The 111,442-nt window shown below is 67.9% G+C and carries 109 protein-coding genes and 1 tRNA gene (1 of these 110 cut by a window edge); 63 read left to right on the top strand and 47 right to left on the bottom strand.

Translation table 11 applies throughout. From position 1 onward, the window contains the following. The 6 genes from C560_RS0113715 to C560_RS0113690 form a co-directional block, all read left to right on the top strand. Positions 1–691: the 3' portion of an MFS transporter gene (locus C560_RS0113715; protein WP_026538645.1), read on the top strand. It extends 650 nt beyond the left edge of the window; 691 of the gene's 1,341 nt are visible here — the last part of the coding sequence; its start codon lies off the left edge, out of view; the stop codon is at positions 689–691. 59 nt (positions 692–750) lie between these two features. Next, positions 751–1,500 carry an SDR family oxidoreductase gene (locus C560_RS0113710; protein WP_026538644.1) on the top strand — a complete coding sequence of 250 codons (750 nt, stop codon included), beginning with the start codon at positions 751–753 and terminating at the stop codon, positions 1,498–1,500. Between the two features lie 62 nt (positions 1,501–1,562). Then, entirely contained in the window at positions 1,563–2,504 is a 942-nt protein-coding gene (locus C560_RS0113705) for a 2-hydroxyacid dehydrogenase (RefSeq protein ID WP_026538643.1), read from the top strand. Positions 2,505–2,602: 98 nt separating this feature from the next. After that, on the top strand, positions 2,603–3,370 hold the full coding sequence (locus C560_RS0113700; protein WP_026538642.1) for an SDR family oxidoreductase: 768 nt from the start codon (positions 2,603–2,605) through the stop codon (positions 3,368–3,370). A gap of 32 nt (positions 3,371–3,402) precedes the next feature. Then, a complete protein-coding gene (locus C560_RS0113695; RefSeq protein ID WP_051533176.1) occupies positions 3,403–4,497 on the top strand; it encodes an L-idonate 5-dehydrogenase in 1,095 nt (364 codons plus the stop codon). Further along, complete coding sequence (locus C560_RS0113690) at positions 4,494–5,039, top strand: gluconokinase (protein ID WP_026538640.1); 546 nt, start codon at positions 4,494–4,496, stop codon at positions 5,037–5,039. Before C560_RS0113695 ends, C560_RS0113690 begins: the two co-directional genes overlap by 4 nt. Here C560_RS0113690 and C560_RS0113685 read toward each other — a convergent pair. Then, positions 5,036–6,304, bottom strand: coding sequence for an NYN domain-containing protein (locus tag C560_RS0113685; RefSeq protein WP_026538639.1), 1,269 nt, complete (start codon positions 6,302–6,304; stop codon positions 5,036–5,038). The genes C560_RS0113690 and C560_RS0113685 overlap by 4 nt on opposite strands. Positions 6,305–6,753: 449 nt before the next feature. Here C560_RS0113685 and C560_RS0113680 point away from each other — a divergent pair, with 449 nt between their 5' ends. Continuing rightward, positions 6,754–7,533, top strand: a complete 780-nt coding sequence (locus tag C560_RS0113680) for an alpha/beta fold hydrolase (RefSeq protein WP_155855784.1) — start codon at positions 6,754–6,756, stop codon at positions 7,531–7,533. Next, on the top strand, positions 7,530–8,501 hold the full coding sequence (locus C560_RS22685; RefSeq protein ID WP_051533175.1) for a sensor domain-containing protein: 972 nt from the start codon (positions 7,530–7,532) through the stop codon (positions 8,499–8,501). The genes C560_RS0113680 and C560_RS22685 overlap by 4 nt, the downstream gene beginning before the upstream one ends. Positions 8,502–8,584: 83 nt before the next feature. Here the strand turns inward: C560_RS22685 and C560_RS0113670 are convergent, their stop codons facing one another. From C560_RS0113670 to C560_RS0113660, 3 genes are all read right to left on the bottom strand, one after another. Then, positions 8,585–8,764: a hypothetical protein gene (locus tag C560_RS0113670; RefSeq protein ID WP_018775517.1), complete on the bottom strand. Its 180-nt coding sequence runs from the start codon at positions 8,762–8,764 to the stop codon at positions 8,585–8,587. A gap of 294 nt (positions 8,765–9,058) precedes the next feature. Continuing rightward, complete coding sequence (locus C560_RS0113665; RefSeq protein WP_026538637.1) at positions 9,059–10,354, bottom strand: cation:proton antiporter domain-containing protein; 1,296 nt, start codon at positions 10,352–10,354, stop codon at positions 9,059–9,061. 206 nt (positions 10,355–10,560) lie between these two features. Next, a complete protein-coding gene (locus C560_RS0113660) occupies positions 10,561–11,643 on the bottom strand; it encodes a LacI family DNA-binding transcriptional regulator (RefSeq protein ID WP_026538636.1) in 1,083 nt (360 codons plus the stop codon). A gap of 205 nt (positions 11,644–11,848) precedes the next feature. Between C560_RS0113660 and C560_RS0113655 the strand changes: the two genes are divergently transcribed. The 5 genes from C560_RS0113655 to C560_RS0113635 all read left to right on the top strand — a co-directional run bounded on the left by C560_RS0113655 (position 11,849) and on the right by C560_RS0113635 (position 16,680). Continuing rightward, positions 11,849–12,697 (top strand): ABC transporter substrate-binding protein, encoded by an 849-nt coding sequence (locus C560_RS0113655; RefSeq protein ID WP_018775514.1) that lies wholly within the window; start codon positions 11,849–11,851, stop codon positions 12,695–12,697. 146 nt (positions 12,698–12,843) lie between these two features. Then, positions 12,844–13,632 carry an amino acid ABC transporter permease gene (locus C560_RS0113650; protein WP_026538635.1) on the top strand — a complete coding sequence of 263 codons (789 nt, stop codon included), beginning with the start codon at positions 12,844–12,846 and terminating at the stop codon, positions 13,630–13,632. Further along, the gene (locus tag C560_RS0113645) at positions 13,629–14,435 is read left to right on the top strand and encodes an amino acid ABC transporter ATP-binding protein (RefSeq protein ID WP_026538634.1); all 807 of its coding nucleotides are present in this window, start codon (positions 13,629–13,631) and stop codon (positions 14,433–14,435) included. The genes C560_RS0113650 and C560_RS0113645 overlap by 4 nt, the downstream gene beginning before the upstream one ends. Then, positions 14,435–15,490, top strand: a complete 1,056-nt coding sequence (locus tag C560_RS0113640) for a Gfo/Idh/MocA family protein (protein ID WP_026538633.1) — start codon at positions 14,435–14,437, stop codon at positions 15,488–15,490. The genes C560_RS0113645 and C560_RS0113640 overlap by 1 nt, the downstream gene beginning before the upstream one ends. A 68-nt stretch (positions 15,491–15,558) precedes the next feature. Further along, positions 15,559–16,680, top strand: a complete 1,122-nt coding sequence (locus C560_RS0113635; protein WP_026538632.1) for an NAD(P)/FAD-dependent oxidoreductase — start codon at positions 15,559–15,561, stop codon at positions 16,678–16,680. Positions 16,681–16,768: 88 nt separating this feature from the next. Here the strand turns inward: C560_RS0113635 and C560_RS0113630 are convergent, their stop codons facing one another. Then, positions 16,769–17,338, bottom strand: a complete 570-nt coding sequence (locus C560_RS0113630; RefSeq protein ID WP_051533174.1) for a hypothetical protein — start codon at positions 17,336–17,338, stop codon at positions 16,769–16,771. A 185-nt stretch (positions 17,339–17,523) separates the two neighbouring features. On the opposite strand from C560_RS0113630, the gene C560_RS0113625 reads away from it, so the two are divergent. The 5 genes from C560_RS0113625 to C560_RS0113605 all read left to right on the top strand — a co-directional run bounded on the left by C560_RS0113625 (position 17,524) and on the right by C560_RS0113605 (position 21,210). Beyond that, positions 17,524–17,934, top strand: coding sequence for a TOBE domain-containing protein (locus C560_RS0113625; protein ID WP_018775502.1), 411 nt, complete (start codon positions 17,524–17,526; stop codon positions 17,932–17,934). Next, positions 17,931–18,764 (top strand): molybdate ABC transporter substrate-binding protein, encoded by an 834-nt coding sequence (gene modA / locus C560_RS0113620; RefSeq protein ID WP_026538630.1) that lies wholly within the window; start codon positions 17,931–17,933, stop codon positions 18,762–18,764. Before C560_RS0113625 ends, modA begins: the two co-directional genes overlap by 4 nt. Positions 18,765–18,769: 5 nt before the next feature. Beyond that, entirely contained in the window at positions 18,770–19,591 is an 822-nt protein-coding gene (locus C560_RS0113615; RefSeq protein ID WP_026538629.1) for an ABC transporter permease, read from the top strand. Continuing rightward, positions 19,588–20,637, top strand: coding sequence for a sulfate/molybdate ABC transporter ATP-binding protein (locus C560_RS0113610; RefSeq protein WP_026538628.1), 1,050 nt, complete (start codon positions 19,588–19,590; stop codon positions 20,635–20,637). Before C560_RS0113615 ends, C560_RS0113610 begins: the two co-directional genes overlap by 4 nt. A gap of 96 nt (positions 20,638–20,733) precedes the next feature. Next, positions 20,734–21,210: an SRPBCC domain-containing protein gene (locus C560_RS0113605; RefSeq protein ID WP_026538627.1), complete on the top strand. Its 477-nt coding sequence runs from the start codon at positions 20,734–20,736 to the stop codon at positions 21,208–21,210. 20 nt (positions 21,211–21,230) lie between these two features. Here C560_RS0113605 and C560_RS0113600 read toward each other — a convergent pair whose 3' ends face one another. The 6 genes from C560_RS0113600 to C560_RS0113575 form a co-directional block, all read right to left on the bottom strand. After that, entirely contained in the window at positions 21,231–22,391 is a 1,161-nt protein-coding gene (locus C560_RS0113600) for a glycerate kinase (protein WP_081801718.1), read from the bottom strand. 1 nt (position 22,392) lies between these two features. After that, on the bottom strand, positions 22,393–23,868 hold the full coding sequence (gene dctA / locus C560_RS21890) for a C4-dicarboxylate transporter DctA (protein ID WP_043423131.1): 1,476 nt from the start codon (positions 23,866–23,868) through the stop codon (positions 22,393–22,395). Between the two features lie 171 nt (positions 23,869–24,039). Next, positions 24,040–25,137 (bottom strand): tartrate dehydrogenase, encoded by a 1,098-nt coding sequence (locus C560_RS0113590; RefSeq protein ID WP_026538625.1) that lies wholly within the window; start codon positions 25,135–25,137, stop codon positions 24,040–24,042. Positions 25,138–25,248: 111 nt separating this feature from the next. Further along, entirely contained in the window at positions 25,249–26,187 is a 939-nt protein-coding gene (locus C560_RS21885; protein ID WP_043423130.1) for a LysR family transcriptional regulator, read from the bottom strand. A gap of 200 nt (positions 26,188–26,387) precedes the next feature. Continuing rightward, entirely contained in the window at positions 26,388–26,960 is a 573-nt protein-coding gene (locus C560_RS0113580) for an MOSC domain-containing protein (protein WP_026538624.1), read from the bottom strand. Positions 26,961–27,156: 196 nt separating this feature from the next. After that, a complete protein-coding gene (locus C560_RS0113575; RefSeq protein ID WP_026538623.1) occupies positions 27,157–28,170 on the bottom strand; it encodes a medium chain dehydrogenase/reductase family protein in 1,014 nt (337 codons plus the stop codon). A gap of 124 nt (positions 28,171–28,294) precedes the next feature. Between C560_RS0113575 and C560_RS21880 the strand changes: the two genes are divergently transcribed. From C560_RS21880 to C560_RS0113560, 3 genes are all read left to right on the top strand, one after another. Next, positions 28,295–28,708, top strand: coding sequence for an ArsR/SmtB family transcription factor (locus C560_RS21880; protein WP_051533172.1), 414 nt, complete (start codon positions 28,295–28,297; stop codon positions 28,706–28,708). A gap of 12 nt (positions 28,709–28,720) precedes the next feature. Next, positions 28,721–29,218: an SRPBCC family protein gene (locus C560_RS0113565; RefSeq protein WP_026538622.1), complete on the top strand. Its 498-nt coding sequence runs from the start codon at positions 28,721–28,723 to the stop codon at positions 29,216–29,218. An 88-nt stretch (positions 29,219–29,306) separates the two neighbouring features. Further along, positions 29,307–30,095 carry an alpha/beta fold hydrolase gene (locus C560_RS0113560; protein WP_026538621.1) on the top strand — a complete coding sequence of 263 codons (789 nt, stop codon included), beginning with the start codon at positions 29,307–29,309 and terminating at the stop codon, positions 30,093–30,095. Between the two features lie 7 nt (positions 30,096–30,102). Here the strand turns inward: C560_RS0113560 and C560_RS0113555 are convergent, their stop codons facing one another. Beyond that, positions 30,103–30,840, bottom strand: coding sequence for a TetR/AcrR family transcriptional regulator (locus C560_RS0113555; RefSeq protein WP_026538620.1), 738 nt, complete (start codon positions 30,838–30,840; stop codon positions 30,103–30,105). A gap of 132 nt (positions 30,841–30,972) precedes the next feature. On the opposite strand from C560_RS0113555, the gene C560_RS21875 reads away from it, so the two are divergent. After that, the gene (locus tag C560_RS21875) at positions 30,973–31,776 is read left to right on the top strand and encodes a DUF2306 domain-containing protein (RefSeq protein ID WP_026538619.1); all 804 of its coding nucleotides are present in this window, start codon (positions 30,973–30,975) and stop codon (positions 31,774–31,776) included. Continuing rightward, the gene (locus C560_RS0113545; RefSeq protein ID WP_026538618.1) at positions 31,773–32,312 is read left to right on the top strand and encodes a DinB family protein; all 540 of its coding nucleotides are present in this window, start codon (positions 31,773–31,775) and stop codon (positions 32,310–32,312) included. Before C560_RS21875 ends, C560_RS0113545 begins: the two co-directional genes overlap by 4 nt. Positions 32,313–32,418: 106 nt before the next feature. Here the strand turns inward: C560_RS0113545 and C560_RS0113540 are convergent, their stop codons facing one another. Beyond that, positions 32,419–34,104 carry a thiamine pyrophosphate-dependent enzyme gene (locus tag C560_RS0113540; RefSeq protein ID WP_051533186.1) on the bottom strand — a complete coding sequence of 562 codons (1,686 nt, stop codon included), beginning with the start codon at positions 34,102–34,104 and terminating at the stop codon, positions 32,419–32,421. Between the two features lie 205 nt (positions 34,105–34,309). Beyond that, positions 34,310–35,929 (bottom strand): PucR family transcriptional regulator, encoded by a 1,620-nt coding sequence (locus tag C560_RS21870; protein ID WP_051533171.1) that lies wholly within the window; start codon positions 35,927–35,929, stop codon positions 34,310–34,312. A 329-nt stretch (positions 35,930–36,258) separates the two neighbouring features. Between C560_RS21870 and C560_RS23630 the strand changes: the two genes are divergently transcribed. Both C560_RS23630 and C560_RS23625 read left to right on the top strand, forming a co-directional pair. Further along, positions 36,259–36,729 (top strand): MBL fold metallo-hydrolase, encoded by a 471-nt coding sequence (locus tag C560_RS23630; RefSeq protein ID WP_197026163.1) that lies wholly within the window; start codon positions 36,259–36,261, stop codon positions 36,727–36,729. Then, positions 36,689–37,192, top strand: a complete 504-nt coding sequence (locus C560_RS23625) for a hypothetical protein (protein ID WP_197026162.1) — start codon at positions 36,689–36,691, stop codon at positions 37,190–37,192. The genes C560_RS23630 and C560_RS23625 overlap by 41 nt, the downstream gene beginning before the upstream one ends. 125 nt (positions 37,193–37,317) lie before the next feature. Here the strand turns inward: C560_RS23625 and C560_RS0113525 are convergent, their stop codons facing one another. Both C560_RS0113525 and C560_RS0113520 read right to left on the bottom strand, forming a co-directional pair. Continuing rightward, positions 37,318–37,629, bottom strand: a complete 312-nt coding sequence (locus C560_RS0113525; RefSeq protein WP_026538616.1) for a putative quinol monooxygenase — start codon at positions 37,627–37,629, stop codon at positions 37,318–37,320. 24 nt (positions 37,630–37,653) lie between these two features. Continuing rightward, positions 37,654–38,688: a LacI family DNA-binding transcriptional regulator gene (locus C560_RS0113520; protein WP_018775479.1), complete on the bottom strand. Its 1,035-nt coding sequence runs from the start codon at positions 38,686–38,688 to the stop codon at positions 37,654–37,656. Between the two features lie 239 nt (positions 38,689–38,927). On the opposite strand from C560_RS0113520, the gene C560_RS0113515 reads away from it, so the two are divergent. From C560_RS0113515 to C560_RS0113495, 4 genes are all read left to right on the top strand, one after another. Then, positions 38,928–40,280: an NAD(P)H-dependent oxidoreductase gene (locus tag C560_RS0113515; RefSeq protein WP_026538615.1), complete on the top strand. Its 1,353-nt coding sequence runs from the start codon at positions 38,928–38,930 to the stop codon at positions 40,278–40,280. 98 nt (positions 40,281–40,378) lie between these two features. Further along, positions 40,379–41,410 carry a DctP family TRAP transporter solute-binding subunit gene (locus tag C560_RS0113510; RefSeq protein WP_026538614.1) on the top strand — a complete coding sequence of 344 codons (1,032 nt, stop codon included), beginning with the start codon at positions 40,379–40,381 and terminating at the stop codon, positions 41,408–41,410. A 108-nt stretch (positions 41,411–41,518) separates the two neighbouring features. Continuing rightward, positions 41,519–43,438: a TRAP transporter large permease gene (locus C560_RS0113500; protein WP_026538613.1), complete on the top strand. Its 1,920-nt coding sequence runs from the start codon at positions 41,519–41,521 to the stop codon at positions 43,436–43,438. Positions 43,439–43,455: 17 nt separating this feature from the next. Continuing rightward, positions 43,456–44,346 (top strand): NAD(P)-dependent oxidoreductase, encoded by an 891-nt coding sequence (locus C560_RS0113495; RefSeq protein ID WP_026538612.1) that lies wholly within the window; start codon positions 43,456–43,458, stop codon positions 44,344–44,346. 137 nt (positions 44,347–44,483) lie between these two features. Here the strand turns inward: C560_RS0113495 and C560_RS22680 are convergent, their stop codons facing one another. Continuing rightward, the gene (locus C560_RS22680) at positions 44,484–46,319 is read right to left on the bottom strand and encodes a glycosyltransferase family 2 protein (RefSeq protein WP_026538611.1); all 1,836 of its coding nucleotides are present in this window, start codon (positions 46,317–46,319) and stop codon (positions 44,484–44,486) included. A 354-nt stretch (positions 46,320–46,673) separates the two neighbouring features. Then, complete coding sequence (locus C560_RS23055) at positions 46,674–46,907, bottom strand: hypothetical protein (protein WP_026266778.1); 234 nt, start codon at positions 46,905–46,907, stop codon at positions 46,674–46,676. A gap of 244 nt (positions 46,908–47,151) precedes the next feature. Between C560_RS23055 and C560_RS0113480 the strand changes: the two genes are divergently transcribed. The 3 genes from C560_RS0113480 to C560_RS0113470 all read left to right on the top strand — a co-directional run bounded on the left by C560_RS0113480 (position 47,152) and on the right by C560_RS0113470 (position 49,533). Beyond that, on the top strand, positions 47,152–47,757 hold the full coding sequence (locus C560_RS0113480) for a J-domain-containing protein (protein ID WP_026538610.1): 606 nt from the start codon (positions 47,152–47,154) through the stop codon (positions 47,755–47,757). A 121-nt stretch (positions 47,758–47,878) separates the two neighbouring features. Beyond that, on the top strand, positions 47,879–48,790 hold the full coding sequence (locus tag C560_RS0113475; protein WP_026538609.1) for an SDR family oxidoreductase: 912 nt from the start codon (positions 47,879–47,881) through the stop codon (positions 48,788–48,790). An 11-nt stretch (positions 48,791–48,801) separates the two neighbouring features. Continuing rightward, complete coding sequence (locus C560_RS0113470; protein ID WP_231494350.1) at positions 48,802–49,533, top strand: DUF4386 family protein; 732 nt, start codon at positions 48,802–48,804, stop codon at positions 49,531–49,533. Positions 49,534–49,657: 124 nt separating this feature from the next. On the opposite strand, the gene C560_RS0113465 is transcribed toward C560_RS0113470, so the two are convergent. After that, positions 49,658–50,416 (bottom strand): FadR/GntR family transcriptional regulator, encoded by a 759-nt coding sequence (locus C560_RS0113465; RefSeq protein WP_026538607.1) that lies wholly within the window; start codon positions 50,414–50,416, stop codon positions 49,658–49,660. Between the two features lie 212 nt (positions 50,417–50,628). Between C560_RS0113465 and C560_RS0113460 the strand changes: the two genes are divergently transcribed. The 6 genes from C560_RS0113460 (at position 50,629) to C560_RS0113435 (ending at position 56,859) form a co-directional block, all read left to right on the top strand. Beyond that, positions 50,629–51,993: an MFS transporter gene (locus tag C560_RS0113460; RefSeq protein WP_026538606.1), complete on the top strand. Its 1,365-nt coding sequence runs from the start codon at positions 50,629–50,631 to the stop codon at positions 51,991–51,993. Between the two features lie 144 nt (positions 51,994–52,137). After that, positions 52,138–53,895 carry a dihydroxyacetone kinase family protein gene (locus tag C560_RS0113455; protein WP_026538605.1) on the top strand — a complete coding sequence of 586 codons (1,758 nt, stop codon included), beginning with the start codon at positions 52,138–52,140 and terminating at the stop codon, positions 53,893–53,895. Continuing rightward, positions 53,892–54,362, top strand: a complete 471-nt coding sequence (locus C560_RS0113450; RefSeq protein ID WP_026538604.1) for a ribose-5-phosphate isomerase — start codon at positions 53,892–53,894, stop codon at positions 54,360–54,362. The genes C560_RS0113455 and C560_RS0113450 overlap by 4 nt, the downstream gene beginning before the upstream one ends. Next, the gene (locus C560_RS0113445) at positions 54,346–55,164 is read left to right on the top strand and encodes a triose-phosphate isomerase family protein (RefSeq protein ID WP_043423128.1); all 819 of its coding nucleotides are present in this window, start codon (positions 54,346–54,348) and stop codon (positions 55,162–55,164) included. The genes C560_RS0113450 and C560_RS0113445 overlap by 17 nt, the downstream gene beginning before the upstream one ends. Next, the gene (locus tag C560_RS0113440) at positions 55,161–55,994 is read left to right on the top strand and encodes a sugar phosphate isomerase/epimerase family protein (RefSeq protein ID WP_051533169.1); all 834 of its coding nucleotides are present in this window, start codon (positions 55,161–55,163) and stop codon (positions 55,992–55,994) included. The genes C560_RS0113445 and C560_RS0113440 overlap by 4 nt, the downstream gene beginning before the upstream one ends. A 1-nt stretch (position 55,995) precedes the next feature. After that, a complete protein-coding gene (locus C560_RS0113435) occupies positions 55,996–56,859 on the top strand; it encodes a phosphogluconate dehydrogenase C-terminal domain-containing protein (protein ID WP_026538601.1) in 864 nt (287 codons plus the stop codon). A gap of 145 nt (positions 56,860–57,004) precedes the next feature. On the opposite strand, the gene C560_RS0113430 is transcribed toward C560_RS0113435, so the two are convergent. The 3 genes from C560_RS0113430 to C560_RS21855 all read right to left on the bottom strand — a co-directional run bounded on the left by C560_RS0113430 (position 57,005) and on the right by C560_RS21855 (position 59,434). Further along, complete coding sequence (locus tag C560_RS0113430; protein WP_026538600.1) at positions 57,005–57,646, bottom strand: NADPH-dependent F420 reductase; 642 nt, start codon at positions 57,644–57,646, stop codon at positions 57,005–57,007. A gap of 194 nt (positions 57,647–57,840) precedes the next feature. Beyond that, on the bottom strand, positions 57,841–57,990 hold the full coding sequence (locus tag C560_RS23620) for a hypothetical protein (protein ID WP_197026161.1): 150 nt from the start codon (positions 57,988–57,990) through the stop codon (positions 57,841–57,843). 97 nt (positions 57,991–58,087) lie between these two features. Continuing rightward, the gene (locus C560_RS21855) at positions 58,088–59,434 is read right to left on the bottom strand and encodes an LssY C-terminal domain-containing protein (protein ID WP_051533185.1); all 1,347 of its coding nucleotides are present in this window, start codon (positions 59,432–59,434) and stop codon (positions 58,088–58,090) included. Positions 59,435–59,556: 122 nt separating this feature from the next. Here C560_RS21855 and C560_RS0113415 point away from each other — a divergent pair, with 122 nt between their 5' ends. After that, positions 59,557–60,915, top strand: coding sequence for a sensor histidine kinase (locus C560_RS0113415; RefSeq protein WP_231494349.1), 1,359 nt, complete (start codon positions 59,557–59,559; stop codon positions 60,913–60,915). Next, the gene (locus C560_RS0113410) at positions 60,908–61,588 is read left to right on the top strand and encodes a response regulator (RefSeq protein WP_026538598.1); all 681 of its coding nucleotides are present in this window, start codon (positions 60,908–60,910) and stop codon (positions 61,586–61,588) included. Before C560_RS0113415 ends, C560_RS0113410 begins: the two co-directional genes overlap by 8 nt. 127 nt (positions 61,589–61,715) lie before the next feature. Here C560_RS0113410 and C560_RS21850 read toward each other — a convergent pair whose 3' ends face one another. The 5 genes from C560_RS21850 to C560_RS0113385 all read right to left on the bottom strand — a co-directional run bounded on the left by C560_RS21850 (position 61,716) and on the right by C560_RS0113385 (position 68,165). After that, positions 61,716–63,161: a S8 family peptidase gene (locus C560_RS21850; protein WP_231494348.1), complete on the bottom strand. Its 1,446-nt coding sequence runs from the start codon at positions 63,159–63,161 to the stop codon at positions 61,716–61,718. A 119-nt stretch (positions 63,162–63,280) separates the two neighbouring features. Next, a complete protein-coding gene (locus C560_RS0113400) occupies positions 63,281–64,621 on the bottom strand; it encodes an ammonium transporter (RefSeq protein ID WP_442853164.1) in 1,341 nt (446 codons plus the stop codon). A gap of 209 nt (positions 64,622–64,830) precedes the next feature. Beyond that, positions 64,831–65,859 (bottom strand): CapA family protein, encoded by a 1,029-nt coding sequence (locus C560_RS0113395; RefSeq protein WP_026538596.1) that lies wholly within the window; start codon positions 65,857–65,859, stop codon positions 64,831–64,833. A 44-nt stretch (positions 65,860–65,903) separates the two neighbouring features. Continuing rightward, on the bottom strand, positions 65,904–66,155 hold the full coding sequence (locus C560_RS0113390; protein WP_026538595.1) for a DUF2630 family protein: 252 nt from the start codon (positions 66,153–66,155) through the stop codon (positions 65,904–65,906). Between the two features lie 135 nt (positions 66,156–66,290). Next, complete coding sequence (locus C560_RS0113385) at positions 66,291–68,165, bottom strand: Na+/H+ antiporter (protein WP_026538594.1); 1,875 nt, start codon at positions 68,163–68,165, stop codon at positions 66,291–66,293. A 185-nt stretch (positions 68,166–68,350) separates the two neighbouring features. On the opposite strand from C560_RS0113385, the gene C560_RS0113380 reads away from it, so the two are divergent. From C560_RS0113380 to C560_RS0113365, 4 genes are all read left to right on the top strand, one after another. Further along, positions 68,351–68,917 (top strand): type 1 glutamine amidotransferase domain-containing protein, encoded by a 567-nt coding sequence (locus C560_RS0113380; protein ID WP_026538593.1) that lies wholly within the window; start codon positions 68,351–68,353, stop codon positions 68,915–68,917. Between the two features lie 204 nt (positions 68,918–69,121). After that, a complete protein-coding gene (locus tag C560_RS0113375; RefSeq protein WP_026538592.1) occupies positions 69,122–69,535 on the top strand; it encodes a VOC family protein in 414 nt (137 codons plus the stop codon). Positions 69,536–69,630: 95 nt separating this feature from the next. Next, a complete protein-coding gene (locus tag C560_RS0113370; protein ID WP_018775450.1) occupies positions 69,631–69,840 on the top strand; it encodes a hypothetical protein in 210 nt (69 codons plus the stop codon). 172 nt (positions 69,841–70,012) lie between these two features. After that, entirely contained in the window at positions 70,013–70,813 is an 801-nt protein-coding gene (locus C560_RS0113365) for an alpha/beta fold hydrolase (protein WP_026538591.1), read from the top strand. Positions 70,814–70,838: 25 nt separating this feature from the next. Here the strand turns inward: C560_RS0113365 and C560_RS0113360 are convergent, their stop codons facing one another. After that, complete coding sequence (locus tag C560_RS0113360; RefSeq protein WP_026538590.1) at positions 70,839–71,573, bottom strand: GAF and ANTAR domain-containing protein; 735 nt, start codon at positions 71,571–71,573, stop codon at positions 70,839–70,841. 241 nt (positions 71,574–71,814) lie between these two features. On the opposite strand from C560_RS0113360, the gene mgtA reads away from it, so the two are divergent. Then, entirely contained in the window at positions 71,815–74,547 is a 2,733-nt protein-coding gene (gene mgtA, locus C560_RS0113355) for a magnesium-translocating P-type ATPase (protein ID WP_026538589.1), read from the top strand. On the opposite strand, the gene C560_RS23355 is transcribed toward mgtA, so the two are convergent. Beyond that, on the bottom strand, positions 74,520–74,660 hold the full coding sequence (locus tag C560_RS23355) for a hypothetical protein (RefSeq protein ID WP_155846921.1): 141 nt from the start codon (positions 74,658–74,660) through the stop codon (positions 74,520–74,522). The genes mgtA and C560_RS23355 overlap by 28 nt on opposite strands. Positions 74,661–74,665: 5 nt before the next feature. Between C560_RS23355 and C560_RS0113345 the strand changes: the two genes are divergently transcribed. Beyond that, complete coding sequence (locus C560_RS0113345; RefSeq protein ID WP_026538588.1) at positions 74,666–76,030, top strand: phosphoribosyltransferase; 1,365 nt, start codon at positions 74,666–74,668, stop codon at positions 76,028–76,030. Between the two features lie 43 nt (positions 76,031–76,073). Here C560_RS0113345 and C560_RS0113340 read toward each other — a convergent pair whose 3' ends face one another. Together C560_RS0113340 and C560_RS0113335 are read right to left on the bottom strand one after the other, a co-directional pair. Then, positions 76,074–76,760, bottom strand: coding sequence for an SRPBCC family protein (locus tag C560_RS0113340; protein ID WP_197026160.1), 687 nt, complete (start codon positions 76,758–76,760; stop codon positions 76,074–76,076). 10 nt (positions 76,761–76,770) lie between these two features. Next, the gene (locus C560_RS0113335) at positions 76,771–77,241 is read right to left on the bottom strand and encodes a universal stress protein (protein ID WP_018775443.1); all 471 of its coding nucleotides are present in this window, start codon (positions 77,239–77,241) and stop codon (positions 76,771–76,773) included. 174 nt (positions 77,242–77,415) lie between these two features. Here C560_RS0113335 and C560_RS0113330 point away from each other — a divergent pair, with 174 nt between their 5' ends. Continuing rightward, positions 77,416–78,288 carry an NAD-dependent epimerase/dehydratase family protein gene (locus C560_RS0113330; RefSeq protein ID WP_026266772.1) on the top strand — a complete coding sequence of 291 codons (873 nt, stop codon included), beginning with the start codon at positions 77,416–77,418 and terminating at the stop codon, positions 78,286–78,288. Positions 78,289–78,308: 20 nt separating this feature from the next. Continuing rightward, a complete protein-coding gene (locus C560_RS0113325; RefSeq protein ID WP_026538586.1) occupies positions 78,309–79,340 on the top strand; it encodes an aldo/keto reductase in 1,032 nt (343 codons plus the stop codon). A gap of 130 nt (positions 79,341–79,470) precedes the next feature. Here the strand turns inward: C560_RS0113325 and C560_RS0113320 are convergent, their stop codons facing one another. The 3 genes from C560_RS0113320 to C560_RS0113310 form a co-directional block, all read right to left on the bottom strand. Next, positions 79,471–79,680: a hypothetical protein gene (locus C560_RS0113320; RefSeq protein ID WP_026538585.1), complete on the bottom strand. Its 210-nt coding sequence runs from the start codon at positions 79,678–79,680 to the stop codon at positions 79,471–79,473. A gap of 203 nt (positions 79,681–79,883) precedes the next feature. After that, positions 79,884–81,053, bottom strand: a complete 1,170-nt coding sequence (locus C560_RS24010) for a cyclase family protein (RefSeq protein ID WP_331280270.1) — start codon at positions 81,051–81,053, stop codon at positions 79,884–79,886. Then, a complete protein-coding gene (locus C560_RS0113310) occupies positions 81,050–82,699 on the bottom strand; it encodes a purine-cytosine permease family protein (protein WP_231494347.1) in 1,650 nt (549 codons plus the stop codon). Before C560_RS0113310 ends, C560_RS24010 begins: the two co-directional genes overlap by 4 nt. A gap of 262 nt (positions 82,700–82,961) precedes the next feature. Between C560_RS0113310 and C560_RS0113305 the strand changes: the two genes are divergently transcribed. Continuing rightward, positions 82,962–83,744: a phosphatase PAP2 family protein gene (locus C560_RS0113305; RefSeq protein ID WP_026538583.1), complete on the top strand. Its 783-nt coding sequence runs from the start codon at positions 82,962–82,964 to the stop codon at positions 83,742–83,744. A gap of 6 nt (positions 83,745–83,750) precedes the next feature. On the opposite strand, the gene C560_RS0113300 is transcribed toward C560_RS0113305, so the two are convergent. Continuing rightward, positions 83,751–84,038, bottom strand: coding sequence for a MerR family transcriptional regulator (locus tag C560_RS0113300; protein WP_018776184.1), 288 nt, complete (start codon positions 84,036–84,038; stop codon positions 83,751–83,753). 136 nt (positions 84,039–84,174) lie between these two features. Between C560_RS0113300 and C560_RS0113295 the strand changes: the two genes are divergently transcribed. The 3 genes from C560_RS0113295 (at position 84,175) to C560_RS0113285 (ending at position 85,531) form a co-directional block, all read left to right on the top strand. Further along, positions 84,175–84,603: an Hsp20/alpha crystallin family protein gene (locus C560_RS0113295; protein ID WP_026538582.1), complete on the top strand. Its 429-nt coding sequence runs from the start codon at positions 84,175–84,177 to the stop codon at positions 84,601–84,603. A gap of 66 nt (positions 84,604–84,669) precedes the next feature. Beyond that, positions 84,670–85,035, top strand: a complete 366-nt coding sequence (locus tag C560_RS0113290; protein ID WP_026538581.1) for a J domain-containing protein — start codon at positions 84,670–84,672, stop codon at positions 85,033–85,035. Positions 85,036–85,141: 106 nt separating this feature from the next. Then, positions 85,142–85,531 (top strand): hypothetical protein, encoded by a 390-nt coding sequence (locus tag C560_RS0113285; RefSeq protein ID WP_026538580.1) that lies wholly within the window; start codon positions 85,142–85,144, stop codon positions 85,529–85,531. A gap of 44 nt (positions 85,532–85,575) precedes the next feature. Here C560_RS0113285 and C560_RS0113280 read toward each other — a convergent pair whose 3' ends face one another. Beyond that, entirely contained in the window at positions 85,576–86,124 is a 549-nt protein-coding gene (locus tag C560_RS0113280) for a TspO/MBR family protein (RefSeq protein WP_026538579.1), read from the bottom strand. A 123-nt stretch (positions 86,125–86,247) separates the two neighbouring features. Between C560_RS0113280 and C560_RS0113275 the strand changes: the two genes are divergently transcribed. Further along, on the top strand, positions 86,248–87,771 hold the full coding sequence (locus tag C560_RS0113275; RefSeq protein WP_026538578.1) for a GH1 family beta-glucosidase: 1,524 nt from the start codon (positions 86,248–86,250) through the stop codon (positions 87,769–87,771). Positions 87,772–87,838: 67 nt separating this feature from the next. On the opposite strand, the gene C560_RS0113270 is transcribed toward C560_RS0113275, so the two are convergent. Both C560_RS0113270 and C560_RS0113265 read right to left on the bottom strand, forming a co-directional pair. Continuing rightward, entirely contained in the window at positions 87,839–88,906 is a 1,068-nt protein-coding gene (locus C560_RS0113270; RefSeq protein ID WP_051082386.1) for an App1 family protein, read from the bottom strand. A 75-nt stretch (positions 88,907–88,981) separates the two neighbouring features. After that, positions 88,982–89,737, bottom strand: a complete 756-nt coding sequence (locus C560_RS0113265) for a DUF72 domain-containing protein (RefSeq protein WP_026538577.1) — start codon at positions 89,735–89,737, stop codon at positions 88,982–88,984. A 160-nt stretch (positions 89,738–89,897) separates the two neighbouring features. On the opposite strand from C560_RS0113265, the gene C560_RS0113260 reads away from it, so the two are divergent. The 4 genes from C560_RS0113260 (at position 89,898) to C560_RS0113245 (ending at position 93,447) form a co-directional block, all read left to right on the top strand. Then, positions 89,898–91,685 carry a glycoside hydrolase family 15 protein gene (locus C560_RS0113260; protein ID WP_026538576.1) on the top strand — a complete coding sequence of 596 codons (1,788 nt, stop codon included), beginning with the start codon at positions 89,898–89,900 and terminating at the stop codon, positions 91,683–91,685. Positions 91,686–91,813: 128 nt separating this feature from the next. Next, the gene (locus tag C560_RS23860) at positions 91,814–92,119 is read left to right on the top strand and encodes a hypothetical protein (protein WP_018776175.1); all 306 of its coding nucleotides are present in this window, start codon (positions 91,814–91,816) and stop codon (positions 92,117–92,119) included. A 59-nt stretch (positions 92,120–92,178) separates the two neighbouring features. Further along, entirely contained in the window at positions 92,179–92,496 is a 318-nt protein-coding gene (locus C560_RS22675) for a hypothetical protein (protein ID WP_155855783.1), read from the top strand. A 189-nt stretch (positions 92,497–92,685) separates the two neighbouring features. Then, positions 92,686–93,447, top strand: coding sequence for an SDR family oxidoreductase (locus C560_RS0113245; RefSeq protein ID WP_026538575.1), 762 nt, complete (start codon positions 92,686–92,688; stop codon positions 93,445–93,447). Positions 93,448–93,511: 64 nt separating this feature from the next. On the opposite strand, the gene C560_RS0113240 is transcribed toward C560_RS0113245, so the two are convergent. From C560_RS0113240 to C560_RS0113230, 3 genes are read right to left on the bottom strand one after another with little or no spacing between them, the layout of a single operon-like run. After that, entirely contained in the window at positions 93,512–93,931 is a 420-nt protein-coding gene (locus C560_RS0113240; protein WP_026538574.1) for a sterol carrier family protein, read from the bottom strand. A gap of 13 nt (positions 93,932–93,944) precedes the next feature. After that, positions 93,945–94,961, bottom strand: coding sequence for an asparaginase (locus C560_RS0113235; RefSeq protein ID WP_018776171.1), 1,017 nt, complete (start codon positions 94,959–94,961; stop codon positions 93,945–93,947). Between the two features lie 36 nt (positions 94,962–94,997). After that, positions 94,998–96,572, bottom strand: a complete 1,575-nt coding sequence (locus tag C560_RS0113230) for a molybdopterin-dependent oxidoreductase (RefSeq protein ID WP_026538573.1) — start codon at positions 96,570–96,572, stop codon at positions 94,998–95,000. Between the two features lie 753 nt (positions 96,573–97,325). Here C560_RS0113230 and purD point away from each other — a divergent pair. Next, positions 97,326–98,636, top strand: coding sequence for a phosphoribosylamine--glycine ligase (purD, locus tag C560_RS0113225; RefSeq protein ID WP_018776169.1), 1,311 nt, complete (start codon positions 97,326–97,328; stop codon positions 98,634–98,636). Next, complete coding sequence (locus C560_RS0113220) at positions 98,633–99,634, top strand: phosphoribosylaminoimidazolesuccinocarboxamide synthase (RefSeq protein WP_026538572.1); 1,002 nt, start codon at positions 98,633–98,635, stop codon at positions 99,632–99,634. The genes purD and C560_RS0113220 overlap by 4 nt, the downstream gene beginning before the upstream one ends. A 42-nt stretch (positions 99,635–99,676) precedes the next feature. Here C560_RS0113220 and C560_RS0113215 read toward each other — a convergent pair whose 3' ends face one another. Continuing rightward, positions 99,677–100,942 carry a helix-turn-helix domain-containing protein gene (locus C560_RS0113215; protein WP_026538571.1) on the bottom strand — a complete coding sequence of 422 codons (1,266 nt, stop codon included), beginning with the start codon at positions 100,940–100,942 and terminating at the stop codon, positions 99,677–99,679. Positions 100,943–101,072: 130 nt separating this feature from the next. Between C560_RS0113215 and C560_RS0113210 the strand changes: the two genes are divergently transcribed. Beyond that, positions 101,073–101,291 (top strand): hypothetical protein, encoded by a 219-nt coding sequence (locus C560_RS0113210; RefSeq protein ID WP_018776166.1) that lies wholly within the window; start codon positions 101,073–101,075, stop codon positions 101,289–101,291. Positions 101,292–101,526: 235 nt separating this feature from the next. On the opposite strand, the gene C560_RS0113205 is transcribed toward C560_RS0113210, so the two are convergent. The 5 genes from C560_RS0113205 to C560_RS0113185 all read right to left on the bottom strand — a co-directional run bounded on the left by C560_RS0113205 (position 101,527) and on the right by C560_RS0113185 (position 109,223). Continuing rightward, positions 101,527–101,603 (bottom strand) — tRNA-Pro (locus tag C560_RS0113205). A 129-nt stretch (positions 101,604–101,732) separates the two neighbouring features. Next, the gene (locus tag C560_RS0113200) at positions 101,733–103,619 is read right to left on the bottom strand and encodes an ABC transporter ATP-binding protein (RefSeq protein WP_026538570.1); all 1,887 of its coding nucleotides are present in this window, start codon (positions 103,617–103,619) and stop codon (positions 101,733–101,735) included. After that, entirely contained in the window at positions 103,616–105,439 is a 1,824-nt protein-coding gene (locus C560_RS0113195; RefSeq protein WP_026538569.1) for an ABC transporter ATP-binding protein, read from the bottom strand. The genes C560_RS0113200 and C560_RS0113195 overlap by 4 nt, the downstream gene beginning before the upstream one ends. 538 nt (positions 105,440–105,977) lie before the next feature. Beyond that, entirely contained in the window at positions 105,978–106,925 is a 948-nt protein-coding gene (locus C560_RS0113190) for a metallophosphoesterase (RefSeq protein ID WP_026538568.1), read from the bottom strand. A gap of 3 nt (positions 106,926–106,928) precedes the next feature. After that, complete coding sequence (locus C560_RS0113185; protein WP_043423126.1) at positions 106,929–109,223, bottom strand: transglycosylase domain-containing protein; 2,295 nt, start codon at positions 109,221–109,223, stop codon at positions 106,929–106,931. A 37-nt stretch (positions 109,224–109,260) separates the two neighbouring features. Between C560_RS0113185 and C560_RS23350 the strand changes: the two genes are divergently transcribed. Genes C560_RS23350 through C560_RS0113170 form a run of 3 tightly spaced genes read left to right on the top strand, consistent with a single transcriptional unit; the run spans position 109,261 to position 110,937 of the window. After that, positions 109,261–109,416 carry a DUF4177 domain-containing protein gene (locus tag C560_RS23350; protein ID WP_009359196.1) on the top strand — a complete coding sequence of 52 codons (156 nt, stop codon included), beginning with the start codon at positions 109,261–109,263 and terminating at the stop codon, positions 109,414–109,416. 2 nt (positions 109,417–109,418) lie between these two features. Then, positions 109,419–110,009 (top strand): RidA family protein, encoded by a 591-nt coding sequence (locus C560_RS0113175; protein WP_231494346.1) that lies wholly within the window; start codon positions 109,419–109,421, stop codon positions 110,007–110,009. 16 nt (positions 110,010–110,025) lie between these two features. Then, positions 110,026–110,937, top strand: coding sequence for an NUDIX hydrolase (locus C560_RS0113170; protein ID WP_026538565.1), 912 nt, complete (start codon positions 110,026–110,028; stop codon positions 110,935–110,937). Positions 110,938–111,442 lie beyond the last annotated feature (505 nt).

The following is a 111,442-nucleotide window of genomic DNA, read 5'->3' as shown; positions in this document are numbered from 1 at the left end:
GTACATCCGCAAGGCCATCAGCGACACCCCCAACTTTGAAAAGCTGAAGGAAGAGGGCGGCCTGTCCAAGAACCCCCTCAAGGAAGCCTTCAAGTCCGCCGAGCACCGCCGCGCCATGCTCCTGGCCCTGTTCATCCCGCTCATGAACGGCTCCGGCTACTACGTCCTGTTCTCCTACATGCCCACGTTCCTGAAGGGCAAGCAACTCAACTTCACGATCGGCGAGGCACTCATCGTCACCGCCTGCAGCCTGGTGGCCATCTGCATTGCAATTCCCTTCATGGGCGCTTTGTCCGATCGCGTTGGCCGCAAGAAGGTCATCGCCGGCTCCGCAATCGCCATGGCCATCGTCGGCATCCCCGCCTATGCCCTGATCGCCACCGGCAGCATGGGCCTGGCCATCCTCGGCGCCTGCATCATGGCGGTCGTCTTCGCCGGCCACACCGCAGTGATCCACATTCTGATCGTTGAACTGTTCCCCACCCGCGTGCGGTACTCCGCCTACGGACTGGGCTACAACGTCTCGTCGGCACTCTTCGGCGGCACGGCGCCGCTGCTGATGACCTGGCTGATCTCGTCCACCGGCAACATCTACATGCCCGCTTTCTACGCCGTCATCACCGCGCTGGGCACCCTTGTCGCCGTCAGCACGGTCAAGGACCGGGCGCACCTGCCTCTCCGCGACGCCTAAACCCCACCACTCAAGCTGCACCAACTGCGCTGCACGTCGCTCACCCCCAGGAGATTTACATGCCCTTTTCTGACTACTCAACTGCCCTCGTCACCGGTGCGTCCACCGGAATGGGCGCCGCGATCGCCGAACGCCTGACCAAGCGCGGGCTCACGGTCCACGCCGTCGCCCGCAACGAGGAACGCCTGAACGAACTGGCCGACAAGACCGGGGCGATCCCGCACGTTGTGGACCTGACCGACACCGCGGCGCTGGCTGCCGCCGTCGGCGATCTCGAAGTCGATGTCTTGGTGAACTGCGCCGGAGTGTCACGGCCGGGGAACATCCTGGATTCCAGCGAGAGCGACATCGACGACCTCGTGGACGTCAATCTGCGCGGCCTGCTCCAGCTGACCAGGCTGGTGCTGCCGGGCATGGTGGAACGCGACCGGGGGCACGTGATCAACATCAGTTCCATTGCGGGCGTCTACAACTTCTACGGCCACACCGTGTATCACGCCACCAAGGCGGCGGTGCACCAGGTCTCCCGGCAGCTGCGCAACGACACCGTGGGCAAGCGCATCCGCGTCACGGAGATCTGCCCCGGACGCGTCGAAACGGAAATCTTCGGCCGCAACATGGGCGGCACGCCCGAGGCCATGGAGGAGGCATGGAAAACGTACTACGAAGGCTACGAGTCGCTGACCACTGACGACATTGTCAACGCGCTCGACTACGCCATCGAAACACCCCGGCACGTGAACGTGGGCATGCTCGAACTCATGCCCACCTTCCAGGTCCCCGGCGGGCTCACCTTCGACAGGCGCTGACCGCTCAGCGCCTGCCCGCCCGGCACACCACACCCCACCGTCAAGGATCGATAGGTTTTCCGATGCAAACAGTCCGCACCGTCAGCTTCCCCGAACCCCAACTCCTCGCCGATCTCTCGCCCCTGCCCGAAGGGTTGAGAGGAGTGGTATGGGACCTGAAATCGGATCCCGACGGCGGGACGCTGAGTGAGATTGACGGCGTCATCCTCCCGTACATTGACGCCTCCACTGTGCTGGGATCCCTAGCGCAGGTAGAGGGGCTGAAGTTCGTGCAGGCGCAGTCCACCGGGTACGACGGGGTCATCGAGGCCGCCGGGCCGGCGGCGGGCGTAGCCAACGCCTCCGGTGTCCATGCCGCCGCGACCGCGGAGCTTGCCGTGGGGCTGATCCTGGCGAAGCTGCGGGGCATCGACCACGCGGTCCGCGATGCGCAGTACAGCCTCTGGCGGCCGGAGCGGCGCCAGTCCCTGGCGGACAGCCGCGTCCTGCTGGTGGGAGTCGGCGGGATCGGGCACGAAATCGCCCGCCGCCTGGAGCCCTTCGAAGTCACTGTCACCCGGGTGGGGAGCGCGGCCCGCACCGACGAACACGGCGAGGTGCACGCGTCAGCGGACCTGCCCGCACTCGCCTCGACGCACGACATCCTGGTGACGGTGCTGCCCCTGAACGACCGGACCCACCAGCTGATCGGTGAAGAGGTCCTCGCTGCCCTGCCGGACGGGGCCCTGGTGGTCAATGTGGGCCGCGGCTCCGTCGTGGACACGGCTGCCTTGACCAAGGAAGTCCTGTCCGGGCGCCTGCAGTGCGCCCTCGACGTCGTAGATCCGGAGCCGCTGCCGCAGGATCACGCGCTGTGGTCCACGCCCAACGCTCTGATCACACCGCACGTCGGCGGCAACGCGTCGGCCTTCCAGCCGAGGATCCTGAAGCTCCTGCGGCAGCAGCTCGAAGCCCTGGCCGCCGGACGGCCCCCAGCCAACCTGGTGCAGAACGGCCCCTTCTAGGGGGCAGGCCCCTCGAGGGAGAAGGCCCCTTCCACGGGGCCACAAAACGACCATTCCGTGCGACACCGCGCAGACCGCGGCAAAGGAGCTGCTCACTAATGACACTTTTTGACCTGACAGGCCGGACCGCCCTGGTGACCGGTTCGAGCCGGGGGATCGGCAACGCCCTGGCCCGGGCGCTGGCCGACGCCGGCGCCACCGTGGTGCTCAACGGCATCAACCCCGAGCGGCTCAAGGCCGCCGAGTCCGCGATGGCCGCGGACTACGCGCCGGGCCGGGTGCACAGCTGCGCCTTCGATGTCACCAGCGACACCGGGGCTGCCCGGGGGATCGCCTGGGTGGAGGAGAACGTGGGCCCGCTGGCCATCCTGGTCAACAACGCCGGCATCCAGCACCGGGTCCCGATGCTTGAGCTCGACGTGGCCGACTGGGAACGGGTCATCTCCACGGACCTGACCAGCGCGTTCCTGGTGGGGCGGGAAGCGGCGCGGCATATGATCCCGCGCGGGCGGGGCAAGATCATCAACATCTGTTCGGTCCAGACCGACCTTGCCCGGCCCACGATCGCCCCCTACATTGCGGCGAAGGGCGGACTGCGGAACCTGACCCGGGCCATGACCGCGGAATGGGCCGCCTCGGGCCTGCAGATCAACGGGATCGCGCCCGGCTACATCCACACCGAGATGACGCAAAACCTCGTCGACGATGAGCAGTTCAACGCCTGGATCCTGGGCCGGACCCCCGCGCACCGCTGGGGGACCGTGCAGGACCTGGCCGGACCCGCCGTGTGGCTGGCCTCCGACGGGTCGGACTTCGTCAACGGCCAGACCATCTTCATCGACGGCGGAATGACGGTGGTGGTCTGATGTCCAGGAGCACAGCCCCGCCCGGGTCGGCTATGACGACTTCAGACCCGGCTATTTCAGCCCTGGCCGGGTCGGCCCTGCCCGTTTCGGGCCCGGCGGTGGTCGCCCACGCGGCGGGTGACCTGCGGATCGAGGACATTCCCCTGCCCGTGCCGGCGCCCGACGAAGCCGTCATCGACGTGGCCTACGGCGGCATCTGCGGCTCCGACCTGCACTACTGGCTGCACGGCGCCGCGGGCGAATCCATCCTGAAGGCCCCCATGGTCCTCGGCCACGAGATTTCCGGCACCGTGGTCCGCGCCGCGGCGGACGGCACGGGTCCTGCCGCAGGGACGCCGGTCGTAGTCCATCCGGCCACCCCCGGCCCGGGCGCGCCGCGGTATCCGGCGGACCGGCCCAACCTGTCACCGGGCTGTACGTACCTGGGCAGCGCCGCACGGTATCCGCACACCGACGGCGCGTTCAGCCGGTACGTGAACCTGCCGGCCCGGATGCTCCGGCCGCTGCCGGGGAACATCGGCCTGCGCACCGCGGCGCTGACCGAGCCCGCGGCCGTGGCCTGGCACGCCGTCTCCCGGGCCGGGGACGTGGCCGGAAAGACGGCGCTCGTGATCGGCAGCGGGCCCATCGGCGCCCTGGCGGTCGCCGTGCTCAAGCGGGCCGGCGCAGCCCGGATCGTCGCCGTCGACATGCACGCGCTGCCGCTGGAAATCGCGGCGGCAGTGGGAGCGGATGAGGTGCTCGCCGCTAGCGACGCCGGGGCGGTCGCCGACGTCGAGGCCGACGTCGTGATTGAATCCTCCGGCAACCATCACGGCCTGGCCTCGGCCATCCAGGGCGCAACCCGCGGCGGCACTGTGGTGATGGTGGGGCTGCTGCCTTCCGGTCCGCTGCCGGTCCTGATCTCCCTGGCCATCACGCGGGAACTCGAACTCAAAGGCTCATTCCGCTTCAACGACGAAATCGACGACGTCATAACGGCGCTCGCCGACGGCTCCCTGCAGATCGATCCGGTCATCACGCACGACTTTCCGGTCGATCAGGCCCTTGAAGCGTTCGAGGTCGCCAGGAACGCGGCCGTTTCCGGGAAAGTGCTCCTGAGCTTCGGTCAAGGAGAAGCCTCATGAACACAAATCATCCGCCCCTGGTAGTCATGGGCGTCTCCGGCTGCGGGAAATCAACCATCGGTTTCCTGCTCGGGGAGCGCCTGGGCATCCGGTTTTTCGACGGCGACGACTTCCATCCGCCAGCCAACAAGGCAAAGATGGCCAGTGGCACGCCGTTGGACGACGACGACCGGGCGCCGTGGCTCGCCCAAATCGGTGCTGCCCTGGCGACTCCGGCCAATGGAACCGGTTCCCGGATCATAGCCTGCTCGGCGCTCAAGCGCCGGTACCGTGACCTGCTGCGCGGCTTCGTGCCGGATCTGGTGTTTATCCACTTGTCCGGTGAGGCAACGACCATTTCCGGCAGGCTGGGCGGCCGGGCGCACGAGTACATGCCCAGCAGCCTGCTGGCCTCCCAGCTGGCGACGCTGGAACCCCTTGGCCCCGACGAGGCGCACATCGTTGCGGACATCCTCGATGATCCGGAGCGGCTGGTGGACGGCATAGTCCGGCAACTGGAAGTGCTCGCGGGCCGATCAACCGCGGTAGCAGCCGGGGCCTAAGGCACGGCCCGGGAGCCGCCGGCGCCGGCCTCCAGCAGCCCGCCGCCGGCCCAGCGCCTGAGCGCGAGCTTTTCGGCGTCGTCGAACTCCATGAGGGCGAGCCGGCACAGCTCTTCCACGTTCCTGGTCCACGCGGCGGCGATTTCTGCCGCTGACATCTCCTCTGCGAGGGAGCCGCCGGCGTACACCACGCCCTGGATCACGAAATTGACGGCCGAGCGGGACACCGGCTGTCCGGCCGCAACACAGTCGTCCCGGACAAGGCGGGACAGCTCGCTTCGATTGACCGGCTGCTCCCGGAGCCTGGCGGCCAGGGCCTCGAGCAGTTGACGGAACTGGGCCGCGGAGAGCGCGGGCACGTCAGTGACCCGGGCGACCCGTTCCGCGATGCCTGGCTCGATCTCACCTCCGGCGGGCAAATCGTCGTCGGAGAACCTCTTCGCATCCCAGACCCAGCCGCCCCGCGCAGCTGAGTATTCGACACCGTGGCCGATCTGGGCCACCCACGTCCCGAACTTGCCGCAGCCGCCCCAGTCCGTCTTCAGGGAGGGATCGGCCGCGAGTGCCCGGTGAGCCACCATGGCCCCGACCACCGGACCCGGGGCCGTCCGGACAAAGTCGCGGACCTCTTTGGCCGCGCCGGAAAGAGTCGTCGCCGTGGACTTCGCCTTCACTGCCCCTTCTGCCCGCGGCGTCTGGACAGATGCCACCGCGTGGATGGACTCGGCCGCGGTCCCGTTGAGGATTGCCACGAAGTCGTGGGACTCCACCACGCTGTCGGCCATCTCCCGGTATGCGAACGCCACGGCTCCGGCAGCGATGACGGTGGTCATCCGGTCCGCCGCCCGGAACCGCTGGACCAGCGAGGTGAAGTCCGCGTCCGCCGACGCTACGAAGAACTCCTCAATATGTGCCGCGCCGGACAGGGCATCCATTGCGTCCAGCACCAGGTTGATGTCGGTGCTGGACTTGCCCCGCTGGGTCAGGGAGGGGCAGTCGATCACGCGGAAGCCCGCGCGCGTCCAGTACGGCCGGTACTTGGAGTAGATCACCGGATTGAGATAGCAGTTGCGGATCAGGAAACGCCGGGACTCTTCGCCGGCGCCGCCGTCGGCCAGCGCCTCCGTCCAGTGCTTGGGGTCCTCGGCGAATCTCTTCGCGGCCGCCGGGTCCAACGCCATCAGGCCCGTATAGACGTTGTCGAAGTCCACGAACATCGCGGCACGGATGCCAGGCCGCCGGGACTGGGGGAGGGGATCGCTCATCGGCTCAGTGTGCCAGCAAGAGTGGGGACGTACCAGATGTGTCGTCCCCTTCCTTGCCTATTTGCCGTCGCGTTCCGGGCCTCCTCGCAGGCGCAGGAGTTCCGTCCGCCTGTCCGGGATCGGCCGGGTTCGGCCGGGAGCGCCGGAACAGCTTGCTACGGCCAGTCTTCGACTGTAAGCATCCGCGCCAAAACCCCGCATGACCTGCAGGGACGCATGTCCGGAGCCCATGGTCCACCGGACTAAGATGGATCCACGTTGTCGAAATACATCCCTGTAATGAGGGACTTTTCGTGGGGCGGCGCCTGCAAGCGCCGGACGGATTTGTCTGGGCCCGGGGCCCGGACCAATAGTGCCGCCGTCGGTCTCGATCGGCGGGTCCATGTGTGTGAATTGGAAGAGCAGGTTGGCCGATGGCGTCTGGTGCGGCAGCGAGAAACAACGTTCAGGTGCACGGGCCAGAAGACGGCCCTGTCCTGGTGTTTGCCCACGGGTTCGGCACCGACCAGGGCATGTGGGGCAAGGTTCTGCCCTGGTTCACGGACCGCTACCGGGTGGTCCTGCTGGACCACGTGGGCTCCGGCGGCTCCGACCAGTCCGCCTACGATTCGGCCACCTATTCCACCCTTGATGCCTACGTCGATGACCTGATGGAACTCTGCGGCGAACTCGACCTGCAGGACGTGACCCTGATCGGCCACAGCGTCGGGTCCATGATGGCCGTCAGTGCGGCCGCCCGGGACACAGGGCGCCGGTTCGGCCGGCTCGTGCTGGTCACGGCGTCGCCGAGCTACCTTGACCACCCCGAGGACGGCTACGTGGGTGGGTTCACCCGGCAGGACATTGACGACGTCTTCGAGTCCTTGGATGCCAACTATGTGGTCTGGGCCGAGTCGATGGCCCCGGTCTACATGAATACACCGCATGCTCCCGAACTGGAGCACGAGATCCAAGGCAGCTTCGGGCGGATCAGCCCCCGGGTTGCCCGTGACTTCGCCCGGGTGGCGTTCCTTTCCGATGTCCGGCACCTGCTCGGCAAGGTCACCATCCCGGTGTTGGTCCTGCAAAGCACCGACGACGTCGTCACGCCGGACCACGTGGGAACGCACCTGCACAACGCGCTCCCCAACAGCACCCTGGTCAGGCTTGCGGCCACAGGCCACTTCCCGCAAAGCAGCGCGCCGGAGGAAACCTCTGCCGCCATCCTCGAATTTTTGAAGCCGGCATGACCCGGACCAGCACCCCGGCCGTCGATTACGGGCAGCTCTTCCACCAGGCGCCCGCCGGCTACATCGTTGCCGGTACCGACGGGACCATCCTGGCCGCGAACGCCACCATGTGCGCCTGGACCGGAATCCCCGAAGGCGGCCTCGACGGCACCCGTCTCCTGGACCTCATGCCGGCCGGCGACAGGCTGATGTACCGGACGCACGCCGGGCCGAAGCTGGAACGCGACGGGCACCTCGCCGAACTCTCGATCGAGCTGTTGGGCCCGGACGGGCAGCGCCGGCCCGTCCTGCTCTCCGTCACCCGGACCGTGGACGGGACGGAACCGAGGGATTTGATGATCTTTTTCGCGGCCCCCGAGCGGCGGCGGTATGAGCGCGAGCTGGCCAGTGCGCACCGGCGACTCGAGGATGCCGAGGCGGACCGCGCCAAGCTCCTGCAGGAAGCCCACCACCGGGCGCTGCATGACCCACTGACAGGCCTGCCGAACCGGCGGCACCTGGAGGAAAACCTGCTGGCCGCCCTGGCCAGCGCCGGCGAACAGCGGAACCGCGTCGGCGTGCTCTTTTGCGACGTCAACAAGTTCAAACAGGTCAACGACACCCTGGGCCACGCGGCCGGCGACCAGGTCCTGGAACACGTGGCGCTGATGCTCTCCCAGGCCGTGCGCGGCGCGGACACCGTCACGCGCTACAGCGGGGACGAGTTCGTTGTCCTGATCCCCTGGCTGGAGCACCCGGCCGAGCTCGGGGCGGTTGCCGGGCGCGTCCGGAGCTGCCTGGCCGGCGCCGTCACCATCGCGGGGAGCGAGCTCCGGCTGGGCATGTCCGTTGGCCAGGCGGAAACGGCAGTCCCGGCGGACGCTGATCCGGCAGCGCACAAGGAACTGGCCACGGCCCTGCTGCTGGCCGCCGATCAGGACATGTACCGGGTCAAGACGGAAATGCGCGGGGCCGTGGCCGCCGGTTGAGCCGCCGGCTTTAACGCCAAACGACGACGGCGGGAGGTGGCTCCCGCCGTCGTCGTTTGGCCCTGCTGCCTGGAACCCGGGCTTTAGGCGCCGTGGTTCAGGCTGAGGGTGAAGGTGTTCGGGCCGCTGGCGTGGACCGCGATGTTGCTCTTGGCGGTGTTGTGGCGCTCGGAGAGCTCGTGGACCAGCGCGTCCAGCTCGTGGTGCATGGTGGAGCGGTCCCAGAGCTTGTGGGTTACAGAGTTGGCAGTTTCAAACGTCATTGTTCAGTGCTTCCATTTCTTGAATCCGGATGTCCGGCTGCCGCACCGATGCGGAGCCGCCGTAGGGGCCAAACCAGGAACGCCTGAGACCGCGGGCAGCTCTGCGAGCTCACCGGTTTGGCCTCATTGCGTCCACCAGGATGGGTGCCCGGCGTTTACTGCGGACGCGGAACGTCGCAAGAAATCGTCAGGCTGCACCGGCGGGAACGTCGCAGTCCCTGCCTTGCCTTTCCATAGTGCACAGCGCCGCGCGGGCGGCTCAAGCCAGATGGCGAAAATTGCGCGTGAGACTCATCACAGCCGCCCTGGCTTCCGCCGCATCGGCGGAGCGGGCATGTGCTTGCGGCTCAGCCCCCGGGCGGGGGCGGGGGTTACCGGCACCGGGCCGCCGGGTTCCGGTCCCGCGGCGGCAGCGGCCCGTCCGTAACGGGCGGCCAACGGCGCGGCGGTGAGGCCGTGGGCCAGGACGCTGAGCAGCACGGTGGCGGTAATGACGGCCACGGCCTGATCGGACACTGATCCGAGCGCTTCCAGCGCCAGCAGCCCGAACACGAGGGAAGCCAGGCCCCGCGGACCGAACCACCCCACGAACAGGACGGTTTTCCGGTCGAGGCCGGCGCCGATCGAGGCCAGCGCCACCGGCAGCATCCGCACCACCGTAAGGCTGAGCACGGCATAGACGATGGTCAGGGGGACGGAGCTCGCCAGCATAATCGGAACGGTGATGGCTCCGAAGGCCAGCCACACGAGCAGCGACACCAGGCCGCCCATCTGCTCGACGAAGACCAGCTCGGCCGGCGCCCGCTGACCGGCGCACGTTCCGAACGCCAGCCCGGCGCAGAACGCGGCGACGAAGCCGTTGCCGCCCACCGAGAGTGCGGCGCTGTAAGAGAGCAGGCTCAGGGCAAGGACCCCGATGCCGGCGAAGTCCTCGGCCCCGGTCCCGCGCCGGCGGGCCAGCTGCAGCAGCCACCCGCCCAGGGCGCCGGCCCCTGCGCCGGCCCCGGCACCGATGAGCAGTTCGACGGCGGCGCTGCCGGGACCGGCGGCGCTCTCCAGCCCTGCCGCGGCGGCCGCGCCGGCGATCGCCAGCATGACAACGGGGGTGGCGATGCCGTCATTGAGGCCACTCTCGACGGTGATCAGCTGGCGGATCCGCGACGGCACCGCCGGATTCGTCACCACGGGGATCCCGAGTGCGGCGTCGGTAGGGGCAAGTGCGGCGCCGACGAGGAGGGCCAGCCACAGCCCGAACTGGGGGAAAAACCAGGCGGCCAGAGCCCATCCGAACACAATCGTCAGGGGCAGGCCGACTCCCAGCAGCCGCACATAGCGGCCCACGTCCCGACGCAATTCCTGCAGCGGCAGGCGGGCAGCGTCGGTGAAGAGCACCCACACCAGGGTGACCTCGACAACCGGGGTGATCAGGGTGGGCGCCGAGGACGCATTGACCAGCCCGGACCAGGCCAGGGCCGCGCCGAGAGCGGTGAACACAATAGGGGCGGTCAAGTCCGCCTGCTGCAGCCTCACCGACACCAGCGCCCATGCGAACAGTGCGGCGGTGATGAGGACGACGACCGTCAGCTCCATAACGGACCTGTGCCCGCGTCCGTAGGCCCCGCGGTAGGGCGGCCCGGTGCCGGCAGCCGGATCGGTCCGTCCACAGGGATCACACTCCCTCCGCCGGTTGCACTAAACGTTCCCCTGCAGTTCAGTGAATCCGCGGGCCCGGCGCCGCGCCAGAGAACTAAGCCCTGTCCTTTGGGTCGAGGCGCCCACTGCCGCCCGCAGGCGGATCAGGTGTGCTGGCGGGCCGCCCGCGGGGCGGCGACCGAGCCGCGGCGGATCAGGGCGGCCGTGAATGTCGGTGCGGCCGCCGGTGCCTTGCGGCCTTCGATCTGCCGGACCAGGGCCGACGCGGCCGCCACGCCCATGTCATAGACAGGCTGGGCGATGACCGTGAGCGGGGGTGTGGTCAGGCGCGTCCAGGCGAAGTCGTCATACATGAGGAAGGAGACGTCATCCGGAATTGAGAGGCCGAGCTCGTGGATCGCTTCCACGACGCTGAGGCCGATCAGGCCGTCGGAGGCGATGATCGCCGTCGCCGGGTCAGGGCGCTGCACGAGTTCGCGGGTGATCTTCTTGATGGACTCGTCGTCGCCGGCGTTGAGGCGGATCAGATCGACGGGCAGGTCCAGTCCCGCCTCCTCGAACGCGCGTTTCATTCCGTCGCGCCGGTCCGAGATCTGGGACGAGTCCAATTGCATGCCGTCGTGGTAAGGCCCGGCTGTTTTCAGCGTGGAGATGAAGGCGATCCTCCGGTGGCCGGACTTGAGTAAGTAACTGGTGGATTCATGGGAGATGTCTTCCATGTCCACCGCCACGGTGTCGACGTCGAGCCCTGGCGCCTTGCGGTCCAAAAGCACCAGCGGACGGCCGGATTCGTGAACGCGCCGTAAATGTTGCGTTTCCAAGGAGGACGCGGGTGCCACGATCAGGCCGTCAACGCGCTTGTCGAGGAGCACCCTGACGGCGTCGATTTCCGCGTCGGTGTCCTCGTCCGTATTGATCAGGATGACATTGAATCCACTGCGCTTGGCGGTATCCGTAATGCCCCGTGTGGCCAGGCCGAAATGGGGGTTTTCGATGTCGCCGACCACCACCCCGATCGTGTGCGATTTCCCGGTGTTCATGCTGCGGGCGAGCTCGTTGGGCCGGTACTCCAGTTCTTCGGCGGCAGCCAGCACCCGCTCGCGCACGTCGTCGCTCACGGCCCCGTAGTTGCCTAAGGCGCGGGCGGCCTGGGCCTTGGAAACCTGGGCGGCTTTTGCGACGTCGGCGACAGTGACATCGCGGCGCCGGGAAGCATCACTATTCATTACGGCCTTTCGTAGCGGACCCTTGACGCCTGATGTGGCTTCGATTACATTTCTAGCAATCGATGTGAGTCCGGTCTCAATCTTAGGGACTGAGACCGGACTCAGCAAGGCTCCCATCGACAAAGTCCCACTTCAAGGGGCCCACTGCCCGCCAACCTCGCCCCTCACCCCCACGATTGGAAACGCTGTGAACACAGGAAACAAAATGCGCCCTGGGGCGCTCATCGCCGCTGCTGTTGCCGCGGTCCTGGCACTGTCCGGCTGCGGAGGCAGCTCGTCCGCCTCGTCTTCGCCGGCGGACAACCCCTACGGCCTGATCGAGGCCGGCACCATCCGCGTTGCCAGCCTCGGTGATTCGAAGCCGTATACCTTTGCCGATGCCCAGGGCAACTTCACCGGCTTCGACGTCGAGCTCTTCAAAGACGTCGCCCACCGCGCCGGAATCGACAAGGTCGTCTTCACCGGGCAGGATTTCTCCGGGCTGCTCGCCGCCGTCTCCAACGGCCAGTTCGACGCCGGCGTTGCGGCGATCGGCATCACTGACAAGCGCAAACAAACCGTCGACTTCTCCGACGGCTACCTGGCCGGCTACCTGACCGTCATCACCACGAAGACCTCGGGCATCACCAGCGCCGACGGTCTCGCCGGAAAGCGTCTCGGCGTCGTGCAGGGAACGCTGCAGGAGGCCTACGCCGTCAAGAACTTCACCTCCGCTAACCTTGTGCGCTTCCCGGACAACAACACCGCCATCTCCGCAGTGAACAGCGGATCCGTCGACGCGCACTTCCTGGATTACGAGGCAGCCAAGGCCTACGAGACGCAGTACGGACTGGTCAGCGCCGCGGACATCCCGTCCTTCGACGCTCCCGCCGGCTTCGCCGTGGCCAAGGGCAAGACCGCTTTCAAGGACGCCCTCAACAAGGGCCTGGCCGCAGCCATGGAAGACGGCACGTGGAAGAAGCTCTACCAGAAGTGGTTCCCGGGCTCCCCGATGCCCGAGCAGTACCTGCCCAAGGCCGAGCAGACGGCCAGCCCCACACCCAGCAGCAAGTAAGCGGCCCGGCAAGTAAACGGCCCGGCAGCTAATAGGCGCCGAAACTATCGGCACGTCCGGCACATAGCCCGGCTGCCACCTGACCGGGCGGGCCGCACCGCGCGGCCCGCCCGGGTTCCACAAGCTACCTACGTCTGAGAGCAACCATGGACTGGTTAAGCACCATCACCCGCACCTTCTTCGACTTCGGCGCAATGGCCGAAGTCCTGCCCCAACTTCTGGGAGTCGGTCTCCTCAATACCCTCATCATCTCCATTGCGGCAACGATCATCGGCGTTGGCCTCGGCATGGTCGTCGCCGTGATGGGGATATCTCCCTCCCGGTGGCTTCGGGTGCCGGCCCGGATCTACACGGACCTCTTCCGCGGACTCCCCGCCATCCTGACCATCCTGCTGATCGGCCAGGGCTTTGCCCGCTTCAGCCAATCGATCTTCGGCCCCTCGCCCTACCCCCTGGGGATCATCGCCCTGAGCCTGATCGCCAGCGCCTACATCGGTGAGATCTTCCGCGCCGGTATCCAGAGCGTGGACAAGGGCCAGGGTGAGGCCTGCCGCGCGCTGGGCATGAGCTACGCGAAGTCCATGGCCCTGGTGGTGGTTCCGCAAGGCGTCCGCCGGGTCCTGCCGGCGCTGGTGAACCAGTTCATCGCGATCGTCAAGGACTCCTCGCTGGTCTATTTCCTGGGCCTGCTGGTCACGGAACGCGAGCTCTTCCGCGTGGGCCAGGACGCCGCAGTGCTTTCCGGCAACCTTTCGCCCCTGGTCATGGCCGGCATCTTCTACCTGCTGATCACGGTTCCCCTGACCCATCTGGTCAATTACTTCGATAACCGCTTCCGCACCGGCCGACGCCGCCCCGCCGCACCCAGCAGCGGCCTCAAGGAAGTCAAAGAACTCGCCGCGGCTTCACCGCTGACCACCGGGAGCAACACATGAGCCTCGCCAGCAACACCGCAAGCAGCACCAGCAACACCAGCAACGCCAAAGAATCAGTCCCGGACATCGAGACGTTCCACGGCTCCAGCCTGGAACTGACGAACTTGACCATGGCCTATGGCGACGTCGAAGTGCTCCGCAACGTCAGCCTCAACGTCGCCCCGGGCACCACCACCTGCATTATCGGGCCCTCCGGCTCCGGCAAGTCCACCCTCCTGCGCGGCGTCAACCGGCTCCACGAACCCAAGAGTGGGGACGTGCTCCTGGCCGGCGAGAGCGCCCTGCAGGTCAAACCGGACCTCCTGCGCAGCCGCATCGGCATGGTGTTCCAGCACTTCAACCTCTTCCCGGACCACACCGCCCTCGAGAACGTGGCGCTGGCCCTCTGGAGCGTCAAGGGCATGCCCAAGGCCGAGGCCAGGGAACGCGCCCGGCGCCGCCTCGCCGAGGTCGGCCTCGCCGAGCGCGCCGACCACCGGCCACGCGACCTCTCCGGCGGACAGCAGCAGCGCGTTGCGATTGCCCGAGCCCTGGCCATGGAACCGGAAGTCATGCTCTTCGACGAGGCCACCAGCGCCCTGGACCCGGAGCTGGTCAAGGGCGTGCTGAACCTCATGGCAGGCCTGGGCCGCCGGGGCATGACCATGCTGGTGGTCACGCACGAGATGGGCTTTGCCCGCAAAGTCGCCGACCAGGTCGTCTTCATGGACGAAGGCGAGGTCGTCGAGTCCGGCACACCGGCCGACCTCTTCGACAACCCGCAAAGCGAACGCCTCCAGCGCTTCCTCTCGGAAGTGCTCTGATGGACACCCTGAAGGGAAGCACCGCGGCGGCACCCATCCGCACCGCCGTCGTCGGATTCGGCATCTCGGGCAAGGTCTTCCACGCACCGCTGATCGCGGCGGATGCGAACTATTCGCTGGACGTGATCGTCACGGCGGATCCGGACCGCGCCTCGGAGGCGGCACGGCTCTACCCGAATACCCGGATCGTCCCGACGCCGGAGGCCCTGTTTGCGCTGTCCGGTGACCTTGATCTGGTGGTCCTCGGCACGCCACCGCTGACCCACTTCGACCTCGCCGCGATGGCCATCGCCCATGGCCTCCACGTGGTGGTGGACAAGCCGTTCGTCACCACATCGGACCAGGGGCATGAGCTCATCTCCCGGGCGGCCGACGCCGGCGTGCAGCTCACGGTATTTCAGAACCGACGCTGGGACGCCGATTTCCTGACGCTGCAGAAGCTAATCGGGGAAGGGGCGCTGGGCGAGGTCCGCAGCTTCGAATCGCGCTTTGAATGGTGGCGGCCGGAGGGCTTCGGGAACTGGCGGGACACCGCCGCCGTGTCCGAGGGCGGCGGTATCCTCAACGACCTCGGTGCCCACCTGATCGACCAGGCCATCCAGCTCTTTGGCCCGGTAGCCGAAAGCTACGGGGAAACGGCGAACCACGGCCCGGACCCGGGCGGCGCCGACACGGAGGCCTTTGTGTCCCTGCTCCACGAATCCGGGGTCCGCTCACGGCTCTGGATGAACGGCATGGCAGCGCAGGTCGGCCCGCGCTTCCACGTCCTGGGCTCAGAATCCGGCTACACGAAGTGGGGCCTGGACGGCCAGGAACCGGCCCTCGCGGCCGGCATGACACCGTCGGATCCCGCCTATGGCATCGAACCCCAGATCCATTGGGGGGCCTTCGGTACCGATGGAGACCTGCGGCCAACCGCACCTGAACCCGGCGCCTATCCGCTGTTCTATGCACGGCTCGCGTCTGCCCTCCGGGGCGAGGGCCCACTTCCTGTCAACCCGCAGGAATCACTCGACGTCCTGAACGCCATCGAAAATGTCCGTGCCTCCGCATAGCCCGCACACCGCCTCCCAGTGCCCCTGACGGACACCCCAGACACCACTACTTAAGGAAAGGCAGACCCATGTCCTCCACGCCCTCAACCAAACGCATCGCCATCATCGGCGGCGGCATCCTCGGCGTCTCCACCGCCGTCCACCTGCTCCGCGACGGCGCCTCCGTCATCCTCCTGACCGAACACGGCCTGGCCAGCGAGGCCACCGGCCGCTCGCTCTCCTGGCTGAACTCCGCCGGAGAACGGTCCACGCCGTACCACCAGCTCCGGGTCGCCGGCGTGGACCGCTACCGCACACTCTTCGCCGCTGACCCCGGCCGGGACTGGCTGCAGTTCGGCGGCGGCCTCATGTGGAATCCCGCCGGCCAGGAAGCCGCGACGGAAGCCCGCCACGGCTACGAGAAATCGATTGGCTACGACTCGAAGCTCCTGGCGCCCGGACAGATTTCTTCAAGCACCCCCGGCATCGTTCCGGATGCCGTGCCGGAGAACGCCATCTTCAATCCCGGTGAGGGCTGGGTCAGCCTGCCGCATCTGGTGGACTTTCTGATGGAGGAATTCCACGCCCTGGGCGGTGAACTCGTACTCAGCGCCGGCAAGGTGTCCGTGACGGTCGACGGCGGCCGGGCCACCGGCGTCGAGACGGCCGCAGGCGAAACCTACGAGGCAGACGCTGTCCTCGTGGCGTGCGGTGCCGCAACTCCCGCCGTCGTCGCGCCCCTCGGCGTCGGGATCCCCAACGGATCCCCGGTCTCCATGCTGGTGCTGACCAAGCCCGTGGAGCACGAGCTGAAGGCCGTGCTGAACACCCCCAGGGCCGCCGTCCGGCCCAACCCCGGAAACACTCTCGCCCTTGACCACGACTGGTATGAAGGGCACATCGCCGAACACGCCGACGGCTCCTTCAGCATCCCCGATGATGTGGTTCAGGAACTCGCCGATGAGGCCTCCAAGCTCATCGCCGGCAACCCCGACCTCAAACCGGCCTCCTGGAAGATCGGCTACAAGCCCATCCCGGGCGACGGCGAACCGGTCCTCGGTGAACTCGGCCAGGTGCCCGGCTGCTTCGTGGCCTTCACCCACTCGGGGGCCACGCTCGGCCTCATCGCAGGTGAACTTCTCGCGGGCGAGATCATGACCGGCACGAAGCACCCGATGCTCGCCACCTTCCGGCCGGGACGCTTCTCCTAGCCAGGGCCGCGGCTGCCAGGGCAGGCGGGGACGGCGTGCACCGGCCCTGCCTGCCTAACCCCTGTCCCGCTCAGGTACCGGGCCCGGGCTACGGGCTGGGGGAGGGGCTGGGGCTGGGGGACCCTGTCCCGGGTTGCGTGGGTGACGGGGCGCCGGAGGCAGTCCCGGACCCGGGCGATGCGGGCATGTACGACTGGTATTCGGGCAGCGTGGAGTCGAGGACCGGAAGCTGCACCTCGGCCGACGTGCCTGTGGAGTCCTCGCTCACCCGGACCGTGACCAGGGACCCGGGGGATCCCGTGGTGGGGTCCAGCATCATGGCCGGAGGTTGGGCCAGCGACGTTTCACCGTTTGCCTTGACCGGAATCGATACCGTCGACCCGGAAGCGCCCGAAATGGTGACAACCGCGTCCGTTGCGGACGTGTTGAATACGGTACCCATGATCCGTCCGGGCTGGTCCGCTCCGTAGGAGAGGATGAGCATGTCCGCCAGCTTTATTGGACCGACCACGGTGTTGATCCCGTTGGTTGCCGGCGTGATCTTCGTGGTTTCCGCGGGATTGTCGGAGGAGCAGCCGGTTCCGGTCAGCAGCAGCACCCCCAGCGCGAGGGCGGCGATCGCAGATCTGATTCCTGCCAGCAGGGTGGTGGGTGCCACGGCCGGCTCCTCTCGGCAGAAGCTGTCCGGTCACCTCCGATTATCGTCCCGGGCGGCGGCAAAATCGACCCGCCGTCGCTCCCGGTGGCCGCCCAGCGGGCGGGGCCCGACGGCGGCGCCGAACTTTCCGGCTGATTTGCGGCTTGAAGTGCCCGTAATTTCCGCAAATGGGGGATTATGGAGTCATGCCGAAAATCCGCATCTCCGAAGCAGCACGTTTTCTCGGGGTCAGTGACGACACCGTCCGGCGCTGGACCGAGAACGGGATCCTGACCCCGGTGAAGGATGACTCCGGCCGGCTGGCCGTGGACGGCCTGGAACTTGCCCACCTCGCCCGCGACCAGGCCCAGCTTCCCGACGACCCCACCAAGGTGGGCCGCTCCGCCCGCAACCGGTTCGTCGGCCTGGTCACGGGCATCACCGCGGACAAAGTCATGGCACAGGTCGAGCTGCAGTGCGGGCCCTTCCGCGTCGTGTCCCTGATGAGCAGCGAAGCCGTCCGTGAACTTGGCCTGGAGCTCGGATCCGTGGCGACAGCGGTGGTCAAAGCCACCACCGTCATCATCGAAACGCCCCACGGAAAGAGCATCATATGAGGAACGCCAGCAAGCACGTCACCGCACTGCTGGTGGCCTGCGCCCTGGCCGCGGGCCTGGCCGGCTGCGCCGCCGGCACGTCCGGGGCAACCGGAAGCAGCTCCGCCGGGGCCGGGTCCAACTCCAGCGCCGGGGCCAGCGGATCCCCCAGGCTGTCCGGAGCGATCACCGTCTTCGCCGCGGCCTCGCTGAAATCGACCTTCGCCAAGCTGGCCAGCGACTTCGAGGCGAAGAACCCGGGCACCAAAATCACGCTGAACTTTGCCGGCTCCTCGGACCTGGTCACGCAGATCACCCAGGGCGCCCCGGCCGACGTCTTTGCCTCGGCCGACACCAGGAACATGGCCAAGCTGGCCGACGCGAAGCAGATCGACGGCGCCCCGGCCAACTTCGCCACGAACGTCCTGGAGATCGCGGTTCCGCCGTCCAACCCGGCGTCGATCAGCTCCTTCGCCGACCTCGCCAAACCGGGCGTGAAGGTGGTGGTCTGCGCACCGCAGGTTCCCTGCGGTGCCGCGACCGAGACCGTCGAAAAGGCCGCAGGCACCACCCTGGCGCCGGTCAGCGAGGAATCGTCCGTCACGGATGTCCTGGGCAAGGTCACCTCGGGTGAGGCCGACGCCGGTCTGGTCTATGTCACGGACGTCAAGACCGCCGGAGACAAGGTCAAAGGCATCCCCTTCGCCGAGTCGGACCAGGCCGTGAACACGTACCCGATCGCCACCGTCGGCACGAGCAAGAACAAGGAGCTCGCCCGGGCCTTCATCGCCGCGGTCACCGGCAGCGAGGGCAAGAAAGTCCTGAGCGACGCCGGATTCGGCACCCCGTAAACGGCATGCACAGACGCAGCGGCACCGGGTACACCGGCATCCCGGCATGGATTTACGCCATCGCGGCGGCAGGGGCACTCTTCGTCCTGCTGCCCCTGATGGCGATGGTGGCCAGGGTCAACTGGTCCCAGTTCATCCCGCTGGTCACCTCCGAATCCTCACTGACCGCCCTGGGCCTGAGCCTGCGCACCTCCGCGGCGAGCACGGCCGCCTGCATCGTCCTTGGTGTGCCGCTGGCGCTCATCCTGGCCCGGAGCCCCTTCCCGGGCCAGCGCCTGCTCCGGGCCTTCGTCCTGCTGCCACTGGTCCTGCCTCCTGTGGTGGGAGGCATCGCCCTGCTCTACACCTTCGGCCGCCAGGGACTCCTGGGCAAAAGCCTGGAGTTGGCCGGAATCCAGATCGCCTTCTCCACCTCCGCCGTCGTCCTCGCGCAGACGTACGTTGCGCTGCCGTTCCTGGTGGTCAGCCTCGAAGGCGCCCTGCGAACCGCCGGCAACAAGTACGAGGCGGTCGCCGCGACCCTCGGGGCCCGCCCGGGCACCGTGCTGCGCCGGGTCACCATCCCGCTGGTGCTGCCCGGGCTGGCCTCCGGTGCCGTCCTGTCCTTCGCCCGCAGCCTGGGCGAATTCGGCGCCACCCTGACCTTCGCCGGCAGCCTGCAGGGCGTCACCCGCACCCTGCCGCTGGAGATCTATTTGCAGCGCGAAACCGACGCCGACGCCGCCGTCGCACTCTCCCTCCTGCTGGTCGCCGTGGCGGTGGCCGTCGTCGGGCTCTCCTACCGGCGCCCGCGTCTTGGCGTGGCACCGGAAGGGGCGGTCCGGTGACCTTTCAGCTGGACGCAACCCTTGCCGCACGGCGCTTCGCGGTCTCCCTCAGCCTCGGGCCGGCCGAGACAATCGCCGTCCTCGGGCCCAACGGGGCCGGCAAATCGACGCTCCTCTCGATCATCTCCGGCCTGCTGCGCCCCGACGCCGGCAAGGCCACGATCGGCGAAAAGGTCCTCTTCGACCTGGGCGCGGACAAAAATATCTGGCGTGCCCCGCACACCCGGGGCACGGCGCTGCTGGCCCAGGAAGCCCTCCTGTTTCCACACCTCAGCGCACTGGACAACGTCGCGTTCGGGCCGCGCAGCGCCGGCGCCTCCAGCGCAGCGGCCCGCGACACGGCCATGCACTGGCTCACCGAAGTCGACGCCGGCTCCCTTGCCTCGCGGCGCCCGGGACAGCTCTCCGGCGGACAGGCCCAGCGTGTGGCCGTGGCCCGCGCCCTCGCCGCCGACCCCGACCTGCTGCTCCTCGACGAGCCCATGGCCGCGCTCGACATCCATGCCGCCCCACTGCTCCGCCGGCTCCTCAAACGCGTCCTCGCCGGCCGCCGCGCCATCATCATCACCCACGACATCCTCGACGCCCTCATGCTGGCCGACAGGGTGATCGTCCTCGAGGACGGCCGGATCACCGAACAAGGCCCCACCCGCGAAGTCCTCGAAAAACCGCGCAGCCGTTTCGCCGCCGGCCTGGCCGGACTGAACCTGGTGGCCGGCACCGTCAGCGACGCCGGCGTGACCACCGCCGAGGGCATGGTCGTCGCCGGCCACCGGGACGGCACCATTGAGCCCGGGCAGGACGGCGTCGCGGTCTTTCCGCCCTCCGCGGTATCGGTGTTCCTCAACGAAGAGCACGGCAGCCCGCGGAACTCATTCCAGGTGATCATCACGGACCTGGAGCCGCACGGTGATCAGATCCGGGTCCGTGCAGGACGGCTCTCCGCCGACATCACCCCGGCCGCGTCAGCCGACCTCGGTCTCACCCCCGGAATGAGCGTGTACTTCGTCATCAAGGCCGCCGCCATCGCGATCTACCCGGCCTAGGGAGCTTCCGGACGGTCCGATTGGCGGAGTAGTCTCGGTGCCGGGCGCTGCCGGCGCCGAGCGATTTTAGAGCCGGTTCTGAGAGAAGGGAAGGCCATGCCTGGACAGTATGTGGCGACCTCGACCATCACCATCGAGGCGCCCGCGAGCCGCGTATGGTCCGTGATCACCGATCCCGGCGCCGCCAGGGAGTTCATGTTCGGCACCGAACTCGTGACCGACTGGACGGTGGGCGGACCCATCCTGTGGCGGGGCACCTGGGACGGCAAGGAGTACGAGGACAGGGGCAGCATCCTGGAGTTTGAGCCCGGTCGGCGGCTGGTCGTCACGCACTTCAGCCCGCTGAGCGGCCAGGAGGATGCGGCCGAGAACTACCACACGCTCACCTGGACGCTCGAGGACCGGGCCGGCGCCACGCAACTGACGCTCGCCCAGGACAACAACGCCAGCGCCGAGGAAGCCGACCACTCCAAGGGCATGTGGGACAGGCTGGTAAAGAGCGTGAAGGCGATCGCCGAGCGGGAAGAGCCAGGGCGGGAAGGGCCAGGGCGGGAAGGGCCAGGGCGCGATTAGGCGGCACGGCAGCAGAGCGCCTACAGCAGGCTTGCCGCGATGTCCCTCCCGATCCTCTGCAGCAGGGCGGCGGAAAGTCCGGGGTCTTTGGAGGAGTCCTGGTCGGTGTACTCGGCCAGGGTGTAGACCCGGGTGAGCGCCATTTCGGACCACCGTTCCCGGGGGAGGAGGGAACGGCCGGCCACCGCGATGATCGGGCGGGTTCCGGACCTCCGGGCGACGGCGGCGGGAAGTTTGCCGGCAAGGGTCTGTTCGTCGATGCTGCCTTCGCCGGTGATGACGACGTCGCAGCTGTCCCTGCGGTTGTTGAAATCGAGCAGGTCCAGGAAGTAGTCGGCGCCCGAGACCTGCTTTGCGCCCAGCAGCAGGCAGGCAAAGCCGATCCCGCCGGCGCTTCCGGCACCCTCGCGCTGCGCAAGTGCGGCCGCATCCTCGAACCCGGCGTCCGTCATCTTGGCGACGAGGTGCTCCAGCCCGTGCTCGAGTGCCGCAATGTCCTGGGGTCCGGCGCCCTTTTGGGGTCCGAAGACCGCCGGCGCGCCGTCGGCCCCGAGCAGCGGATTGTGGACGTCGCTGGCCACCACGAGCTCCGTGCCGTTCAGTTCCGGGCACCTGGTCCGGCGGATGGTGTGGATCTGCGCCAGGGACTGTCCGCTGCCGTACAGCTGCCGGCCATCGGCATCGTGGAAGCTGTAGCCCAGGGCGGTGAGCATTCCCATGCCGCCGTCGGTGCTGGCACTTCCGCCCAGCGCCAGCACGATCCTGGCCGGGTTCAGGCTGAGGGCGAACAGGACCGCCTCCCCAAAGCCCCGGCTGGAGGACGCCAAGGGTTCCAGGTGGCCCTCCGGCAGGAGCGCCAGGCCGCAGGTGTTGGCGACCTCGACGACGGCGGTGGTGCCGTCGTACGCGATGCCGGCCCGGACGGGCTGGCCGGTGGGCCCGGCGACGGTGTAGCGGTGCCGGGTGAAGCCGGAGGCGACGGCGGCGTCCACACTGCCGTCACCGCCGTCGGCCAGCGGGAGCAGCTCGCAGTGGACCGCTCCGGGCCCGCCGGTGGAGCCGGCTCCGGCGCGGAGCCCTGCGGCCAGGGCGTCGGCCACCTCGCCGGCCGTGAGGCTGCCTTTGAACTTGTCCGGCGCAATGAGGGTCCGCACGGTTTTCGGGGCGGTGGTGGTGAACATCTCAGATGGTTTCCGAGTAGGCGGGACGGCGGTTGTCCTTGGACGTCGGCTCGTCCTCGGCGGGTTCCGTGTGCCCCGGGTCGCTGTCCATGGCCGTGTGGTGGCCGTGGTCGGTCAGGTCAGCAGCGATATCCGTGAACTCGTCCAGTGGTGTCGGATCCTCGCTGGGCAGGGGCTCAACAGCTTCGCCGTTGAAGACGCGGCGGACGCGGTCCGCGTCCAGGGTGTGGTCCCACCAGGCGATGAACAAGGTGGCGACGGCGTTGCCGGTGAAGTTCACCAGGGCCCGGCACTCGGACATGAACTTGTCGATGCCGAAGATGAGCATGATGCCGGCGGCCGGGATGGTGCCGAGCGTGGCCAGGGTGGCGGTCAGGGCGATGAAGCCGCCGCCGGCGACGCCTGCCGCGCCCTTGGAGGTGAGCAGCATGACCGCGATGAGGCCCAGTTGCTGGCCGATGGTCAGGTTGGTGTTGGTGGCCTGGGCGATGTAGACGGCGGCCAGGGACAGATAGATGGCGGCGCCGTCGAGGTTGAAGCTGTAGCCGGTGGGGACCACGAGCCCGACCGTTTCCTTCTTCACACCGGCGTGCTCGAGCTTGCGCATCAGGCCCGGGAGGGCCGGTTCGGCAGTGGAGGTGCCCAGGATGAGCAGGTATTCCTCCTTGAGGTGGCGGATCATCTTGAAGATGTTCAGCTTCAGGAAGGCCATGACGGATCCGAGGACCACGACGACGAACAGGATCGAGGTGGCGTAGAAGAGGGCTATCAGCCCGCCCATGCTGGAAAGGGAGGAGACGCCGTACTTGCCGACGGCGAAGGCCATCGCGCCGAACGCGCCCAGCGGGGCGGCCTTCATGATGAAGCCCAGGATTTTGAACATGACCCCGGTGAGGCGCTGGACGCCGTCGAGGACGGGCGCTCCGACCTTGCCCATGGCGTTCACGGCGATGCCGAAGATCACGGCGATGAAGATGATCTGGAGGATGTCGCCCTCCACGAAGGGCGCGACGATGCTGGTTGGGATGATGTGGGTCAGGAACTGCCACCATTCCTGGTGCGCACCGGCGTCGATGAGTTTGGCTGCGGAATCCGTCGTCTTGATCGCGCTGGCGTCTGCGTTGACGCCGTCGCCGAGGCGGAAGATGTTGATGGCGACCAGGCCGAAGAGCAGGGCAAAGATCGTGCCGATCTGGAAATACGTCAGGGCCTTCAGCCCGGTCATGCCGACCTTTTTCAGATCGGCGACGCTGGCGATGCCGCCGACGATGGTCAGGAACACGATCGGGCCGATCAGCATTCTCATGGCGTTGACGAAGGTGGTGCCGATCGGTTCCATGGCGATGCCGGCGACCGGGGCCAGCCAGCCCACCAGAATGCCGAGGACGATGCCGGTCAATACCCAGAAGTACAGCTGCCTGTACCAGCGTTTCTTGGGGGCCGGGATTTCCGTGCCCGCGGTGGTGATGTGTCCCATGATTCCTACCTCATTGTGGAATGTCTCTGGAGATGCTTTAAGTGTGGAGTTTGCACGGGGCGGGTGCCAGTTGGGCGCGGCCGCCCCGTGCGGTGGTGTAGCGTTCGACGGCGGCCGCGCGGCCGGCGTCGTCTGTTTCAGTGCCGTCGTCCGTCTTAGTGCGCCGCAGCGCTAGACGGTGGCCAGGGTGCGGGCGAGGGCCTCGATGATGGCGTCGGTGACGTCCGCGGTGGTGGCGTCGCCGCCGACGTCGCGGGTCAGGTGGCCGGTGCCGGTTGCCTCTTCGATGGCGGCCTCGATGCGGCGGGCTTCCTGGTGCAGACCGAAGTGGTCCAGCATCAGGGCTGCGCTGGCGATTGCGCCGATCGGGTTGCTGATGCCCTTGCCCGCGATGTCCGGGGCCGAGCCGTGGACCGGCTCGAACATGGACGGGAAGCGGCGCTCCGGGTTCAGGTTTGCGCTGGCCGCCAGGCCGAGGCTGCCGGCCAGGGCCGAGCCGAGGTCGGAGAGGATGTCGGCGTTCAGGTTGGAGGCGACGACGACGGAGAGGTCCTCGGGGTGCAGGATGAATTTGGCGCTCATCGCGTCGACCAGGACGCTCTCGGTGGCGACATCCGGGTAGTCCAGGGCAACACGCTGGAAGGTTTCGTCCCAGAGGACCATGCCGTACTGCTGGGCGTTGGACTTGGTGACCGACGAGACCTTCTTCACCGTGCGGGTCCGGGCGAGATCAAACGCGAAGCGCATGATGCGCTCGCAGCCCTTCTCGGTGAACAGCGCGGTTTGCAGGGCCACCTCGTTGCCGGGGCCACGGCCGCTGAGGTTGCGCCCGCCGAGGCCGGCGTACTCGCCTTCGCTGTTTTCGCGGACCACAATCCAGTCGAGCTCGGTGGTGTCGGCCTTGCGCAGCGGGGACTGGACGCCCGGGAGGAACTTCACCGGGCGGATGTTCGCCCACTGGTCAAAGTTCTGGGTGATCTTCAGGCGCAGGCCCCAGAGGCTGATGTGGTCCGGGACGTTTTCCCAGCCGACGGCGCCGAAGTAGATGGCGTCGAAGTCCTTGAGGGTGTCCAGTCCGTTGGGGTCCATCATCTGGCCGGTCTTGGCGTAGTACTCGCAGCCCCACGGGAACTCGGTCCATTCGAAGGCGAACTTGCCGCCGGAATTCTGCGCCAGGGCGTCCAGGACCCGGCGTCCGGCGGAGACGACCTCCTTGCCGACCCCGTCGGCGGGGATTGAAGCGATGCTGAATTTCTGGGTGGCGCTCATGTGCCTACCTCCTCGTCGAGTGTGTTAGCAGCGTCACACTGCCTTCCTCTTCAAGTAGACGGGCCGGCGCCACCTGCCGTCCAAGACCAAGATCCGATCCGCTAGATAGGTTCAGCCTATTGATGAGGCGCCGGGGGGAGGCGTGTCTGTCTTTCCTGGCGGTGGCGGGGCCGCGTGCAGCCGCGCCACCGCCAGGAAGGACCGGGCTGCGGGGGTCAGGTCGTCCCTCCGGCTGAGAACGGCGACATCCAGGTAGGATACGGGTTCGATCAGCAGCGTCCGCAGCCCTGATTTGTGCGCCAGGGGCGCCCACGACGACGGCATCACGGCGTGGCCGACCCCGGCCAGGACCAACGGCAGGATCGAGGTCCGGTGGGCGACCTCGACGACGATTTCGGCGTCGATCCCCCGTGCCAGGGCGTCGTCCACAAGCCACCGCATCAGCGAACCGCGCTGGCTCGCGACCAGACGGTGGCCGGCCAGTTCCTCGCGTTGGATGGTTGTTGCGGCGCCGAACGTATCGGACTGGGGATTGACGAGAAGGATCAGCGGCTGGCGATCGAGCTCCAGCACCTCAACGCCGGGAACCCTGATGGGCGTGGGGGAGCCTGCCAGCCCGATCTCCGTGCTGCCGCTTCGGACAGACTCGATGACGTCCTCCGGAGTGAAGGCGGCGCTGACATTGAGCCTGACCAGGGGATGCGCCCGGGTGAAGGCGGCGATCATCGATGACAGCGGCTCGATTCCGGGCGAGGGCATCGTGACGATGTCCAGCCGTCCGCTGCGCAGCCCCCGCACCGACTGCACCGCAGACTGCGCCGCATCGAGGTTGCGCATCACGAGCCGGGCCGGCCCGATCAGCTCCTTGCCCGCCTCCGTGAGCACCGCCCGCCGCCCGATCCGGTGGAACAGCGGCACGCCCAGCTCCTTCTCGAGGGCGGCGATCGTCTGCGAGAGGGATGGCTGGGCGATGAGGAGGTGCTCCGCCGCCCGGCTGAACCCGTCGTGGTCAACAACAGCCAGAAAATACTTCAGCTTTCGGGTGTCCACGCTGGCTCCTTCACCGGTTGGGGCGCTTGGCGGTTGCCGTGCGTCCGCCTGATCGATGAGTCCGAGCCTATTTCCTGCCGACGATCCGGACGGGCATTTGTTCCACATCCGAGGCAAAGAACACGATCGCCGCCCGCCGCCCGCCGCCGGCCGTCGTCGTCGCCCGCCGCCCGCCGCCCACCGGATCACGCAACCCGGCGCTACGGCAGCCTGGACGGGCGCAGCAGCGTGGGGACGCCGGCCTGTCCGGGGTCCAGCGGCACCGGGCTGACCAGCACGGCCGGGCCGCGGCTCAGGAAGCCGGTCGAAAGCGGCTGGCAGCGCACGCCTCCCCGGCCGCGCATGGCGGCGTGCGCGCCCGGGGCAAGCATCCGGTCCATCCAGGCACAGGGGTGGGCTGACCGTCCGGCCCGGATCCGGACCACGTCCCCCCTCGATTCGAGCACAAACTCTTCGCCGAGCAGGGGAGCGAGGTGGGCGCCCCGGAGGACCACATTCCGCCGGGTCAGCAGCGGGTCAAAGGGCCCGGCTCCCAGCTCCTCGGCCATCGCCTCGAGGGCCTCGATCGAGAGGAGGGTGACGGCGGCGTCCATATGCGCAGCCTTGCCGAAGAACCGGTCGCCGACGATGCCCTTGCCGGCCACCAGTTCGACTTGTTCCGCGTCCGTCGTGGGGACCTGCGCCGCACCATCGCGGGCGCGGCCGAAGTAGGCGTGCGCCGGCGAGACGAGGAGGTGCAGGATCTCGACGTCGTATTTGTAGCTTGCCGTCATGACCTAAAACTATCCTCCCGTCGTGGCGTTGGGGCGCGTCGACGGTCCCGGGTGCGGCGGCCGCGCGCATGCGTGCCGGCTGTGGCGCGCGAAGTCGCCGGAAACCCTCGGGGTCGCCGGAACCTTGCGGCGACCCCGCAGGCTTCCGGCGAACCCGGCGGGGCCTTACGCCGAGTGCCGCGGCCGCCATGCCGGTTCAGGGTACGAGCACGATCTTCCCTTTCGCCGCGGTGCTTTCCAGCAGCTCATGGGCGCGACGAACGTCGGAAATTGGCAGGCGCTCGGCCACCACCGGGTGAATCTGGCCGCGGCGAAGCATCTCGAGCAGCGCGAAGAAGTCTGCCCTGAACCAGTCCTGGTGATGGATGCGCAACTTCTGGATACGGTAGGACAGCACTTTTCGGTGGGGTGACAGCCAGCCCCAGAGGGCGACGCTCCCCGTTGCCGCGAACCAGGCGATCACCCCGGGCCAGTTCTTGCGCCCCTGCGCGATCGTGGCGTAGCGGCCAAACACAACGAGCCGACCGCCGGGCCGCAGCGCGCGGAAGGAGCGCAGCGACAACGGCCCACCGATCCCGTCAAGGGCAATGTCTACGCCGTCGCCGGTGAGTCTGCGCACTCGGGCCAGGAAATCCTCGTTCTGATAGTCGATCGCCACCGCGCCCAGCCGCTCCACTGCGGCCCGGTCCGCGCCGGCGGCGGTCCCGTAGAGGCGGAGGCGGGCCAGTGCTCCGAGCTCGAGGATAGCGGTGCCCACCCTGCCTGCCGCGCCGTGAACCAGAACGCTCTCGCCGGGCTTCGCCTGGGCCGTCCGGTGCAGCAGCTGGTAAGCGGTCATATAGGGAAAGACGAGGCTCACGACCTCGGCCGGGTCGAGGTCCCCAGGCACCTCCACCGCGTATGCCTCCGGCACACAGACGAGCTCGGCGTTGGCGCCCCACACCGTCAGCGCGCCGATCCGGTCTCCGACCCGTACCCGCGAGCAACCGGGCCCGACCTCATCAACGATGCCGACGAGCTCGTAGCCGGGCGTGAAGGGCGGCTTCGGCCCGCCGAGGTAGGTGCCGGCGCGCAACTGTGCGTCGGTGAAAGAGACCCCCGAAGCCAGGACCCTGACGCGGACTTCGCCCGGGCCGGGCCGTGGATCCTCGACCTCCACCACCTGCAGGACCTCGGGGCCGCCGAAGCGGTCGATCACCACACGCTTCATGGGCTCACTCTACGCTCGGCACCCGGTCCGCACACCGGCCTCTTGCTGCCCGGCGCCGGGGGGCGCGCGGGGCCGTTTCGTGACCTATTGACACCCCCGAACCGCCGGACTATTCTACAACCAAATGGTTGTAGATCAGTTCCGAACCCAGCTCAACGACGAAGACCTCGACCGCCTCTTCCAGGCGTTCGCCGACACGACCCGCCGGGATATCGTGCGCCGGGTGACAGTGGGCGAGTACTCGGTCTCCGGGCTCGCTGCCCTCTACGCCATGAGTTTCGCGGCCGTCCAGAAGCATGTGGCGGTGTTGGAACGCGCTTCCCTTGTCTCCAAGGAAAAGCGGGGAAGGGAGCAGATAGTGCGGGCCAACCACGATGGGCTGCAGCGGGCCCGCCGGCTGCTCGACGAGTACGAGGTCATCTGGCGGCAGCGGGCGGAGCGGATCGCAGACCTGCTCGCCGAAACGGCCGCCCCCGAACCAGGCAACACAAACCAGCAAGGCAACACGCAAGGCAGGAACCAGCAAGCTGAAGGTTAGGAAAGGTTCGTCATGACGGTTATCAGTTCAGTCAAGAATCTCGAGGCGCTGAGCCTCACCGTGGTCGCCGAGTTCGACGCCGGCGTGGAGCGAGTCTGGCAAATCTGGGAAGACCCGCGCCAGCTCGAGCGCTGGTGGGGCCCGCCCACCTGGCCGGCCACCTTCGAGAAGCACGAGTTCGTCCCGGGCGGCGAGGCCAGCTACTACATGACGGGACCCGATGGGGAGAAGGCCCGCGGCTGGTGGCGGTTCGTGACCATCAACGCCCCGCACCGCCTGGAGTTCGATGACGGCTTCGCGGACGACAACGGCGACCCCGTGGCCGACATGGGCACCATTCACGGTGTTGTGACGCTGGAGCCAATCGGCGGCCGCACCCGAATGACCATCCTGTCCACCTTCGAGGCCGAGGAGCAGATGGAGCAGATCGTCGCCATGGGCATGGAAGAAGGCATGAAGGGGGCACTCGGCCAGGTCGACGCGATCCTCGCCGAGTCCGTCAACGCCTGAGATGCAACGCAAGACGACGGCGGCGGGAATCTGCCGCCGTCGTCCTTTGGCCCTATTCAGCCCGCCGCGTGCGGCGTTAGGATGCCATGTGACTTTCACCCACGGTTACGCGGCCAACGGCGACCTCCGGATGTACTACGAGGTCCATGGTCACCCGCGGGTCGGCGAGCCCCCGCTGTTGCTGATTCCCGGCGGAGGCTCGAGCATCGAGACCAACTTCGCCGGCCTCATCCCCGCGCTGCTGGCCGAGAGCCTGCAGGTGATCGCCGTCGAGGAGGAAGGCCACGGCCGGACCGCGGCTACCGGCCGGCCGCTCACCGCCGAAAACTCAGCCGGGGACGTCAAAGCCGTGCTCGATGAGCTCAACGTGGACTCCGTGGATGTGCTCGGGTTCAGCGCCGGGGGCCACACGGCGCTTGCGCTGGCCATGAGTCATCCGTCCATGGTGCGTTGCCTGATTGCCGCCTCCACCTTTGTCAGCCGCGATGCTGTGGGCGACGAGTTCTGGGAAGGGATGGAGAAGGCAACCCTCGATGAGATGCCGGAGGCGTACCGGGACGCCGACCGCCGGATCAATCCGGAGCCCGGACACCTCGAGCGGATGTTCGAACTGGACCGCCAGCGGATCCTGACCTTCCCCGGCTGGCCGGACGAGGACCTGCGCCGCATCACGGCCCGCACCCTGGTGCTGAGCGCCGACCGCGACGTCGTCAGCGCTGAACATGCCGTGCGGATGTCACGGGTCATTCCCGGGGCGCGCCTGATGATCGTGCCCGGCAGCCACGGCGACTACCTCGGCGAGCTGGCCGCCAGCGGGGGCGACCTGCGGGCCATGCGGACGACTCTCCCGTACCTTCTGCGGTTCCTGGAGGAATAGGGGGCGGTCAGGACCTTGCCGGCGCGGAGGTCTCTTTCGGCGCGGAGGTCCAGTGCTGCCGGTGCAGCCGCTCGAAGCCGTCCAGGAGCAGATCGAGGGCGAACTCGAATTCGAACTGGTCATCGCACCCCTGTCCCACCACGGAGTCCTGGTGCGCGGAGGCGGTGGCGACCTTCAGGATGTTCGGATACCGCTCAGCCATCTCCTGGAACATGGCCGCCTGGGCCTCCGGCGGCAGGGCGGCCAGTCCCGCGCCGTTCCCGCCGGCGGAGTCGTCGAACAGTTCCTGGGTGAACCCCCACATGCGGCTGCCGAGGGCGTGCATGACGTGATGGGTCAGGTCCACGGAAAAGCCTCCGGCCAGGAACATGCCGATGAACGAGTCCATGTAGCCAAGGACCGCGGGCGTTTTGTTCGTGCGCGATTCCAGCACTTGCCGGGCCCACGGATGCCGCAGCAGCGCCCCCCGCGCCGAGAGCACCCTCAGGCGAACGGCGTCCTTCCAGCCGGCGTCGCGGACGGGAGGATCGATCTCGCTGGCAAGGGCGTCCACCATGCCGTCGAGGAGTTCCTCCTTGTTGGCCACGTGCTTGTAGAGCGCCATCGGCACGACGCCGAGTTCCTGCGCCAGCCGGCGCATGCTCAGCGCCTCGATCCCCACCTGATCGGCCAGCTCGACGGCGGCAGCCAGGACGCGGTCCCGGCTCAACGGGATCCGGCGCGTTCGCTCCGCTTGCTGGGTCATCCGGCCACCTTTCCCTAACGGTTCCCTATTGACAAGTGTACGCCGTACACCTAGCGTGGCCGCATCAGGTGTACGCCGTACACCCCGGCCCATGTGCCACCGCCGCCAGCCATCCCAGCCAAGGACCACGCCGTGACAACACACGCCAGCAGCGCCCCCGTCCCCCGTGTTCGCCGCCGCCCCCAGTGGCCGGTGCCTGCAGGATTGATCCTTCTCAGCCTCATCCCGGTGATCGCGGGCGCGGCGCGGCTGACGGAACTGACCGGCGGTGCCGCCATCACCGCCCAGAACGCCCGGTTCTTCGCCTGGCCCGTGCCCGTGGTGACGCACATCCTCAGTGTCACCACCTACAGCCTGCTCGGGGCGTTCCAGTTCCTCCCCTCGCTGCGGGGCCGCCGCGGCTGGCACCGCATCGCCGGCCGCATCCTCGCGCCCGCGGGCCTGCTGGCCGCCCTGTCCGGCCTGTGGATGGCCGTCTTCTATCCGCTGCCGCCCGGGGACGGCCCGGCGCTGTTGGTGCTGCGGCTGGTCTTCGGCTCGGCCATGGCGGCGAGCATTGTCCTGGGAGTCGTGGCGGTTGTGCGCCGGGACTTTATACGGCATGGCGCGTGGATGACCCGTGGCTACGCGATCGGCGTCGCCGCGGGAACGCAGGCGCTGACGGGGCTGCCGTGGATCCTGCTGGTGGGCCCGCCCGACGAGCCGACCCGGGCGGTGCTCCTGGGGGCCGCCTGGGTGATCAACGTTGCGGTGGCCGAGTACGTCATCCACCGGCGCGCCCGGCGCACGAGGCGGACCGTGCGGGTGCCCGCCGCCGTCCCGGTCCCCGCCGCCGTCGTCGAAGTCGCCGGAAGCGTGCCGGATCGCCGTACTTTTTCGGCGAAGCGGACAGCTTCCGGCGAGGTGGAGTCCGGGCGGCTAGACTCACGCGCATGACGATTGTGGACGATCAGGGCCGCCCGGAGCCTCCCCTTGCCGCCGACGAAACCGCGACCCTCCTGGGATTCCTGGACTACCAGCGGGCCACGCTGGCCTGGAAATGCGCCGGTCTGGACGCGGCCGGCTTCGTGGCCACCACCGCCGCCTCATCTATGACCCTGGGCGGGCTCCTGAAGCACATGGCCTATGTGGAGAGCGAATGGTTCTCCCGGTCCCTGCACGCCCGGGACCGCGAGGCCCCGTTCGCCGCCGTGAATTGGAAGGCCGACCCGGACTGGGAGTGGCATTCCGCCGCCGGGGACACCCCGGACCAGCTGCGCACGCTGTGGCAGGACGCCGTGGACCGGTCCCGGGCCAGCGTCGCGGAGGCCCTGGCCACCGGTGGCCTGGACCAATTGGCCCGGCGCCCTTGGCCGGACGGTTCGGCACCGAGCCTGCGCTGGATCCTGTGCCACATGATCGAGGAGTATGCCCGGCACAACGGCCACGCCGACCTCCTCCGCGAGGCCGTGGACGGCGAAACAGGAGAGTAGCCTCGTGGCGGGTTGACGCTTCCACCCGTTGCGCTAACAGTGCTGGCGGTTATCAACGCCGAATGACGACCAGGTCTGATAGCGCAACGAGGGTAGGCAGGGTGGATTAGTAGGCCTTGACCCGCTGTTCGACGACGAGGTGGACTAGGGCGAACACGCGGTCCTGGTCGATGGCGGCCAACGCAGCCTCGAGGGCGGCCGGCACGTCCCTGTCCTCGGTGACCGTGATGCCGAAACCGCCGAACGCCCGGGCCATCATGCCGAAGTCGGGGTTCTTCAGCTGCGTCCCCGACACCCGGGACGGGTAGTGGCGTTCCTGGTGGGTGCGGATGGTGCCGTACTCCTGGTTGTCCATCACGATGATCAGCGGCGTGGCTCCGTACTGGGCGGCCGTGGCGAGCTCCTGGCCATTCATCAGGAATTCCCCGTCGCCGGCGATGGTGACCACCCGGCGCTCGGGGCTGGCCAGTGAGGCGGCGATCGCCGAGGGCACCGAGTAGCCCATGGAACCGTTCCGGGCGCTGATCATCGAGGCGTACCGCCGGGTGGGGAAGTAGCGGTGCGCCCAGTTGGTGTGCTCGCCCGCCCCGAATGTCACAAGGGCATCCTGCGGCAGCAGCGGGACGAGGTTCGCCATCAGGGTGTCCATCTTCGCGGGCCCCTCGCCGGGGGTCGACGGCGGCAGGCTGGCGAAGGAGCGCTGCTCGGCGCGCATCCGGGCCGTCCACGCCTTCCACTCCTGACTGACGGGCAGGTCGATGTTGACCAGATCCCGGACGAAGGCGTCCGGCTTGGCCAGGATCTGGCGGGAGACCGGACCGGAGCGGCCGCGTAACGAGGGATCGATGGTGACGAGGAAGTTGTTCTTGTTCCAGTCCTGCCGGCAGACAAAGCCGTCAGTGATCACGTCCCCGGGGACCGTCCCGACAAAGACGAGCAGGTCGGTTTCCTCCAGGAGGTCGTAGGTGGGGCGGGGCCGGCCGTAGCCGATCGGCCCCACATAGCTGGGGGAGTCGAAGGAGACGGTTCCCTGCGTGCGCCACTCCGCCGCGGCCGGGATGTGGTGCTTTTCGAGCCAGCCGGTCAGCTCCGAGGCCGATTCCTGGGTCCAGTCGTTGCCGCCGGTGACAAAGAGCGGCTTTTTGGACTGGGCCAGGGCCTCGGCCAGGGCGCCGGCATCGGTGCTGCTCATGCCGCCCGCGGCCAGCGGGATGGCCGGGTGCAGGGCCGGATCAATGGGGACCCGGATGATGTCCTCCGGCAGTCCCACCACCACGGGGCCGGGACGGCCGCTCATGGCCGCGAACATTGCCTCCGCGACGATTTCGGAGGCCCGCTCGGGGTGGTCGAGGACCATCACGCGCTTGGCACCCGTGTCGAACCACGCCTTGATGTCGAACTCCTGGAACGCCTCGCGGTCCCGGTGGGCGAACGGAATCAGTCCGACGAAGAGCAGCATCGGGGTGGAGTCCTGCCACGCGGTGTGCAGGCCCACGTGGGCGTTCGCCGCCCCGGGGCCGCGGGTGACCATGGCGACGCCGGGGCGCTGGTTCATCTTGCCGTCGGCCTCGGCCATGTAGGCGGCGCCGCCCTCATGGCGGCAGACCACGGTCTCGATCTCAGAGTCGTGCAGCCCGTCGAGCACGTCCAGGAAGCTTTCCCCCGGGACAACAAAGGTGCGTTCGACCCCGTGCGCCACGAGCGAATCAACAATTACGTGGCCGGCGGACTTGAGCGTCTTGCCCGGGTGGAGGAGGTCGCCGTCGGAGGGCTTCGTGTCAGTTACGGTCATGGTTGCTGTGGACTCCGTTGTCATCACTACTGGTTTTCTGGCTTGTTGGGATGGGGCAGTTCCGCCGGGCACGGCGGGAGGGTGGCGGATTGCTAGTCGGTTTCCGGTCCGCTGCAGAAGAAGCAGCCGTCCTCGCAACTGTCGTTCGACGCCGACGGCGGGGTGCTGCTGGTTGGGCTCGGTGGCGCCGGTGGGTTTCGTTGGGTCATGGGGCTTCCAGTTCCTTGGGGACGGCGGGATTTGGGGTTCTGAGGGAGCCGGCCCACTCCTGCACGTGCAGCAGCGCGACCAGTGAGTGGCGGGGATTGCCCAAGTCCAGGCCGGTGATCCGACCGATCTTGCCAACCCGGTAGTAGACGGTGTTCTTATGCAGCTGCATGCGCTTCGCGCACTCGGCCACGTCCAGGGACGCGTCGAAGAATGCACGCAGGGTTTCGGCCAGTTCCGCATCATCGCGAAGGAGAGCCCAGAGGTTGCGGTGCCGGAACGCCGCCGTCGTAAAGTTCCCCACGGCGTCGTGGAACAGGATCTCTGCCTCGAAGTCGTCCACCGTGGCCACCGGGGCTTCGCCGGACCGGCGCATACACCCCAGCAGCGCTTCGGATATTCCGGTCACTGAATGGATGGAGAGCAGATCGGGGACGGTGGGGCCGACGGCGGCAAAGGGGCTGATGCCGAGGTGCTTGTTGGCATCTTTTACGATTGCCTCGGCCAGGCTCCGCAACCCAGCCCCGGCGTTGGCGGATTGGAGTCCGGGAAGGATCACGGCGGTGTCGCCGTGAAACTGCCCTACGATGGCCGACGGTTTGTAGGCGGCCGCATGGATGGAAGCGAGGTTGGCCAGCTCGCCGTGTTTGAGCGCGGCGTCGTCCTCCTGGGCTTCGGACGCGGACAGGCCAAGCAGGATCAGGGCCGCAGGACGGTCCGCGGGGATTTTTTCGCTGTGCGCGCTCGCCGCAGCCTCCGCGGGACCCGAAAGAAGGCGCACGATCCGGTCCTCGCGCATGTGCACGGACTGCTGGTTGCGGTACCGGATCAGCTCGGCGGAGGCCCGCGCGGCCGAGCCGGTGAGGACGTAGTCGACGTCGTCGCCGAAGCCGGCCCCGGTTTCCTGGAGCCAGATGTAGCCCATGATGCGGTCACCGGCGAACAGGGTGATGGCGACGCGCTCCCGCAGGCCGTCCTGGGGCCGGGCGGGAACCCGGACCGGCAGGCGCGTCCGGTGCAGCTCGCGGTAGGCGCCGAGGTCCTTGAGCAGGAGCTCGTATTTGCGCGGGCCGCGCCGCGCCAGGATCGAGGCCTTGCGCAGCTCGTCAATGGCATTGGTGACCGTGGAGTAGGCCAGGACCTTGTTGGCGGCGTCCTCGATCACCACGTGGCTGGAGGTCAGGCGGGCCGTGGTCTGGGCGATGGCGAAGAGGTCTTCTTCGAGCAGGGTCAGCACTTCGCGCTGGTAGCTGCGCGGCTGGATCCGGTCCTTGGCGATGGACAGCAGACGGTCCCAGTCTGCCGCCGGGTCCACCAGCAGCAGGCCGGTCCCGGCGGCGCGCAGCAGCTCTTCGGCTTCCGCCAGTTCATCGGGGCTGCCCTTGACGGCCAGGACCAGGGGAGGGTTCTTCAGGAGGCGCCGCACTGCCGGCAACGCGGAGCGTCCGCGAACGCCGATCAGCAGGACGAACGCAGTCCCGCCGTCGGCAGTCTCGTCGTCGGCGTCAACGATCACAAATCGCTCGATCGCCGCATCCGTGCGGGAAGGCCGGAGCATGAGGCTGGCGAAACCCAGCGGGAGATCCGCGAGGATGTCGTCCACCGTAGCTGCGGCCATGGGCTTCCTTCTGACATTGGCACCCTTCCCGGACGGCTTTGTCCGGACACCTCAGCCTATCCAGCTGCCGTCTTCGAAAGTATGGAAAAGCTCCTAAATTACGTGGCCCGTTTTAGGTCTGCGGACCAAGGCGAGGTCAGCAGGCCCACGGCGCCCCATCGATTGCTCCGTAAGTGCCGTAATCACTCCTCTAAAGGGCATCTACGGAGCAATCGACGGGGTTGGAGGACGGGAAAGGGACCGGTCATCATGGAGTGTTGGTGCGTCATTGCGGAACCCGACGTCCGCCGCACCGGCCGCCACTGGCGCTGACGCACACAGGAGAGCACATGGACACGGCCCCGGATCTGATCGACTTCACCGCAGGCGGCCCGCAGTCCGGCGACCTGGACGTGGCCTGGATCCACGGATCGGAGTCCGCGAAACACAACACAGACCCGGATATCCAGGTCCACGCCTACGACGAGCACACGTTTATCCTGCGCCAGAACATGGCGGTCAATTACGAGGCGCCGTTCATGTTCCTGCTGTTTGGCAACGCCCGGGCCGTCCTCATCGATACCGGCGCGACAGCATCCGCGGACTTCTTCCCGCTGCGCCGCGTTGTCGACGGCCTTGTGGACGCCTGGCTTGCCGCCCATCCCCGCGACGGCTACGGGCTCCTGGTCCTGCATACCCACCCGCATGGCGACCATGTCGCGGGCGATGCCCAGTTCGCCGGCCGTCCCGGCACCGTTGTGGTGGACGCGGCCCAGGAGAGTGCCTGGGGATTCTTCGGACGTTTCTGGCGACGGCGGTGACTCGGACGACGGCGACGGCGGTGACCCGGACGACGGCGACGGCGGAATTCGGCCAGCACACGTGGACCTCGGCGGCCGCGTCCTGGCATGCTGGCCCAGCCCGGGGCACCACCACGCGGCCGTCACGTTCTACGATCCCCACACGGGGTTCCTGCTCACCGGAGACACGGTCTATCCCGGCCGGCTGTACATCCAGGACTGGCCCGCGTTTGTCCGCACCATCGACCGGCTGATCGGGTTCTGCGACACCCACCCCGTCACCCATGTCCTTGGCTGCCACATCGAGATGTCGCGGCAGCCCGGCGTCGACTATCCGATCTTCACCACCTACCAGCCCGACGAACCACCGCTGCAGATGACCGTCGGGCAGCTCCGGCAGATCCGCCGGGCCATCGACGAGGTGGGCGGACGCCCCGGCCGGCATGTGTTTCCCGACTTCGTCCTCTGCCTCGACGAGGATTGAGGCCGCGGCAGCCCGGACCGCCGATTCGGTTCCCCGGCCGACGCGAGTGGGCAGTTCGCGGCAGTGTTTGTGGGGGACACTGCCGCGAAATGCCTACTCGGCGCACAACTCCGGGGTGGCGGCTCCTAGAGAGCGCCTTGACCCGGGGTCCCGGCCGGGATGGGCTCGTGGCGCATGACCTCGACCGGTCGCTCCAGCAGTCCGTCGAGGGCCGCATTCAGCCGCTGGACGGGGCCGCCTGCGCCGTGGGCGTCGAGCAATTCAGCGGATTCCCACTTCTCGATCATGAGGATCTGCCCGTTGGGGGATTCATGAATGGCGTAGAGGATGCAGCCGGGTTCCTCGTGGACCTCTGCAATGGCCGGGGACAGGGCCGCGACCACGTGGTCGAAGGATCCCTCTTTGGGCGTGAATGTTGCGGTGACGACGACGGGCATGGATTTTCCTTTGTGATGTGGGCGTTAGCGGATGGCGGTCTGGGCGAGCGGGGCACAGCTGTTGCGGGGCAGGAAATCGGCCTTGACCTCAATGAGGCGGGGGCCTTCGGGGAGCCTGCCTTGCATTCGTCCGAGCACGAGTTCAATTGCATGAACGGCGAGCATGTCCAGCGGCTGGCGGATCACGCTCAGCGGCGGAGACATCAGTTCAGTCCACGGATTGTCATCGAAGACAATCACCGAGAGGTCTTCCGGGATGCGGACTCCCTTCTGGACAAGCCGCCGCACCGAACTCTGCACCTGGGCCGTATTGGCGACGATGAGGGCAGTGGGCGGCTGCGGCATGGCAAGCAGGGAACCTACGGCATCGCCCCCGGCATCCCCCCGGAACGGGACATCGCGGATGAGCAGGGGGTCGACCGGAAGCGAGGCGCTCTCGTGCGCAGCCCGGTAGCCACTGATCCTGGCCCGGCCCGTTGACGTGCTCAGGGGCCCCGTAACGAGTGCGATCCGGGTGTGGCCGAGGCCTATCAGGTACTCCGTTGAGCGCTGCGCGGAGTCAAAGTTTTCGATGCTGACGACGTCGGCGTCGCCAAGCTCCTCGATGGTGCGGTCCACGAATACAACATTCACGCCGAGGTCCTGCAGGCGCGCCCATTTCTCGATGTTCCCGCCCGTGGGGGTGGCAATAACGCCGCTGACGGACCGGTCCAGCAGCGTATCCAGCGATTCCGCTTCCAGATGCGGATCCTCCTGTGTGGTCATCAAGACAACCTGCACACCGTGGCTCCGGGCTTCCCAGACGATGCGGTCGGCCAGGCGCGCGAAAAACGGGTTGGAAAGATCCGTGACCACGAGCCCGATCGTGAGGGCATGGCCAGCGCTAAGCTCGCGGGCGGCCGCCCGGGGCCGGTAGCCCAGCTCGTCGATGACCCTGACGACTTCCTGCCGTTTTGCCGGTGCAACGGGCCCGGAGTCCGGGTTCAGTACCCGGGACACCACAGAGACCGAGACTCCCGCAGCCGCCGCGACATCGCGAATGGTAGGGGCCTTCTTCACCGCTCCTCCTTGAGGGAAATCCTAGGCAGTAGTTCGTATGCAGCGTCTCCGTTTGAGTGCCATGAGCTGGCGGAGGACGTTTCGTTTGGATCCGTTGACACAGCTTAGCACCGGGTGGTACAAAAGTGGAACCGGTTCCACTTCGGGTAAATTTCCAGCACATAGCGACAAAGAAGTTGTTCCATCCGCCGCGGCGGAAGGGCGTCTCTTCGCTTCGCACCCCTACCAGAGAGACTCCAGTGAATCTTCACAAACTCCTCAGCGACCGCGAACAGGATGGCCGTCCCATCCGGGTTGGCCTGATCGGTGCCGGCCGCTACGGCACCATGTACCTGGCCCAGGCCAACAACATCCCCGGCATCCACGTCGTCGCCATCGCGGACATCAACGTCAAGCGCGCACAAGGCGCCTTCGATCTCGTCGGTTGGCCCAAGGACCAGATCGCTCCGGACATCGCTACCGCCCTCAGGAACCGCACCACGACGATCGTGGCCAACGCGGACGAGCTCTTCGACGTCGACATCGACGTCATCGTTGAAGCAACGGGCAACCCCATCGTCGGCGTGAAGCACGCGCTGCGCGCCATTGAAACCAAGAAGCACATCATCATGGTCACCGTCGAGGCCGACGCCCTGGCGGGCCCCGCCCTGGCCAAGCGTGCGGAAGCCGCCGGTGTTGTCTACTCGATGGCCTACGGCGACCAGCCTGCACTCATCATGGAACTCGTCGACTGGGCCCGCACCAGCGGCTTCGACGTTGTCTGCGCCGGCAAGGGCGCAAAGTACCTTGAGCACTATCACGAAATGAACCCGGACAACGTCTGGGAGAACTGGGAGTTCTCCAAGGAACTCACCGATTCCGGCCAGCTGAACCCGAACATGCACACGTCGTTCCGCGACGGCACCAAGGCCGCCATCGAGATGGCCGCCGTCGCCAACGGCGCCGGACTGGTGCCTTCTGACGAAGGGCTGAGCTTCACGCCGGGGGATGTCGAGGAAATCGCCACGATCTGCCGCCCCGCCGACGTCGGGGGAGCCCTTGCCCACGAAGGCAGCGTCGATGTCATGTCCAGCGTCAACCGCGACGGCACGTGGATCCCCCACAACACCCAGGAGGGTGTCTTCGTCGTCGTCAAGGCCACGAACGACTACGTTTCCGGCTGCTTCAACGAATACCCGTGGCACCCGGACCCCACGGGCCAGTACGCCGCCTTGTACCGCCCGTACCACTACGTGGGCCTGGAGCTGAACGTCTCCATCGCCAACGCCGTTCTTCGGGGGATTGCCACCGGTTCGCCCGTCGGTTTCTTCGGCGACGTTGTGGCGACGGCGAAGAAGGACCTGAAAGCCGGTGAGTTCCTCGACGGCGAAGGCGGGTACACGGTCTGGGGCAAGCTCGTCTCGGCCAGGCACTCCGTCTCGGCCGGCGCACTCCCGGTGGCGCTGGCCCACCACGTGGAACTGCGCAACGACGTCGCCAAGGGCGAGATCGTCGGCTGGGACGACGTCATCATGGACGACTCCCTGTCCCAGGCCCTCGAGCTGCGTCGTGAAACCGAAGCGCTCGTCGCGGAATCCGCCCTCAGCGCCTGACGCTCCCCGCAGCTCCCCGCAGCACACCGGGCGCGGCCATGAACTTCACCTGTTCACGCCTCCGGAACAAGACTCCTTCCAATGAAGAAAGGCATCACATGAAATCCAAGACCCGCGCCCTCACCGGAGTGCTGGCCTGCACCCTGGCCGCCTCCCTCCTCGCCGGCTGCGCCTCCGGGGCGCCCGGCGGGGCTGGAGCCCCGGTAGCCAAGATCCAGCTGTCCATCCCGGATCCGCTCACCTCCTCAGTCGGCGTTTCCGCCCAGCACTTCGCCGACCAGGTCAAGAAGACCTCCAACGGATCGGTCGTCGTCACGGTGGTCCCGAACGGAACGAGCTTCAGCGGGGACCAGAACGCCGCCGTCACCCGCCTGCAGGGCGGCTCGCTCGACGCCCTCATCCTCTCGACTTCCGTGTACGCCTCCGTGGTGCCGGAAATGAACGGCATCAGCATCCCCTACCTTTTCAAGGACACGACCGAGGAAGCGGCGTTCCTGGCAGGAAAGCCGGGCCAGCTGCTGAAGGACAAGCTCGCAGCCAAGGACACCGTCGCCTTGTCCTTCCTCACCCGGACCGGCCGCGAGATCACCAACTCGGTGCGTCCCATCGAGAAGCCGTCGGACCTGAAGGGTTTGAAAATCCGTGTTCCCGGCAACCCGCTCTGGACCGACTTCTTCGGAAAGCTGGGCGCGAGCCCGACCACCATGGCTTTCTCCGAGGTCTTTACGGGCCTGCAGACCGGAACGATCAACGGGCAGGAAAACCCGATCGAGGTGCCGTGGACGAACAAGTTCTCCGAGGTGCAGAAATATGTCTCGCTGACCAACCACATCAATGACGCCTGGGTGCTCGCCCTGTCATCGAAGAAGTGGGGCACACTCTCCGAGGATCAAAAGAAGGCCCTCACCGACGCCTCGACCGAAACAGCGACGTTCAAGACCGGCTACGACGCCGAACAGTCCAAGAAGCAGCTGGACGAACTCACGGCCAAGGGCATGACGGTCAACGAGCTCAGCGACTCGGGCCTTGAAGAATTCAAGGCCACCTCCAAGAGCCTCTACCCGCAGTTCTCCGAGCTGATCGGCAAGGAGTTCTTCGACCAGGCGATCGCTTTCACAGAGTCCAGCTAGCCCTGCACGGCCCCGGCCGGGGCGCCATCGGCGCCCCGGCCCTCCCACCAATATTCCGCTCTCCCCTCCACCAACATCCCGCTCTCAATGTCGACAGTCTGGAAGAACATGAAACGCACCTTGGCTCCCGAGCAACTCGAGGAGGTCATTCCGTCTGACGCGGAAGAGATCCTGCACCACGGTCACGTCCCCCCGGGCTGGAGCGGTGCCGTCTGGCTCGACAAGGTCCTTGAATGGACCGTGGGCGCGGCGATCCTCGCCGAGCTCGTCGTCATCCTTCTGAACATCATGGTCAGGCTCATCACCGGTGACTCTGTGCTCTGGACGCAGGAAGTGTCGGAGATTGCGCTCCTGACCATTGCCTTTATCGGCGGAGCCATCGCCTATCCCAAGGGTGCGCACATGTCGGTGCAGGCCCTGATCATGCGCCTGCCCGCTGCGTGGAAGCCCTATCTGGCCGCCCTGGTCGACTGGCTCGTCTTCGTCATGAGCGCAGGGGCTTTTGCCCTCTTCGTGCCGACCCTGGCCCAGCAGATCGAGGAAAAGACGCCCATCCTGCAGCTGCCCGTGTTCTGGGTTTCCCTGCCATTCTCCTGCGGCATGGTCCTTATCGCGTGGTTCGCGCTCATCAAGCTCTGGCGCCAGGAACGCCGGCCCGTCCTGGCCGCCGCCGGGATCGCCGCGGCAATGGTCGCTGTCGTCATGCTCGCCCCGCCGCTGTTCTACTACGCATCACCGAACGTCCTCCTCGGCGTGGTGCTCGCGGTCCTGTTCCTGCTGCTCTTCCTGGGCCTCCCGATCGCCTTCGTCCTGGCCCTCGCATCCGGAATCTACCTCTACCTCGGCGGCATTTCCGATGTCAGCGCCATCCCGATCGGCATGGCCTCCGGAGCCAAGGGATTCGTGCTGCTGGCGATCCCATTCTTCATCCTCGCCGGAACGGTCATGAACTCTGCAGGCCTCACCCTGCCACTGGCCAAGCTCGTCGACGCCCTCATCGGCCACCTGCGCGGCGGCCTGCTGCAGGTGGTTGTGGTCACCATGTACATCTTCTCCGGCATCTCCGGCTCCAAAGTCGCCGACGTCGCGGCCGTCGGCACCACCATGCGCGGCATGCTCGAAGAACGCAAATACCCGCGCGGCGAGGTGGTCGCTGTCCTGTCGGCCTCGGCCATCATGGGCGAAACAATCCCGCCCAGCATCGTGCTGCTCATCCTCGGATCCATCACCACCATCTCGACCACCACGCTCTTCCTGGCCGGCTTCGTTCCGGCGGCGTTCCTCGCCCTCGTCGTCATGGCCCTCGTCTTCCTGCGGGCCCGGAAGCAGGGCGGAGTCGCCAGCCCCAAGGCCACGTGGCGGGTACGCGGTTCAGCAACGTTCTTCGCCTTGCCCACCCTCCTGCTGCCGGTCGGCATGGTGGTGGGCATCCTCAGCGGCTTCGCGACGCCGACGGAGGTCTCCTCCGTGGCCGTGGCCTACGCCTTCGTGCTCGCCGCCGCCTACCGGCGGGGCAGCAAGAAGCTGCTCGGCGACACCCTGCGCGAAACGACGACGACGGCGGGCATGGTCCTCTTCATCATCGCCGCCGCCTCGCCCCTGGCCCAGACCCTCGCCCTCGCCGGCGTCTCGCAGCAGATCCACGACCTCATGTCCGGACTCGGGGATTCTCCGCTCCTGTTCATGCTGTTCACGATCGTCCTGCTCATCATCATGGGCCAGCTCCTCGAGGGCCTCCCCGCCGTGCTCATCTTTGCCCCGCTGCTGCTGCCGATCGCCATCGACTTCGGCGTAAACCCGGTGCAATACGCCATGGTGCTCATCATCTCCATGGGCATCGGCTCCTTCGCACCCCCGGCCGGCGTCGGCTTCTACGTAGCCTGTGCAACCGCCCGCGAAACCGTGGAAAACAGCCTGAAGCACTTCTGGCCCTACCTGGTGGCAGTCTTTATCGGACTCCTGGTACTGGCCGCGGTTCCGTGGTTCAGCACCTTCCTCCCCGCCCTCGCCGGGCTCATCCCCTTCTAACCAGGAGACAGTCAACAATGGACATTTCGTCTGCGGGCCTGCCCGCGTCCGTAGCACTGCTGGGAACAGGGCCCATGGGCGCCCCGATTGCCCGGAACATCATCGCCTCGGGCGTGCCGCTGACCCTATGGAACCGCACGGCGCACAAGGCGGACGCCATCGCCGGAGGACGGGTGGCCGCCTCCCCAGCAGAAGCGGCCAGCGAGGTCGTGCTGACAGTGCTGCCGGACCTTCCGGACGTGGAGCGGCTCCTGGTCGGTGCCGAAGGGCTCCTGGCCGGGTGGAAGGCGGCCGGGATTGGCCACCCCGTGCTAGTCATTCACGGCACAGTGTCGCCCGTCGCCGTCGCGGCCTTTGCCGCCGAGTGCCAGCGGGACCACGGGGTGACAGTCGTTGATGCGCCGCTGAGCGGCGGTACAATCGGCGCCGAGGAAGGCCGGCTGAGCACCATGGTGGGCGGACCCCGCCACGTGGTGGAGCAACTCGAACCGCTCTTCCGGCTGTACAGCGCCACGGTCGCCTGGTTCGGGGGCACCGGTGCGGGTTCGACAGTGAAGGCCTGCAACCAGATCGTCGTCGCCGCCACCGTCACCGCGCTGTCAGAGGCCATGGCGCTCGCCGCGGCCTCCGGGCTGGACCTCGAACAGGTCCAGTCAGTCCTTGCGGGTGGGCTGGCGAACTCGGAGGTGCTCCGGCAAAAGGGACAGCGGTGGATTGACGCCGACTTCGAAGGCGGCGGATCTGCCAAGAATCAGCTCAAAGACCTCGGATTCATTACCGAACTCGCAACGCAGGCCGGTCTGACGTTGCCCGTGGCCGGCAGCCTCCTGGCTGCGTTTCAGGCGATGGTCTCCGCTGGCCGCGGCGATCTGGACCACACCGGCATCTACCTCGGGATCCGCGGCTGATCCGACCGCACGCTTCGGCTCCGCGAGTGCGCACTTCGCGGCAATGTTGGTGAACAACACTGCCGTGAAGTGCCCACTCGGCGGGATGCCGCGGATGCCGATGGCGCGGAGACCGGGCCAGCCGTGTCCCCGAACCCTCAGCGCCCCCTTAGCGACGCCGCGGCCGGAACGCCGGGCGGGAATTCGGGCAGCGCCCCTGCGGGCGTGTGGAAGATCCACAACGAGAGCGCACGGTGGACGGCCCAGTCGTCGTTGGATGCCCGCAGGGACGCGATTTGGGTTCCATCCGGTTGCTCTGTGGTCCGGATGACCTGCAGCCGGACCGGAGCGGCCCCCGGCAGCCGAAGCATGACCTCTCCCGAGGCCGGCAGCGTTCCGTGCGGGAACCGGACTGCCGCTCCGCCAACCGAAACGTCCAGCAGTTCGCCGCGGACCCCCTCGGCTTCCACCGGGGCGGCCACCTCGATCCGGTAGGCGTTGCGGCGGGACGTGGCGAACTCGGCGGCCCGGATCCTGCGCGTCCCAAGCACCAGGACGACGCCGGCGAGCACCAGCCACGCACCGGACGCCACCGTGGAACCGGGCGTCGTACGCCAAGGCACCAACCCGGCCAGCCCGGCCGCCGCGTACAGAATCACCGCGGTGATAAGGACAACCATCACGATCAGGATGCGCGGCGTTCGGCCCCGGAGCCGGAGGTCGGCGGCGCCCTTGGGCGTCACCTGGAACTCCAGGATGTTCCGGGACATGAGCCACCAGAGGCACGCGAGGCCAACCGGGACGCGGAAGATCCGCAGGGCGAAGGCCGTGGGCCAGTGGATTTCGTTGCGCATCAGTTGCTTGGAGCCCCACAGGCGCACGGTGAACATGACCAGGAAGACCCCGGTGAAAAGCAGCGGGCCGGCGGTGGACGTCTGCGCCCCGGACAGCATGATCACCACCGGAATCAGGAAGGCCACCAGCGTGGCGATGCCCTCCAGCCACCACAGCGTGCCGTTGAGGTACTCGTGGTAATTCCGCCATGACAGCCAGCCCTTCGCCGCCCACAGCTTCTCGTGGACGAGGATCTGCATGGCACCCATGCCCCACCGCCGGCGCTGCAGCAGGTACTGGTCCGGCGTCGCCGGCGCGAGCCCGACGGCGAGCGTCTGGTGGTGGTAGACGGTCCGCCAGCCGCGCCGGATGAGTTTGAGCGTAGTGTGCATGTCCTCGGTGATGGTCTCCGTTGCCACGCCGCCCACCTCCTCCAGGGCGCTCAGGCGCAACAACGACGTCGACCCGCACCAGAACGGTCCGGCGCCGGGAACGTTGCGGGACGCCATGAGGACGTTGAAGAAGGTGCCCTGCTCACCCGTGATGCCGTCGTCGTCGAACGCGCCGCCGTTGTAGAACGACTGCGGGCCCTGGATCAGGGCGATCTCGGGGTCATCGAACCAGCCCAGCGTGGCGGTGAGGAACGTGGGCAGCGGGACGTGGTCGCAGTCCAGGACGGCGATGATGTCGATGCCCGGGCCGCCTGCGGCCTTTTCCGCCGCCATCAGGCCCAGGGCGTGGTTCATGTTGCCAGCCTTGGCGTGGTCATGGACGGCACGGCGGACGTACCGGGCGCCATAGGCGATGCACATTTCTTCGACCCAGGGCCGGTCGCCGTCGTCGAGGACCCACGTCTCGTGCGCCGGGGCCAGCTCGCAGGCCGCCGCGACAGTGGGGGTCAGGACCTCGATGGGCTCGTTGTAGGTGGGGATCAGCACCGCCACCCGCATGCCGTTCGGAGCCTCCGTCACGGGCGCCGGCGGATGGCTGTCAATGTTCCACACCGACCACGCCTTCAGGATGAGGCCGGCCAGCGGCAAGGCCTCGAAAGTGACAAGGATCCAGGCGATGGCCAGGTTCCATTCACCGGACGGCATCGTAAACAGGACACGCCACGTCAGGTACATGACCAGGGCTGCGATGGCCGCGATACCGCCCACATGGGCCAGCCGCCGGGACCGGGGTGCTTCCGGTCCGGGAGGTCCCAGCCGGGCGGCCCAGCCGGCGATCCCGGCACGGGTCAGGGCTGTGGCGTCAAGCGGTACGGGCCGCGGCCCAGCTGAAGATTTTCCAGTCGGCAGTCTTTGAACCGATACGTTCTCGGCGCGCTCATGCAGATCTTCACGCAGATTCTCTCGAGGCACGTGATCTCCCTCAGCTAGATCCGGTGCTCAATGTCCAATCAGCGTAGCCGCGACGGGGCACCCGTGACCGGATCCGCCGGAATCCTTGCGCAAAAACTGCGTATGGGGTGCGCTGCGTCCTACTGCCCTGTGTTGTAGTGGACGGCGGTTCTAGTGGACGGCGGCGTTTTCCGTCTCCTCGGGCCCGACGAAGTTGCACGAGCCGGGGTGGCGCGCGGGCAGCGTGCACGTTCGCCCGGTGGGCAGGTGGACGTTGGCGCACCGTCCCGCCATGGCCACGTCTTCGCGGACATGCGTGACGTGCGTGCTGCTCTGATCCTCTGGCGCTTCCTCGCGGCTGGTTTGTAGGGGGCTTCCGGACGCACTCTGGTTTTGGCTGTTCACGGCTGCAACTCCTCGAGATCTGCTGTGCAGAAGGGATGGGAAGGATGCTTAGTTTTATCCGAAGTCCCCAGCCTCGCACGGGTGGGTTAACACCGGGTTACGGGAGTGTAAGGATCCCGTCTCGGCGAGGAGGCGGGGTGCAATTGTCGCGGTTCGCCGCCGCAAGGACCTTTTGCCGCCCCCGGCTGTTCCCCATACTGGAAGGCAGATCCGCGATTCCGGCAGGCGAGGACGGTGGTGGCTGATGAGCAGCGGAGTAAATGGTTCCAACAGCGCGTTCCGGCGCAGGGTGGAGCGGGCCGCGGAACTCCGGGCCGTGCGGGCCTCGGGCAGCACCGCCCAGGAGAACGGCGAGCTCAACGCCGCCGAGGAAGAGCTCCGGCAAAAGCGCGCCAAGATCGACGACGCCGCCAAGGCCGAATACCTGATCCGGGACGCCATGGCGCAGGGCAAGTTCGACAATCTCAAGTACGCCGGCAAACCCATTCCCGGGCTGGGCGAGGCGTACGACCCCGACTGGTGGGTCAAGGGCCTGATCCAGCGGGAGAACATTTCCGGCCTGGGCCCGAAGGCGATCCTGCTCCGCACCGAGGACGCCGGGCTCGACGCGCGGCTCGATGCCCAGTTCAGTGAGAAGCAGGTCCGCGAGATCGTGGAGGACTTCAACTCCCGGATCATCGATGCCCGACGGCAGCTTCAGGGCGGACCGCCCGTGATCACCAAAACGCGCGACGTCGACGTCGAACTGGACCGCTGGCGGGGCCGCCGGGCCGCCGCGGCCGCCGTCGCTCCTCCGGAGCCGGAGCCGAAGCGTCCCTGGTGGCGGCGGCTCTGGAACGGGACCGGTTAGGCGCCGCCGAACTTAAGCCCATCGTCGACGCCGGTCATATTGGCGACGTCGAACTCCTTCGGCTCATTACCCGGGGCCGGCCCTTCGCCGCTGCAACAGAGAGAACATCCAGGAGATATCAATGTCTGAACAGGAACCTGTGCTGGTGGTCGGTGCAACGGGATCGCTCGGTGGGCCGGTCGTCGACCGGCTTCTTTCCCGGGGCAAGAAGGTGCGGGCGCTTGTCCGCCCGAGCTCGGACGCGGGCAAACTCGAAGCCAAGGGCGTCGAGATAGCCCGGGGCGATATGCTCGACCTCGATTCGCTCGTCGCCGCGATGTCTGGCACCGCCGCGGTCATCTCGACGGCGGCCGGGTATACCGGGAAGAACAAGAACGCCCACGAGATCGACACACGTGGCAACGCCAATCTCGCCATCGCCGCCAGCAAGGCCGGGGTGTCGCGCTTCGTGCTCACCAGCATCCTCACGAGCGACCAGACGCCCAATGTGCCGCATTTCTGGCACAAGAAGCTCGCCGAGGACAAACTCGAAGAACTCGGTGTCCCGTTCGTCGCCCTGCGTCCCGGAGCATTTTTCGATCAGATCGCCCAGATGGGCGGTGACCCGTTCGAGAAAGGCCGGATCGTCTGGCTCGGCTCCAAAAACGTCCCGCTGACATTCGTTATCGTCAGCGACGTCGCGACTTATCTCGCGGAGGCCGTTGACGCGGACATCGCCGACGGGGAACGCATTGATCTCGGCTGGAGCCGTCCGATCAGCATGCAGGAGGGCGCTGATCTGGTGTCGCGGCTGGCGAACAAGAAAATTAGGGTCGTGTCCGTTCCCGCCGGACTGCTCCGGGCTGCAGGCAAGGTTGCGGGAAAGTCCGCCCCGCTCATGAAAGACATGGGAGCCATGGCGGCCTGGTTCGATACCGGACGTTACGTGGCCAAGACGAGCCGCCAGGCCGAACTCTTCGGTCCCGCGCCAACTCCGGAAGACGCCGTCGCGCGCTTCGCTGCGCGGCTAGGCCATGGACGGGCGCAGTCCTAATGCGTGCGGCGGTGTCGGCCGAGTCCGGGCGCCCGTCGTCAGCCCGTGCGCCGCTGCGCCTGGCCGCCACGCTGGCGTTTGCCGGCTTCGCGCTGTCCGTGGTCGCCGGGCTGCTCCATGCCGACACGGCCAGCGCCAACAACCACCCGGAGACCTTTACGGAGTATGCCCGCAGCAGCATCTGGACGGCCGTCCACCTCGCCCAGTTCGCCGGCATGGCTCTTCTGATCGCCGGGCTGCTGGTCCTGCTGGTGGTCCTGAAAGGACCGGACGGGACCATGACCTGGACGGCCCGCTTCGGCGCTGTGGCTGCCGTCGCGGCACTGGCGCTGTATGCCGCGCTTCAGGCTGTCGACGGCGTCGCACTCAAGCACGCCGTGGACGCCTGGTTTGCGGCTCCGGAGCCGGAGAGGGCTGCGCGGTTTGCGACGGCCGAGGGCATCCGGTGGCTGGAGTGGGGGATGCGCAGCTACCAAAGCTTCGTGCTGGGCGCAGCCCTCATCCTGACCGGGGCCGTGGTCGTCGGTGCCCGCCGCATTTCCCGGCTGATCGGCTACGTCATGGCGCTTTCCGGGCTCGCCTACCTCGCGCAGGGCTGGATCATCGGGGCCGAAGGCTTCTCCCCGGCCAACACCATTCCCACGCTCTCGGGGATCGTCCTGATTCTGGTGTGGTCCGTGTGGCTGCTGGTGAGCGCCTGGCTCGGAAAGGATTCGCCGGACCGTGACAGGAGACGCGGCTGACGGGCCTCGCCCCGGCCGAATTCGCCGGAAAGCTGCGAGCCCGCCGGAAAAGTCCGGCGACCTCGAAGGCTTCCGGCGACTTCGAGCGGCGAAGGTGGCGTGGGGGAGGAGGCGTTAGTCGGCTTCAGCCTCCGGCGGAGCCCTGGTCGGCGTCGAACCCTGCCAGGAGGCGCCGGGAGGCCGTGTCCATGTGGGAGCGCATGGCTGCCGTCACGGCGGCCTCATCGCGTGATTCCAGGGCGCGGAAGATCTCCCGGTGCTCGGCAAGGGCCGATGCCGCGTGCCCTTCGTCCGTCAGAGCGCGGTCAACCCAGATGCGCAGCAGCGACCGGATGCTCTGGAGCAGTTCCTGCAGGACCTGGTTGCCGGAGGCTGCGGCGATTTCGCGGTGGAAGGCGGCGTCGGCCTCCACGAAGGTCGCCAGATCCTCGAGGCTGTGCTCCATCGTGGCCAGATTGGCGCGCATCCGGTCCAGGGCGTCGTCGGCAATCCGCTGCGCCGCCAACTGGCCGGCCTGTACCTCGAGCCCGCCGCGCAATTCCACCAGTTCGCGCGTGCGCGGGGCGCCCAGCATGAGGCCCCAGCTCAGCGTGCGGGGGAGGAGCTCGGAAATGCCGTCTCGAAGGTACGTTCCGGAACCCGGCCGGACAATGACGATCCCAAGGATCTCCAGCGCCGCGAGAGCTTCGCGGACGGCGGAGCGTCCGACCCCCAGCGAGGCGGCGAGTTGGCGCTCGGCCGGCAGGCGGGTTCCCACGGCAATTTCACCGCTCGTGAAGTAGCCCAAGAGACGTTCCGCGACTTCGGACACAACAGAGCCCTGCTCCATAGAACCGAGCGCAGCACTGATTTTTGCCGTCGAAGCGGCGGAATTAACGGACACCTTCCCAGCGTAACAACCAGGACAGGCACAGCCGCGCAGGCTTTATCCTCAGAAATAAACAAGTCAACCGGTTGACCAATTTGGCTCCAGCGCTTTATGGTTTTAATCACACGCTTAGTAGCGGCCCCGCCAGCTTTCCCGAACTAGGCACTGAGACATCCCAAGGCATCCATCGCAGGCCGCCGCTGGGAGACCAACATCTAGGAGTCAATGTGGACACCACACAATCGGTGGTCGAAAGATCTGCAATCAAGAAGGTGGCATACCGGCTGGTGCCGTTCGTCGCTTTGATGTTCTTTATCAACTACCTGGACCGGACGGCTATCGCCTTTGCAGGCCCCAACGGCATGAACGCCGATCTGGGCCTCTCGGCGGCCCAGTTCGGCTTCGCATCCGGGGTCTTCTTCATCGGCTACATCCTGCTGGAAGTTCCCAGCAACCTCGCCCTGCACAGGTTCGGAGCCCGCCGCTGGCTCTCCCGCATCATGGTCAGCTGGGGCATCGTCTCCCTGCTGTTTGTCTGGGTCAGCAGCGTGGAGGGGCTCTATATTCTGCGCTTCGCCCTGGGTGTGGCCGAAGCCGGCTTCTTTCCCGGCGCCATCCTCTTCCTGAGCCTGTGGGTCCCTTCCCGTCACCGCAGCAAGATCCTGGCCCTGTTCTACTTGGCCCAGCCGCTGACCACGGTCGTTGGTGCACCGCTTGCCGGTTGGCTCATTCAGCAGGAGGGCCTCTTCGGCCTCGAGGGCTGGCGCGTGATGTACCTCGGCGTATCGGTTCCGGCCATCGTCGTCGGCATCATCGCCTGGTTCTACCTCGCCGATTCCCCGGCCAAGGCCAAGTGGCTTAATCCGGACGAAAAGACGTGGCTGACCAACGCCCTGGAGACGGAAAAGAAGGAAACAACGGCGAGCCACAAGCACGTCAGCGTCCGCACTGTCTTCTCCAACGGCAGGGTCTGGATGCTGTCCGCCATCTACTTCGGCTTCATCTACGGCCTCTATGCGTTGGCGTTCTTCCTGCCCACCATCATCGCCGGCTTCGAAAGCCAATACGGCACGAAGTTCGATGTGCTCCAAAAGGGCCTCATCACGGCCATCCCGTACGTGTTCGCGGCCTTTGCCCTGTACTTCTGGTCCAAGGACGCCACGAAGCGCGGCGTCAAGACCTGGCACATCGCCTTGCCCGCCCTCATCGGCGGCCTGAGCGTCCCGCTGGCCCTGTTTGCCGGCTCGCCGGCCGCGACCATCGCCGTCATCACCGTCACGGCCATGGCCATCTTTGCCGCACTGCCCAACTTCTGGACCGTTCCCACCCAGTTCCTCACCGGAGCGGCTGCCGCAGCCGGCATCGCCCTGATCAATACCGTGGGAAACCTGGCCGGCTTCAGCGCCGGCTTCGTTACCGGCTGGCTCAAGGACTGGACCGGCAGCTACACCGTCCCCATGTTCGTCGTCGGCGGCCTCATGCTCCTGTCCGCCGTCCTCATGGTCGTGCTGGGCCGCTCCGGCAAGATCAGCGAAGGCGTACCCGCTGAAGCCCTTGATCCCACGGGGGCCGGACACCACGCCGAACCGTAACAGACCCGGGGGCGTCCCCCTCACCCGGGGACGTCCCCGCACCAATCCGCGCCGGCCGGCGCATGCAGGCCCGCCCGCCGCGGCCAGCCGGCATCCCAAGAACCACTTCCCTCAGCCAGCCCTATATTTTCCGGGAGACACCGCATGACCCGCCTGTTCAATGAACCTTCAGCCTTCGCTGACGAGATGATCGAGGGCTTTGTTGCCTCCCACGGCCGCTGGGTGAAGCGTGTTTCCGGGGGTGTTGTCCGCAACACGCGCAGCAAGCCCGGCAGTGTTGCCCTGGTCATTGGCGGCGGGTCGGGCCACTACCCGGCGTTTGCCGGGCTTGTGGGCCAGGGCCTGGCGCACGGCGCGGCGATGGGCAACCTGTTCGCCTCCCCGTCCGCCCAGCAGGTCTTCAACGTGGCTAAGGCTGCGAACAACGGCGGCGGCGTGCTGCTGGGCTACGGCAACTATGCCGGGGATGTCCTGCACTTCACCCAGGCCCAGGACCGGCTCCGCAAGGAAGGCATCGACTGCCGCAGCATCGCGGTGACGGATGATATCTCCTCCGCCCCGCTCGCCGAGCGGACCAAACGCCGCGGGATCGCCGGTGACCTGACGGTCTTCAAGGTCGCTGCCGCGGCCGCGGAGGCCGGGTACTCCCTGGACGCCACCGTGGAGATCGCCCAGCGCGCGAATGACCGCACCCGTTCCTTCGGTGTTGCCTTCACCGGCTGCACCCTGCCGGGCGCGGACCGCCCGCTGTTCTCCGTCCCGGACGGCCGGATGGCCGTCGGGATGGGCATCCACGGCGAGCCCGGCATCGCGGAAACGGATGTCCCGACGGCGAACGGACTCGCCGAACTGCTGGTCAGCAGCCTGCTGGCGGAGGTTCCCGACGGCGTCGAGGCAAAGGGTGCGCGCGTCGTGCCCATCCTCAACGGCCTGGGCAGCGTCAAATACGAGGAACTCTTCGTGGTCTACCGCCGGGTGGCCCAGCTGCTGGCCGAGGCCGGCCTGGAAGCCGTGGACCCGCAGGTGGGCGAGCTGGTCACCAGCTTCGACATGGCCGGAACCTCCCTGACCCTGTTCTGGCTGGACGAGCAACTCGAAACTCTCTGGCATGCCCCCGCCGACGCCCCGGCCTTCCGCCGCGGCGCCGTCACCGCGGAAGCCCTGGAGGCCGGCGACGGAGGTACAGACAACAGCGAACTGGCCGACGCCGTGACCGCCATCCCGGACGCCACCGAAGAGTCCCGCTATGGGGCCCTCCGGGTCCTGGCCGCGCTCGGCGCCGCCAAGGACGTGGTGGACGCCAACGCCGAGGAACTCGGCCGGATCGATGCGATCGCCGGCGACGGTGACCACGGCATCGGCATGGAACGCGGAGTGGGCGCGGCCGTCAAGGCGGCCACGGACGCTGTCTCCCGCGGCGCGGGAGCCGCGACCACCCTCTACATTGCCGGTGATGCCTGGGCCGACAAGGCCGGCGGCACCTCCGGTGCGCTGTGGGGCATGGCCCTGCGGGCCGTCGGTGACGCGATCGGGGACAGCAACGCTCCCGACGCCGCTGCCGTCGCCGCCGGCGTGGCCGGCGCGGCCGCCGCGATCATGGACTTCGGCAAGGCCAAGCCCGGGGACAAGACCCTGGTGGACGTCCTGGTCCCGTTCCGAGACGCGCTCTCCGAGGGCGTGTCCGCCGGCAAGTCGCTCGGCGAGGCCTGGGGCACCGCAGCCGGCGTGGCCGAGCAGGCGGCCGAAGACACCGCCCAGCTGCTGCCGCTGATGGGACGTGCGCGCCCGCACGCCGAGAAGAGCCTCGGGACCCCGGACGCGGGCGCGGTGTCCATGGCGCTGATCGTACGAGCCATTCACAACACGCTCATCGAGCGGACAAACATTAAGGAGAACGCATGAGCGCCAAACTGCGCCTGGTCATCGGAGCCGACGACGCCGGATTCGACTACAAAGAGGCACTGAAGGCCGACCTCGAGGCATCCGAGCTCGTCGAGTCGGTTACCGACGTGGGCGTGGATGCCACCAGCCACACCCCCTACCCGTCGGTGGCCATCGCGGCCGCCGAACTCATCGCCGCCGGCAAGGCCGACCGTGCACTGCTGGTCTGCGGCACAGGACTGGGCGTCGCGATCGCCGCGAACAAGGTCCCCGGGATCCGCGCCGTCACCGCGCACGACAGCTTCTCCGTGGAGCGTTCGATCCTGAGCAACAACGCACAGGTCCTGACCTTCGGCCAGCGCGTCGTCGGCCTGGAACTCGCCCGCCGGCTCGCCAGGGAATGGCTCACCTACACGTTCGACGAAACCTCCGCCTCGGCAGAAAAAGTCACACTGATTAAGGACTATGAGGGTGTCACTTCCTGCTAAGACCGCGACAAAACCGAAGGCCATCATCGGCGTCAGCCTGAAGATGTACTTTGGCTACCAGCGCACGCTGGACTACTGCCGCGAAGTGGCCACCATCGCGTTCGCGCACCCGGCGGTCCAGAACGGCGAGATCGAACTGTTCGTCCTGCCCACCCTGCCGGTACTGCCCGAAGCGGCCCGCATCCTCGGGACCGCAGGGGCAGCCACAGGCGCCCAGGACATCTTCTGGGAAGACGAGGGCGCCTACACCGGCGAAATCGGCGGCAAGATTGTTGCTGAACTCGGCGGCCGCTACGCCGAAGTGGGCCACGCGGAACGTCGCCGGATCTTCGGCGAGGACGACGACGTGATCGGGCTCAAGACCGCCGCGGCCTACCGCAACGGCCTCACCCCGGTCCTGTGCGTCGGCGAACCCGTCCGTGGCACGGCCGCGGACGCCGTGAAGCACTGCATCCGGGAAGTTGAGGGCGTTTTGAACCGGGCGGCAAGCCTGGGCCCCGCCAGGCGGACGATTGTGGCCTACGAACCGCAATGGGCCATCGGCGCACCGGAACCGGCCAGCCCGGAGTACATCAGCGCCGTCAGCGCCGGACTGGACGCGCACCTGCGCACCCTGCCCGGCCAGGCCGACAGCCGGGTCATCTACGGCGGCAGCGCCGGCCCCGGCCTGATCAGCCAGCTGGACACCGCCGTCGCCGGGCTGTTCCTGGGCCGCTTCGCCCACGATCCCAAGGCACTCAAGACCATCCTGGACGAGGCCGCCGCACGGCAGGGCCTGCTGTCCGGGACGGCGGCAGCATGAGCACCACCGGCCACGGCTCCCGGACCCGATCTGGTTCAGGAATTGGATTGAGCAGCTACGCGTTCTTCTGGCAGCTCTCGGAAAAGGTCTCGGAGCCGCTTAACCTCCACCAGGCGCTGCAGCGCACCGCGGACCTGGGCGTGGACCTGTTCCAGATCTGCGACTACGCGCCGCTCGAAACCATGAGCGACGCCGAACTCAAAGACGTCAGGGCCACCGCGGACTCGCTGGGCATCGCGCTGGAACTGGGCACCAAGGGCATCCGCCCGGAACACCTCCGGAAGTTCCTCGGGATTGCCGGGATCCTGGGCGCGCCGTTGCTGCGGACCATGTTCAACGTCCCGGGCCACACCCCCTCCGTGGAGGAGGCCGTGGCAATCTTCGCCGAGGTCCTGCCCGAATTCGAGGCCGCAGGGGTGAAGATCGCGGTGGAGACCTACGAACAGGTTCCCACCGCCAGGATTCTGGAGGTCATCCGCCGGGTGAACAGCCCCTCGCTGGGCATCTGCAGCGACCCCGCGAACACGGTAGCGGCGCTGGAGTCCCCGCGCGAGGTGATTGACGCCGTCGCGCCCTATGTCCTCAACATGCACATCAAAGACTTTGCGTTCAGCCGCAAGGAGGGGTGGGTCGGGTTCACGTACTCCGGCGCTCCCCTCGGCGAAGGCCTTCTGGACTATGACTACATGGCCGGAAAGCTGCAGCCCAAAGAAAGAAACATCAACCAAATTGTCGAGCACTGGCTGCCGTGGCAGGACTCCGAAGACGAGACCATCCGCCGCGAAAACCAGTGGACCCAGCAAAGCCTCGATTTCCTAAGGAGCAAGTGAAATGTCAGCAGAACAATTGACCGTCGCCGTCATCGGGGCCGGAGGCAAAATGGGGCTGCGTGTTTCAGCCAACCTCCAGAAGAGCGCCCACACCGTCTTCTACAGCGAGAACTCGCCTGCCGGCCAGGAGCGCGTCCGCGCTGAAGGCCGCGAGATCAGCACCACCGAGGACGCCATCAAGGACGCCGACGTCGTGATCCTCGCCGTCCCGGACACCGTCCTGGGCGTCGTGTCCCACGGCGTGGTCCCGCAGATGAAGTCCGGCGCCATCCTGCTCACCCTCGACCCGGCCGCGGCCTACGCCGGCCTGCTGGCCAAGCGCGAGGACGTCGTCCAGGCCGTCGCGCACCCCTGCCACCCGTCGGTCTTCCTGGAGCGCACCACCAAGGAAGAATGGGCCGACACCTTCGGCGGCCAGGGCGCCCCGCAGAACGTGGTTGCCGCGATCGACGAGGACGCCACCGAAGCCGCCCGCGCCGCCGCCGAGGCCACCATCAAGGTCATCTACGCCCCCGTGATCGACGTCCACTGGGTCACCGTCAAGCAGCTCGCCATCCTCGAGCCCACCCTCGTGGAGACGGTTGCCTGCATGATCGGCACCCTGCTCAAGGAAGCCCTGCACGAGACCGTGCACACCGCCGGCGTCCCCGAGGAAGCCGCCAAGGCCATGCTGTTCGGGCACGTCCAGATCGCCCTGACCAACGCCCTCCGCGGTTCCAACCCGTTCTCGGAGGCCTGCGAGATCGCCATCCAGTACGGCAAGGACACCATCATCAAGGACGACTGGAAGAAGATCTTCGACGACTCTGAGCTCGACTTCGTGATCGCCAAGATGCTCAAGCTCGACGCCGCCGTCCAGCGCTGACCACCCACCCCGGCCGAATTCGCCGGAAAGCTGCGAGCCCGCCGGAAAAGTCCGGCGACCTCGCGGGCTTCCGGCGATTTCGCGCGCCCGGACCAGGATGGGACAGCGGGTCCTGGAGCGGGTCCTGGGCCGGGGCAGGACCCGGTCAGATGGTGCGCGACGCCTTGGCCAGGTTCTCGGTGAGCTCGGCCGCGTTCTGCCGGATCACGTAGGCCGGGCGGTCCCGTTCCGCGCGCCAGCTTTCGGAGACCGGGCCCATATTGACGGTGTCGAAGCCGAATTCGTCATAGAGCCTGGCCACAAGCTCAGCCGCTTCCGGGAAGTCGCTCGCCGTGGCCAGGGCACGGCGGTTGGGGGTGCCGGCCGGCGTACCGTCCGTGGTGATCTGGCTGGACATGATGTGGTTGAAAGCCTTGGCCACCTTGGACTGGGGAAGGTGCTCCTGCAGCAGGCCGGACGTGGTGGCCTCGCCGGCATCCAAAGCCGGGATATGCCCGTCGCGTTCCCAGTAGTAGTTGTTGGTGTCGAGGACGATCTTGCCCGCCAACGGCTCCACGGGGACGTCCGGGAGGCTCCTGAGCGGCACGGCGACGACGGCGAAGTCGCCGGCTGCCGCCGCCTCGGCCGGCGTTGCCGCCCGGGCCCTGGGCCCCAGTTCCGCGACGAGGTCCGCCAGGGTTTCCGGCCCGCGCGAGTTGCTGATCACGACGTCGTAGCCGAGCTCCACGGCCTTGCGGGCGATCTGGCCGCCGATGTGTCCTGCACCGATGATTCCGATTGTTGTCATGCCGGGGCAACACCCGGGCAGGCGAGGATATTTCGCCGGTTACGGACTGTGTGCCCGCGAACCGTCGGGGCCCCGCGGGGCAGGCGGGTCCAATTCGCCGTAAGCCTGCGGGCTCGCCGGAAAGTTCCGGCGAGCCCGGAGGCTTCCGGCGAATTCGCGGCAAGGGAGCCTAGGGCCCAGAGAGCCCAGGGAGGCTAGGTCGTGGGGCCCGGTTCGTCGTCGAGGTCCGGGCCTTCTGCCGCGTCCTGGGAATGGGCCCGGTCGTCGAAGGGCTCAGCCGTTGCATCACCCTCGGCGGGGGTCTCGCTGTGGTGGCGCTCCGGCGCCTGTGAGTCGTTGCTCATGTCCGCTCCTTAGCTGCTCCTGCGGTGGATTGCCGGCTATTTGAACATCTAGCGCCCGCTGCGAGAAGGCTGTCAAGGGCCCCCGGATCCCGGGGATTCAGAAGGGCGCCCGGCCGCCGGGACGGCTGGAATCCCGTTTGTTTTCCTTGCGGGGGCGCAGGGCATAGTCGCGGGACCGTTTGCTGGAGAGCGCCAGAAGCAGCAGGATGTCCAGGGTCAGGCCGGGGAGATTGGACGCCAGGGTGATGTCCGGGCCGCCGTTGAAAACATCGATTGCCTGGATGCAGATGGCGGCCGTGCTCAGTGCCATGGCCACCGTCCGGGCCCAGTTTCGGCCGAGGAACACAAACCACGCCAGCAGGATCTCGGCCAGGGCAAAGAGCAGGACAACCACCGTTGCGGCGCTGACGGCCAATTCCGCCTGGGCCTCGGTGACCGCCGGACCGGCCACGGGCTGCATCAGCGAGCCGACGTGCGCGTCCTTGAAGAGCACCAGGGACAGGGCCAGCAGCGCGGCCGCCGCCGCACGGGCACCGACGAAGAGCGCCCCGACAATCGTGGTCGAAGGACGCCTGGTGCGGCTCCCGGCCGGGGGCGTGACGGACACCGGCGGCGCCGCGGCGGTCTGCCGGAGATCGACGATCGGGAGATTGCCGTCGGTGGTGATGGTGTCGCCCCCGCCGTTGCGCGCGTGATAGCCGGTGGAAAAATCACGGATCACCCGGAGCCTGGCCGCGGGATCGGCTTCGATAATGGCGCCGACCACATGGTCGCGTTCGGCGTCGGTGTTCTCATCGATCTTGTGGGTGATCTGCAGGGTAAACAAGGACAGCCCGACGCTGCGGTCATACGTGCCGGCCGCCAACCAGTCGACGGCCAGCCCGCCCGGCAGCAGCCAGCCTGGCGGGCAACGCCAGAAACGGACGTGGTGCCGCTTGCCCGGGGTGCCGTCGACTTCCTCCTGGTAGGCAAAATCCTGCTGGCGGCCGAACAGGAACAGCGGACTGACCGGGGCCTCGAGATAGCTGCGCCGCAGGAGGGTGGAGGAGACGATCCGCCGGCTGCTGGCAAGGGTTACGTCATCGGCCAGCGTCCAGCCCGCGGACCGCATCACGCCATGGACCTGCGGTTCCGATCCCAGCAGGGCAATGTTCACGGGATCGCCCAGCAGCCCGTCGCTGGTGCGCGCCCGGCCGATGAAGTAGTCCGGAACGTAGAGCCGGGTCAGGATCCGGTGCAACCGGGGGAGCACCAGATAGGCGAGCAGGGCCCAGAACATGAAGAGGAACCAGACCTGCGCCCAGCCCCATTCGAAGCTCAACTGCACCAGCAACGCGGTCAGCCACACAGCCGCAACGCCGCCGACCACGAAGAACACGGTGTCCAGCACCGAGTACGGCACCGCGTCCGCGGGGGCTGTGACCTCAACCGCTGCCTTGGTCATGGCCGTCATACTACGCCCGTCATCAACAGTGGGCTGGCTCGAAAGATGAATCTTCTGGCCCCAAGGTGGAGCGCGGCCGGATGTGACCGGCCGGGGACCGACGCCGTGGATAGGGTGACAGCATGGAACCACTACTGAAAGTTTTGCGGCATTGGGGCGCCCCCGCGGCGGCCGTTCTCTTCTTCACGCTGTGGTGCGTGGCCGAGGCCGGGCGGATGGGCCCGGGCCTGCACACCTGGGAGGGGACGTGGCCGCTGATCCTCATGACGGCGGCGGTTGCCTGCGCCGCCTGGAAGCCCTACGCGTCGCTCGGATGCACGGCAGGGCTGCTCGCGGGCCAACTGGGGTACGCCATTCCCGCGATGCACTCCAACCACTGGGCCATCTACGTCGGGGCGTTCGTGGCCCTGGCCTTCATCCAATGGACGGCCCGCCGGAGGACACGCTTCATCGCGGCGGCCGCCAACGTGGTGTTCGCCGGCGCCATGACCTTCCTGATGCTGTCCTGGCGCTACGGCAACGGCGTCGGCTGGTTCCGGCCGCTGTTCATGGGCGACCGGTGGATGCTCCAGGACTACGGCTGGCAACTCTTTTCGCTGCTGCTGGTGATCGCGGCGGCCTGCGCCGCCGCCGGACTTCTGCTGGCGATGTACCAGGAACGCGGCAGCCTGTTCCGGGCCAGGGCCATCGCCCAGACCAGCCTCAGGGAAGCCGAGGTGGACCTGATCGTGGAGCAGGAACGGACCCGGATCGGCCGGGACCTGCACGACGTCCTGGCCCACTCACTGGCCGTGATCGCGGCGCAGGCGGATGGCACCCGCTACCTGAGCAAGGACCAGCCGAGGGCCGTGTTGAACGCCCTGGAGAACATCGCGACCTCGGCCCGGAGCGCCCTGGTGGACGCGCAGCGCGTCATCGAGGGCGTGCACGACGACGGCATGGTCACGCCCCAGCCCCGGCTCAGCGACGTGGGTCCCCTCGTGGCGCGCATGCAGGGCAGCCTTGAGATCGAACAAAGCGAGTCCGGCACGCCCGCCGAGCTCTCCGCCGGGCAGCAGCTCGCCGTCTTCCGGATCATCCAGGAATGCCTGACCAACGCCCTGAAACACGGCGGCCGCGGCACCGCGGTGCGGCTGCACCTGGACTGGAGCGGCCCGGGGCTGACCCTGCACGCGGCATCCGGGATCCCGGAGACCACAGGCAGGGACAGCCCGGACCCCACCACCGAAAAGCGGGTGGGCCGCGGCCTCGCCGGGATGCGGGAACGCGCCCACCTCGCAGGAGGCTGGATGACGTCCGGCCCGGATGGCGAGCAGTACCGGGTGACCGTCTTTATCCCCTACGGCACAAGGAGCGCCGACGCCGACGCTGCCGACGCCGCCGCCAGCGCGGCCCCCGGCGCGGAGCCGGACCTGGTTCCCGCGGGAAGCCCTGCAGCGCGCCCGGGAATGCCGCTGGCGGAAGCCGGCGACCGTGGCTGATGCCGGGGCGGCCATTACCGTGGCGATCGTCGATGACCAGGCGCTGTTCCGTGCGGGAATCCGGATGCTGGTGGAGAGCCAGCCGGACATGGCGATGGCCTGGGAAGCCGGCGACGGCGCGCAGGCGGCGGTATCCGCCGTCGGACGGTGCCCCGACGTGATGCTCATGGATCTGCGCATGCCGGTCCTGGACGGCGTCGGCGCCACCCGGCGAATCGTGCGTGAGGCGGAGGCCGCGGGTACCGGCGCGCCGAAGATCATCGCCCTGACCACGTTCAACCGGGACCAGGCGGTGGTCGACGCCGTGCACGCCGGGGCCAGCGGCTACCTGCTCAAGAGCGCCGAACCGGAGTTCCTGCTCGCCGCGATCCGGACCGTGTATGCCGGGTACTCCGTGATTGCGCCGGGATCAGTGCAGGATTTGTTCCAGCATGCCGCCCGGACCGTGCCGGCCGGGGGACCGGATCTGTCCGTGCTGGAAGTACTCTCTGCCCGGGAAAGGGACGTGTTCCTGCTCGCGGCCAAGGGGCTGGCCAACGGTGAGATCGCCGGAAGCCTGTTCGTTTCGGAGGCGACCGTCAAGACACACCTCAGGAGTGTGCTGGGCAAGCTGGGCCTCGGGACCCGGCTCCAGCTGGTGGCCTTCGCCTATGAGCGCCGGCTGCTGGGCTGAGACCCACGGCTGAGATCCACGGCTGAGACCCCCGGCTGAGGCCGGCAGCTTGGCCCCCGGCTGAGACCTGCCGGGAACCTCTACCGACGTCCGCCATTGGCAAGGCCGGATAGCTCACGCCAAAGCGTCAGAAGCTCACCGTCTGGGTCAGGTATCCGTAGTACTGCCCCCCGACGGGGTGGATGGGATCGCCGTCGAAGCCGTAGTCATGGTGCCGCTTCGAGTACGACTTTGTCAGCTCCAGGTACTGCTTCATGACGTGCTCGGCTGAGCCCGTACAGGCCTTCTGGCTGATGCACAGGGCCACGGATCCAGCCACGGCAGGGCTGGCGAAGCTGGTGCCGTTGCTGACGTTGTACCCGCCGGGCCAGGTGGAGAGCATGCAGACTCCGGGGCCGGCGACCGTGTGGGCCTTGTCCTCGCTCGTGGTGGCGAAGTTGGAGAAGAATGCCTGCTGGTCATCCTTTTGCCCGTACTTCGAAAAGTCGTCCGGGCCGCAGACGGCGGCGGCATCCCCGCCGGACTTTCCGTCGAAGTCGCCCATGGCGGTGGCGGTCAGCACCTGGTCGTACGTGGCCGGGACCGTGTTGGCGAAGTCCTCACCGGCGTTGCCGGCCGCGACGGCGTAGGTGACGCCGGCCCGGACCGAGCGGCAGATGGCGTAGTGCATCGGGTCCGTGCCCTTGCCGCAGTTGGACGTGTCCGGGGCGCCGCCGGCGATGCTGATGTTGGCCACGGCGATGTCGTTGCTGTCGTCGTCATCCTTGTGCGTCGACGTCACCCAGTCAATCGCGCAGATCAGCATCTCCTCGGAGATCAGGCCGGAGTCGTCAACCACGCGGACGGACCACAGCGGGGTGCCCGGGGCGGTCCCAATGACGCCTTGGCTGTTGTTCCGGGCGCCGATCACACCGGCGACGAACGTCCCGTGCCCCATGACATCAACGGGGGTCACGTCCACGGGCGAGCCGGACTGGCAGTCAACGCCGCCTTTGACGTTCAGGTCCGGGTGGGTCGCGTCGATGCCGCTGTCGATCACGGCGACGTTGACATTGATCCGGCTTGGGCCCTTGTCGAGGGCCTTACGGACGTCGGAACTGGTTCCGGCGATCCGCTTCCGCCAAAACGGCGTCTCCTGCGTGGCCGAGGTCCCAGGCTCCTGCGGATTCTGGAAGGTCCGGCCCGCAGTAACGAAGTCGACGTTCGGGTCGGCCTGGACGCGTTGCGCCTGGGCCGCCGTCAGGTTGGCAGAGTAGCCCTTCACGGCATTGCGGTAGACCTTCGACGTCGCAAATCCGTAGGCGCTTTGCTGGGCGGCCGCCGCCGCTCCGGCGTCCACGACGCCGTCCTTGAGCACCACGATGTAGTTTTGCGCCGGGCCGCCGGCGTTCGAAGGAGCTGCCGCCACCAGGCCGCCGCCAGCCACCAGGGCAAAGGCCGCCAGCGAGGCCAGCCCGCGCCTGAACCAAGCTGTGTCCGGTCTGGGAAGGGAGCTGCGCCGGCGTCTGCGCGGGGTCCGCGCCACCGATGTTAGCTTCGGTTTTGATGCCTTGCGGCTGGCTTGGCTGAACATCGTGGCCTCCCATTAAGCGAGTTCGCTAATTCGAGTGCCCCCCGCCCATATCTTAAGCCTCCGGCCGCGTCTTACACCCGGGCCCTTTGGAAAAACTTGTGCCGGACCCGGCGGTCGCCTCAGACGAGGCTGTCCTCCTTTGCACGTGCGGATGCGTTTTCCGGTGCCCGGCCGGCCGCGTGCGCCGACGTCGCGGCGTGGGTCGACGTCGCGGCGTGCGCCGCGCCGACGTGGTGGCCGAACGGGTTGAACCGGCTGAAGCCCAGTTCGGCGAAGGCATATGCGGTCTCGGCGTGTTCGGACCGGTCCACGCCGGCGAGTTCATCCTCGCGGCTGACCCGGAAGCCCAGCGTCTTGTGGATGGCCAGTCCGATCACCGCGGTCCCGAGGCCGGACACCGCCACGGTGATGAGGACGGCCACGGCCTGCGCGATGACCTGGTGGAGCCCGCCGCCGTAGAACAGCCCGCCGCCGGCACCGTCCACCGGCAGGGCAATGAAACCGAGCGCGAGGGTGCCGATCAGGCCGCCGCCGAGGTGGACGCCGACGACGTCGAGCGAGTCATCGAAGCCAAACTTGAATTTCAGGTCCACGAACACCGCGCAGGCGGCACCGGCCACGAAGCCCAGGCCCAGCGCGGCGAGGGGGCTGATGTTGGCGCACGAGGGCGTGATAGCCACCAGGCCGGCCACGGCGCCGGACGCCGCGCCCAAAGAGGTGTGGTGGCCGTGGCGGACCTTCTCCGTCACCAGCCAGCTGATCATGGCCGCGGCGGGGGCGGCCAGGGTGTTCACCCAGATCAGGCCGGCCTGCTCCACGGTGGTGGCGGCGCCGGCGTTGAAGCCGAACCAGCCGAACCACAGGATGCCCGCGCCGAGCATGATGAAGGGGATGTTGTGGGGGCGGTGGCCGGGGTCCTTGCCGAAGCCGTGCCGGTTGCCCAGGATCAGGACCAGGACCAGGGCTGCGGTTCCGGACGCGATTTCCACCACGGTGCCGCCGGCGAAGTCGATGACCTGGCCGAACACGGCACTCACGGCGCCGCCGGCACTCATGAGGCCGCCGCCCCAGACCATGAAGGCCAGCGGGCAGTACACGAGGGTGATCCAGATGGGGACGAAGAGGGCCCAGGAGGTGAATTTCGCGCGGTCGGCGATGGCGCCGCTGATGAGGGCCACGGTGAGGATGGCGAATGTGGCGCTGTAGCCGGCCTTGATCAGGTCCGGCGATCCGATGAGGCTGCTCAGGCCGAAGCTCGCGAACGGGTTGCCGAACACGCCGAGGACGCCCTGCCCGGTGCTCATCGAGTAGCCCCAGAGGACCCACACCACCCCGACGATCCCGACCGAGACGAAGCTCATCATCATCATGTTGAGCGAGGCCTTGGCCCGGGTCATGCCGCCGTAAAACAGGCCCAGGGCCGGGGTCATCAGCAGAACCATCGCCGCCGACACAATCATCCAGACGCTTCCAGCAGTGAGCTCCACCGGCGGGTCCCTTCTCGTCAGTCTTCCGTACCGGGACACGTCGCCGCCGGCCCCCCGATCCGGATTTAATCCTCGCGGAGCCATGTTTCCGGCAGTGGGGCGGAAAGTTGCGGGCACGTTACGGGAATCGCGACGGCGTGAAGTTCGCGTGACCGGCATGTTTCAGGAATGTAAACGGAGCCTCATGTGCCTGGCGGGCTGTCGAGCGGAATCTCCAGGCAGCGGCCGGCCGCGTTCCAGCTGCCCAACGTGCCCAGTTGACCGCTCAGCCGCTGCATCCGGGCGGCAATATCGGGCGCCGACCCGCGGGCCAGGCGGGCCTGAAATCCGGCGATGATCGTCGGATGCAGCCGGAGCGTCCGTGGTGCGCCGGCGTCGGTCTCGAGCATGAACACGAAGGACTGGTCGTTGCGCTCGACGGGGTCCACCGCGTAATCGTCAATGAAATCCCCGGCGCTGTAGATGATGGGGCGGTTCCGGTGGATGCCGACGCCGCGGAATATGTGCGGCGAATGGCCGAACACGACGTCGGCCCCGGCCTCGATGAGGTCCCGGGCAAGGTCCTGATGCCCGGCCGGGACCTCGTAGCCCCAGTTCCCGCCCCAATGGGCCGACACGATGAGGACCTGGACGCGGGCCTTGGTCCTGGCGACCAGTTCCAGGAGGCCGTCCCGCCGGGCCCGGCGGCGCCGGCCGCCGTCGGTCGCGGGAACGGCGGTCAAGGGAACATCGTCCACCGGGACGTAGTAGACTCCGGGAGCCGCGGGGCCGGCCTCCCAGCCGGGCTCGTTGTCCGTGAAGGCAATGAATCCGACGGCGACGGCGCCCACGCGCCACACGGCCGGGCGGCGGGCCGCCTCCAGGTCCGGGCCGGCCCCGGCATGGAAGATGCCGCAGCCGTCCAGCGCCGGCAGCATCTCAGCGAACGCGGCCTGGCCGAAATCCAGGACGTGGTTGTTGGCCAGCGAGACGGCGTCAATCCCGGCGGCCAGGAGGCTGGCGACGTTCTTCGGGTCCGAGCGGAAATGGAAGATCTTGCCGGGCTCGGGCTCGCCGCCGGCCGCCAGGACACACTCGAGGTTGGCGATGCGAACATCCGCCTGCTTCAGGAGCTCCAGAGTGTCGCCCCACGGGTAGGCAGGCCGGGCCGTTGCCAGGTGCCGGTTCACCAGCCGGCCCAGCATGACGTCTCCCAGCAGCGCGATCCGCATGGCCTGCCTGCCTACTTCCCAGCCTGTCAGGTCAGGGCCGAGGGCTAGCTTTGGTAGCCCTCGACCTCGCTGACCGGCCGCACCTCCGCCTCGTCCGGGTTCTCGCCATAGTCCTTTTTCGCGCGCCGCTGGCGGAGCAGGTCCCAGCACTGATCCAGCTGTTCTTCCACCTGCTGCAGCCGGAGAATGTCCGGGGCTCCGCTCCCTTGCTCACCAGGCTGGGTTGAGCCTTCGCGGAGGCCGTGTTCCTCCTCCACCAGGGCCTTGATGCGCTCCAGGATGTCTTGGTTGTCCACGGTGTCCTCTTTTCGTCCGACGGCGGCGGGCCGCCTTCTCTTCCCCCGGGTTCCCTTCCAGCCTACGGAGGGGACGGCGCGGTGAACAGGGCAGCCCCGAGTGCGGGCGGGACGGCGCTGGCCGGTGCCTGCGGCCTAGCCCAGGAGCTCGTCCGGGTAGCACCAGCGCCAGTCCTCGCCCGGCTCGGCGCTGCGCATTACGGGGTGGCCGCTGAGCTGGAAGTGCTTGTACGCGTGGGTTCCCGGTGAGGAATCGCAGCAGGCCACGTTGCCGCACTGCAGGCACATCCGCAGATGCACCGTCGTCGTCCCCTCCCGTTCGCACGCCTCACAGAAGGGCCCGGGCGGGACGACGAGATCCGGGGCGGATTCCAGGTGCGGACAGACTCCGCGGGGCCGGGCGATTCCCTCACCGCCGCTGCCGCCGTCCGCGTCCGGTTCCTCCAGTGCGGCGTCCAGCATGGACTCTTCGACGTCGAGGCGGTCAAGGACGTTGACCAGGACCTCGTGCGCGTACCCGCCGCCGCGCCGCAGCTCGAGGACTTTGGTGCGTTCGGCGTCCAGCATGGCCAGCCGGAGTTGGGCGTACCGCTGGCTGGGGGTGGCGGCTTCGGCGGACGGGCGGCCCAGCCGCTCCCATGCGGCCAGCCCGCGCTCCTGGGTGCGCCGTTTCAGCATCGCCACGACTTCCGGGGGATCGGCGTCCGAACGCAGTTCCTGGAGCCGCTGCACGCCCGCCGCCGTCGCCAGCTGCATCAGCGAAGCCTCGATAAGCGCGTCCTCGCGCGGGTCCGGCCCCTTCACATCCAGCCACCGGACCAGGACCGGGAGCGTGAAGCCCTGCAGGGTCAGCGTGCCGCCCACCACCACGAGGGCCATCAGGATCAGGACGGACCGGTGCTCCAGCCCTGCCGGCAGGACCAGGACGGCGGCCAGGGTCACCACGCCGCGCATGCCGGCCCAGGACACGATCGCCGGGTACTGCCACGGCGGCGCGGGATCCTTGCGCCGGACCGCGGGAATGAGCCGCGGCAGGTAGGTGGTGGGGAAGACCCAGACCGGACGCAGGACCAGTACGGCGACCAGCACCACGGCACAGCCGAACCAGATCCTTTCCGGCCCCAGCGAATCATCCCGGACGCCCTCGATGATGGTCCGGACCTGCAGCCCGATCAGGAGGAACACAGAGTTCTCCAGCAGGAACTGCACCGTGTGCCAGTTGCTGCGCTGGCTCAGCCGTGCCGCCCCGTTTGGCATGGACGGCGCCTTGGTCCCCATGATCAGCCCGGTAACGACGACGGCCAGGACGCCGGAGGCGTGGATCGCTTCCGCCGGGAGGTAGGCCACGAGCGGGGCGATCAGCGAAGTGGAGGTGTTGATGGCCACGTTGCGGATCCGCTTGCGGAGCGCGGTGAGTACGAAAGCCGCGGCAACCCCCACCACCACGCCCCCGCCGGCCGCCAGGACGAAGCCGCCGGCGATCTCCGCTGCGGAGACAGCTCCGGCGATGGCGGCGATGGCAGCACGCAGGCAGACCAGCGCCGTGGCATCGTTGACCAGCGACTCGCCCTCCAGGATGGTGACAATCCTGCGGGGCATGCCCACCTTTCGCGCAATCGCCGTCGCGGCCACGGCGTCCGGAGGCGCGACGACCGCACCCAGGGCCATGGCGGCCGCCAACGGGATCTCTGGAAACAGCCAGGCGACCACCAGCCCGACGCTGACGGTGCCGAAAATGACGTAGCCCACCGACAGCAGGCCAATGGAGCGGCGGTTGGAACGGAAATCGAACAGCGAGGTCTGCAGCGCCGCAGCGTAGAGCAGCGGCGGCAACAGTCCGACCAGAACGAGTTCGGGGTTCAGCTCGATGGTCGGAACAAACGGGAGGAACGAGCACACGACGCCGGCCAGCACCAGCAGCAGGGGGACGGAGACGTTGATCTTTTGGCCCAGCGCGCTGCCGGCACAGACGATGGCGACGAGGGCCAGTAGCCCGAAAGCGACTTCCATTGGCCCATTCTCTCAGCTTCCCGTCGCTGCCGTCCGCGGCTCCGCAACACATCATCAGCTTGCTTACGACTTGGCGGCTTTCTAGAGTTAAGACTGCAAGCCAACTGAGAGTCTGCGCTGGCGCCGGCACTGAACAAATACTGAACAAATGCTGCCCGGCCCGCGCCCCGGCACGAGGAGGATATATGTCAGAGCACAACCTTTCGGGCAAGAAAGTCGCGTTCCTGCTGACCGACGGTGTGGAGCAAGTGGAGCTGACCAGCCCGTGGGATGCCGTGAAGGAAGCCGGCGGCGTGCCAACTCTGGTCTCGCCGAAGAGCGGCGAGTTGCAGGGCTACGACGGCACCGAAAAAGGGCAGACGTTCGCCGTCGACCTCGCCGTGGGGCAGGCTGACGCCGCCGATTTCCACGCCCTGGTCATCCCCGGCGGCGTGGTCAATGCCGATCACCTCAGAGTCGACAAGGACGCCCAGGCGTTCACTCGGGCTTTCTTCGAGCAGCACAAGCCCGTCGCCGCCATCTGCCACGGCCCGTGGCTGCTCATTGACGCCGGCGTGGTCAGCGGCAGGAGCCTGACCTCGTACCACACGCTCCAGACGGACCTCAAGAATGCCGGCGCGGTCTGGACTGACGAGCAGGTCGTGGTGGACCAGGGACTGGTGACCAGCCGCAGCCCGCGTGACCTCCCGGCCTTCAACGCCAAGCTCCTTGAGGAAATCGCCGAAGGCGAACACGCAGGCCAGACGCCGTAACCGCACGCCCGCGGAAGCCTCCGACGCGGCAAGGCCGCCGTCGGACGCTTCCGGCTGGCCCCGCAACTGCTTTGTCGTCGGCGGCCCGGTTCCGCTGCCGGGCACCTACCCACGCTGCCGGTTTTGCGGCAGGATATGCCCTGTACCGTGCACCGTCGTCGTTGCCGCCCCGGCCGGCGCCCCCAGCAGCAAGGAGTTTCGGACATGACCACGCTCAATCCCTACCTCGGCTTCCGCGACAACGCGCAAGAGGCCATGACCTTCTACCAGTCGGTGTTCGGCGGCGAACTGACCATGAGTACCTTCGCCGAATACCACGCCAGCGAAGACCCGGCGGAGCAGGAGAAGATCATGCATGCCCAGCTCAGGACGGACGCGGGCATGGTGCTGATGGGCGCAGACACGCCCAACAGCATGGATTACACCCCGGGCAACAACTTTTCCGTATCCCTCAGCGGGTCCAACGAAGCTGAGCTCCGTGGCTACTTCGACAAGCTGGCCGACGGCGGCACCATCGCGATGCCGCTGGAGAGGGCGCCGTGGGGCGACATCTTCGGCATGTGCAAGGACAAGTTTGGCGTGGACTGGCTGGTGAACGTCGGTTCCGAGCCCGCCTAGGAGGGGCCCTCGGCCCGGCCGGCAGCTAGCGCTATCCTAGATGCAGCCAGGACAGTGCAGGGACGAGTCCGTCCCCTGGCCAAGGGAGGCACGCAATGACCGAGAAGCTGCACCTCAGCCCGGAAGATGACTTCCCGGAGGACCTCAGCAAGGTGCCGGACAAGGATCTTCAGGTCCTCGACAGCCAAGTCGAGCGCCAGTTGGACTATGAGTACGTGGTGGAGGGGGAGCCGAATCCGGAGACGGAATTCCGGCACTATGACCTCGATGAGGAGTTCGAAGAACGGGACAAACGGGACACCTGATCCGCCGGGATCAGCCTGAAAGGGCCGGCCGTCCCGCACGGCGTCAGGGATCTGGCCAGCAGGCTTACTAGACTGGGCCGACCACCCGGCAACGAAACGAGACCTCCATGACCCCGGCTGCTGCCACGCGGTCCCTCCCGTCCCCGCGCTGCGCGCCGCCCTCGTGTACCGCATGACCGATCCGGTCCGTCTGGAGATCTCGGTCGCGGGCCACGCCGGCCACGTCTTCGCCTCGCGCGACATGGCTGGCGGGTCCGCGCCCGCCGTCGTGCTCATCCACGGAATCGGCGCGTCACACCGTTACCTGCGCCGGCTGCACCGATTCCTGGCCGGATCGGTGGAGACCTACTCCATCGACCTGCCGGGATTCGGCGCCACCCCCAAGCCCGCGTACACGCTCTCGATTGCCGATCACGCCCGCTACATCCTTGGCGCCATGGAACAGCTTGGCGTTGCGGAAATAGTGCTGGTGGGGCACTCGATGGGAACACAGATGGCCCTGGAGGCGGCCCAACAGGCGCCGGGACGGATCTCGAATGTGGTTCTGATGGGTCCCGTGGTGGACCCCCGGCGCGGCACAGTGGCGCGGACGGCCCTGGCGCTGGGCCGTGACTGCCTGTTCTACGAGAGCCCCTCCTCGAACGCCCTGGTTTTCACCGACTACCTGCGGTGCGGCCCGTCCTGGTACTTCAAGACCCTGCAGGTCATGATGGAGTACCCCATGGAACAGAGGATCGCCGGCGTCAGCGCACCGGTCCTCGTGGTGCGCGGCGCCAACGACCCCATCGCGGATGCGGACTGGTGCCGCCGGCTGGCCGGGCTCGCCAGCCACGGGCGGCTGCTGGAGGTGCCGGGAACCGGGCACGTCGTCCAGCACAACCGGGCCCTTGAGGTGCGGGACGGCATTCTGGCGTTCACGGGCCTTGGCGCGGCCGCGGGCGCGGGCGAGCCGCTGCCCGGAAGCCCGGCCTGACCGCACGGGCTGCCCAGGGCCGGGGTCAGACGTCGAAGTGGGTCCGGGTGGGGCCCTGACCGAGTGACTCGACCACCCCGGCCGCGACGGCGTGGAGCTTGATGTTCCGGGCGCTCGAGGCCGACTTCAGGAGCTCGAACGCCTCGGCCTGGCTGCAGCGGTTCTGCGCCATGATGATGCCGACGGCGACGTCGATCACGGTCCGCGTCTCCAGGGTGGCCTTGAGGTTGGCAGCCGTATCGCTGCTGTGCGCGAACCGGACAGCGAGGCGCAGGGCCATGGATGTCTGGTGGACGAAGTCACGGGCAAGTTCCGTGGCGCGCTCATCGAACCGGCCCGGCCGGTGCGAATACAGGTTCAGGGCGGCCCGGGTCTCGCCTTCGAGCAGGAACGGCAGCGCCAGGATGGACCGGAAGCCATGTCCGCGCACCGTGGCGGCGTACTGCGGCCAGCGGCCATCCAGAACCAGGTCCTCAACGTGGACGGTTTCCTGCTCGCGGGAAGCCGTCATGCAAGGGCCGTCGCCGAAGGCGTACTGGATTTCGTCCATGGCCTGCGCGGCGGGGCTGCTGCTCGCGACGGTGGCCGCCTTCCTTTCCCGCAGGAGCGTGATGCCGCACAGGATTTCGTCCCCGGGCTCGGACAGGCTGCGCGCGGACACGCGGGCGAGCCCACCGAGGAAGTCCTCGACGTCGGAGCTGCTGAGCACCAGTTCATGCAGGTGCTGGTTTATTGAATTTGCGGTTGACTCGCTGACCACTTATCTGTTGTGCCGTTTCACTCAGGTCAAGACGACCCGGCCGTGCTTCCCACCGCGGCAAGTGGCGGATACGGCAGCGGCCGGATCGAAGAACAATCCAACGGCTCGCTGCAAAACCGTACCGGGAGAGTATATACATCCGGGAAACGCAGGTTCCATCCAGGCACTGGTCCGACGGCTCCTTAACCGTTCGTCCCGGGCATAAGCTGTGCCTTGAACGAATTGTCGTGAACGGATCCGCATGCCAGAGCTGGACGTCAAGGGCTCGCCCTCCGCACCGCTGGCGATCGCCCGCGCCGCGGGCCGGCCCGTCGCCGCCGTGTTGGAAGAGCTGGGCTCGGGCGGGAACGGACTGACTGGTGCCGAAGCGGTCAGGCGTCTGGCGGAATTGGGGCCGAATGCGGTGCGGACCCACCTGGCCAGCGGGTGGTCGGTGCTGGGCCGGCAATTGGCCAGCCCCATCCTGATCCTCCTGCTCATCACCGCCGGGCTTTCACTGTTTCTCGGGGATCCCACGAACGCGATCGTCATCGGCGTGATCCTGCTGGTCAGCGTCGGGCTGGGGTTCAGCAACGAATACCGGGCCGAACGCGCTGCGGAGGCCCTGCATTCGCGCGTCACGCACCGCGCCGTCGTCGTCCGCGACGGGGTCCAAGGCGAAATCGACGTCACCGCGCTGGTGCCAGGCGACGTCGTCCACCTGGGGATCGGCGCGATCATTCCGGCCGACATGCGGGTGCTGACGGCGAAGGACCTCCTGTGTGATGAAAGCATCCTGACCGGGGAATCGCTGCCGGTCGCCAAGGACCCGGCGCCCGTGCCCGAGGATGCGCCGCTGGCGGAGCTGAGCAGCTGCCTCTTCATGGGGACCGTGATTCAGTCCGGCAGTTGTACCGCGGTGGTGGTCGCCACCGGAGGCCGGGCGGAATTCGGCCGGATTGCACTGGGCCTGGGCGAACGGCAGCCGCAGACCGAGTTTCAGCTGGGCCTGAAACGCTTCTCCTTCCTGTTGCTGCAGGTGGCCATCGGACTGAGCTCGCTCATCTTCGTCGCGAACCTGCTGCTGCACCGGCCAGTGATCGAATCGCTGCTGTTCTCCCTGGCGATCGCGGTCGGCATCACTCCGCAGCTGCTGCCCGCGGTGGTCAGCACCAGCCTGGCCACGGGAACCCGGCAGCTGGCCCGGCGCAAGGTCCTGGTGAAGCGCCTGGTCTGCATCGAGGACCTGGGCGACATGGACATCCTGGTCACGGACAAGACCGGGACGCTGACCGAGGGCCGGATCAGCTTCACCGCCGCGCTGCCCGTCGGCCCGGGCATCCCGCCCGCCGAGCTGCTCACGCTCGGACTGTTGGCGACAGAGGCCGAATACGCCGAGGCGAAACTCTCTGCGGTCGGCCTGAACCCCTTGGACGCCGCCCTCTGGGAATCATCCGACGCGGCGGCCTTCCGGCCCGAGCGCTATGAACGCCTGGACGTCATAGACTTCGACCACCAGCGCCGCCGGACCAGCGTGCTGGTGCGCGAAGCCAACGGAGAAGCCCGCATCATCACAAAAGGCTCGCCGGAAGATGTCCTGGCCCTCTGCGTGGGCACGCCGGCGGACGTGCAGGCGATGCTGGACAAGCAGTTCGACGCCGGATCCCGGGTGATAGCTGTCGGAACGCGACCCGCGGGCGGGCTGGAGGACCTGACGCCATCCGACGAGAAGGATCTGGTCCTTGCCGGGTTCCTCATCTTCCTGGACCGGCCCAAAGCCAATGCCCGCGGCTCGCTTGACCAGCTCGAGGCGCTCGGCATCACGGTCAAGATCGCCACCGGCGACAATGCCCGGGTCGCCGAAAAGGTCTGTGACGAACTCGGCGTCCTCTCCGGCGGAACGCTCAGCGGCGCCGCCGTGGAGGCCATGTCCGATCCGGAGCTGGCCGCCGCCGCACGGGAGGCCAGCATCTTCGCCCGCGTATCGCCCGAACAGAAGGCGCGGATCATCCGGCTGCTGCGGCTAAGCGGCGGCGCCGTCGGATTCATGGGCGACGGCGTCAACGACGCCCTGGCACTGCATGCCGCGGACATCGGCATCTCGGTCGACAGCGCCACCGACGTCGCCAAGGACGCCGCCGACGTCGTGCTGCTGGACAAGGACCTGGGGGTGTTGGCTGAGGGCGTGATGGAAGGCCGGCGGATCTTCGCCAACACCATCAAATACGTTCTCATGGGCACGTCCAGCAACTTCGGCAACATGTTCAGTGCGGCCACGGCCTCCGTGCTGTTGAGTTTCCTGCCCATGCTGCCGGGCCAGATTCTGCTCAACAACCTGCTCTACGATGCCGGCCAGCTGGCCATTCCGGGCGACCGGGTGGACAAGGAACAGCTGGTGGCCCCATCGCACTGGGACATCGGCTTCATCCGGCGTTTCATGTTCCTGTTTGGCCCGATCAGCTCTATCTTCGACTTCGCGACCTTCGCCCTGATGCTGTTCGTCCTCGACGCGGTTCCCGGCGAATTCCGGGCCGGCTGGTTCATCGAGTCCATCGTCACGCAGACACTGATCATCTTCGTCATCAGGACCCGGCGTGTGCCCTTCTTCCGGAGCAGGCCGTCGCTGGGCCTGGTCGGTGCCTCCCTGGGGGTGGTAACCCTGGGGGTGTACCTGCCGTTCTCGCCCCTGGCCGGCGTGCTGGGCTTCGATCCGCTGCCTGTTCCGTTCTTCCTCGCCTTGCTCGGGATGGCCGCGGTGTACTTGGTTCTGGTCGAAATGGCGAAAGTCTGGTTCTACGCCCGGGCCGCCCAGCAGCCTGTCCCCGGCCGGCCAGCGACGCTCCGGCACCGCGGCCGGACCCACCGCATTGCGCGGCGGGCCGCCCGCTTCAGCATCCCGGCGAAGCCGCTCCTCGTCCACCGGGGCCCGGGATGGCGCCGTCGACGCAAACTCGGGCATAAAGGCCCTCACAGGGTTTCGGCCGCGGGCGGATAGTTGGAGGCAGCGGCCACCTGGTCCTGTTCGGGTTTGGGGAACCCGTAGGAGCGCACCAGTTTCAGCAGCACACGACTGATGGCCGATGGCCCACGCTTCGACTTGAAAGCCATAGCCCATGAGCATCTTTGAAGACAGGGTGGACGCCGGCAGGCAGCTCGGCAGGCGTCTGGCGGAATTGCGGGGCCAGGACATTGTGGTCCTGGGCCTGCCGCGCGGCGGCGTGCCCGTAGCCTTCGAAGTCGCCGCCGCCCTGGACGCTCCCCTGGATGTAATTGTGGTGCGGAAACTTGGGCTTCCCTACCAGCCCGAGCTCGCCATGGGGGCGATCGGTGAAGGCGGCGCCAAAGTCCTGGACGAGGAAGTCCTGGCCCATTCACGGGTCAGCGGCGAGGAATTCCAGGCTGTTGAAGAACGCGAACGCGCCGTGCTGGAAAACCGGGTGGTCCTGTTCCGGAAGGGCCGGACCCGGCACGACCTGACCGGACGCATCGCGGTGATCGTCGACGACGGGATCGCCACCGGCTCCACCGCCCGGGCGGCCTGCCGGGTCGCCCGTAAGCAGGGTGCGGCCCGCGTGATCCTGGCCGTTCCGGTTGCCCCCGCTGAGACCCTCGCCGGCCTGACAGAACCGGACGAAGTGGTCTGCCTGGCGACGCCGCGCCAGTTCACCGCCGTCGGATACCACTACCGGGACTTCTCGCCCACTGACGACGACGAGGTGCTGCGCCTGCTCGATCTTGCGGCCAAACGCGTTGAGGCCGCACCGCCGCCCTTCTGGGCCTCGACGGCGTCCCGGACCGACAGCGCCGCCGACGTCGACGAGGAAGTGGAAATCCCGTCCCGCGGGGTGCGGCTCCAGGCCCAGCTCCACCTGCCGGTGCCGGCGCGGGCCGTGGTGCTGTTCGCCCATGGCAGCGGCAGCAGCCGCCACAGCCCCCGGAACCGGTACGTGGCCGGTGTCCTGCAGCAGGCCGGTCTCGGCACGCTGCTGCTGGACCTGCTGACGCCGGCGGAGGAGCGCCACCGCGCCAACGTCTTTGACATCGAACTCCTGGCCCGCAGGCTGTCCTCGGCAACGGACTGGCTTTCCACCCGGGCAGATACGGCCGCCTGCGCGGTGGGTTATTTCGGTGCGAGCACGGGAGCCGGGGCCGCACTGTGGGCGGCGTCGGAGCCGTCGGCCCGGATCGCGGCCGTCGTGTCCCGCGGTGGCCGCCCCGACCTCGCCGGCCCGCGGTTGTCCGCCGTCAAAGCGCCCACGCTCCTGATCGTGGGTAGCCTGGACCACGAGGTCCTGGAACTCAACCGCAGGGCGAAGGCGATGATGCGCAGCCCCAGCCAGCTCGCCGTTGTGCAGGGGGCGACGCACTTGTTCGAAGAGCCGGGCACGCTCGCGGCGGCGGCCATCCTGGCGCGGGACTGGTTTGTCGACTACCTGTTGCCCCCGAACGGTGCCAGCGTGCGGGCAACGGGCGTCTGAGGGGGCGGAACCAGCAGGGCCGGGGTCACGAAGGCCGCGGACCCTAGCTCCGGCGGCCCTCTGCCCTGGACCGGATCCCCAGGAGCATCCGCCGTTCCATCAGGAACTGCACCGGCTCCAGCAGTGCGCGCAGGGCCAGCCCCTCCGCCAGGGGCGAAAAGTCGTACCGGGTGCGGGACAGGAGCCTGGTGGCCTGGGGACCAGCAGGCCGCAACACGAACGTCCAGCTGATGTCCAGCCGGCGCCCGGTGGGGCGGACCCCTGCCGGTGACATTGTCCCCGTGCGCAGATCGATGGTTCCGCCCAGCCCCAGCACCGTCCCGGACTGGAGGAGCCTGACCGGCAGGCCGCCGTCGGGGGACATCGGAATAATGTCGCCTACTTTCAGGCGCTGCAGCTCCGGGAGAATCCGGTCCGCATTCCGGATGCCCAGACCCGCGCCGCGTTCGAGCCAGTCGTAGGAGTAGAAACCGCCGCGCCCGGCGCCCATCTGGACCAGCCATGGCCAGACCTCTGCCACCGGCGCCGCAATCGTGACCGCACGGGTGCTTTGCATGCGCGGGGCGGGCACGATCTCGTCCCCGGCGAGCGGGCCGGCGGCCTCCTGGGTGGTGGCCCCCCAGCGCAGGAGCCGCGGCCGGACGGCCAGGACGTAGCTTGCGCCCGCCGATGCCGCAGCCAGCGCCAAGAGCGGTCCGCGCAGCCGGCCGGGAACGTGCGGACCGCTCACGCGAGGGACCTCATCCGCTGGTCCGGCCCCGGAGGTCGTCCGAGTCCGGGCCGACCACCACCACCGGGCAGTGGGAGTGGGCCGCGCAGGCCCCGCTCACCGAGCCCATGACCTGATGAAGGAAGCCGCCCTTGCCGCGCCGGCCCACCACGAGCAACTCGGCGTGCTGGCTTTCCTCGATGAGGACCTTGGCCGGCGCCCCGAATTTGACCGAGCGGGTGAGTCCTTCCGGACGCGATTCGCCGAAGGCCCGCTCCAATGACTGGTCCACGAGGCGTTCGGCGGTCTCCTCCAGCTCATCGAGGGTGGGCGTTCTGTCCTCCGGCAGGTGGGATGCAAGGAAGAAATCGGAAGTTCCCAGGCAGGTGATGATTTCCAACGGGATGTTCAGCCCCGTGGACATGCGCCCGGCGAGGCGGAGCGCCGTCGTCGAAAACTCGGAACCGTCCACACCCACGACAATGCGCTGATCACCGTTCATGTTCCCCAGCCTTGCCCCTGCCCCCGGGACTGCCTAGGGCCGAAAGTCACGCGGGGCTGGGCACCGCGGCCGCCTCCCCCTTAGGGTGGAACGGTGAGCGCCGGCACCGGAGCAGGTGCCGGCCCCCGGCCGGACCATGACGGTCAGCCGAGCCTGCCACCCGAGGAGTTCCTGATGCGAGTTGCTGTTACTGGAGGAAGCGGAAAGCTGGGCCGAAACGTCGTGCGGCGGCTCAGCGATGACGGGCACGAGGTGACCAACCTGGACCGCACCGGCGCGCGCGGCCGCGGCTTCACGGAGGTGGACCTGCGCAATTACGGCCAGGTGGTGGATGTGTTCCTGGGCCTGGAGGACCGCCATGCCGGCTTTGACGCCGTGGTGCACCTGGCCGCGATTCCCGCACCGGGCCATGCCCCTGATGCCGCCACCTTCGAGAACAACATGCAGTCCACCTACAACGTGTTCCAGGCTGCCCGCCGGGCCGGGATCAAGAAAATCGTCTACGCGTCCAGTGAGACGGTGCTGGGACTGCCTTTCGACGTCGACCCTCCCTACATCCCGGTGGACGAGGACTACCCCGCCCGGCCGGAAAGCACGTACTCCCTGGTCAAACACCTTGAGGAGCAGATGGCCATCCAGCTGACCCGCTGGGACCCGGACCTGAGCATCACCGGCCTGCGGTTCTCCAATGTGATGGACCCGGAGGACTATGAGGAATTCCCCTCCTTCGACCACGACGCCCGGGCGCGCAAGTGGAATCTCTGGGGCTACATTGACGGCCGGGACGGCGCGCAGGCCGTGGCCCGCGCCCTGGAGCATGGCAAACCCGGCTTCGAGGCGTTCATCATCGCCAACGAGGACACGGTGATGAGCCGCTCCAGCGCCAGCCTGGCCGCCGAGGTGTTCCCGAACGTGAAAGTGGTCAAGGACCTGGCCGAGCACGAGACCATGCTCTCGATCGACAAGGCCAAGCGGCTGCTGGGCTACGCGCCGGAGCACACCTGGCGGAACTACCACCCGCTGCGCACCACCCCCACGGAAGACTGACCCCGAATTTGAGGAGCTCCATGCAATACCGCACCCTGGGCAACAGCGGCGCCGTCGTCTCCAATTACGCGCTGGGTACCATGACTTTCGGCGCCGAGGCCACCGAGGAGCAATCCCGCGCGATCCTGGATGACTACTTCGCGGCGGGCGGCAACTTCATCGACACCGCCGACGTCTACAGCTCGGGGGTGTCGGAGGAAATCATCGGCCGGTGGCTGGCGGACCGGGCCGAGGTCCGGGACCGGGCGGTGGTGGCCACGAAGGGCCGTTTCCCCATGGGCCAGGCGCCCAACGACGTCGGAACCTCCCGCCGGCACCTGGTCCGGGCACTCGATGACTCGCTGCGCCGGCTGGGCGTGGAACAGATCGATCTCTACCAGCTGCACGCCTGGGATCCGGTCACGCCCCTCGAGGAGACCCTCCGGTTCCTGCACGACGCCGTCACCAGCGGCAAAATCGCCTACTACGGCTTCTCCAACTTCCTGGGCTGGCAGTTGACCAAGGCTGTCCATGTGGCGAAGGCCCATGGCTGGAGCGCCCCGGTGACGCTGCAGCCTCAGTACAGCCTGCTGGTCCGGGAGATCGAGTCGGAAGTTGTGCCGGCCTCACTCGACGCCGGGATCGGGCTGCTGCCATGGTCGCCGCTGGGTGGCGGGTGGCTGTCCGGCAAGTACAAGCGCGACCAGCCGCCGGCCGGGGCGACCCGGCTCGGCGAAAACCCGAAGCGGGGGATGGAGGCCTGGGAGGCCCGCAACGCCGATCCGCGCACCTGGGACGTGATTGCCGAGGTGGAGCAGACCGCCGGGCGCCATGGCGTGAGCCCTTCCCAGGTGGCGCTGGCCTGGCTGGCGGACCGGCCGGCGGTCACCTCGGTGATCCTGGGCGCCCGCACCACCGGGCAGCTGGCGGACAATCTCGCGGCCGCGGATCTGCGGCTCACCGCAGGCGAGACGGAGCGGCTGACCGAGGTCAGCCGGCCGCGCGTCGGCGTCTATCCGTACGGGCCCATGGCCCAGGAACAGCGCAGCCGCAAGCTCGAGGGCGGCCGCTAACCAAACAAGGCGGGACAGCGGGGCCAAAGTCCCTGACACACCAAAAAGGTCCCGGGCGGCGAGTCAATGCTCTGCCGCCCGGGACCTGGCTCTTTTGAGTCCGGCTCTGAGCGTCCGGTTTGCTGGTGGCTTAGCGAACCTGTTCCCGGGTCATGCCGAAGGGGACCTGGTCGGAGAGGGCCGCGGTGTAGTGGCCCGGCTTGTGCCGCGTGAGCAAAATGCCGTGCGTCCCCGTGGTCATGGCGAGCTGCTGCAGCCCGCGGACGGCGTCGTTGAGTCGGTCATCGAGTACGCGCCGGTTGTCGACCTGGATCTCAATGGACTCGGTAATCGTGGTCATAGCTCTGTCTTTCTTGGAGTACTTCTAGTCGGCCCCAATGGATTCAGGAACAGTAACGTCATATTTATTGACCCGTCAAATCACCACGCCGCATCTGCGCGGGGTGCCGTGCGGGGGCCAAATGCCCGCACATTGGGCCGCGGGCGGCTGACCTGCAGATCCATCCAGGCACGGGTGGTCCCAGTGAGTCTGATCACCCGGCATCATTGCGGGCAGGCCGAAAGATGCTCGTGGACGCAAACGATGCCGCCGTCGGGGGCACGGGAGAAGATGATGGTCTCGCGTTCATCGCTCGTATCGCGGCCACCGTCCCGGTCAATCTGGACGGTCGTGGCGACCCGGTGCGAAAACACCGCGGTAGCCCCGAGGAGCTGGATATCCTGCTCGCTGCTCCGGCATTCAAGCACCCGCCAGCCACCGGCGAGCCAGCTGTCCCAAAGGGTGCGGTAGGCGGAGCGGGAACCAAGGCGCTGGGCTTCCGGATGGAAGATAAAGGTCGCCTGCGGGCTGAAGGCGGCAAAGTAGGTCTCGGTGTCCGTGGCGGCGAAGGCGGCGACCAGGCGGTCCGCCGCATCCTGCACCTCCTCGCGGCTGAGGGGGCGGAGCGCAGCCGGCCGCAGCTCCGCGGCCGGCAGCTCCGCCGCCGGCAGCGTCCGGGCCACGGCCCGGACCGGGGCGCCGTCGGCCCCGGGGATATTGAGGGGAAAGAGGAAGAGCTCGACGTCGGATCCGGCGTCCCTGGCCCGCTGGACCTGCTCCAGCCCGGTGAGGTTTTCCACGATGATGCAGCCGTTCCCGGCCAGGACGGCGTGGGCGGGAAAGCCGCCGCCGGCCGGGTTGCCGTCTGAAGTTCCGTCCGAAGCGCCGGGCGAGCTGGGATCCACGCTGAGGGCATCCAGGCCTACGGCGCGGTAGCCGCGGTCCACGATCAGTTGCGCCGCCGCCGCCTCCAGCCAGGGATGCTTGAGGTACTCCTCCGTTCCCCACGCCGCGGCGGAGCCGGTGTGCAGCAGCAGGATCTTTGCTGGCTTGTCCTGACCCCCGGAATCCCCAGAAGCCCCACCTGGGCCCGCCGGGGCGATCCCCGCCAGCTGCGCGGCGGTGATGGCGCCGCCGCGGGCCACGTCCCGGACATCCACGATTTCGGCGATGCCGCCGAAGAGAGACAGCGGCAGTTCGTCCAAAGCTGCCCAGCCCTCGCCCACATGCAGGGGTGCGTCGGCGTGGGTGCCCGAATGGGAGCCCAGTCCGAGCGAGAGCACGTTGGCGCCGTCGGCCTCCACGGTCAGCGCCGCTGCAATCCGGACCTCAGGGTCGCCGGGGTAGACAGGCATTCCGGTGTGCAGCGGAACGCTGAGATCGAACCACGTCACCGCTGGCCCACCAGTTCCGTGTCCCGGTCGCCGGGCAAGCCCGGCCCGGCCGCCTCCGATGTTCCGGCAGCGACGGTGTTTCCAGCCGCATCGATGACCGGCGGCACCGGGGTGTCCTTCGAAGGGATCCAGCGCGGCCCGGCGGCCGGGAACACTCCGCGCGGCTCCGGGAAGATCCACAGCAGCCCGAGGTAGAGAACGGCTGCAAGCGCCAGCGATGCCGGCAGGCTGATGTCCACGCCGCCCGCCAGGTTGCCCAGGGGCCCCTGGAACTGGCCGGGCATGTTCACCATACTCAGCCCGGCCGCGGCGCTGACCAGCCAGGCCGTCATGCCGCGCAGGTTCCAGCCGTGGTTGAACCAGTACCGTCCGCCGGTCTGGCGCCGGTTGAATACCTGGAGGGCGTCGGCGTCGTACCAGCCGCGGCGGGTGATGAAACCGAGGATCATCACCACCATCCACGGCGCGGTGCAGGTCACGATCAGGGTGGCGAACGTGGAAATGCTCTGGACGAGGTTGAAGGCAAAGCGGCCGGCGAAGATGAAGGCGATCGCCAGGATCCCGATGAACAGGGTGGCCTGGACCCGGTTGAACCTCGGGAAGACGCTGCTGAAGTCAAGGCCGGTCCCGTACAGCGACGACGCCCCGGTGGACATGCCGCCGATCAGGGCGATGGCGCAGAGCGGGATGAAGTACCAGGCGGGGGAGATCGCCAACAGGCCGCCGACGTAGTTCGGCGCCGCCGGGTCCATGAATTCCGGCGCTTTGGTGGCGATGATGGACGCCGTGGCCAGCCCAAAGACGAACGGAATAAGGGTGGCCAGCTGGGCCAGCAGCGCCGCACCCATGACCCTGCGCTTCGGGGTGGCGGTGGGGATGTAGCGCGCCCAGTCGCCCAGGAACGCGCCGAAGGAGATGGGGTTGGACATGACGATCAGGGCCGCGCCGATGAACGCCGGGATGAACCCTGCGACGCCGACGCCGTCGAACCCGGTCCCGAAGGCACCCTCGAAGTTCAGGTTCAGGTCACCCGCGAAGGCGATGAAGCCGACAACGAACAGCAGGGTGGCCGCGGTGACGGCGATCTTGTTCACGAGCAGCATGAACTTGAACCCGTAGACGCAGACCACCAGGACGAGTCCACCGAAGAGGCCGTAGGCGACGGCGAACGAGCCCATGTCCTGCGGCAGGCCCACCAGCCGGTTCAGCCCGCCGACCAGGGCATCGCCGGAGCTCCAGACCGAGATGGAGAAAAATGCCAGCGCGGTCAGCAGCGACAGGAATGATCCGACCACCCGGCCGTGCACGCCCAGATGTGCGGAGGAGGACACCGCGTTGTTGGTCCCGTTCGTGGGGCCGAAGACGGCCATGGGTGCCAGCAGGAGGGCGCCGACAACCAGGCCCGCCACCGTCGCGGCGAGCCCCTGCCAGAATGACAGGCCGAAGAGGATCGGAAACGCGCCCAGGAAAGCCGTGGCAAAGGTGTTGGCCCCGCCGAACGAAACCCTGAACAAGTCAAAGGCACTGGCATTGCGGTCCTTCTCGGGGATCCGTTCAATGCCATAGGTCTCCACGTCGGTGACCTTGCCGCGGTTCCGCCCTGCGCGGGCGCCGGCAGGCTGTTCCTCGACCATATTGTTCTCCATCCAGCTCATCATTGATTCCGTGAGAGTTGCTCCATAAGCATCACAAGTTGCTTTGGAGGCTACCTTGCTTGGTTTGGAGGCTACACTGTGAAGCGGCTCACAGCAAAGCATCGGTCCGTCCGGCCGGCAGATTACGCAACCGGCCGCCGGGCCGGACCTCTCCCGCGGTGCCCGGGTGCCCGGGTGCCTGCCGCCCGGAGAAGAACAGGGATAATCTTCAACGGGGACTATCCACTACACGGCGCAAAGGCGGCACGGCGACATGGCACAGGCTCAGACAGGCAAACCCCGGGGACGGTGGCGGACCTTCCACGAAAAATTCGTCGTGGAGGAGCGCTACATGAGTGTGGCGGCGCGCCGGAATCTCTACCGCACTGCCGTCGTCCTGATGATCACGGGCGCCGTGCTGTTCGTGGTAATCCTCACCGGAGTCCTGCAGCACGGCGGCATCTCGGCGGCGGACGAGCCCGTGCGAACCTGGCTCCTGACCCTGCGCGCGGAACCGACCACCATCATCATGATCATCCTTGCGATCATCTTCGGCCCCATCGGCCTGCCAATCATCGTCCTCATCGTGACGGTGGCCTGGGGCCTGCTCGCCAAGCACGCCTGGCGGCCGATGCTCCTGGCCGGCGCCATGCTGACCGGCGTCATCCTGGCGCAGGTCATCGGCCGCATCGTCGAACGCCACCGGCCTCCAATCGAGCTCATGCTTTTCGGCGCCGACTCCACGTTCTCGTTCCCTTCCGGGCACGTCCTGGGCGCGTGCGATTTCCTGCTGGTCACCACGTACCTGGTCTTTTCGCGCCGGAAGAACCCTGTGTCCGCTGTCATCGCCTTCATTGTGGCGGGGATCGGCATATTCTTCGCAGCCGTCAGCCGCCTGTACCTCGGCTACCACTGGATGACCGACGCCCTGGGCGCCTTCTCGATCTCGCTCGTGATCTTGGGCGGCGTCATTGCTCTGGACACCTGGCGAACGGCACGGATCCCGGGCGAGCAGATCACCGGGACGCTGTCCACCGCCGACGCGGGCCAGGACTAAGCGCCGTCAGCGGCTGCGCGCCCGCTTGAGTTCGGCCCGCAGCCGGGCGTTGGCTGCCTCCAGTTCCATCACCTTGGCCACGCCGGCCAGGTTAAGCCCCTCCGCCAGGAGTTGGCCGATCCGCCGCAGCACTGCGAGGTCTGCGTCGCTGTACTGCCGGGTGCCACCTGCGGTGCGGTCCGGCGCGAGGAGACCCCGGCGCTCGTAGAGCCGGATATTCTGCTGCCCCGTGCCCACCAGCTGCGCCACCACCGAGATGGCGTACAGGCCTGTATTCGTGCCGCGGTCCGCCATGGCGTTCCTCCCGTTCCTGCAATTCCCTTGCATCAGTGTTTCACCGGTGCTATAAAAAATCTATACCCACTACCACAGATAAATAGTGGTGGGTTGTGGAAGGAATGCAGATCAAGTCTCGCTAAAGGAGTGGGAAATGATGTTGATTCGGACGGACCCGTTCCGTGACTTTGACCGGCTCGCGCAGCAGGTGTTCGGCACGGTGGCGCGCCCGGCGCCCATGCCCATGGACGCGTGGGAGGAAGAGGGCGTATTCGTCGTCGTATTCGATCTTCCGGGGGTCAATGTCGACTCGATCGGGCTCGACATTGAGCGCAATGTCCTGACGGTCCGGGCGGAACGGCGGGACCCGGTGCAGCCCGATGTGGAACTGACGGTCTCGGAGCGCCCCCGTGGCGTGTTCAGCCGCCAGCTGATCCTCGGCGACACCCTGGACACGGAGAACGTCAAGGCCAACTACGCCGACGGCGTCCTGACGCTCCGCATCCCGGTGGCGGAGGCGGCCAAGCCGCGGAAGATTGAAGTCACCCGTTCGCAGGACAAGATGCAGGAGATCGGGAAGTAGCGCCCGGAGCCGGCGCGGCGCCCGCAGCGTTGCTCCGGCTCCGGCTGCATGCAACGGAGGCCGATCATGTCCGGCAGGAACCCTGATCCCCGCGGCTACTACGCGCTCTTGCACGTCTCGCCGGAGGCGGGACGGCAGGAGATTGGCCGCGCCTTCCGGGCGCTGATGCGCCGGCACCATCCCGACATCGGCCAGTTGGACATCGACCCTCCCGATGTCGGCGCCATTCTGCACGCTTTCGCCGTGCTGCGGGACGCCAGGAGCCGGGCGGAGTACGACGCCGGCGGCTGGCGGCCCGCCGTCGAGGACGACACCTTCCATCACCGGAACGACCATGCCGGCCAAGGCGGCCGCGACATCCCGGTGCGCATCATCCGGCATCGGGATCCTCTTGTGCGCGTGCTCCCCGTCCGCTGGGAACCCGGGCCCTGACGGGGAACACTCCTGGCCGGGCCGCTGAACCGGACAGGAAGCCCACCCGGCAGTCCCATCCAGCAGTCCTATCCAACAGTCCCATCCACTGAGGAGGAGAGCGGCCATGAGCGCATGGCGCCGTTACGATTCGCACCTGATGCCGGTATTCCACGAGCGCTTCGAAGAGCGCTGGGGGGAGGGAACGGCGCCGTTCCTGGACCCAGAGGCGCATGAGGCCCCGTTGCCCCGTGCGCAATGGATCAACATCGACACGGGCGCGGCGCTGGCCGTGGTCCCGGTCTGGACAGATGAAGACAGCCAGCACCGATCCTTTGGCGTGTTCTACCTGCCGCCCGCGGGTGATATCTGGGTGCTGAGGCCCGGCTTCACGGAGTATCTGGAGCCCTCGATGGACGAGGCTGAGCAGCTCGTGACGCTGCGGAATGATGCCTTCCGCAAGGCCGTGGAGCACGCCAAGGTCTTCCTGTTCGGGCCGGAGACCTCGGTGTTCTGAACAGCAGGGGCCGATTGATGCCAGGGATCAGATGATGCCAGGGATCAGTTGCTGGCGGCGGCGTACGCATTCAGGCTCAGGGAGAACACGATCCAGGAGACGTATGGCAGCATGAGCAGGCCCGCCGCCCGGCTGATGAGGCCGAACCGGACCACGGTGACGGCAGCGGCCACCGCATGGACGGCGATGAGCAGCAGGGCCAGCCACAGGGCGGCCCCGCCGGCCATGGGGTACATGCCGAAGAACAAGGGCGCCCAGGCGAGGTTCACGAGCAGCAGGATCACATAGACGGTCATGGCGCCACGGCCGCGCCCGGAGCGAAGTCCTGTTCCCCGGCGCCAGGCCAGCCACGCTGCCACTGCCATGGTCGTATAAAGCACTGTCCAGACCGCTCCGAAGGCCCAGCCCGGCGGAGTCCACGGAGCCTTCTCTGCCGCCGCGTACCAGCCGTCGGCGTTGCCGATGATGGCCAGCGACGCCACGAAGGACACCCCGTGGGAGACCGCCAGGAAGTAAAGGAGGGCCGCCGCCTGCCTGCCGGGGCTGGGCGGCGCCGCCGGCGGCCGGCGGTTGACGCCTTGTTCAATTTTCACGTGCACTGATCAACAGTGGCCGTTGGCACCGCGCGCGTCAAACGGCCCGGGTCGTGGCGCTCACCCCCGTCGGAGCCTAAGATCAGTCAACCAACCACCGAAACTACATAGAGGTACCCGTCGATGAACGCTTCCGCCAACGATCTGGCTTCCCTTCTTCCGCCCGGCTTCACCCTGGGCGTGGCGACCTCGGCCTTCCAGATCGAGGGTGCACTCGATGAAGACGGCCGCGGCCCTTCCGGATGGGACGTCTTTGCCGCGAAGCCGGGTTCGATCGTTGAGGACCAGAGCCCGGCCGTTTCCTGCGACCACTACCACCGGATGCCCGAGGACGTGGCGCTGATGAAGGACCTGGGGATCGACTCGTACCGGTTTTCGCTGTCCTGGCCCAGGATCCAGCCCGGCGGGAGCGGGCCCGCGAACCCCGCCGGACTGGACTTCTATGACCGGCTGATCGACCTGTTGCTCGCCAACGACATTTCCCCCATGGCCACGCTCTACCACTGGGACACCCCATTGCCCCTGGACGAGGCCGGCGGCTGGATGAACCGAGACACGGCCTACCGGCTGGGGGACTTCGCCGCCATCGCCGCCGCTGCCTTCGGGGACCGCGTGAAGCGCTGGGTGACTGTCAACGAGCCCGCCACAGTCACCACCAACGGCTACGCCCTGGGCATGCACGCGCCCGGCCAGGCCCTCATGCTCAAGGCGCTCCCCAGCGTGCACCACCAACTGCTGGGCCACGGCCTGGCGCTCCAGGCGCTGCGTGCCGCCAAGGTACCGGGGGACATCGGCATCACCAACGTTTACTCACCGATGGTCCCGGCCACCGCGAACCCGCTGGACAAGGTCAGTGCCGGACTCATGGACGTGGCGCAGAACCGGCTCTACGCCGATCCCGTACTGCTCGGCAAATACCCGGATGTCATCCGGGCCGCCACGTTCTTTTCGTCGTCTTTCAACCCGTCCAGCGAAGACATGGAGCTGATCTCCCAGCCCCTGGATTTCTATGGCCTGAACTACTACATGCCCACCCTGGTCGGGGCGGGTCCGGGGGAAGGGGCCGTGCCGCCCGGCATGGCCGAGGCCATGGGGGACGACCTCAGCGGAACACCCGGAGCGCCGTTCCACATCGCGCCGTTCCCGGACACCGAGACCACGGCCTACGGCTGGCCGGTCAAGCCCGAATACATGTCCGTCGCCCTGGCCGAGATGGCCGACCGCTACCCGGATCTGCCCCCGGTCTACATCACCGAGGGCGGGGCGAGTTTCGAGGACATCGTGGTCCACCCTGTCGGGACGGACCGCCGGATGATCCCGGACGAACGGCGCCTGCGTTACCTCGCGGACCACATCGGTACGGCCCTGGAAGCGACACGTCCCGGCGGTGCCGCGGAGGCCATCGACCTGCGCGGCTACTACGTGTGGTCCTTCATGGACAACTTCGAGTGGTCCGCCGGCTACAAGCAGCCGTTTGGTCTGGTGCACGTCGATTTCGATACCCAGGTCCGCACGCCGAAGGCCTCCTACTACTGGCTCCAGGAGGTCATTGCGGCCAGAAGCGCGGCGTCCGCCGGAGAGTCCGAAAGCCTCGCGCGGCCCGCCAGCCTCTCGCAGCCCGCCAGCGGCGCCGGCGGGCAGGACTAGACGGCCGACGCCGGAGAGCCGCATCCGGCAGTCTGACACCCCAAAGCGGGGGGGGGGGGGGGGCAGCCTAGAGCAGATCCAGGTCCTGCAGGCCCTTGGCCAGTCCCGCCCCGTCGGGCGAATAGAACCACGGGACGGAGGACTCCGAGTGGTCGCCGGTGTCGGAGTGGCCGCCGGCAAAGACTGCTTCGGTGGAGGATAGTTGCCGGATGCCGATCGCGGCCACCTGGTCGGGGTGCTTCTGCGCGAAGCCGGAGTAAATCTCTTCATCGTGCTGGCCGTTGTCGCCGAACAGCAGCCAGCGCATGTTCGGGAACTCCTGGGCCAGCAGCTCAAGGTTCCGCCGCTTGTGTTCCTGGCCGCTACGGAACCAGCGGTCGTGCGTCAGTCCCCAGTCCGTGAGCAGCAGCGCACCCGAGGGATAGAGGTTCCGGGCGATGAAACGGGCCAGGGTGGGAGCTGCGTTCCACGGCCCGGTGGACAGGTAGATCACCGGCGCCTCCGGGTGCTCCACCTTGAGCCGATCCAGCAGGACAGCCATGCCGGGTGTCGCCATCCGGGCGCGTTCGTTCAGGACGAAGGTGTTCCACAGTGCCAGGAAGGGCCGGGGGAGGGCTGTGACCATGATGGTGTCGTCAATGTCCGAGACAATGCCCAGCTTGGTGTCCGGGGAGATCACGAAAATCCTGGCCTCGACCGGTTCCGTTCCTTCGGCGCGCAGCACGGCCGTATGCCAGCCCGGGGTCAACGCCACGTGAACCAGGGTGTCCACCAGGCCGCCGCGGTCGGCATGCACGCGGGTGGTGACGCCGCCGATCTGGATCTCCACCTCGGTGAACTGGACCGGGACACTCGTGAACGCCCGCCAGCCGCGGAAGTTCTGGTTGCCGTTCACGGCCAGCCGTTCCGCCTTGCTGCCGGCCACCGGCCGGCTGGTGAGGACCACGCGGCCCAGTACCCTGACCCACTCCGTCGAGCCGTAGCCCTGATAGGCGACGGTCTGCGGGCTGAACTTCCAGCGCCGGGCCGTCTTGAGCCGGACCCCGTTGACGGTGTCAGACACCCAGTGGGCGAGCCGGAAGGCCCTGTTGCCGGACACGGGCAGCTGCTGCGCTGGTTGCGACGCCAATTCCATGCCTCCACTCTGCCACAGTGCCGGGCTCCGGCCGTGCCGGCGGGAGCCCCGGGACCCGGCCCCCGCCACACCGGATCACCAGCGCGGCGGCTCACCCAGCAGCCCGCGCAGGGTGGCGGCGTTGCGGACGGCGTTGCCGCCGCCGTCGTTGTTGAAATACGCGTAGACGTCTTTCCCGCCGGCCTGCCACTCGCGGATCCGGTCCGCCCACCAGCGCAGGTCCCCATCGGAATAGGATCCGCCGTACAGGACGTCGTGGTCCGGGCCGTGCAGCCGGATATAGACGAACGGCGCGGTGGCGCGCAGCACGCACGGGAGCCCGGCGCCGCTCATGATGCAGTAGGCCGCGCCGTGACGTTCCAGCAGGGCGTACACGGCGTCGTCGTCCCAGCTGGGGTGGCGGAACTCCACGCAGACGCGGATCCACCCGGGCAGAGCCGCCAGGAAGTAGTCCAGCCGGGCGTCATCGCGCGCCAAGCCCGGGGGCAGTTGGACGAGCAGCACGGCCCGCTTGTCGCCGAGTTCGTGCCAGCACCGGGTGATCCGCTCCACCCAGACCTCCGGGGCGTATAGCCTCTTGGCGTGCGTCAGGCCCCGGGGCGCCTTGACGGACAGGGCAAAACCGTCGGGCAGGCGGCGGCGCCAGCTGGCGAACGAGTCCTCTTTCGGCCAGCGGTAGAAGCTGGCATTCAATTCCACGGTGTCGAAGCGTGCCGCGTAGTAGGCCAGCCTGTCCCGGGCCGGCAGGCCTGGCGGATAGAGGACCCCGTCCCAGTGGTCATAGCTCCAGCCGGACGTGCCGATCCGCACAGTGGCCTCGTGCGCTGCCATGCCCCGTCCCCTGCCCTTTCCCCTCAGCGATGGATCCGTGTCCTCCGGCCGGTCCCGTGCGCCGACCCACTGCGCCGCCGCACGTCAGCCTTCACCGTCAGCCTTTACCGTGGGCCCTCCGCCCATGCCGGGGGGACGGCGGTGTGGCACTGTAAGTGTCATGGTACGCATCGAGGATTACGCAATGGTCGGGGATCTGCATACCGCGGCCCTGATCAGCACCGAAGGTTCCATCGACTGGCTGTGCCTGCCGCGCTTCGACTCACCGGCCTGTTTCAGCGCCCTCCTCGATTCGCCCGCGGCCGGCCGGTGGCTCCTGGCGCCGGCAGGCGGCGGCGAATGCACCCGCCGCCGCTACCGCAAGGGCACGCTGATCCTGGAAACCGAGTGGGATTTGCCTGAGGGCAAGGTCAGGATCATTGACTTCATGCCACCCCGCGACGAGGTGGCGGATATCGTGCGGATCGTGGTCGGTGTCCGCGGCACGGTGCGGATGCGCGGCGAACTGGCGCTCCGGTTCGACTACGGCCATGTTGTGCCGTGGGTCCGCCACGACGAGCGGGGGATCCACGCCGTCGCCGGGCCCGATGCCGCCTATCTGGTGACCGATGCGCCCCTGCGCGGTGAACGGATGCATACCGTCAGCGACTTCACGGTCAAGGCCGGGGAGCGTGTGCCCTTCGTGCTGACCTGGAGCCCCAGCCACCTGCACCGGCCGCGGTCGGTGAACCCGGAAACGGTCCTGGCGTCCACCGAGGAGTTCTGGCTTCGGTGGTCGGCGAAGTGCACGGTCACCGGGCGGTACCGCGACGCCGTCCAGCGCTCGCTGATCACGCTCAAGGCCCTGACCTTTGCCCCTACCGGCGGGATCGTGGCCGCCGTCACGACGTCGCTGCCGGAGGAGATCGGCGGCACCCGGAACTGGGACTACCGCTTCTGCTGGCTGCGCGATGCCACGCTCACGCTGCAGGCGCTGCTGGCCGCGGGCTACACGGAGGAGGCCGGCGCGTGGCGCGACTGGCTGCTCCGCGCCATCGCGGGGGACCCGGCGGATCTGCAGATCATGTACGGGCTCCACGGCGAGCGCCGGATGCCGGAGCTCGAACTGCCGTGGCTGAAGGGCTACGAGAACTCCGCGCCGGTGCGTACCGGCAACGGTGCGGCCGGCCAGCTGCAGCTCGACGTCTGGGGCGAGGTCCTCGATTGCCTGTCCCTGACGCGGAACTCCCTGCTCAAACACACTGACGACGCCTGGGACGTCCAGGTGGCCCTCATGGAACATCTGGAGACGGCCTGGCGCCAGCCGGACAACGGGCTGTGGGAAATGCGCGGCCCGCAGCGCCATTTCACGCACTCCAAGGTGATGGCATGGGTGGCGGCGGACCGCATGGTCAAGGGCGTCCGGGACTTCGGCCTGATCGGCCCGGCGGACCGTTGGGAGGAGCTGCGTGACGCCATCCACGCCGAGGTCATGGCCAACGGGTTCGACGCCGGCCGCAACACGTTCGTGCAGTCCTATGGGCGGCCGGAGCTGGATGCGAGCCTCCTGCTGCTGCCCCGGGTGGGGTTCCTCCCGCCGGATGATCCGCGCATCATCGGCACCATCGACGCGGTCCAGCGCGAGTTGACGCACGACGGCTTCCTGCGCCGCTACCTGCCGGCGCAGAGCGACGACGGGCTTCCCGGCGGGGAGGGGGTGTTCCTGGCATGCTCCTTCTGGCTGGTGGAGGCCCTGATCGGGGCGGGCCGGCGCCACGAGGCCCGGGAGCTGTTTGAGCGCCTGCTGGCGTTGCGCAACGACGTCGGACTCCTCAGTGAGGAGTGGGGCGTGGAGACGGGCCGGCAGCTGGGCAACACACCGCAGGCCTTCAGCCACTTTGCCCTCGTGATGAGCGCGCTGGAACTGCATGAAGATGGCGTCCGCCGCAGCGACACGCCGCGTCCGTGACCCGCGCCCGCGGCCCCGCCCCTGCCCGCGGCCACCGCCGGCGGGACCTTCAGCACTTTCCCCGCACCGTAAAATAAGTACACTTACTAATATCCCGGCGGGGGATACGAGGGAATGAGGAGTGTGCAATGGCGGGGTATTTTGAGCTCGTGGACGCGCCCGACGGCGGCTACCGCATTCGGATGATGGACGGGGCAGGACAGCTGCTGGCGGTCTCAGTGACGTTTCCCACCAAGAAAGCGGCCGTGGCCGGCGTGGCCCAGGCGAGGGAGATCGCCGGAACCGGCCTGATCAGGGACCGCAGCGCCGATGGACGGCCCGCCGTGCCCGGCTCGTCCGCCCGGGTGATCAGGGGGCGGCGCGGCGGCGCCGGGCGCTCAAACTCCACCTTGGGCAGCTCGCTGGCGGGCAAGAGGGCGCAGGCCCGTACCTGATCCTCGGGACGGCAGTGTCCCCTGCAGGGTTCCCCGCGCCGAGCGGTTACAGTATGGCCATGGAGCAGCGGGGGAATCGGAACACCGGCCGTGCCCGGAAGAATCTGCTCGGCCGTGTGGCGGTGCCGCTCACTGCCGCGGCCATGCTGGTCGCCGGCCTGGTTTTCCTTGCCCAGCCGGTGCCGCAGGAGGACTTTGGCTGGGTCGCGTATGCTCCGCTGCCGACGGGGCCCGTCGTGCTGCAGGGGCTCCTGATCATGGGCCCGTGGACCTGGGCAGGGGTCGCGCTGATCGGCATCGGGTTGCTCCTGCTGGCGTTCTGGTCCGGCTACCGCACCGGCCGGCAGGCCCGGGACCACGGCGACGACTCCCGCTAGGCGGCTGCCGCTTGGCCGTCCGCCGGCTGGCCGGCCGCACCGCACCGCACCGGCTGCAGCCGCCAGCCCGCTCTGCCGCTGCCGCCCCCGAGGAGAGCGTTCGCGGCGGTCCGGGCGCGAAACACTGCCGCGATGTGCCGTCTCGGCGGTACGCTGGCCGGGCAGCGCCTAACCGTCGAGGAGGACCTCATGAGCCAGCACCACACCCCCGGAAGGGTCGCCGTCGTCACCGGAGCCGGTTCCGGCATCGGCCGTGCGGTGGCCCGGCTCATGCTGGCCGAGGGCTACCGGGTGGTCCTGGCGGGGCGGCGGGAAGAGCTGCTCCGTGAGACCGCGGCCGGCCACCGCCAGGCGCTCGCGGTCCCCTGCGATGTCACCGTCCCCGCCGACGTCGAGCGGCTCTTCTCCGCGGCGCTGGGGCAGTGGGAACGGGTGGACGTGCTCTTCAACAACGCCGGCGTGTTCGGCCCCGCCGCCTCGGTGGACGAGATCACCCTGGAGGACTGGGACGCGACCGTTGCCGTGAACCTCACCGGATCTCTCCTCTGCGCCGCGGCCGCCGTCCGGGCCATGAAGGCCCAGTCGCCCCAGGGCGGGCGGATCATCAACAACGGTTCGGTCGCGGCGCATTCGCCCCGGCCGCGGACGGTGGCCTACACGGTGACCAAGCACGCGATCACGGGACTGACCAAGAGCATTGACCTGGACGGGCGCGGGTTCGGCATCAGCTGCGGACAGATCGACATCGGCAATGCGGCGACGGAGCTCATGGAGGAGATCGGCGTCGGCTCCGGGGCGGCCCAGGCAGACGGCAGCCTGCGGGCCGAGCCGACATTTGCGGTGCAGGACGCCGCCCGGGCCGTGCTGCTGATGGCCGGGATGCCGGCGTCGGCCAACGTGGGATCCCTCGTGGTGACAGCTGCGGGCATGCCGTTCATCGGGCGCGGCTGAGGCGCGGGCACGGCTGGTGGGTCCTGCCGGTGGGGGTTCTGCCGGACGCCGCATCCGGGGGCTTCTAGAGGGGCAGGAGGGCGGACAGGTCCGCGCGCAGTCCCGAGGCGGCAACACGGCCGGCCGCGACGGCGTCGGCCCAGCTCAATCGTCCGCTGACCATCGCCAGCCAGGTGTCGGCGTCGCACTCGATGACGTTTGGCGGGGTGCCGCGCGTGTGCCGCGGGCCCTCCACACACTGGGTGACGCCGAACGGCGGGACGCGCACCTCCACGGAGTTCCCGGGCGCCCGCGCGGTGACTTCTTCCAGGCAGTAGCGCACCGCCGTCGCGATCGTGGTGCGCGGGACGGCGCCGGGTCCTGCAGGGCCGGGGACCCCTGCGGCCGGTACGCCGGTTCCCGGCGCGGGAGCGGTGGCGTCCTGCCATGCGGCGAGTGCTGCGCGGCCCTCGTCCACGGCAATGCGACGGCGCGATACAGCCACTTTCCTGAGTCTCCTAGTCCAGCAGTGCCGCGACGGCCCGCCCGAGCCGGATCTTGCCTACCGGGCGTCCCCCGCCCAGCACCGGGTCCACCACCTTGTCCAGGACGCTGGACACTTCAGGGATTTCGACGGCGCCGGAGGCCGCGAGGAGCGTCAGCCCCACGAGCGTGGTGGCCCGGATGTTGCCGTCGAGCATCTTGATGGCAACCGAGACGCCCTGGCGGGTGGCCATGACCAGCACGCCCTCGGCGCCGATCTTGGCCAGGATGCCGAGTTCGTCCATGACGATCGTGTTGGCCTGCCCGCGCCCCTGGACGGCCCACGGGTAGTCCAGCATGGATGTGGCAATCGTGGCGGCCCGCGCGTTCGAGTTCTTGTCGCCCGGGGCCTTGGCCAGCTTCGAGTAGGCCCGGGCGAGGCCGATCAGGGAGACGGCGGCAACGGGCGCGCCGCAACCGTCGATGCCGAGGTGGGTGATGCGTTCGCCGCAGTATTCCTCGATCACGGAGCGGATGCGCTGCTGCAGCGGGTGGTTGGGTTCGAGGTAGCTGTTCTTGTCCCAGCCGTTCTCCGTGCACGCCCACAGGAACGCGGCGTGCTTGCCCGAGCAGTTGAAGGCCAGCCGGGACTTGCCGCGCTCGGTCTGGACGAGCCAGTTCCGGGCGGTCTCATCCTGGGGCCAGTCGGCCGGGCACTGCAGCTGGTCTTCCTTGGCCCCGGCCGCCTTGAGCATGCCCTCGACCACGTCCATGTGGTCCAAGGATCCGACGTGGCTGCCGCACGCGATGGCCACCTGGGCGCCCCGCAGGGGTACGCCGGACTGCATCGATGCCAGGGCCTGCAACGGTTTGAGCGTGGACCGGGCAAAGATCGGCGCATTCACGTCGCCGAGCTCGACCACTACTGTCCCGTCCGCGGCCAACACCACCGCCGAGCCGATGTGGCGGGACTCCACGAAGCCGCTGCGTTCGATGACTGCCAGTTCGACGGCGGAGTCGACTGTGAAAGTTGCATGCGGGTTCAAAGCCATGCTGCAAGTCTATGGTGCCCGGTGCTGATACCCCGGTTATTCCACGGTCACCATCACCGACTGCCAGCCGGAGGCGCCGTCCGGGACCGGATCCGCCCGCTTGTCCGTCTGGACCTCGCCGGTGCCGTCCGTGGCACGGACCTTGAGGTAGTGCGGGCCCGGCGTGGCCTCCCAGTCGAGGGACCACTGCCGCCACGTGATGAGGGAGGCCTCCTCGGAGAGGACTGCCTCGGTCCAGGGCCCGCTGTCGATCTGCACCTCGACCTTGGTGATCCCGCGGGTCTGGGCCCACGCGGTGCCGCCGATTGCGACCTTTCCGGCGGGGACCTTGGCGAAGGACTTGGGCACCTCGACCCGGGCCATGGTCTTGATCGGGCCGCGTTCGGACCAGCCGCGCTGGGTCCAGTAGGCCTTGCTGTCCGCGAACCGGGTCACCTCCAGGTCCACTACCCACTTGGTGGCGGAGACGAAGCCGTACAGCCCGGGAACCACCATCCGCACCGGGTAACCGTGTTCGAGCGGGAGCGCCTCGCCGTTCATGCCGATTGCCAGCATCGCGTCGCGGTCGTCCTGGAGGACCTCCAGGGGCGTGGAGGCGCTGAAGCCGTCAATCGAGGTGGAGAGCACCATGTCCGCGCCCTGCGTGGGGCGGGCCAGCTTCAGGGCGTCGCGGATGGGCATGCCCAGCCATTTGGCGTTGCCGGCCAGGTTGCCGCCGACCGGGTTGGACACGCAGGTCAGGGACACGTGGGATTCGATGAGCTGGGCGTCGAGGAGGTCCTGGAAGGTGAGCCGGACCTCCTGTTCCACGAGGCCGTGGATGCGCAGTTCCCAGTCCTGGGCGTTGATCTCCGGCACACTCAGAGCCGTGTCGATCCGGTAGAAGTCCTTGTTCGGGGTCAGCCACGGCGTGACGCCGGGCGCCTTGGACTGCACCCCGGCCGGGACCGCGGGGGCGGCCTTGGCGGGGGCAGGCAGCTGCAGCGACTCGCGGGCGGCGGCCACGTTGCTGCGGGCCGCGCTCAGCAGCCGTCCGCCGGTGGCGGCCACGGCCGAGGCGGCCGCGGTGATGCCGGCGGCGGCGAAGAACCCGCGCCGGGTGGTCGCCGGGCGCTCGGGTTCCTTCGCGGCGAGGTCCGCGGCCCGGTCCGGCCATTCCTGCATCCGCCACAGCCGGGTGATCAGGAGCCGCAGCACCACCAGCCCGGCGACGGTGCCGATCAGGGAAGGAATGGCATCGACCGGCTTGACGCTGGCCCGCGTCACCACGCTGCCGACGATCACGGCGCCCATCAGCACCACGCCGGCCACACCCAGGGCCCACTTCCGGTACGCCACGATGCCGAGCACGCACGCGAGGAGCAGGATCGTGACGGCCATGCCGGCGAACAGCGCGGCCTTGTCGTTGGTGCCGAACGTGGCAATCGCAAAATCCTTCATCCACGGCGGCGTGAAGTCGATGAACGTGGAGCCCAGCGCAATGACGGGTGTGGCCCGCGCGGTGAAGAACGCCCCGATCAGTTCCGCGACGGACAGGACGACGGCGGCCGCAGCCACTCCGGCCACCGCGGCCAGGGCTGTGGCGCCGCGGGACCGCTTGCTGGGCTTCATGCTGGGTTTGTTCATACAGGCCATTCGTAGCCGCAGGCCCGGTGGATTGTCCGGCGCCGGGCCCGGTCCTCCGGCCGGTGGGCATGCCCTCCGGCCGAACCCGGGAGTGGACATGCCCCGCGGTCCACGGGACATGCCCAGTCTTGGAACCCGGGCGTGGGCATGCCCTGCGGTCCACGGGATATGTCCAGTCTTGGAACCCGGGCGTGGGCATGCCCTGCGGTCCACGGGATATGTCCAGTCTTGGAACCCGGGCGTGGGCATGGTGACATTGTGCCCAATGGCCGAGGCCGGGACTGGACATGTCCCGCGGATTGCCCGGCGCCCGTGGGTGCCGCGCTGCGGACCCAAATGCGGTCCCGGGGCTGGCGCCTGGTCTGTTCCACGCGGCCGGGGGACATGTCCCGCCGTAACTTGGCGGGTGCAACATGTTCCCCGGGCCCAGGAGGACATGTCCAGCCTTGGCATTTCGGCAGGGGCATGTTCGCCGGCACCACGGGACATGTCCAGCCCCAGCGCCCAGGCGTGGGCATGGTGGCATTGTGCCCAATGGCCGAGGCCGGGGCTGGACATGTCCCGCGGATTGCCCCGGCGCCCGCGAGTGCCGAGCCCGCGGGTTGCCCCTGCGCCCGGGACTGGGCATGTCCCGCAGATTGCTCTGCGCCCGCGAGTGCCCGGCCGCGAAAATTGAGCATGTCCAGCGGCCGACACAGCTTAGGAGCCTGCGGGGTGCACCACGTACCCTTGGAGACTGTGAAGGTACTTGTCATCGGCCCCGGCGGCCGCGAACACGCCATTGTCCGATCCTTGCTTGCAGACCCCAACGTTTCCGAGGTCCACGCGGCCCCGGGCAACGCCGGAATCAGTGCGCTGGTCCCCACATATGCGATCGACGCGAACGATCCCGACGCCGTCGCCGCGCTGGCTGTCAAGCTCACCGTGGACCTGGTGGTGGTCGGTCCGGAGGCGCCCCTCGCCGCGGGCGTGTCCGACGCCGTCCGCGCTGCCGGCATTCCGGTCTTCGGCCCCAGTAAGGCCGCGGCCCAGCTGGAAGCGTCCAAGGCCTTCGCAAAGGAAGTCATGGCCGAGGCCGGCGTGCCCACCGCAATGGCCCGCGTTGCCTCCAACGCCGGGGAAGCCGCCGACGCCCTCGATACCTTCGGCGCTCCCTACGTCGTCAAGGACGACGGGCTCGCCGCCGGCAAGGGCGTCGTGGTCACCTCCAACCGCGACGAGGCCCTGGCGCACGCCCAGACCTGCTTCGACGCGGGCGGCACTGTAGTGATCGAGGAGTTCCTGGACGGACCCGAGGTCTCCGTGTTCGTTCTTTGTGACGGCACCAACACCGTGGCCCTGTCCCCGGCGCAGGACTTCAAGCGCATCTTCGACAACGACGAAGGCCCCAACACCGGCGGCATGGGCGCGTACACACCCCTGGAATGGGCCCCCGAAGGCCTCGTGCAGGAAGTGATCGACCGCATCGCCCAGCCCACGGTCAACCAGATGGCGCACCGCGGCACCCCGTTCGTCGGCGTCCTCTTCGTCGGCCTCGCCCTGACCTCGCGCGGGACGAGGGTCATCGAGTTCAACGTCCGGTTCGGCGACCCCGAAACCCAGGCCGTCCTCGCCCGGCTCAAGACGCCCCTCGGCGGGCTGCTCATGGCTGCCGCCAAGGGCGAACTGGACAAGGTGCAGCCGCTGCGCTGGTCCAAGGACACGGCCGTCGCCGTCGTCGTGGCTGCCGAAAACTACCCTGACACCCCGCGGACCGGCGACCGCATCCGGGGCCTGAAGAAGGTCGACGCCCTGGACGGCGTCCACGTGATCCACGCCGGCACCAAGCTCGACGGCGAAGGCAAGGTCGTCTCTGCCGGCGGCCGCGTCCTGGCGGTTGTGGCGCTGGGTACGGACCTCGTGGAGGCCCGGGAACGGGCGTACGACGGCGTCGAGCTCGTCCAGCTGGACGGCAGCCAGTTCCGCACCGACATCGGCGGCAAGGCCGCCCGCGGCCAGATCCGGGTAGCCGCGCCGGGAACCCCGGCCGCGTCGAAAGCGAAGGCATGAACGTGACCGAACCCGCAGCGCCGGCGCCCGGCGCCCAGCCCGAGACCACGCCTGAGACCACGCCCGAGACCCGGCCCAAGGGCGGGCTCGACACCGCCACGCAGGACCTGCCGGGCTGGCGGCACGTCTACTCCGGCAAGGTCCGCGACCTCTACGTCCCCGCGGACCCCGCCGTCGCGGAGCGCTTCGGCCAGGACTGTGTCCTGGTGGTTGCCAGCGACCGGATCAGCGCGTTCGACCACGTCCTGGCCAGCGAGATCCCGGACAAGGGCCGCATCCTGACCCAGCTGAGCCTGTGGTGGTTCGACCAGCTCGGCGTCGCGCACCACGTCCTCGCCTCCACGGCCGACGGCGGTGTTCCCGCCGCCGTCGAGGGCCGGGCGATGATCTGCAAGAAGCTCGACATGTTCCCGGTCGAATGCATCGCCCGCGGCTATCTCACCGGCACCGGGCTCGCGGAGTACCGCGAGTCGGGCACCGTGTGCAGCATCCCGCTGCCCGCCGGCCTGGTTGACGGGTCGCGGCTGCAGGAGGCGATCTTCACGCCGTCGGCCAAGGCCGAGGTGGGCGAGCACGACGAGAACATCACCTACGACGCCGTCGTGGGTCTCGTCGGTGCGGACGTCGCGGCGGAATTGAGCAGGCTGACCCTGGAGATCTACACCAAGGCCGAGGAAATCGCGCGCGGCCGCGGCATCATCCTGGCCGACACCAAGGTGGAGTTCGGCCTGGACGCGGCGACCGGCGTCATAACCCTGGGCGACGAGGTGCTGACCCCGGATTCCTCACGATTCTGGGACGCGGCCACGTACCAGCCCGGGCAGGCGCAGCCGTCCTACGACAAGCAGTATGTGCGCGACTGGCTGACCTCGCCGGCATCGGGCTGGGACAAGGCCTCCGACACGCCCCCGCCTGTCCTTCCGGCCGACGTCGTGGCGCGCACGCGCAGCCGCTACGTGGAGGCCTACGAGAAGCTCACCGGCCGGACGTTCGCCTAGCCCGGCCGCGCCCGGGCCCGGCCGAGCCCGGTCCGGGCGGGGCTAGGCTTCCGCGGAAGCGGCCTCGGCCCGGCGCTGGGCGAGCTTGATCTCGAGCACCGCGTCCAGGGCCTGCTGGACCCGGTCCGAGGCGCCCGCGGCGCTGAACTCCTTTTGGGCTTCCTCAAGGTACAGCAGGGCCTCCGCGGACTCCCCGGCAGCCTTAAGCGCCTTTCCCAGCAGCAGGGAGACCTCGCCGGCGGTGTGCCGGGCCAGTGCCTCCCGCTCGGCATGGATCTCGCGCAGCTTCTGGACGGCGGCCACGATGTCGCCGGTGAGGTAGAGCCAGCGGGCCCGGATGAAGGCGACCTCCAGCTGGTCCGTCTTGTTGCCGCCGACAATCGAGAGGGCCAGCTCGGCGCGCTCGATCGATGACAGCGTCTCGGGCTCGACGATGCCCGAGGACAGGCGGACGGCGGCCGAGGCCTTGTTGAACCGGGCCCACAGGTCGATGTCGTTGGCCGGGGAGAGCAGCCGGCCGGCCCGCTCGTGATATTTGATCCCCTCGGGGTAGTCGTGGCGCATGAAGGCCACGTTGCCGATCACCCAGGCCACCTCGCCGGCGAGCTGGGACATTGAGTGGTCGTCCATCTGGTCGTTCATGGCCTGGCAGTACTCCCACGCCTCATCGAGCCGGCCGCTCTCAGCCAGGGCGCCGATCAGGGCGCGGAGGGCGCCGATGATCATGGTGGAGCCCTTGGGCAGCTCTGCGCAGAGCCGCACCGCTTCCTGCGCATGCTCGACGGCGGCGGTCAGCTGGCCCTGGCCCTGCGAGGCTGCGGCGAGCATCTGCTGGGCCCGGACGCCGAGCCCGGCCGACTCCGCGGCCATCGGGTGCTCCAGGAGATTCTGGACTACGTCCTTGCACTCCTGCCAGAGGCCCTGCTTGATCAGGCACTCGGCCTGCATATAGGTCATGTTCCACCACGCGCTGGTGTTCCTGGCCTCCAGGGCGATCTTGGCGGCGGCGGCGGCGTGGGTGGCGGCCACGGGGTAGTCCCGGAGGTCCCAGGCCTGCCGGGCATACAGCCCCGCGAGCACGTATTCGGCGTCGCTGGTGGACACCGGCTGGCTCCAGGCCTCGAGCGCCTTGGGGGCAAGTTCAAGCCGGTGGGCCAGCTCTTCGATGACGTCGGCCGTCGGCTCGCGGCGCCCGGTTTCCAACAGAGAGATGTAGCTGGGGGAGTACAGGTCGCGGCCCAGCTCCGCTTGCGTCAGGCCCCGTTCGAGCCGTTCCGCGCGGAGCTTCTCCCCAAATCCGTTCCCCACGGATACCTCCTAATTCCGGACATTCTTTGTACTAAATGCTTGACAGTCTCTGTGGAAACCATTTTACAATGTGTGTCAACAAGGGTAGTACTGACTTGGTTAAGGACCCCAACGCATATTGAGGAACTCTATGTTGAAGAAGATTGCAGCCGGCGCCGTCTTGGCGGGCGCACTGGCATTCTCCGCCGCGGCCCCGGCCGTGCTGTCCGCTGCTTCATTGACCGATGTCTCAGACGTTGCCGCCGTCGGCAACTGGCCCGACCCCATGCGCACGGCCCAGGCAGTGGGCAACTGGCCCGACCCCATGACCCACTCGCTGAACGTCGGCAACTGGCCCGACCCGATGTAACAGCCCCGGCATAGCGGGCCCGGCGCAGCAACGGCCGGCTGCCTGCGGATGTCCGGCACAGCCCCGGGAGATTGTCTCCCGGGGCTGTGCTGTGTCCGGCGCCGAGTTGTGTCCGGGGCGCCCCGCGCCGGGAAGTTCGCCGCCGGAGACGCGCCGGTGACGCAAATGAAATCGTGCCGGACATGCAGCGGACATACAAAAGAGGACCCTCCGCGTGGAGGGCCCTCTTTGTGTTTGGTCGGGATGACAGGATTTGAACCTGCGACCTCGTCGTCCCGAACGACGCGCGCTACCAAGCTGCGCCACATCCCGATCCGCTGCTTCAAAAGCAACTTCACAAGAGTATCCGATCATGGGCCCGGATGTGAAATCGGGGCGTCGGCCGGGACGCGTCCCGCCGTCGTCCCGGCCCGGATGCCGGCCGGTCTCGGCAGGAGCCGCTCAGACCAGCGAGTCTTTCCAGGCGCCGTGGAGCCGGGCGAAGGCGCCGCCGTCGCCGATCAGCTGCTCCGGGGTGCCGTCCTCGACGACGCGTCCGTCGTGCACCACCAGGACCCGGTCCGCCGTCTCCACGGTGGAGAGCCGGTGGGCAATGATCAGCGCTGTCCGCCCGGCGCCCGGGGCCGCGGCGGGCTGGCCGCCGGTCGCCTGGCCGCCGGTCGCCTGCTGGCCGGCCTCCCGGGTGCCCTGCAGCAGCCCCGCGAGGCCCTGCTGGACCATGCGCTCCGACGGGATGTCCAGCGAGGACGTGGCCTCGTCCAGGATCAGGACGGCCGGGCGGGCCAGGAAGGCGCGGGCGAAGCTGATCAGCTGGCGCTGCCCTGCGGAGACGCGGCCGCCGCGCTTGTTGACGTCGGTGTCGTAGCCGTCCGGAAGTTCCATGATGAAGGCGTGCGCCCCCACCGCCCTGGCCGCGTCCTCGATCTCCCCGCGCGAGGCTTCGGGCCGGCCCAGGGCGATGTTGTCCGCCACGGAACCGCTGAACAGGAAGGCCTCCTGGGTGACCATAACGACATTCCGGCGCAGGTCCTCGGTGGTGAGCTGGCGCAGGTCCACGCCGTCGAGGGTCAGGGACCCGGCCGAGACGTCGTAGAAGCGGGCAATCAGCTTCGCAAGGGTGGATTTGCCGGCCCCGGTCTGCCCGACGAGCGCGACCGTCTGGCCGGCGGGGATGTGCAGGTCCAGACGCGGGATGACGACCGGGCCCTCGCCGTAGCGGAATTCGACGCCGTTGAAGTCGATGCTGCCCCGCGCCTGGGGCAGGGCCGCGGGTGTTTTCGGCGGCCGCACCGTGGGGACCTCCTCGAGCAGGCCCGAGACCTTTTCCAGGGCCGCCTGGGCGCTTTGGAAGGAGTTGTAGAACATCGCCATCTGGTCCACCGGCTGGAAGAAGCGCTTGGCGGACAGGATCAGGGCCAGGAGCACGCCCACTTCCAGGTCGCCGCTGAGGACCCGGAAACCGCCGGTGAGCAGCACGAGAGCCACGCACACGTTCCCGATCAGCACCAGCCCCGGCTGGAAGATGCCGTTGAGGTTGATGGAGCGGACGGTCGCGCGCCGGTAGTCCTCCGACAGTCCGGCGTAGCGCGCGGCATTCTCGCGTTCCTTCCGGAAGGCCTTCACGGCGCGGATCCCGGTCATGGTCTCCACGAAGTGCACGATCAGCCGGGCCGAGACCACCCGGGATTCGCGGAAGGCGATCTGGGAGTGCTTCTGGTACCAGCGGGCCAGGAGATACATCGGCACGCCGGCGGCCAGCACCAGCACGCCGCTGCGCCAGTCCAGGGCGAACACGGTCACGGCGGTGAAGGCCATGAACAGTGTTCCCGAGGCCAGCGAGCTCACGCCGGAATCCAGGAGTTCGCGCAGGGCCTCCAGGTCCGAGGTCTGCCGGGCGATGATGCGCCCGGAGGTGTATTTCTCGTGGAATTCCAGGCTCAGCCGCTGCGTGTGGCGGAAGACCCGGACGCGGAGGTCCAGCAGCATCGCCTGGCTGAGCCGCGCCGTCGAGGTCACGTACAGGGCCGTCAGGCCGGCCGCCACGACGGCCGCGGCAAGGTAGGCGACGCCGGCGAGCACCAGAGGAAGGCTGTTGCCGGCGCGCACGGCGGGCAGGGCATGGTCGATGCCGAACGCGATCAGCGCCGGCCCGGCCACGCGGGCGGCCTGGGACAGCACGACGGCGCCGATCGTCAGCCAGAACCGGGCCCGGACGGGGCGGATCAGGGACCCCAGGAGGGTCAGGGAACGCCGCCGGACGGCCTTGCTTTCGTTCCTGCTGAGGTGCGCGTTGTCCTCATTGGCCGTGCCGAACGTGGCGTTGCTCATCGGGAAATCTCCTCGGACTGGTCCTCGAGGGCGGACAATTCTGAATCCAGGTCCCGCGGTTCCGGGTCCAGGCTGGCGATCACGTAGCGGTAATGGCTGTTCTTGGCGAGCAGTTCCGCATGGGTTCCGACGGCCGCGATCCGGCCGTCCTCGAGCAGGGCCACCCGGTCGGCCAGCGCCACCGTGGAGGGCCGGTGCGCCACGATCAGCGTGGTGGTGTCCGCGAGGACCTTGCGCAGCCGCGCCTCGACGAGCACCTCGGTGTTCACATCCAGCGCCGAGAGCGGATCGTCCAGGACCAGTACGGCCGGTTTCGCGGCGATGGCCCGGGCCAGGGCGATGCGCTGGCGCTGGCCGCCGGAGAGGCTGAGGCCCTCCTCGCCGATCAGGGTATCCACCCCGTCCGGCAGGGAGTAGGCGAAGTGGGCCTGGGCGACGTCGAGGGCTTCTTCCAGCGCCGCGTCGCGGCCTTCCGCCGATCCGGCGTCGGGCGCGCCGAGCAGGACGTTGTCCCGGACGGAGCTGGAGAACAGCGTGGTGTCCTCGAACGCCACCGCGACCACGGTGCGCAGGTCCTCCACGGCGAACTCGCGCAGGTCCACGCCGTCGATGGTGATGGCGCCGCCGGTGACGTCATAGAGGCGGGGGACCAGCTGGATCAGGGCGCTTTTGCCGCCGCCCGTGATGCCCACGAGGGCCATGGTTTCGCCGGGGCGGATGTCCAGGGTGATGTCCTTGAGGATCGGCTTGTCCGGCGCGTCCTCGAACGCGAACGAGGCATTGCGGAAGCTGAGGGCACCCTTGAGTCCGGCCGGGTGACGGGGCTGGTCCGGGCTGGTGATCGTGTTCTGCGCGTCCATGACCTCGAAGTGCCGGTCCACCGCGGACTTCGCGGTGAGGGCCATCGCCAGCAGCATGCCGCAGAACTCGACCGGCGCGGCGACCACGGCGGCGGTGGCGAAGAAGGCCACCAGGGAGCCGATGGAGAGCTGGTCTGTGGATGCCAGCAGGATGCCGACGACGAGGCCGGCTCCGAGTGCGAGCTCGGGCAGGAGTGTCACCACCAGGCTGAAGGTGGCCAGGTGCTTGGCCTTGGCGATCTCGGTCTGCCGGAGTTCCTCGGCCTGTTCGTTGAAATTCTCCAGTGCCTCGCGGCTGCGGCCGAAGGCCTTCAGCACGCGGATGCCGTGCACGGATTCCTCGACCGTCGTGGCGAGGTCCCCGGCCTGGTCCTGGCTGCGGCGGGCCACCTTGCTGAACCGGGTGCGGAAGCGGAATCCGTAGATCATGATCGGCACGGCGGCGGCCAGGAAGATCAGGGCCAGCTGCCAGCTCATGGCAAACATCACCGCGACGCCGATCACCACGGTGAGCGTGGTGACCACCAGCATGATGGCGCCGAAAGCCATCCAGCGGCGCAGGAAGTTCAGGTCCGTCATGGCCCGGGACAGCAGTTGCCCGGAGCCCCAGCGGTCATGGAAGGCGACCGTGAGGTCCTGAAGGTGCCCGTAGAGCGAGACCCGCATCCGGGTCTCGACGGTGGTGGCGGGATTGATGACGAACTGCCGGCGCAGGGCCACGAGTCCCGCCTCGGCGATGCCCAGGACCAGGATGATGACCGAGGCGGTCCAGACGGCCTCCGCGCGGCCGCCGGGGTTCAGGGACTCGTTGACCAGCACGCGCAGCACCTGCGGGATGGCCAGTGCCATGAGGCTGGCCAGCAGTGCGCAGAGCAGGCCCATAACCAGCCGGGGCAGGATTGGCCTGACGTGCGGGTAGAGACGGCTGATGGAGGTGAAGAATGAACTCTGCTTGGCCATGCCTGCTTCTTAAGACGCCCGTGCATAGATCGCACCGTTGAATGTAGTTTCCTGTAGCAACTACCCTAGGCCATCGGGTGACCGGATTCACACGTTGTTCAGCGCTCCCAGCATCTCGCCCAGTCATTACGATCCGCAATGGGGTACGGGCGGCGGGGACCCCGGGACATGCCCAGTGGTGGCGCGGAGCCCGGCGGGACATGTCCAGTGGTTGCCGTGGCGGGTGGGCATGTCCGGTGGTGGCCGTGGCGGGTGGGCATGTCCGGTGGTGGCCGTGGCGGGTGGGCATGTCCGGTGGGGCATGTCCAGTGGTGGCCGTGGCGGGTGGGCATGTCCGGTGGTGGCGCGGAGCCCGGCGGGACATGTCCAGTGGTGGCCGTGGCGGGTGGGCATTGTGGGCCTATGCCCATTGCTTGCGACCTGGGGCGGGCATGTCCCGTGGGCGCGGGCGCGAGGGGAGGGCATGTCCACCCGCCGGACCCGAGGACGGGCAGGACCGGAGGTCGAGGAGGACGGTCAGGGCGGGCTGCGGCCAGGCCTAGGCGCGGGAGGTCAGTGTGAGCAGAACGGCTTCGGGCCGGCAGGCGATGCGGACCGGGGCGAAGCGGGACGTGCCGATGCCGCCCGAGACGTTCACCGGCGTCGTCCTGCCGTTGCTTTCCCAGGAGTGCAGCCCCCGGGCCCGCCAGGTCGGCAGGTCGCAGTTGGTGACCAGGGCCCCGTAGCCCGGGACGCAGATCTGGCCGCCGTGGGTGTGGCCGGCCAAGAGGAGATGGGCGCCGGCTTCGGTGAAGTGGTCCAGGACGCGCTGGTAGGGTGCGTGCGCGACGGCGATGCGCAGGTGCGGGTCGGCGTCCCGGCCCTTGGTGCCGCGCGGCCAGCCCGCGTACCGTTCCAGGCGCAGGTGGGGGTCGTCGACACCGGAGAAATCGAAGCGCATGCCCTTGAGCACAACGGACTGGCAGCGGTTGGTCAGGTCCAGCCAGCCGGACATGCCGAACTCGGAACGCAGCCGGGGCCAGTCGAGCTTCTCCGGGTCTTTGCGCTCGCCAGAGGGCCCGAACAAATATGACGCCGGGTTCTTCAAACTCGGGCCGAAGTAGTCGTTCGAGCCGGGGACAAAAACGCCCGGGAATTCCAGCAGGGGGCGCAGGGCCGCCACGAGGGGGTCCACGCCTTTGGCATGGCTGAGGTTGTCGCCCGTGTTCACCACGAGATCCGGTTGCAGTTGCGCCAGGGAGGACAGCCACTGTGCTTTCCGGTGCTGGCCCGGAACGAAGTGGATATCGGACAGGTGCAGTATCCGGAACGGGCCGAACCCGGCCGGCAGGATCGGGAGGGTTTCCTCCCGGAGCACGAACTGGTTCTTCTCCCACAGCCCGTAGCCGGTAGCGGCCGCCCCTGCCGCCGTCCCGATCGCGGCGGTCACGGCAAAGCCGCGTCCGATGCTTCGGACGCGGCTCGCCAGATCATTGCGCAGGGTCATCGGCTACTTCTTGCCGGATGACTTCGTGGGTGCCGGCTTTGGGTCGGCGGACGGTTCCGCGGACGGTTCCGTGGCCGGCTCGGTGCTCCGCTCCACGGGGTTGGTGTTCCGCGGCGGTGCCACCGGCGCCGGGGCGTAAAGCATGTCCGACGGCGGTTCCGGGAACGGATCGGTGCCGTACGCCGGCGCAACCTGGGCCATGTAGTTCGAGAACTGCGGACCGGCGATCATGTAGCCGTCGATGCCCTTGTAGAAGTTGCCGTTGATCGTGACGTTCTGGCCGTCCCGCTTCTGGCCGTTCAGCGGATCACCAAACCAGGTGGCCGTCGCCAGGCCCTTGGTGTAGCCCGCCACCCAGGTGGAGTTGTTGTTGTCGTTGGTGCCGGTCTTGGCCGCGATGGGGAAGCTGGTCCGGGTCGAAATCCTGGGCTGGATCAGCGAGCCCGAGCCGCGGTTGAGTACTTCCTGCATCGCGTACGCGACGCCGTGGGCCACCTCGGGTTTGATCGCGTCCCTGCAGTTGGGTGACTGGGCCGGCAGCTGGGCGCCGGTTGCGTCCGTTACGGACTCGATGGCCATCGGTTCGCAGTACTTGCCGTCGTTGGCGAAGGTGGCGAACGCGCTTGCCATGGTCAGCGGGGCCGTTTGGGTGGCGCCGATGAGGTTGGAAAGGCGGGTCATGGGCACCTGCGGGTGCGGATCATCGCCGTTGGGACTCGGGTTGCCGCCGTGGATTCCGACTGCGTCGACGATCTTCTGGATCCCGCACAGGTCCAGTTGGGCGGCCGAGGCGAACGTGATGGTGTTGATGGAGTTCGCCAGACCGTCAAGGACCGACATGTACTTGTAGTGGGTCTCGTCGGCGTTCTGCAGATCGAAGCTCCCCTCGACGTTGGCGTCATAGAAGCCGTCCGTCGGGGTGGGGCAGGTGTTCTTCCACGGGAAGCTGGGGGAGTAGCGGCGCACGGCGCCGTTGAGCTGCGTGCTCATCGACTTGCCCTCGTTGAGCCACTCCGCGAACGTGAACGGCTTCATCGTGGAGCCGGGCTGGAAACCGCCGAGGCCGTTGAGATCATTGCCCTTGGCGTCCTGGACGTCCACGTTGAAGTTCTGCGTCTGGTCGAACTTGCCGTCGGCCGGGAACCAGACGGTGTTCTGGGCCATGGAGACGATCTTGCCGGAGCCCGGCTGCACGGACACCAGCGAGGCGCCCCACTTGTCCGGGTTCGCGCCGGCCGAGCCGTCCACCTGGGCCTGGGCAACGGACTGGGCCTTCGGATCCAGCGTGGTCTTGATGGTCAGGCCGCCGCGGAAGATCTTCCGCTCACGCTCGGCAGCGTCGGCCCCGTAGGCCGGGTTGTTCAGGAGCAGGTGGAGCACGTAGTCGCAGAAGTACGGCGCGGTCTGCGAATAGGCACAGCCCTGGCGGGGCTGGGTGACCTTGGTCTGCACCGGCGTCGCGACCGCTGCGTCGTAGTCGGCCTGCTTGATCTTGCCCTGCGTCAGCATCGCACGGAGCACGAGGTCGCGGCGGACCTTGGCGTTCTCCGGGTTGGTGATCGGGTCATAGTAAGAAGGGCTGTTCACGACGCCGGCCAGCAGGGCCGCCTGCGGCAGGGTCAGGTCCTTGGCCGTGGTGCTGAAGAAGAACTTGGACGCGGCTTCGATGCCGTAGGCGTCCCGGTTGAAGAACACGATGTTCAGGTAGCCCTCGAGGATCTGCTCCTTGGTGAACTTCTTCTCCAGCGCGATGGCCAGCTTCATTTCACGGAGCTTGTCCCCGACGCCCTTGTTGACGCCGTTGAGGAGGACCTCGTCGCCCTTGCCTTCGGCCTCCAGCGAGGAGTTGATGACGTTGTTCACATACTGCTGCGTGATCGTGGACGCGCCCTGCTTGTTGCCGCGGGCGGTGCTCACGAGGGCGCGCAGGATGCCGGTGGTGTCCACACCGCCGTGCTCGTAGAAGCGGCTGTCCTCGATGGCGATGATCGCATCCTTGATGTGCGGGGACATCTGGTCCAGCGAAACACGGGTGCGGTTTTCCGCGTAGAGGTTGGCGATCGGGCTGCCGTCGGACGCCAGGATCGTGGTCGACTGGCTCGGCGGATCGACCTTCAGCTCTGCGGGGAGCGTGTCAAAGAACTGGATCGAACCGCTCGCCGCGCTGCCCGAAACGGCCGCCGCGGGGACCAGGAGGCCCGCCACCAAGACACCGCAAATAGCGCTCACGCCCAGGAAAAGAAAGATCTTTCCGAGGGTGGTGGCCGTGTCGAATAAAGGGTTCTTGCCAGTCGCCATGTTTTCCACTTTACCGGCAACGACTAGGCTTTATGTCATGACCAAATGGGAGTACGCCACGATTCCGCTCATTATCCACGCCACAAAGCAGATCCTGGACCAATGGGGCGAGGACGGCTGGGAGCTCGTCCAGGTTGTTCCGGGACCCGATGGAAACGGCCTGGTTGCCTACCTGAAGCGGGAGAAGCAGTAGCCATGAGCACCCCCTCAGAAGCCGTTCCGGCCACGCCGGCTGGCGCGGAAAACATCTCCGAAAACACGGCCGGCGCAGAGAGCCGCACGGGCGGCGCGGGCGCGTCGTCCGCCGTCGAACAGCGCCTGGCGGAGCTGGGCCTGACGCTCCCCGACGTCGCGGCTCCGGTCGCGGCGTATGTTCCCGCCGTGATTTCCGGCAACCACGTCTACACCTCCGGGCAGCTGCCGTTCATCAACGGCAAGCTCGATGCCACCGGAAAGGTTTCCACCGGTTCGGCGGGCGCCTCCGACGAATCGACGGTGTCCCCGGAAGACGCGAAGGCCTACGCTGCCGTCTGCGCCGTCAACGCCCTGGCTGCGGTCAAGAGCGTGATCGGCGACCTCGACCGCATCACGCGGATCGTCAAGGTTGTCGGATTTGTTTCCTCCGACCCTTCCTTCACCGGGCAGCCCGGTGTCATCAACGGCGCCTCGGAGCTGCTGGGCCAGGTCCTCGGCGACGCCGGCCAGCACGCGCGTTCCGCCGTCGGCGTGTCGGTCCTGCCACTCGACTCGCCCGTCGAAGTCGAATTGATCGCTGAATTCGCCTAGTAGACCGGTTACTTCGTTGCCTCAGTTAGAACGCCGCCTGTTCGTCCTGCCCCCAGATCTTGAGGGGGCAGCGCGCAGCTGGATTGAACACGGTGAGCGGACGCCCCGCGCGCCCCGTTTTGCCTCCTCGGTAATCCTCCTGCGGGATTCGCCCACGGGCCTGGAGACCTGGCTCGGCTACCGGACGGGATCCTCCCCGCTCGGTGTCCTCGCCTTCCCCGGCGGATCGCTGGAAGCCTCCGACGATGACGCCGTCGGCTGGCTGGGCCCCTCACCCCAGCACTGGGCCGAGCAGATGGGGACGTCCGACGTCGGGCTGGCGCGCCGGCACGTCATCGGTGCCATCCGTGAACTGTTTGAGGAGACCGGCATCCTGCTGGCCGGCCCCGACCTGTCCACCACGGTGGAGCTGACCTCCAGTGCCGAATGGATGCGCGCCCGCGAAGCCGTGGCCGAGCAGGAGAAGTCCTTCACCGACGTGCTCGCCAAGCGCGGTCTCTCGCTGCGCACCGACCTGCTCAAACCCCTGGTGAACTGGCTGAGCCCCGATTTCGCGCACCGCCGGTTCAACACCCGGTACTTCGCCGCGACGGTGCCCGTGAACCAGCAGCCCTCGCTGCTGGCCAGCAAGGGCGTCTGGGGCCGCTGGGTGTGTGTCCGGAAGGTTGTGCTCGAGCGGGACACCACCGTGCTGGGTGACGAGGTGGGGCAGGAGAACACCGTCGGCCGGACCCTGGGCGAACTCCTGGTCCCCGGCTCGGAGATCATGCTCGAGAAGATGGCCAAGGCCAACGGCTGCATCGCGTACCTCAGCTACAAGCGCAAGGCCCACGTCTACCAGCCGAAGCTCGTCGAGGAAGGCGGCCGGCTCATGCTCGAAGTCGAAGCAGCCAAAACGATCGCCGGCGAACCGCAGCGGGAGCGCTAGGCCGCCGAGGGCCGACGCCACGGAAGCCAGGTTTCGGGTTGGCGGCCTGTTAGGGCTTGGCTTGGGAGCCTGTTAGGGCTTGGCCTGGGCGGGGAGCGCGGGCGATTCCCGGGACATGCCCCGCCCTGCTCCTTAGCGCTGGACATGTCCCTTCTTGCGGCGCGCCGGCCCGGGACATGCCCCGCCCTGCTCCTGAACTGCTCCCCGGAAGTTGGACTGAGAAATTCAGTTCCGACTCCCGGGGAGCAGTTTTATGCATGTACGTAGTCCGTTATCCGAAGGGCAGCGCGAGGCCGCTGTAGCGTGGTTTGAGAAGGGCATCGCGGATAAAGCGGCGGCACGGGTCCTGGGTGTGTCTCACTCGCCGGTGCAGCTTCTCTATCTGCGGTGGAGAATCCATGGTCGAGGAGCGCTGATGGCCAAGCCGACGAAACAGGTGTACTCGTTCGAATTCAAGCTCGCCTTGGTCGAACGGTTCATCGCGGGTGAGACTGCCCAGGATCTC

It is taken from the genome of Arthrobacter sp. 9MFCol3.1 (assembly GCF_000620385.1).
Lineage (GTDB): Bacteria > Actinomycetota > Actinomycetes > Actinomycetales > Micrococcaceae > Arthrobacter.
This window is presented reverse-complemented; position numbering and strand designations above follow the sequence as displayed.

What these genes read in the sequence shown, in the direction of transcription:
- C560_RS0113710 (WP_026538644.1), top strand. Translation starts at nt 751, where the DNA reads ATGCCCTTTTCTGACTACTCAACTGCCCTCGTCACCGGTGCGTCCACC.
- C560_RS0113705 (WP_026538643.1), top strand. Translation starts at nt 1,563, where the DNA reads ATGCAAACAGTCCGCACCGTCAGCTTCCCCGAACCCCAACTCCTCGCC.
- C560_RS0113700 (WP_026538642.1), top strand. Translation starts at nt 2,603, where the DNA reads ATGACACTTTTTGACCTGACAGGCCGGACCGCCCTGGTGACCGGTTCG.
- C560_RS0113695 (WP_051533176.1), top strand. Translation starts at nt 3,403, where the DNA reads ATGACGACTTCAGACCCGGCTATTTCAGCCCTGGCCGGGTCGGCCCTG.
- C560_RS0113690 (WP_026538640.1), top strand. Translation starts at nt 4,494, where the DNA reads ATGAACACAAATCATCCGCCCCTGGTAGTCATGGGCGTCTCCGGCTGC.
- C560_RS0113685 (WP_026538639.1), bottom strand. Translation starts at nt 6,304, where the DNA reads ATGAGCGATCCCCTCCCCCAGTCCCGGCGGCCTGGCATCCGTGCCGCG.
- C560_RS22685 (WP_051533175.1), top strand. Translation starts at nt 7,530, where the DNA reads ATGACCCGGACCAGCACCCCGGCCGTCGATTACGGGCAGCTCTTCCAC.
- C560_RS0113670 (WP_018775517.1), bottom strand. Translation starts at nt 8,764, where the DNA reads ATGACGTTTGAAACTGCCAACTCTGTAACCCACAAGCTCTGGGACCGC.
- C560_RS0113665 (WP_026538637.1), bottom strand. Translation starts at nt 10,354, where the DNA reads ATGGAGCTGACGGTCGTCGTCCTCATCACCGCCGCACTGTTCGCATGG.
- C560_RS0113660 (WP_026538636.1), bottom strand. Translation starts at nt 11,643, where the DNA reads ATGAATAGTGATGCTTCCCGGCGCCGCGATGTCACTGTCGCCGACGTC.
- C560_RS0113655 (WP_018775514.1), top strand. Translation starts at nt 11,849, where the DNA reads ATGCGCCCTGGGGCGCTCATCGCCGCTGCTGTTGCCGCGGTCCTGGCA.
- C560_RS0113650 (WP_026538635.1), top strand. Translation starts at nt 12,844, where the DNA reads ATGGACTGGTTAAGCACCATCACCCGCACCTTCTTCGACTTCGGCGCA.
- C560_RS0113645 (WP_026538634.1), top strand. Translation starts at nt 13,629, where the DNA reads ATGAGCCTCGCCAGCAACACCGCAAGCAGCACCAGCAACACCAGCAAC.
- C560_RS0113640 (WP_026538633.1), top strand. Translation starts at nt 14,435, where the DNA reads ATGGACACCCTGAAGGGAAGCACCGCGGCGGCACCCATCCGCACCGCC.
- C560_RS0113635 (WP_026538632.1), top strand. Translation starts at nt 15,559, where the DNA reads ATGTCCTCCACGCCCTCAACCAAACGCATCGCCATCATCGGCGGCGGC.
- C560_RS0113625 (WP_018775502.1), top strand. Translation starts at nt 17,524, where the DNA reads ATGCCGAAAATCCGCATCTCCGAAGCAGCACGTTTTCTCGGGGTCAGT.
- modA (WP_026538630.1), top strand. Translation starts at nt 17,931, where the DNA reads ATGAGGAACGCCAGCAAGCACGTCACCGCACTGCTGGTGGCCTGCGCC.
- C560_RS0113615 (WP_026538629.1), top strand. Translation starts at nt 18,770, where the DNA reads ATGCACAGACGCAGCGGCACCGGGTACACCGGCATCCCGGCATGGATT.
- C560_RS0113605 (WP_026538627.1), top strand. Translation starts at nt 20,734, where the DNA reads ATGCCTGGACAGTATGTGGCGACCTCGACCATCACCATCGAGGCGCCC.
- C560_RS0113600 (WP_081801718.1), bottom strand. Translation starts at nt 22,391, where the DNA reads ATGTTCACCACCACCGCCCCGAAAACCGTGCGGACCCTCATTGCGCCG.
- dctA (WP_043423131.1), bottom strand. Translation starts at nt 23,868, where the DNA reads ATGGGACACATCACCACCGCGGGCACGGAAATCCCGGCCCCCAAGAAA.
- C560_RS0113590 (WP_026538625.1), bottom strand. Translation starts at nt 25,137, where the DNA reads ATGAGCGCCACCCAGAAATTCAGCATCGCTTCAATCCCCGCCGACGGG.
- C560_RS0113580 (WP_026538624.1), bottom strand. Translation starts at nt 26,960, where the DNA reads ATGACGGCAAGCTACAAATACGACGTCGAGATCCTGCACCTCCTCGTC.
- C560_RS0113575 (WP_026538623.1), bottom strand. Translation starts at nt 28,170, where the DNA reads ATGAAGCGTGTGGTGATCGACCGCTTCGGCGGCCCCGAGGTCCTGCAG.
- C560_RS21880 (WP_051533172.1), top strand. Translation starts at nt 28,295, where the DNA reads ATGGTTGTAGATCAGTTCCGAACCCAGCTCAACGACGAAGACCTCGAC.
- C560_RS0113565 (WP_026538622.1), top strand. Translation starts at nt 28,721, where the DNA reads ATGACGGTTATCAGTTCAGTCAAGAATCTCGAGGCGCTGAGCCTCACC.
- C560_RS0113555 (WP_026538620.1), bottom strand. Translation starts at nt 30,840, where the DNA reads ATGACCCAGCAAGCGGAGCGAACGCGCCGGATCCCGTTGAGCCGGGAC.
- C560_RS0113545 (WP_026538618.1), top strand. Translation starts at nt 31,773, where the DNA reads ATGACGATTGTGGACGATCAGGGCCGCCCGGAGCCTCCCCTTGCCGCC.
- C560_RS0113540 (WP_051533186.1), bottom strand. Translation starts at nt 34,104, where the DNA reads ATGACCGTAACTGACACGAAGCCCTCCGACGGCGACCTCCTCCACCCG.
- C560_RS21870 (WP_051533171.1), bottom strand. Translation starts at nt 35,929, where the DNA reads ATGGCCGCAGCTACGGTGGACGACATCCTCGCGGATCTCCCGCTGGGT.
- C560_RS23630 (WP_197026163.1), top strand. Translation starts at nt 36,259, where the DNA reads ATGGACACGGCCCCGGATCTGATCGACTTCACCGCAGGCGGCCCGCAG.
- C560_RS0113525 (WP_026538616.1), bottom strand. Translation starts at nt 37,629, where the DNA reads ATGCCCGTCGTCGTCACCGCAACATTCACGCCCAAAGAGGGATCCTTC.
- C560_RS0113510 (WP_026538614.1), top strand. Translation starts at nt 40,379, where the DNA reads ATGAAATCCAAGACCCGCGCCCTCACCGGAGTGCTGGCCTGCACCCTG.
- C560_RS0113500 (WP_026538613.1), top strand. Translation starts at nt 41,519, where the DNA reads ATGAAACGCACCTTGGCTCCCGAGCAACTCGAGGAGGTCATTCCGTCT.
- C560_RS0113495 (WP_026538612.1), top strand. Translation starts at nt 43,456, where the DNA reads ATGGACATTTCGTCTGCGGGCCTGCCCGCGTCCGTAGCACTGCTGGGA.
- C560_RS0113480 (WP_026538610.1), top strand. Translation starts at nt 47,152, where the DNA reads ATGAGCAGCGGAGTAAATGGTTCCAACAGCGCGTTCCGGCGCAGGGTG.
- C560_RS0113475 (WP_026538609.1), top strand. Translation starts at nt 47,879, where the DNA reads ATGTCTGAACAGGAACCTGTGCTGGTGGTCGGTGCAACGGGATCGCTC.
- C560_RS0113455 (WP_026538605.1), top strand. Translation starts at nt 52,138, where the DNA reads ATGACCCGCCTGTTCAATGAACCTTCAGCCTTCGCTGACGAGATGATC.
- C560_RS0113450 (WP_026538604.1), top strand. Translation starts at nt 53,892, where the DNA reads ATGAGCGCCAAACTGCGCCTGGTCATCGGAGCCGACGACGCCGGATTC.
- C560_RS0113440 (WP_051533169.1), top strand. Translation starts at nt 55,161, where the DNA reads ATGAGCACCACCGGCCACGGCTCCCGGACCCGATCTGGTTCAGGAATT.
- C560_RS0113435 (WP_026538601.1), top strand. Translation starts at nt 55,996, where the DNA reads ATGTCAGCAGAACAATTGACCGTCGCCGTCATCGGGGCCGGAGGCAAA.
- C560_RS0113430 (WP_026538600.1), bottom strand. Translation starts at nt 57,646, where the DNA reads ATGACAACAATCGGAATCATCGGTGCAGGACACATCGGCGGCCAGATC.
- C560_RS23620 (WP_197026161.1), bottom strand. Translation starts at nt 57,990, where the DNA reads ATGAGCAACGACTCACAGGCGCCGGAGCGCCACCACAGCGAGACCCCC.
- C560_RS21855 (WP_051533185.1), bottom strand. Translation starts at nt 59,434, where the DNA reads ATGACCAAGGCAGCGGTTGAGGTCACAGCCCCCGCGGACGCGGTGCCG.
- C560_RS0113415 (WP_231494349.1), top strand. Translation starts at nt 59,557, where the DNA reads ATGGAACCACTACTGAAAGTTTTGCGGCATTGGGGCGCCCCCGCGGCG.
- C560_RS21850 (WP_231494348.1), bottom strand. Translation starts at nt 63,161, where the DNA reads ATGTTCAGCCAAGCCAGCCGCAAGGCATCAAAACCGAAGCTAACATCG.
- C560_RS0113400 (WP_442853164.1), bottom strand. Translation starts at nt 64,621, where the DNA reads ATGATTGTGTCGGCGGCGATGGTTCTGCTGATGACCCCGGCCCTGGGC.
- C560_RS0113395 (WP_026538596.1), bottom strand. Translation starts at nt 65,859, where the DNA reads ATGCGGATCGCGCTGCTGGGAGACGTCATGCTGGGCCGGCTGGTGAAC.
- C560_RS0113385 (WP_026538594.1), bottom strand. Translation starts at nt 68,165, where the DNA reads ATGGAAGTCGCTTTCGGGCTACTGGCCCTCGTCGCCATCGTCTGTGCC.
- C560_RS0113380 (WP_026538593.1), top strand. Translation starts at nt 68,351, where the DNA reads ATGTCAGAGCACAACCTTTCGGGCAAGAAAGTCGCGTTCCTGCTGACC.
- C560_RS0113375 (WP_026538592.1), top strand. Translation starts at nt 69,122, where the DNA reads ATGACCACGCTCAATCCCTACCTCGGCTTCCGCGACAACGCGCAAGAG.
- C560_RS0113370 (WP_018775450.1), top strand. Translation starts at nt 69,631, where the DNA reads ATGACCGAGAAGCTGCACCTCAGCCCGGAAGATGACTTCCCGGAGGAC.
- C560_RS0113365 (WP_026538591.1), top strand. Translation starts at nt 70,013, where the DNA reads ATGACCGATCCGGTCCGTCTGGAGATCTCGGTCGCGGGCCACGCCGGC.
- mgtA (WP_026538589.1), top strand. Translation starts at nt 71,815, where the DNA reads ATGCCAGAGCTGGACGTCAAGGGCTCGCCCTCCGCACCGCTGGCGATC.
- C560_RS23355 (WP_155846921.1), bottom strand. Translation starts at nt 74,660, where the DNA reads ATGGCTTTCAAGTCGAAGCGTGGGCCATCGGCCATCAGTCGTGTGCTG.
- C560_RS0113345 (WP_026538588.1), top strand. Translation starts at nt 74,666, where the DNA reads ATGAGCATCTTTGAAGACAGGGTGGACGCCGGCAGGCAGCTCGGCAGG.
- C560_RS0113335 (WP_018775443.1), bottom strand. Translation starts at nt 77,241, where the DNA reads ATGAACGGTGATCAGCGCATTGTCGTGGGTGTGGACGGTTCCGAGTTT.
- C560_RS0113330 (WP_026266772.1), top strand. Translation starts at nt 77,416, where the DNA reads ATGCGAGTTGCTGTTACTGGAGGAAGCGGAAAGCTGGGCCGAAACGTC.
- C560_RS0113325 (WP_026538586.1), top strand. Translation starts at nt 78,309, where the DNA reads ATGCAATACCGCACCCTGGGCAACAGCGGCGCCGTCGTCTCCAATTAC.
- C560_RS0113320 (WP_026538585.1), bottom strand. Translation starts at nt 79,680, where the DNA reads ATGACCACGATTACCGAGTCCATTGAGATCCAGGTCGACAACCGGCGC.
- C560_RS0113310 (WP_231494347.1), bottom strand. Translation starts at nt 82,699, where the DNA reads ATGGAGAACAATATGGTCGAGGAACAGCCTGCCGGCGCCCGCGCAGGG.
- C560_RS0113305 (WP_026538583.1), top strand. Translation starts at nt 82,962, where the DNA reads ATGGCACAGGCTCAGACAGGCAAACCCCGGGGACGGTGGCGGACCTTC.
- C560_RS0113300 (WP_018776184.1), bottom strand. Translation starts at nt 84,038, where the DNA reads ATGGCGGACCGCGGCACGAATACAGGCCTGTACGCCATCTCGGTGGTG.
- C560_RS0113295 (WP_026538582.1), top strand. Translation starts at nt 84,175, where the DNA reads ATGATGTTGATTCGGACGGACCCGTTCCGTGACTTTGACCGGCTCGCG.
- C560_RS0113290 (WP_026538581.1), top strand. Translation starts at nt 84,670, where the DNA reads ATGTCCGGCAGGAACCCTGATCCCCGCGGCTACTACGCGCTCTTGCAC.
- C560_RS0113285 (WP_026538580.1), top strand. Translation starts at nt 85,142, where the DNA reads ATGAGCGCATGGCGCCGTTACGATTCGCACCTGATGCCGGTATTCCAC.
- C560_RS0113275 (WP_026538578.1), top strand. Translation starts at nt 86,248, where the DNA reads ATGAACGCTTCCGCCAACGATCTGGCTTCCCTTCTTCCGCCCGGCTTC.
- C560_RS0113270 (WP_051082386.1), bottom strand. Translation starts at nt 88,906, where the DNA reads ATGGAATTGGCGTCGCAACCAGCGCAGCAGCTGCCCGTGTCCGGCAAC.
- C560_RS0113265 (WP_026538577.1), bottom strand. Translation starts at nt 89,737, where the DNA reads ATGGCAGCGCACGAGGCCACTGTGCGGATCGGCACGTCCGGCTGGAGC.
- C560_RS0113260 (WP_026538576.1), top strand. Translation starts at nt 89,898, where the DNA reads ATGGTACGCATCGAGGATTACGCAATGGTCGGGGATCTGCATACCGCG.
- C560_RS23860 (WP_018776175.1), top strand. Translation starts at nt 91,814, where the DNA reads ATGGCGGGGTATTTTGAGCTCGTGGACGCGCCCGACGGCGGCTACCGC.
- C560_RS22675 (WP_155855783.1), top strand. Translation starts at nt 92,179, where the DNA reads ATGGAGCAGCGGGGGAATCGGAACACCGGCCGTGCCCGGAAGAATCTG.
- C560_RS0113245 (WP_026538575.1), top strand. Translation starts at nt 92,686, where the DNA reads ATGAGCCAGCACCACACCCCCGGAAGGGTCGCCGTCGTCACCGGAGCC.
- C560_RS0113235 (WP_018776171.1), bottom strand. Translation starts at nt 94,961, where the DNA reads ATGGCTTTGAACCCGCATGCAACTTTCACAGTCGACTCCGCCGTCGAA.
- C560_RS0113230 (WP_026538573.1), bottom strand. Translation starts at nt 96,572, where the DNA reads ATGAAGCCCAGCAAGCGGTCCCGCGGCGCCACAGCCCTGGCCGCGGTG.
- C560_RS0113220 (WP_026538572.1), top strand. Translation starts at nt 98,633, where the DNA reads ATGAACGTGACCGAACCCGCAGCGCCGGCGCCCGGCGCCCAGCCCGAG.
- C560_RS0113210 (WP_018776166.1), top strand. Translation starts at nt 101,073, where the DNA reads ATGTTGAAGAAGATTGCAGCCGGCGCCGTCTTGGCGGGCGCACTGGCA.
- C560_RS0113200 (WP_026538570.1), bottom strand. Translation starts at nt 103,619, where the DNA reads ATGAGCAACGCCACGTTCGGCACGGCCAATGAGGACAACGCGCACCTC.
- C560_RS0113195 (WP_026538569.1), bottom strand. Translation starts at nt 105,439, where the DNA reads ATGGCCAAGCAGAGTTCATTCTTCACCTCCATCAGCCGTCTCTACCCG.
- C560_RS0113190 (WP_026538568.1), bottom strand. Translation starts at nt 106,925, where the DNA reads ATGACCCTGCGCAATGATCTGGCGAGCCGCGTCCGAAGCATCGGACGC.
- C560_RS0113185 (WP_043423126.1), bottom strand. Translation starts at nt 109,223, where the DNA reads ATGGCGACTGGCAAGAACCCTTTATTCGACACGGCCACCACCCTCGGA.
- C560_RS23350 (WP_009359196.1), top strand. Translation starts at nt 109,261, where the DNA reads ATGACCAAATGGGAGTACGCCACGATTCCGCTCATTATCCACGCCACA.
- C560_RS0113175 (WP_231494346.1), top strand. Translation starts at nt 109,419, where the DNA reads ATGAGCACCCCCTCAGAAGCCGTTCCGGCCACGCCGGCTGGCGCGGAA.